This window comes from Xenophilus azovorans DSM 13620 (assembly GCF_000745855.1).
GTDB classification, from domain to species: Bacteria; Pseudomonadota; Gammaproteobacteria; order Burkholderiales; family Burkholderiaceae_C; genus Xenophilus; species Xenophilus azovorans.
This window is the reverse complement of the sequence record NZ_JQKD01000007.1, coordinates 1-109,086: the sequence shown is the minus strand read 5'-3', so window position 1 is coordinate 109,086 and position 109,086 is coordinate 1. Positions and strand designations below refer to the sequence as shown.

Annotated in this window: 111 protein-coding genes and 1 tRNA gene (1 of these 112 only partly in view); 51 read left to right on the top strand and 61 right to left on the bottom strand. The window is 70.7% G+C overall.

The genetic code is table 11. The features are described from left to right. The 3 genes in view from Q392_RS06205 to Q392_RS06195 are tightly spaced (at most 17 nt apart) and all read right to left on the bottom strand, a layout consistent with a single transcriptional unit that may run on beyond the window. Positions 1-1,052 carry the 5' portion of a formylglycine-generating enzyme family protein gene (locus Q392_RS06205; protein ID WP_038203151.1) on the bottom strand. Its footprint begins 88 nt before the window's first position, so 1,052 of the gene's 1,140 nt are visible here — the first part of the coding sequence; it begins with the start codon at positions 1,050-1,052; its stop codon lies beyond the left edge, outside the window. A gap of 3 nt (positions 1,053-1,055) precedes the next feature. Continuing rightward, positions 1,056-3,344, bottom strand: a complete 2,289-nt coding sequence (locus tag Q392_RS06200; RefSeq protein WP_245610649.1) for a sulfatase-like hydrolase/transferase — start codon at positions 3,342-3,344, stop codon at positions 1,056-1,058. 17 nt (positions 3,345-3,361) lie between these two features. Further along, positions 3,362-5,728 carry a sulfatase family protein gene (locus Q392_RS06195; RefSeq protein WP_051952977.1) on the bottom strand — a complete coding sequence of 789 codons (2,367 nt, stop codon included), beginning with the start codon at positions 5,726-5,728 and terminating at the stop codon, positions 3,362-3,364. A 210-nt stretch (positions 5,729-5,938) separates the two neighbouring features. On the opposite strand from Q392_RS06195, the gene Q392_RS06190 reads away from it, so the two are divergent. The 3 genes from Q392_RS06190 to Q392_RS32670 all read left to right on the top strand — a co-directional run bounded on the left by Q392_RS06190 (position 5,939) and on the right by Q392_RS32670 (position 9,435). Continuing rightward, positions 5,939-6,631, top strand: coding sequence for a response regulator (locus tag Q392_RS06190; protein ID WP_051952975.1), 693 nt, complete (start codon positions 5,939-5,941; stop codon positions 6,629-6,631). 37 nt (positions 6,632-6,668) lie between these two features. Next, a complete protein-coding gene (locus Q392_RS06185; protein ID WP_051952973.1) occupies positions 6,669-8,576 on the top strand; it encodes a sensor histidine kinase in 1,908 nt (635 codons plus the stop codon). A gap of 190 nt (positions 8,577-8,766) precedes the next feature. Then, positions 8,767-9,435, top strand: a complete 669-nt coding sequence (locus tag Q392_RS32670) for a hypothetical protein (RefSeq protein ID WP_169748283.1) — start codon at positions 8,767-8,769, stop codon at positions 9,433-9,435. On the opposite strand, the gene Q392_RS06180 is transcribed toward Q392_RS32670, so the two are convergent. Together Q392_RS06180 and Q392_RS06175 are read right to left on the bottom strand one after the other, a co-directional pair. Beyond that, entirely contained in the window at positions 9,377-10,888 is a 1,512-nt protein-coding gene (locus Q392_RS06180; RefSeq protein ID WP_038203149.1) for a tripartite tricarboxylate transporter permease, read from the bottom strand. The genes Q392_RS32670 and Q392_RS06180 overlap by 59 nt on opposite strands. A 10-nt stretch (positions 10,889-10,898) precedes the next feature. Beyond that, positions 10,899-11,384, bottom strand: a complete 486-nt coding sequence (locus tag Q392_RS06175) for a tripartite tricarboxylate transporter TctB family protein (protein ID WP_038203146.1) — start codon at positions 11,382-11,384, stop codon at positions 10,899-10,901. A gap of 237 nt (positions 11,385-11,621) precedes the next feature. Between Q392_RS06175 and Q392_RS06170 the strand changes: the two genes are divergently transcribed. Then, a complete protein-coding gene (locus tag Q392_RS06170; RefSeq protein WP_038203144.1) occupies positions 11,622-12,068 on the top strand; it encodes a MarR family winged helix-turn-helix transcriptional regulator in 447 nt (148 codons plus the stop codon). A gap of 146 nt (positions 12,069-12,214) precedes the next feature. Here the strand turns inward: Q392_RS06170 and Q392_RS06165 are convergent, their stop codons facing one another. From Q392_RS06165 to Q392_RS06140, 6 genes are all read right to left on the bottom strand, one after another. Then, the gene (locus Q392_RS06165; RefSeq protein WP_051952969.1) at positions 12,215-12,577 is read right to left on the bottom strand and encodes an Arm DNA-binding domain-containing protein; all 363 of its coding nucleotides are present in this window, start codon (positions 12,575-12,577) and stop codon (positions 12,215-12,217) included. A 196-nt stretch (positions 12,578-12,773) separates the two neighbouring features. Then, positions 12,774-12,863 (bottom strand) — tRNA-Ser (locus Q392_RS06160). 60 nt (positions 12,864-12,923) lie between these two features. Next, positions 12,924-14,255 (bottom strand): serine--tRNA ligase, encoded by a 1,332-nt coding sequence (gene serS, locus Q392_RS06155; protein ID WP_038203141.1) that lies wholly within the window; start codon positions 14,253-14,255, stop codon positions 12,924-12,926. 35 nt (positions 14,256-14,290) lie between these two features. Then, on the bottom strand, positions 14,291-15,262 hold the full coding sequence (locus Q392_RS06150; protein ID WP_038203138.1) for a threonine/serine dehydratase: 972 nt from the start codon (positions 15,260-15,262) through the stop codon (positions 14,291-14,293). Then, positions 15,259-16,224, bottom strand: a complete 966-nt coding sequence (ispH, locus tag Q392_RS06145; protein ID WP_038203136.1) for a 4-hydroxy-3-methylbut-2-enyl diphosphate reductase — start codon at positions 16,222-16,224, stop codon at positions 15,259-15,261. Before ispH ends, Q392_RS06150 begins: the two co-directional genes overlap by 4 nt. A 2-nt stretch (positions 16,225-16,226) precedes the next feature. After that, positions 16,227-16,685 (bottom strand): FKBP-type peptidyl-prolyl cis-trans isomerase, encoded by a 459-nt coding sequence (locus Q392_RS06140; RefSeq protein WP_038203133.1) that lies wholly within the window; start codon positions 16,683-16,685, stop codon positions 16,227-16,229. 73 nt (positions 16,686-16,758) lie between these two features. Between Q392_RS06140 and radC the strand changes: the two genes are divergently transcribed. Continuing rightward, the gene (gene radC, locus Q392_RS06135; RefSeq protein ID WP_038203131.1) at positions 16,759-17,436 is read left to right on the top strand and encodes a RadC family protein; all 678 of its coding nucleotides are present in this window, start codon (positions 16,759-16,761) and stop codon (positions 17,434-17,436) included. A 31-nt stretch (positions 17,437-17,467) separates the two neighbouring features. Continuing rightward, positions 17,468-18,136, top strand: a complete 669-nt coding sequence (locus Q392_RS06130) for a Smr/MutS family protein (RefSeq protein WP_038203127.1) — start codon at positions 17,468-17,470, stop codon at positions 18,134-18,136. 23 nt (positions 18,137-18,159) lie between these two features. Here the strand turns inward: Q392_RS06130 and Q392_RS06125 are convergent, their stop codons facing one another. The 3 genes from Q392_RS06125 to Q392_RS06115 all read right to left on the bottom strand — a co-directional run bounded on the left by Q392_RS06125 (position 18,160) and on the right by Q392_RS06115 (position 20,148). Then, positions 18,160-19,053: a DUF6920 family protein gene (locus Q392_RS06125; protein WP_211260204.1), complete on the bottom strand. Its 894-nt coding sequence runs from the start codon at positions 19,051-19,053 to the stop codon at positions 18,160-18,162. A 79-nt stretch (positions 19,054-19,132) separates the two neighbouring features. Continuing rightward, the gene (locus tag Q392_RS06120) at positions 19,133-19,741 is read right to left on the bottom strand and encodes a Crp/Fnr family transcriptional regulator (protein ID WP_051952966.1); all 609 of its coding nucleotides are present in this window, start codon (positions 19,739-19,741) and stop codon (positions 19,133-19,135) included. A 2-nt stretch (positions 19,742-19,743) separates the two neighbouring features. Next, on the bottom strand, positions 19,744-20,148 hold the full coding sequence (locus tag Q392_RS06115) for a group II truncated hemoglobin (RefSeq protein WP_038203513.1): 405 nt from the start codon (positions 20,146-20,148) through the stop codon (positions 19,744-19,746). Between the two features lie 79 nt (positions 20,149-20,227). Here Q392_RS06115 and Q392_RS06110 point away from each other — a divergent pair, with 79 nt between their 5' ends. Next, complete coding sequence (locus tag Q392_RS06110; RefSeq protein WP_038203124.1) at positions 20,228-21,067, top strand: helix-turn-helix domain-containing protein; 840 nt, start codon at positions 20,228-20,230, stop codon at positions 21,065-21,067. Between the two features lie 195 nt (positions 21,068-21,262). Here the strand turns inward: Q392_RS06110 and Q392_RS06105 are convergent, their stop codons facing one another. After that, entirely contained in the window at positions 21,263-22,156 is an 894-nt protein-coding gene (locus tag Q392_RS06105) for a LysR family transcriptional regulator (protein ID WP_038203120.1), read from the bottom strand. A 133-nt stretch (positions 22,157-22,289) separates the two neighbouring features. Here Q392_RS06105 and Q392_RS06100 point away from each other — a divergent pair, with 133 nt between their 5' ends. Beyond that, positions 22,290-23,786: a nucleobase:cation symporter-2 family protein gene (locus Q392_RS06100; protein ID WP_038203117.1), complete on the top strand. Its 1,497-nt coding sequence runs from the start codon at positions 22,290-22,292 to the stop codon at positions 23,784-23,786. A 6-nt stretch (positions 23,787-23,792) separates the two neighbouring features. Here the strand turns inward: Q392_RS06100 and Q392_RS06095 are convergent, their stop codons facing one another. Continuing rightward, positions 23,793-24,650 (bottom strand): aldo/keto reductase, encoded by an 858-nt coding sequence (locus tag Q392_RS06095; protein ID WP_038203114.1) that lies wholly within the window; start codon positions 24,648-24,650, stop codon positions 23,793-23,795. 162 nt (positions 24,651-24,812) lie between these two features. Here Q392_RS06095 and Q392_RS06090 point away from each other — a divergent pair, with 162 nt between their 5' ends. From Q392_RS06090 to Q392_RS06080, 3 genes are all read left to right on the top strand, one after another. Then, entirely contained in the window at positions 24,813-26,138 is a 1,326-nt protein-coding gene (locus Q392_RS06090) for a C4-dicarboxylate transporter DctA (protein ID WP_038203111.1), read from the top strand. 4 nt (positions 26,139-26,142) lie between these two features. Continuing rightward, positions 26,143-26,838 (top strand): GntR family transcriptional regulator, encoded by a 696-nt coding sequence (locus Q392_RS06085; RefSeq protein ID WP_038203108.1) that lies wholly within the window; start codon positions 26,143-26,145, stop codon positions 26,836-26,838. Positions 26,839-26,917: 79 nt separating this feature from the next. Next, the gene (locus Q392_RS06080; protein ID WP_038203105.1) at positions 26,918-28,009 is read left to right on the top strand and encodes an AI-2E family transporter; all 1,092 of its coding nucleotides are present in this window, start codon (positions 26,918-26,920) and stop codon (positions 28,007-28,009) included. On the opposite strand, the gene Q392_RS06075 is transcribed toward Q392_RS06080, so the two are convergent. After that, positions 28,006-28,914, bottom strand: coding sequence for a LysR family transcriptional regulator (locus tag Q392_RS06075; protein ID WP_038203102.1), 909 nt, complete (start codon positions 28,912-28,914; stop codon positions 28,006-28,008). The two genes, Q392_RS06080 and Q392_RS06075, sit on opposite strands and share 4 nt — an antisense overlap. 113 nt (positions 28,915-29,027) lie before the next feature. Between Q392_RS06075 and gcl the strand changes: the two genes are divergently transcribed. The 13 genes from gcl (at position 29,028) to Q392_RS06010 (ending at position 42,217) form a co-directional block, all read left to right on the top strand. Further along, positions 29,028-30,821, top strand: a complete 1,794-nt coding sequence (gene gcl, locus Q392_RS06070) for a glyoxylate carboligase (protein WP_038203099.1) — start codon at positions 29,028-29,030, stop codon at positions 30,819-30,821. 13 nt (positions 30,822-30,834) lie between these two features. Beyond that, the gene (hyi, locus tag Q392_RS06065; RefSeq protein ID WP_038203096.1) at positions 30,835-31,614 is read left to right on the top strand and encodes a hydroxypyruvate isomerase; all 780 of its coding nucleotides are present in this window, start codon (positions 30,835-30,837) and stop codon (positions 31,612-31,614) included. An 11-nt stretch (positions 31,615-31,625) separates the two neighbouring features. Beyond that, entirely contained in the window at positions 31,626-32,537 is a 912-nt protein-coding gene (locus tag Q392_RS06060) for a 2-hydroxy-3-oxopropionate reductase (protein ID WP_038203093.1), read from the top strand. A 96-nt stretch (positions 32,538-32,633) separates the two neighbouring features. Further along, a complete protein-coding gene (locus tag Q392_RS06055) occupies positions 32,634-34,934 on the top strand; it encodes an NADP-dependent malic enzyme (protein WP_038203090.1) in 2,301 nt (766 codons plus the stop codon). Positions 34,935-34,995: 61 nt separating this feature from the next. Then, positions 34,996-35,415 carry a PaaI family thioesterase gene (locus Q392_RS06050; protein WP_157007809.1) on the top strand — a complete coding sequence of 140 codons (420 nt, stop codon included), beginning with the start codon at positions 34,996-34,998 and terminating at the stop codon, positions 35,413-35,415. 141 nt (positions 35,416-35,556) lie between these two features. Next, complete coding sequence (locus Q392_RS06045) at positions 35,557-36,582, top strand: ABC transporter substrate-binding protein (protein WP_038203087.1); 1,026 nt, start codon at positions 35,557-35,559, stop codon at positions 36,580-36,582. Then, positions 36,583-37,413 (top strand): ABC transporter ATP-binding protein, encoded by an 831-nt coding sequence (locus Q392_RS06040; protein WP_038203084.1) that lies wholly within the window; start codon positions 36,583-36,585, stop codon positions 37,411-37,413. It begins immediately after the preceding gene. Between the two features lie 25 nt (positions 37,414-37,438). After that, the gene (locus Q392_RS06035; protein WP_038203081.1) at positions 37,439-38,206 is read left to right on the top strand and encodes an ABC transporter permease; all 768 of its coding nucleotides are present in this window, start codon (positions 37,439-37,441) and stop codon (positions 38,204-38,206) included. 44 nt (positions 38,207-38,250) lie between these two features. Continuing rightward, positions 38,251-39,306 carry a DUF2272 domain-containing protein gene (locus Q392_RS06030; protein WP_084216911.1) on the top strand — a complete coding sequence of 352 codons (1,056 nt, stop codon included), beginning with the start codon at positions 38,251-38,253 and terminating at the stop codon, positions 39,304-39,306. A gap of 25 nt (positions 39,307-39,331) precedes the next feature. Beyond that, positions 39,332-39,838, top strand: coding sequence for a nucleoside deaminase (locus Q392_RS06025; RefSeq protein WP_038203078.1), 507 nt, complete (start codon positions 39,332-39,334; stop codon positions 39,836-39,838). 290 nt (positions 39,839-40,128) lie between these two features. Then, the gene (locus tag Q392_RS06020) at positions 40,129-40,734 is read left to right on the top strand and encodes a c-type cytochrome (RefSeq protein WP_342665582.1); all 606 of its coding nucleotides are present in this window, start codon (positions 40,129-40,131) and stop codon (positions 40,732-40,734) included. Continuing rightward, positions 40,731-42,005 (top strand): cytochrome c, encoded by a 1,275-nt coding sequence (locus tag Q392_RS06015; protein ID WP_038203075.1) that lies wholly within the window; start codon positions 40,731-40,733, stop codon positions 42,003-42,005. The genes Q392_RS06020 and Q392_RS06015 overlap by 4 nt, the downstream gene beginning before the upstream one ends. 26 nt (positions 42,006-42,031) lie before the next feature. After that, positions 42,032-42,217: a DUF2970 domain-containing protein gene (locus Q392_RS06010; RefSeq protein ID WP_038203073.1), complete on the top strand. Its 186-nt coding sequence runs from the start codon at positions 42,032-42,034 to the stop codon at positions 42,215-42,217. 26 nt (positions 42,218-42,243) lie between these two features. Here Q392_RS06010 and Q392_RS06005 read toward each other — a convergent pair whose 3' ends face one another. From Q392_RS06005 to Q392_RS05955, 11 genes are read right to left on the bottom strand one after another with little or no spacing between them, the layout of a single operon-like run. Further along, entirely contained in the window at positions 42,244-43,320 is a 1,077-nt protein-coding gene (locus Q392_RS06005; protein ID WP_038203070.1) for an enolase C-terminal domain-like protein, read from the bottom strand. Positions 43,321-43,336: 16 nt separating this feature from the next. Then, on the bottom strand, positions 43,337-44,059 hold the full coding sequence (locus Q392_RS06000) for an ABC transporter ATP-binding protein (protein ID WP_038203065.1): 723 nt from the start codon (positions 44,057-44,059) through the stop codon (positions 43,337-43,339). Positions 44,060-44,067: 8 nt separating this feature from the next. After that, positions 44,068-44,817: an ABC transporter ATP-binding protein gene (locus Q392_RS05995; protein ID WP_038203060.1), complete on the bottom strand. Its 750-nt coding sequence runs from the start codon at positions 44,815-44,817 to the stop codon at positions 44,068-44,070. Then, complete coding sequence (locus tag Q392_RS05990) at positions 44,817-45,749, bottom strand: branched-chain amino acid ABC transporter permease (protein ID WP_038203055.1); 933 nt, start codon at positions 45,747-45,749, stop codon at positions 44,817-44,819. Before Q392_RS05990 ends, Q392_RS05995 begins: the two co-directional genes overlap by 1 nt. After that, positions 45,746-46,618 carry a branched-chain amino acid ABC transporter permease gene (locus Q392_RS05985; RefSeq protein WP_038203052.1) on the bottom strand — a complete coding sequence of 291 codons (873 nt, stop codon included), beginning with the start codon at positions 46,616-46,618 and terminating at the stop codon, positions 45,746-45,748. The genes Q392_RS05990 and Q392_RS05985 overlap by 4 nt, the downstream gene beginning before the upstream one ends. Continuing rightward, complete coding sequence (locus Q392_RS05980; RefSeq protein WP_051952964.1) at positions 46,611-47,774, bottom strand: alpha-hydroxy acid oxidase; 1,164 nt, start codon at positions 47,772-47,774, stop codon at positions 46,611-46,613. The genes Q392_RS05985 and Q392_RS05980 overlap by 8 nt, the downstream gene beginning before the upstream one ends. Positions 47,775-47,800: 26 nt before the next feature. Continuing rightward, on the bottom strand, positions 47,801-48,961 hold the full coding sequence (locus tag Q392_RS05975; RefSeq protein ID WP_211260203.1) for an ABC transporter substrate-binding protein: 1,161 nt from the start codon (positions 48,959-48,961) through the stop codon (positions 47,801-47,803). Positions 48,962-49,009: 48 nt separating this feature from the next. Continuing rightward, positions 49,010-50,542: an indolepyruvate oxidoreductase subunit beta family protein gene (locus Q392_RS05970; RefSeq protein ID WP_038203049.1), complete on the bottom strand. Its 1,533-nt coding sequence runs from the start codon at positions 50,540-50,542 to the stop codon at positions 49,010-49,012. Then, positions 50,539-51,507: a tripartite tricarboxylate transporter substrate binding protein gene (locus tag Q392_RS05965; RefSeq protein ID WP_038203046.1), complete on the bottom strand. Its 969-nt coding sequence runs from the start codon at positions 51,505-51,507 to the stop codon at positions 50,539-50,541. The genes Q392_RS05970 and Q392_RS05965 overlap by 4 nt, the downstream gene beginning before the upstream one ends. Before the next feature lie 56 nt (positions 51,508-51,563). Then, positions 51,564-52,718: a mandelate racemase/muconate lactonizing enzyme family protein gene (locus Q392_RS05960; RefSeq protein ID WP_038203044.1), complete on the bottom strand. Its 1,155-nt coding sequence runs from the start codon at positions 52,716-52,718 to the stop codon at positions 51,564-51,566. 43 nt (positions 52,719-52,761) lie between these two features. Next, positions 52,762-54,915 (bottom strand): thiamine pyrophosphate-dependent enzyme, encoded by a 2,154-nt coding sequence (locus Q392_RS05955; protein ID WP_038203042.1) that lies wholly within the window; start codon positions 54,913-54,915, stop codon positions 52,762-52,764. Between the two features lie 119 nt (positions 54,916-55,034). Between Q392_RS05955 and Q392_RS05950 the strand changes: the two genes are divergently transcribed. Next, positions 55,035-55,955 carry a LysR family transcriptional regulator gene (locus Q392_RS05950; RefSeq protein ID WP_038203039.1) on the top strand — a complete coding sequence of 307 codons (921 nt, stop codon included), beginning with the start codon at positions 55,035-55,037 and terminating at the stop codon, positions 55,953-55,955. A gap of 27 nt (positions 55,956-55,982) precedes the next feature. Here the strand turns inward: Q392_RS05950 and Q392_RS05945 are convergent, their stop codons facing one another. Next, positions 55,983-56,786: a helix-turn-helix transcriptional regulator gene (locus Q392_RS05945; protein WP_038203036.1), complete on the bottom strand. Its 804-nt coding sequence runs from the start codon at positions 56,784-56,786 to the stop codon at positions 55,983-55,985. 162 nt (positions 56,787-56,948) lie between these two features. Here Q392_RS05945 and iaaH point away from each other — a divergent pair, with 162 nt between their 5' ends. The 6 genes from iaaH to Q392_RS05915 all read left to right on the top strand — a co-directional run bounded on the left by iaaH (position 56,949) and on the right by Q392_RS05915 (position 64,355). Beyond that, positions 56,949-58,352 (top strand): indoleacetamide hydrolase, encoded by a 1,404-nt coding sequence (gene iaaH, locus Q392_RS05940; protein ID WP_038203033.1) that lies wholly within the window; start codon positions 56,949-56,951, stop codon positions 58,350-58,352. Positions 58,353-58,394: 42 nt separating this feature from the next. Continuing rightward, the gene (locus tag Q392_RS05935; RefSeq protein ID WP_038203030.1) at positions 58,395-59,546 is read left to right on the top strand and encodes a substrate-binding domain-containing protein; all 1,152 of its coding nucleotides are present in this window, start codon (positions 58,395-58,397) and stop codon (positions 59,544-59,546) included. A 4-nt stretch (positions 59,547-59,550) separates the two neighbouring features. After that, the gene (locus Q392_RS05930; protein WP_038203027.1) at positions 59,551-60,405 is read left to right on the top strand and encodes a branched-chain amino acid ABC transporter permease; all 855 of its coding nucleotides are present in this window, start codon (positions 59,551-59,553) and stop codon (positions 60,403-60,405) included. Next, positions 60,383-62,167, top strand: coding sequence for a branched-chain amino acid ABC transporter ATP-binding protein/permease (locus tag Q392_RS05925; protein ID WP_084216875.1), 1,785 nt, complete (start codon positions 60,383-60,385; stop codon positions 62,165-62,167). The genes Q392_RS05930 and Q392_RS05925 overlap by 23 nt, the downstream gene beginning before the upstream one ends. After that, the gene (locus tag Q392_RS05920; RefSeq protein WP_038203025.1) at positions 62,164-62,859 is read left to right on the top strand and encodes an ABC transporter ATP-binding protein; all 696 of its coding nucleotides are present in this window, start codon (positions 62,164-62,166) and stop codon (positions 62,857-62,859) included. Before Q392_RS05925 ends, Q392_RS05920 begins: the two co-directional genes overlap by 4 nt. A gap of 68 nt (positions 62,860-62,927) precedes the next feature. After that, on the top strand, positions 62,928-64,355 hold the full coding sequence (locus Q392_RS05915; protein ID WP_038203011.1) for an aminotransferase-like domain-containing protein: 1,428 nt from the start codon (positions 62,928-62,930) through the stop codon (positions 64,353-64,355). Here the strand turns inward: Q392_RS05915 and Q392_RS05910 are convergent. From Q392_RS05910 to Q392_RS05890, 5 genes are read right to left on the bottom strand one after another with little or no spacing between them, the layout of a single operon-like run. Next, entirely contained in the window at positions 64,352-65,575 is a 1,224-nt protein-coding gene (locus tag Q392_RS05910) for a CaiB/BaiF CoA transferase family protein (protein ID WP_038203008.1), read from the bottom strand. The two genes, Q392_RS05915 and Q392_RS05910, sit on opposite strands and share 4 nt — an antisense overlap. Further along, the gene (locus Q392_RS05905) at positions 65,572-66,486 is read right to left on the bottom strand and encodes an alpha/beta hydrolase (RefSeq protein WP_038203005.1); all 915 of its coding nucleotides are present in this window, start codon (positions 66,484-66,486) and stop codon (positions 65,572-65,574) included. Before Q392_RS05905 ends, Q392_RS05910 begins: the two co-directional genes overlap by 4 nt. A 5-nt stretch (positions 66,487-66,491) precedes the next feature. Further along, complete coding sequence (locus tag Q392_RS05900) at positions 66,492-67,304, bottom strand: enoyl-CoA hydratase (protein ID WP_051952962.1); 813 nt, start codon at positions 67,302-67,304, stop codon at positions 66,492-66,494. Positions 67,305-67,323: 19 nt separating this feature from the next. After that, the gene (locus tag Q392_RS05895) at positions 67,324-68,544 is read right to left on the bottom strand and encodes an FAD-dependent monooxygenase (protein WP_038203002.1); all 1,221 of its coding nucleotides are present in this window, start codon (positions 68,542-68,544) and stop codon (positions 67,324-67,326) included. 60 nt (positions 68,545-68,604) lie between these two features. Further along, positions 68,605-69,573, bottom strand: a complete 969-nt coding sequence (locus tag Q392_RS05890) for a tripartite tricarboxylate transporter substrate-binding protein (protein ID WP_038202999.1) — start codon at positions 69,571-69,573, stop codon at positions 68,605-68,607. A gap of 126 nt (positions 69,574-69,699) precedes the next feature. Between Q392_RS05890 and Q392_RS05885 the strand changes: the two genes are divergently transcribed. Then, positions 69,700-70,482, top strand: a complete 783-nt coding sequence (locus Q392_RS05885; protein WP_051952960.1) for an IclR family transcriptional regulator — start codon at positions 69,700-69,702, stop codon at positions 70,480-70,482. A gap of 33 nt (positions 70,483-70,515) precedes the next feature. Here Q392_RS05885 and Q392_RS05880 read toward each other — a convergent pair whose 3' ends face one another. Then, on the bottom strand, positions 70,516-71,211 hold the full coding sequence (locus Q392_RS05880) for an LrgB family protein (RefSeq protein WP_038202996.1): 696 nt from the start codon (positions 71,209-71,211) through the stop codon (positions 70,516-70,518). After that, a complete protein-coding gene (locus Q392_RS05875) occupies positions 71,208-71,630 on the bottom strand; it encodes a CidA/LrgA family protein (protein WP_084216873.1) in 423 nt (140 codons plus the stop codon). The genes Q392_RS05880 and Q392_RS05875 overlap by 4 nt, the downstream gene beginning before the upstream one ends. A 147-nt stretch (positions 71,631-71,777) precedes the next feature. On the opposite strand from Q392_RS05875, the gene Q392_RS05870 reads away from it, so the two are divergent. Continuing rightward, a complete protein-coding gene (locus tag Q392_RS05870; RefSeq protein ID WP_084216871.1) occupies positions 71,778-72,308 on the top strand; it encodes a C40 family peptidase in 531 nt (176 codons plus the stop codon). A 129-nt stretch (positions 72,309-72,437) separates the two neighbouring features. Here Q392_RS05870 and Q392_RS05865 read toward each other — a convergent pair whose 3' ends face one another. After that, entirely contained in the window at positions 72,438-73,430 is a 993-nt protein-coding gene (locus tag Q392_RS05865; RefSeq protein WP_038202993.1) for an isopenicillin N synthase family dioxygenase, read from the bottom strand. Between the two features lie 419 nt (positions 73,431-73,849). Between Q392_RS05865 and Q392_RS05860 the strand changes: the two genes are divergently transcribed. The 6 genes from Q392_RS05860 to Q392_RS05835 all read left to right on the top strand — a co-directional run bounded on the left by Q392_RS05860 (position 73,850) and on the right by Q392_RS05835 (position 78,616). After that, the gene (locus Q392_RS05860) at positions 73,850-74,881 is read left to right on the top strand and encodes an ABC transporter substrate-binding protein (protein ID WP_038202990.1); all 1,032 of its coding nucleotides are present in this window, start codon (positions 73,850-73,852) and stop codon (positions 74,879-74,881) included. Positions 74,882-74,885: 4 nt separating this feature from the next. Further along, on the top strand, positions 74,886-75,863 hold the full coding sequence (locus Q392_RS05855; protein ID WP_038202987.1) for an isopenicillin N synthase family dioxygenase: 978 nt from the start codon (positions 74,886-74,888) through the stop codon (positions 75,861-75,863). Beyond that, the gene (locus Q392_RS05850; protein ID WP_038202984.1) at positions 75,860-76,297 is read left to right on the top strand and encodes a VOC family protein; all 438 of its coding nucleotides are present in this window, start codon (positions 75,860-75,862) and stop codon (positions 76,295-76,297) included. Before Q392_RS05855 ends, Q392_RS05850 begins: the two co-directional genes overlap by 4 nt. Positions 76,298-76,426: 129 nt before the next feature. Continuing rightward, complete coding sequence (locus tag Q392_RS05845) at positions 76,427-77,395, top strand: helix-turn-helix domain-containing protein (protein ID WP_211260202.1); 969 nt, start codon at positions 76,427-76,429, stop codon at positions 77,393-77,395. 89 nt (positions 77,396-77,484) lie between these two features. After that, positions 77,485-78,213: an alpha/beta fold hydrolase gene (locus Q392_RS05840; RefSeq protein ID WP_038202969.1), complete on the top strand. Its 729-nt coding sequence runs from the start codon at positions 77,485-77,487 to the stop codon at positions 78,211-78,213. A 139-nt stretch (positions 78,214-78,352) separates the two neighbouring features. After that, positions 78,353-78,616 (top strand): hypothetical protein, encoded by a 264-nt coding sequence (locus Q392_RS05835; protein ID WP_038202968.1) that lies wholly within the window; start codon positions 78,353-78,355, stop codon positions 78,614-78,616. Positions 78,617-78,638: 22 nt separating this feature from the next. On the opposite strand, the gene Q392_RS05830 is transcribed toward Q392_RS05835, so the two are convergent. Genes Q392_RS05830 through Q392_RS05820 form a run of 3 tightly spaced genes read right to left on the bottom strand, consistent with a single transcriptional unit; the run spans position 78,639 to position 80,559 of the window. Continuing rightward, a complete protein-coding gene (locus Q392_RS05830) occupies positions 78,639-79,244 on the bottom strand; it encodes an NADPH-dependent FMN reductase (RefSeq protein WP_038202965.1) in 606 nt (201 codons plus the stop codon). A gap of 4 nt (positions 79,245-79,248) precedes the next feature. Next, a complete protein-coding gene (locus tag Q392_RS05825; protein WP_038202962.1) occupies positions 79,249-79,659 on the bottom strand; it encodes an OsmC family protein in 411 nt (136 codons plus the stop codon). A gap of 36 nt (positions 79,660-79,695) precedes the next feature. Then, complete coding sequence (locus Q392_RS05820; protein WP_038203479.1) at positions 79,696-80,559, bottom strand: pirin family protein; 864 nt, start codon at positions 80,557-80,559, stop codon at positions 79,696-79,698. 115 nt (positions 80,560-80,674) lie between these two features. Here Q392_RS05820 and Q392_RS05815 point away from each other — a divergent pair, with 115 nt between their 5' ends. Next, complete coding sequence (locus Q392_RS05815) at positions 80,675-81,580, top strand: LysR family transcriptional regulator (protein ID WP_038202959.1); 906 nt, start codon at positions 80,675-80,677, stop codon at positions 81,578-81,580. A 376-nt stretch (positions 81,581-81,956) separates the two neighbouring features. On the opposite strand, the gene Q392_RS05810 is transcribed toward Q392_RS05815, so the two are convergent. From Q392_RS05810 to Q392_RS05800, 3 genes are all read right to left on the bottom strand, one after another. Then, the gene (locus tag Q392_RS05810; RefSeq protein ID WP_038202956.1) at positions 81,957-82,706 is read right to left on the bottom strand and encodes a DUF4145 domain-containing protein; all 750 of its coding nucleotides are present in this window, start codon (positions 82,704-82,706) and stop codon (positions 81,957-81,959) included. Between the two features lies 1 nt (position 82,707). Beyond that, positions 82,708-83,409 (bottom strand): hypothetical protein, encoded by a 702-nt coding sequence (locus Q392_RS05805; protein WP_157007803.1) that lies wholly within the window; start codon positions 83,407-83,409, stop codon positions 82,708-82,710. Positions 83,410-83,837: 428 nt separating this feature from the next. Further along, positions 83,838-84,449: a YdeI/OmpD-associated family protein gene (locus Q392_RS05800; protein WP_038202950.1), complete on the bottom strand. Its 612-nt coding sequence runs from the start codon at positions 84,447-84,449 to the stop codon at positions 83,838-83,840. Positions 84,450-84,606: 157 nt separating this feature from the next. Between Q392_RS05800 and Q392_RS05795 the strand changes: the two genes are divergently transcribed. Next, on the top strand, positions 84,607-86,106 hold the full coding sequence (locus tag Q392_RS05795) for an MFS transporter (RefSeq protein ID WP_051952957.1): 1,500 nt from the start codon (positions 84,607-84,609) through the stop codon (positions 86,104-86,106). On the opposite strand, the gene Q392_RS05790 is transcribed toward Q392_RS05795, so the two are convergent. Genes Q392_RS05790 through Q392_RS05780 form a run of 3 tightly spaced genes read right to left on the bottom strand, consistent with a single transcriptional unit; the run spans position 86,052 to position 87,011 of the window. Further along, entirely contained in the window at positions 86,052-86,255 is a 204-nt protein-coding gene (locus Q392_RS05790) for a YgaP family membrane protein (protein WP_038202947.1), read from the bottom strand. The genes Q392_RS05795 and Q392_RS05790 overlap by 55 nt on opposite strands. A gap of 32 nt (positions 86,256-86,287) precedes the next feature. Next, positions 86,288-86,659 (bottom strand): DsrE family protein, encoded by a 372-nt coding sequence (locus Q392_RS05785; protein ID WP_038202944.1) that lies wholly within the window; start codon positions 86,657-86,659, stop codon positions 86,288-86,290. A gap of 10 nt (positions 86,660-86,669) precedes the next feature. After that, positions 86,670-87,011, bottom strand: a complete 342-nt coding sequence (locus tag Q392_RS05780; RefSeq protein WP_038202941.1) for a carboxymuconolactone decarboxylase family protein — start codon at positions 87,009-87,011, stop codon at positions 86,670-86,672. A 101-nt stretch (positions 87,012-87,112) separates the two neighbouring features. Between Q392_RS05780 and Q392_RS05775 the strand changes: the two genes are divergently transcribed. Further along, complete coding sequence (locus tag Q392_RS05775) at positions 87,113-87,424, top strand: ArsR/SmtB family transcription factor (RefSeq protein WP_038202938.1); 312 nt, start codon at positions 87,113-87,115, stop codon at positions 87,422-87,424. A gap of 3 nt (positions 87,425-87,427) precedes the next feature. Here the strand turns inward: Q392_RS05775 and Q392_RS05770 are convergent, their stop codons facing one another. Further along, positions 87,428-88,315, bottom strand: coding sequence for an NAD(P)/FAD-dependent oxidoreductase (locus Q392_RS05770; RefSeq protein ID WP_038202926.1), 888 nt, complete (start codon positions 88,313-88,315; stop codon positions 87,428-87,430). Further along, the gene (locus Q392_RS05765) at positions 88,305-88,766 is read right to left on the bottom strand and encodes an Rrf2 family transcriptional regulator (RefSeq protein WP_038202923.1); all 462 of its coding nucleotides are present in this window, start codon (positions 88,764-88,766) and stop codon (positions 88,305-88,307) included. Before Q392_RS05765 ends, Q392_RS05770 begins: the two co-directional genes overlap by 11 nt. Positions 88,767-88,844: 78 nt before the next feature. On the opposite strand from Q392_RS05765, the gene Q392_RS05760 reads away from it, so the two are divergent. The 3 genes from Q392_RS05760 to Q392_RS05750 all read left to right on the top strand — a co-directional run bounded on the left by Q392_RS05760 (position 88,845) and on the right by Q392_RS05750 (position 91,422). Next, positions 88,845-90,074: a hypothetical protein gene (locus Q392_RS05760; RefSeq protein ID WP_038202921.1), complete on the top strand. Its 1,230-nt coding sequence runs from the start codon at positions 88,845-88,847 to the stop codon at positions 90,072-90,074. A 46-nt stretch (positions 90,075-90,120) separates the two neighbouring features. Then, positions 90,121-90,804 (top strand): Vgb family protein, encoded by a 684-nt coding sequence (locus tag Q392_RS05755; RefSeq protein ID WP_051952955.1) that lies wholly within the window; start codon positions 90,121-90,123, stop codon positions 90,802-90,804. A 138-nt stretch (positions 90,805-90,942) separates the two neighbouring features. Then, positions 90,943-91,422: a VOC family protein gene (locus Q392_RS05750; RefSeq protein ID WP_038202918.1), complete on the top strand. Its 480-nt coding sequence runs from the start codon at positions 90,943-90,945 to the stop codon at positions 91,420-91,422. Here Q392_RS05750 and Q392_RS05745 read toward each other — a convergent pair. Beyond that, entirely contained in the window at positions 91,419-92,642 is a 1,224-nt protein-coding gene (locus Q392_RS05745; RefSeq protein WP_051952953.1) for an MFS transporter, read from the bottom strand. The two genes, Q392_RS05750 and Q392_RS05745, sit on opposite strands and share 4 nt — an antisense overlap. A 78-nt stretch (positions 92,643-92,720) precedes the next feature. On the opposite strand from Q392_RS05745, the gene Q392_RS05740 reads away from it, so the two are divergent. Further along, positions 92,721-94,589 (top strand): DUF294 nucleotidyltransferase-like domain-containing protein, encoded by a 1,869-nt coding sequence (locus Q392_RS05740; RefSeq protein ID WP_038202916.1) that lies wholly within the window; start codon positions 92,721-92,723, stop codon positions 94,587-94,589. Further along, positions 94,586-95,230 (top strand): 3'-5' exonuclease, encoded by a 645-nt coding sequence (locus Q392_RS05735; RefSeq protein WP_038202913.1) that lies wholly within the window; start codon positions 94,586-94,588, stop codon positions 95,228-95,230. The genes Q392_RS05740 and Q392_RS05735 overlap by 4 nt, the downstream gene beginning before the upstream one ends. Here the strand turns inward: Q392_RS05735 and Q392_RS31215 are convergent. Together Q392_RS31215 and Q392_RS05725 are read right to left on the bottom strand one after the other, a co-directional pair. Continuing rightward, complete coding sequence (locus Q392_RS31215) at positions 95,205-95,633, bottom strand: cupin domain-containing protein (protein ID WP_051952950.1); 429 nt, start codon at positions 95,631-95,633, stop codon at positions 95,205-95,207. The two genes, Q392_RS05735 and Q392_RS31215, sit on opposite strands and share 26 nt — an antisense overlap. 4 nt (positions 95,634-95,637) lie before the next feature. Further along, positions 95,638-96,123 carry a DinB family protein gene (locus Q392_RS05725; RefSeq protein WP_038202910.1) on the bottom strand — a complete coding sequence of 162 codons (486 nt, stop codon included), beginning with the start codon at positions 96,121-96,123 and terminating at the stop codon, positions 95,638-95,640. 115 nt (positions 96,124-96,238) lie between these two features. On the opposite strand from Q392_RS05725, the gene Q392_RS05720 reads away from it, so the two are divergent. Then, positions 96,239-96,847 (top strand): TetR/AcrR family transcriptional regulator, encoded by a 609-nt coding sequence (locus Q392_RS05720; RefSeq protein WP_038203467.1) that lies wholly within the window; start codon positions 96,239-96,241, stop codon positions 96,845-96,847. 4 nt (positions 96,848-96,851) lie between these two features. Here the strand turns inward: Q392_RS05720 and Q392_RS05715 are convergent, their stop codons facing one another. The 9 genes from Q392_RS05715 to Q392_RS31210 all read right to left on the bottom strand — a co-directional run bounded on the left by Q392_RS05715 (position 96,852) and on the right by Q392_RS31210 (position 105,725). Further along, complete coding sequence (locus Q392_RS05715; protein WP_051952948.1) at positions 96,852-97,697, bottom strand: SDR family NAD(P)-dependent oxidoreductase; 846 nt, start codon at positions 97,695-97,697, stop codon at positions 96,852-96,854. Then, a complete protein-coding gene (locus Q392_RS05710; RefSeq protein ID WP_051952946.1) occupies positions 97,672-98,688 on the bottom strand; it encodes a branched-chain amino acid ABC transporter permease in 1,017 nt (338 codons plus the stop codon). The genes Q392_RS05715 and Q392_RS05710 overlap by 26 nt, the downstream gene beginning before the upstream one ends. Beyond that, a complete protein-coding gene (locus Q392_RS05705) occupies positions 98,681-99,553 on the bottom strand; it encodes a branched-chain amino acid ABC transporter permease (RefSeq protein ID WP_038202907.1) in 873 nt (290 codons plus the stop codon). Before Q392_RS05705 ends, Q392_RS05710 begins: the two co-directional genes overlap by 8 nt. A gap of 23 nt (positions 99,554-99,576) precedes the next feature. After that, a complete protein-coding gene (locus tag Q392_RS05700; RefSeq protein WP_051952944.1) occupies positions 99,577-100,323 on the bottom strand; it encodes an ABC transporter ATP-binding protein in 747 nt (248 codons plus the stop codon). Further along, positions 100,320-101,138, bottom strand: coding sequence for an ABC transporter ATP-binding protein (locus tag Q392_RS05695; RefSeq protein ID WP_051952942.1), 819 nt, complete (start codon positions 101,136-101,138; stop codon positions 100,320-100,322). Before Q392_RS05695 ends, Q392_RS05700 begins: the two co-directional genes overlap by 4 nt. A gap of 5 nt (positions 101,139-101,143) precedes the next feature. Further along, the gene (locus tag Q392_RS05690; RefSeq protein ID WP_245610648.1) at positions 101,144-102,352 is read right to left on the bottom strand and encodes an ABC transporter substrate-binding protein; all 1,209 of its coding nucleotides are present in this window, start codon (positions 102,350-102,352) and stop codon (positions 101,144-101,146) included. 130 nt (positions 102,353-102,482) lie between these two features. Next, positions 102,483-103,319 (bottom strand): MarR family winged helix-turn-helix transcriptional regulator, encoded by an 837-nt coding sequence (locus Q392_RS05685; RefSeq protein ID WP_038202904.1) that lies wholly within the window; start codon positions 103,317-103,319, stop codon positions 102,483-102,485. 52 nt (positions 103,320-103,371) lie between these two features. Continuing rightward, positions 103,372-104,016 carry an FMN-dependent NADH-azoreductase gene (locus Q392_RS05680; protein ID WP_038202900.1) on the bottom strand — a complete coding sequence of 215 codons (645 nt, stop codon included), beginning with the start codon at positions 104,014-104,016 and terminating at the stop codon, positions 103,372-103,374. Positions 104,017-104,051: 35 nt separating this feature from the next. Next, a complete protein-coding gene (locus Q392_RS31210; protein WP_051952940.1) occupies positions 104,052-105,725 on the bottom strand; it encodes a pyridoxamine 5'-phosphate oxidase family protein in 1,674 nt (557 codons plus the stop codon). A gap of 190 nt (positions 105,726-105,915) precedes the next feature. On the opposite strand from Q392_RS31210, the gene Q392_RS05670 reads away from it, so the two are divergent. Genes Q392_RS05670 through Q392_RS05660 form a run of 3 tightly spaced genes read left to right on the top strand, consistent with a single transcriptional unit; the run spans position 105,916 to position 108,737 of the window. Further along, positions 105,916-107,139, top strand: a complete 1,224-nt coding sequence (locus tag Q392_RS05670; RefSeq protein WP_038202887.1) for a Rieske 2Fe-2S domain-containing protein — start codon at positions 105,916-105,918, stop codon at positions 107,137-107,139. Positions 107,140-107,151: 12 nt separating this feature from the next. Beyond that, positions 107,152-107,499, top strand: a complete 348-nt coding sequence (locus Q392_RS05665; RefSeq protein WP_038202884.1) for a non-heme iron oxygenase ferredoxin subunit — start codon at positions 107,152-107,154, stop codon at positions 107,497-107,499. Beyond that, positions 107,496-108,737, top strand: a complete 1,242-nt coding sequence (locus Q392_RS05660; protein ID WP_038202881.1) for an NAD(P)/FAD-dependent oxidoreductase — start codon at positions 107,496-107,498, stop codon at positions 108,735-108,737. Before Q392_RS05665 ends, Q392_RS05660 begins: the two co-directional genes overlap by 4 nt. Positions 108,738-108,759: 22 nt before the next feature. Here Q392_RS05660 and Q392_RS05655 read toward each other — a convergent pair. Further along, a partial coding sequence (locus Q392_RS05655; RefSeq protein ID WP_038202844.1) for an integrase core domain-containing protein occupies positions 108,760-109,086 on the bottom strand: 327 nt, incomplete at its 5' end.

The following is a 109,086-nucleotide window of genomic DNA, read 5'->3' as shown; positions in this document are numbered from 1 at the left end:
TACGACAGACAGTAGTCCTGGTTGCACAGAAACGAGCCGCCGCGGATGACCTTGCGCGGCGCGTTCATGGGCACACCGGGGTCGTCGGGATCGAAAGAGTCGACCGGACCTGTCGGGTTGTCGGGCACTGTCTTGCCCGCAGTGCGGGCCTGCAAGGCAAAGAAGTCGGCGCGGTACCAGTCGGCCACCCACTGCCAGGCATTGCCAGTCATGTCGTACAGGCCGTAGCCGTTGGCGGGAAAGGTCTTGGCCGGCATCGTTCCGGCAGCGCCGCCCGCCTTGGGGTCGATGACCGGCTTCACCACCGGAAAGGGCGTGTCGCGCGTATCCCAGTAGTTGGCCAGGCGCTGGCCTTCGGGCATCAGTTCGTTGCCCCAGACGTAGGTGGCCTGCTCCAGCCCGCCACGCGCGGCGAATTCCCATTCGGCCTCGGTCGGCAGGCGCTTGCCGGCCCAGCGCGCGTAGGCCAGGGCGTCCTCATGACTCACCTGCACCACGGGGTGGTCGCCCTTGCCTTCGATGCTGCTGCCCGGGCCCTGCGGGTGCCGCCAGTCGGCCCCCGGGACGTAACGCCACCACTGCGCGTAGTCGTCCAGCCGCACCGGTCGGCGGGTGCCCACGAACACCATCGCGCCGGGGACGAGCACGTCGTCCGGCGGCCTGGGCACGCCGGGCGGCAATTGCACGCGGACGGTCTCCCAATCGGGCTTGCGCTCGGCCGTGGTCACGTAGCCGCTCTGCCGCACGAACTCGGCGAACTGGTCGTTGGTCACGTGGGTCTGGTCCATCCAGAAGCCCTTGACGCGCACCGCGTGCGCCGGGCGCTCGTTGGGTTGCGCCAGCTTGTGGTCGCTGCCCATCCGGAACACCCCGCCGGGCACCCAGACCATGCCCTGTGTGCCTCGGGCCGCGTCGCCGAGGACGACCACCGGCTTGGCTGGCGTGCCCGGCCGGCCGCCGACATACCAGCCTGCCGCGCCCGCGGCCAGCGCCAGCAGCGCCGTGCCGCCGAGCGCAAGCCAGCGTTTCCTCCATGCATTCGCCAACGCCATGTCTCAGTACACCCCGTGGCTCTTGGGGCAGGTCTTGCCCAGGTTCTGCGCAACGATCTGCCCGTCGGCTGCATCGGTCCTACCGTCGAGCACGCCGGCCACGACGAAGTCATATACGCTGGACAAGCCCCAGTCCCGGGCGATCTCGTGCCAGTTGCCCTCATCCTTCGCATCGACCACGCCATCCTTGTTGCCATCGCCCGGGCAGTCTGGTTCGGAGGCCAGCAGGTCGTCGAGCTTGTCCTTCAGCGCGACGTAGGCGCTGCGCGCCTCGTCCGACAGCGGCGGCTGCTTGAGCAGGTCCTTGCCCGCGGGGTCTTCGAGCCTGGGCGTGCCCTTGGACTGGTCGACCTCGTACAGCTCCTCGGTGGCGAGGGTGACGGCGGTATTCGTCACCGCGTCGTAGTCGGTGACCGTGTTGCGCACGATCTTGAACTTCGGATCGCGGATGGCAGCCGAGCTCTCGGGCAAGATCGACACCTTGGGCGCGGACGGATCGGCCAGGTGGATGGCCTTGTTCACCTCCCAGCAGCGCACATAGCCCGTGCCGCCGTTGGGCACGACGGAGGCGTCGGTATAGCCCCCGCCCCACCACACGCCGCCGTTGTCCTCGCACACGCTCTTGGCGGTCGGGATCTGCGTGCAGCTGCCGCCCGCCGGCGGGTTCGCCGCAGCGTTGCGGTTCATCACGCAGGGGCCGTTGCTGCCGCCGTCGGCCTGGAGGTTCATGCCCGACTGCGTGAAGTTGATGCTGCGCAAGCTGGCCGCGCCGACGTCGCGCAGGTAGGGCAGCAGACCGACGCCGTCGATCGTGCGCGGCACCGCCTTGCGGGCATCCACGCCGGCCAACTCGCCGAAGAACTGGAACAGGTCGACGCTGTTGACCATGTGCTCCACCTCGCGGCCCGGCTGCGCCACTTGCGGGCCAGCGACGATCAACGGTACCCACACGCCGGTCTGGTACGAGGTGCCCTTGGCCAGGGTCGGATCGAAGGGCAGCTTGGCCGCGTAGCCCAGCGTGCCGTTGTCGCCCACGATCACGACCACCGTGTTGCTGGCCTGGGGGTCGTAGGCGAGGTGGCCGCCCTCGCCGCGCTGCGCGAGGCCCGTTTCGACCATGAGGCGGCCGAACTCCGTGTCCATGGCCTCGGTCATCTGGTTCTGGATGACACGGCCGGCCACCGTGTTGCCGCAATCGAGGATGTTGCCCGAGAGGTGCGGACTGGTCTGCGGCGACAGGCGCTTGGGCGCATGCTGCCAGGGCGTGTGCGCGGCGGAATAGCTCACCGTCGCCATCCACGGCTTGTTGGCCGGGCGCGACCTGATCCACCGGACGGCCGCGTCGGTTTCGATGGTGGTGCGGTAGCCGCGCGCCCGCGGGTCGGTCAGCGGTACCTCCTCGGCCTTGCCGTTCTCCACGATGACCAGGGGCGACACGTAGTAGGCGTTCTCCTTGCTGAAGTCGAGCGCCACGCCCTGCGGCAGCGGCTGGCCGCATACGTGGTCCTTGACGAAGATGCCGCCCTTGGTCAGGCACTGCAGGCCGGACGAATCCTCGGAAAGCGCCGGCTGCGCCATGTTCTCGCAGGTGTTGTCGGCGTAGCTGCAGGAGCCCGCGAAGTGGTGCGGATAGAAGCCGCAGGCTTGGGGTTCGCCGGCATCATGGACGCCGCCGGCGCTGGTGTCGATCGAACCGGGCAGCCCGCCGACCCATCCGTAGAAGTAGTCCCAGCCCAGTTGCGCTGGGGTGGTGTTGCCCGCCGCGTTGTGCTCCGGCCCGGCGAGGTGAAACTTGCCGAACATCGCGCTGTCGTAGCCGGCCGCCTTGAGCAGCTTGGGCACCGTCACGTCGTGGGGCGAGAGCTGCGAATTGGCCAGGTCGTTCGGGCCGAGCGCCTGGTACATGCCGGTGCGAAGCGGATAGCGTCCCACGAAGAACGCGGCCCGTCCCGGCGAACACTCGGGCATCGACCAGGTGTTGCGGAAGCGGATGCCCGCGTCGGCCACCGCGTCGATGTTGGGCATGGGCGGCGGCGTGTTGCCGCCATAGCCGAAGCTGGCCATCTGGTCGACGCCCACGTCGTCCATGATGACGAACAGGATGTTGGGCGGACTGGGCTGGGGTGTGGCCGGATCCGGCGGCGCGCCGCCGCCGCCCTGCTCCCCGCCGCCCGCGGGCAGCCCTCCAAAGAAGCCGCCCGGGCCGCCGCCGCTGCCGCCGCAGGCAACCAGTAGCGCGGACATCACCATCGCCAGCCAGGTAGCCGCAGCTTTGCGCAGGATCGCGTTCATCGCCTCTCCCCGCCGCCTCAATTGGCACCCACCACGAGCGGATCGCAGCGTCTGCCCATGTTGCTCTGGATGATGGCCTGGTCCGCCGCATCGGTCTTGCCGTCGTGATTGAGGTCGTACCAGCTCGACTGGCCGCCGTTGATCTGGCTCAGTTCCTTCCAGTTGTCCAGGTCGGCCTGATCGACCGCGAAGTCGCGGTTTCCGTCGCCTGGGCAGTGCGCGCTGTCGTAGTTCTGGTTGTAGCTGGCCGTGGCATCGCGCCGGTCCAGCTCGGCCTTGAGCTTGTCGTAGGCCATCCGCTGTTCGCCGCTCAAGCCCGTGATGACCGGAGCACCACCGTCCGTCGATGTCGCCGTGGCGATGGGGGGCGATGCCAGCGTGGCGCCCACGTCGCGGTCGAGCGTGGGGTTGGGCGTGGCGGTGTCGATCCTGTAGAACTCGTCGGTCTGCGCGTAGCCGTCGCATTCGGCGTTGTCGATATCGGTGCTCACCGGGCAGTTCTGCCGGTCCAGGCGCACCAGCTTGTATGTGCCGTCGCTCACCGCCTTCTGCGCACGGGGATAGACCTTGACCGCGCTCTGCGCGCTGGCGGCACGCAGCGACGACACCTGTGCGCAGTTGCTGAAACCGCCGGGCGTAGGAACGCCCGTGATGGCAGAGCCGGGGCCGTACCACATGCCGCTCTGGTCCTCGCACACCGCCTTGCTGGGGAAGAGCACGATGCAGGTGTTCGCCGCCTCGATCACGCAGGGGAAGGGTGTGGCGGTGGCTTGCGGGTTGCTGAAGTTGGTGCCGACCTCGGTGAAGTTGATGCTGCGGATGCTGGGCTGGCCGGGGTCGGTCAGATAGGCCAGCATGGGCTGCCCGTCGACCGGACGGTTGGCCGGCACGCTGGCGGCCACGTCGGCGCCGGCGAGTTCGCCGAACAACTGGTACAGGTCGGCGGCATTGACCATGTGCGGCACTTCGCGGCCCGGCTGCTTGACCATCGGCCCCGCCACCAGCAGCGGCACCCACACGCCGGTCTGGTAGGGCATGCCCTTGGAGCGCGTCGCGTCAAACTGGCCAGGCGCGGTGAGCTTGACGCTGTTGACGTAGGTGCCGTTGTCGCCCATCACCACCACCACGGTGTTGGTCTTCTCGGGCTGGTAGTTGAGGGTGCCGTCGCTGTTCCAGGCGGCCAGCTCCAACTCGACCAGCAGGCGGCCGATTTCCTTGTCCATCGCCTCGGTCATCAGGTTGGTGATGAGGCGCGGATCGACCAAGCCCGCCACCGAGCCCGGCAGCGAGGGGCCTTCTTCGGCATCGCTGCCGGGGTAGCAGACGAAGGGGTCGTTGCGGCCCAGGGTGTCGTCGGACAGCAGCGCCTTGGGCGGCAGTTGCAGGGGTGCATGAATCGCCGAATAGCCCAGCGTCATCATCCACGGCTTCCCGCGGCCCTGCTGCTGCCTGGCCCAGGCGATGGCGCGGTCGGTCTCCATGGTGCTCCGGTAGCCGCGTCCCGTGGGGTCGCTGGCCGTGACCTTGCGAGCGCTGCCGTCGGCCTCGCTCACGATGAACTCGCCGGTGTAGTAGCCGTTCTGCGCCGTGAAGTCGAGATGAGCCGGGACGCTGTTCTGGCAGCTCTGCATGGGATCGAAAATGCCGCCGCGTTCCATGCAGGCACGGCCAGGCGCCACGCCGTCGCTGTCCACCGTGAGGTTCTCGCAACTGCCCGTGACCTGATAGCAAGCGCCCGCGTCGGCTCCACCGGTGAATTGCGCGCGCGGCACGAAGCCGCACTTGTAGGGGCCCGCGCTCACGTCGCTGCCCAGGGTGGACAGGCCGGCGCGCGTGTCGATGGGGTACGGTGCGCCGTCAAGATAGCCGTCGAAGTGGTCGAAGCCCAGCTTCCACATGGTCTGCCAGCCATAGGGCAGGTTGCGTCCACCGTCTAGATCGGAGCCGGTCAGGTGCATCTTGCCGATCAGCGCACTGGTGTAGCCCTGCGTCTTGAGCAGCTTGGGAACGGTCACTTCGTAGGGAGAGATTTCCGAGTTGGCGAGGTCGCTCGACACCACCGCGTTCAGGATGTTGGTGCTCGATGGGTAGCGACCGGTGAAGAAGGTAGCCCGCGTGGGCGCGCAGGTGGGCATGGCCCAGGCGCTGCGGAACAGCAGCCCCGCTTCAGCGATGGCGCTCAGGTTCGGCGTCTTGGCCGGCGCGGCGCCGCCGTAGCCATAGGCCGTGAGCTGATCGACGCCGAAGTCGTCGATTGCGATGAACAGGATGTTGGGCTTGGCCTTCGCCTGCGGCTGCTGGGGATCGGGCTGCGGCTGCGGAGGTAAAGGCATCGGCCCGACGGCGCCGCCGAGCCGCCGCCGCTGCAGGCAGCCAGCGCCCATGCCGCAGCGCCCAGGGCCAGACACCTGCGCCACGAACGGGCAGGCGGATGCATCATGCTGTTCATTCCCGGATCTCCTCTTCCTCGATGCGCTTGAATCTAGGAGTCCGGCCCGCAGCGACCTATACCCTGTTTCGGGTAGAGCGGTCCGCCCCGGCAGCCAGGGCGTGCTACCGTAGCCGCGTCACGCATTCATTCCAGCTCCCGCACCATGAGCATCGGGTCCGCCACCGCCGCTGCATCCACCAGCCCGCCCGTGCCCTGCCGGGTGCTGCTGATCGAGGACGACGCACCGTTGCGCGAGCGCTTTGCGCGCCTGCTGCAGGCCTGGACGGGCGGGGAGCTGGTAGCGGCCTGCGCCACGCTGGCCGAAGCAGTCCGGCACCTGCGCGACGGCAGCATCGACCTGCTGGTGACCGATCTGCAATTGCCCGACGGCCATGGCACGCAGGCGATCCGCCTGCTGCGGGCGCTCAACCCCGATTCGGAGGCGATGGTCATCTCGGTGCTGGCCGACGACGAAACCGTGGTGCAGGCCATCGAGGCCGGGGCGGCGGGCTACCTGCTGAAGGACGCCGACTCGTTCGAGCTGGTCGAGGCCGTGGAAGAGCTGCGCGCCGGCCGCTCGCCCATTTCCTCGTCCATCGCCCGCGTCATCGTGCGCCGCCTGAGCGAACCGGCACCTGTGCCGCAGCCGCCGCTGGGCAAGGCGCTCACGGCACGGGAAATCGACATCCTCTGGGGCATCGCCAAAGGCCTGACCTACGCCGAGCTGGGCGAGCAGCTCGGCATCTCGAAGCAAACCGTGCCGGTGCATGTGAAGAGCATCTATCGCAAGCTCGAAGCCAACAACCGCGCCGAAGCCGTCTACGAAGCGTCGCGCCGGGGCTTGCTGAAACTCTGAGAGGCGGCGTGCACAATCGCGGCAGCCCCGCGTGCCCATGACTGCCGCCACCCTGACCACCGCCCTCGGCCCGGCCGACGTGGCCTTGCACCGGTTGCGCTGGTGGCTGCTGAGCCTGCTGCTGCTCGCGCTGGGCCTGCTGCCGTTATGGCTGCCCTTGCCCGAGCCGCAGGGCGGCCTCACCGTCACCCAGGCCACGCACCGCCCGCCGGGCACGCCCCTTTCCGGGACGGTCGCGCTGCCGCACCGCTGGTATGGCTTCGTCGCCATCGAGGGCGAAGTGGGCGAATACGAAGTCGCGTTCGACCTCCCCGCCGCCCCAGCCACCGAACCTCTTTATCTCTACGTCCCCCTGCTGAGCCAGAACGTGAGCGTCTGGCTACAGGACCATGAGCTGTTCAACACCGAAACGCGCTCGCAGCAGTTGGGCCTGTCGTCCGGCATCACGATGATGACGCAGTTGCCCGAAAGCCAGTTGCGCGCAGGCCGCAACGTGCTGCTGCTGCGCCTCAAGACCCGCGGCGTGATGCCGGGCTATCTGTCGCAAGTCCACGTGGGCACGCTCCAGCAGATGGCGACGCCCTACCGCTCCCGCGTGTTCGTCTTCGAGCATCTGCGCCTGATGGCGCTGGCCTGCCAGCTGCTGCTCGCCACCGCCGTGCTGGTGATCTGGCTGTACCGCCCCAGGGAGCCGTTCTTTGGCTGGTTGGCCGCGCTGCTGACCATTTCACTGCTGGCCTATTCGGGCCAGTTCGCCGACTTCCATCCGCCGCTGGCAACCGCGCTACCGTGGACCTACATCCTCGGCACGGCCGCCAGCTTCATGCCGCTGATGCTGCTGTTGATCATCAACGGCACGCCTGTCCCACGCTGGCTGCAGCTCATGCCCATGTTGGTTCCGGGCATTCCTGTGCTGCTGGCGGCCATCGGCATGGCACCTCCGCAGGTGCTGGCGGTGTGGGTCAGCGCGCCGCTCAATATCGTGGGCATGCTCAGCGCGCTGGCCGCTGCGGGCTGGATTGCGCTGGTGCGCCGCCGCAGCGAGGCCTATCTGCTGCTGATTCCGCTGCTGATGTCGGTAGGCGCGGTGGTGCACGATCTGCTGTCGGTGGCGGGCGTGATCGACGACCCGATACAGGTGCTGATCTACTACCGCCCGCTGGAACTGCTGGGTCTGACCATCCTCCTGATGCGGCGCTTCGGCCAAAGCCTGCGCAGTCTCGACCGCGCCAACATCCATCTGCGCGAGCAGTTGGAGCAGCGCGAGGCCGAGCTGTCGCAACTCCACGCCGAAGAAAGGCAACAGGCCGCCCGGCAGGTGCGGGGAGAGGAGCGGCGCCGTCTGACGGTCGATCTGCACGACGGCCTGTCGGGCCACCTGGCCTCCATCATCGCGCTGGCCGAACGCGAGCGCGTCGAGGGCATCGAGCGCACGGCACGCGACGCGCTGGACGACCTGCGGGTGGTCATCCACTCGCTCAGCGTCGGCGACCGCGAACTCGGCCTGGCACTGGCGACGTACCGCGACCGACTCGCCAGCCAGCTCAAGCGCGTGGGCATCGCGCTGGACTGGAGCCATGTCCGGCTGCCGGACGTGTCGAACGTGACGCCCACGCAGGCGCTGAACGTGCTACGCATCCTGCAGGAAGCCATCACCAACGCGCGTAAGCACGGTCCGGCCACCCACATCACCGTACGTGGAGAAGCGGGCGCCGGCGGAGGCGCACTGCTGACGGTGGAAAACGATGGCGAGCCTTTCGCCCAAAGCGATGACGTCGTCGGCGTGGGCGCAGGCCTTGTCAACATGAGGCGGAGAGCGGCGCAGCTCGGTGGTTCGCTCACCGTTGAACCGCTGACGGCGGGAACCCGCGTCACCCTGCGCCTGCCGACCCGGCTACCCGACCTCCCAGGCGGCACTGATGAGAGGCAGGAGAAGCGCTTGTAGCCTGTTTCACCGGCCCTCCCTGCACCTCTCGACGGGCCGGCCGGATTGGCGCCGCCCGCGAACTCGCCGGCCGCCGCTGCTGCGCTCTGCACGCCTATCGATAGCCGTCAGTCTTCTCAGGTCAGCCGAACCGGCCGGAGCGCCCTTCCTGTTCGACGAGCTCACCCGTGTCGCGGATGGTGCCCCGCGCGTGTGCTATTCCCCTTTCGAGTTCATCAACGAACAGGCGCGGGTCGTGATCGTGGGCATCACGCCGGGACGCACACAGATGTTCGACTCCCTTCGAGAGGCGCATCGCCGAATCCATCTTGGCGCCAGCAATGATGAGGTTCTCCGCGCCGCCAAGGCGACCGGCGCATTCAGCGGCCCCATGCGCCCGAATCTCACGGGCTTGTTGGATGCCATCTGCATTCATCATTGGCTCGGCATCCCCGGGTGCGATGCACTCTTCGCGCAATCCTCCCACTTGGTGCAAACCACTTCGGCGCTGCGCAACCCGGTGTTCGTGAACGGCGAGAACTACAACGGCGCACCTGGCATGACTCGCACCCTCCTACTTCGTGAGCAACTAGTCGCAGGCTTCGCTCAAGACGCGGCGATTTTGTCGAACGCCGTTTTCGTCCCGCTGGGCGACAAAGTGGCCGATGCGCTGCACTGGTTGGCAGCGCAAGGCCATATGTCTCGTGACCGCATTCTTGATGGTCTGCCTCATCCCTCGGGTGCCAATGCAGTCAATTCAGCAGAACTCCGCGCGTCTTCGCCCGATCCGTGTCAGACGAATGGAGCCACCCTTCATCAATCTATGCCTCCACGAAGGCCTCCTCGCGCTTGGACTTCACGGCGGGCAGCAGCACGATAACCACCATGATGGCGGCGGCAACCAGCAGGCCGGCCGAAATCGGCCGCGTGACCAGCACGGACCAGTCGCCGCGCGAGAGCAGGAGCGCTCGGCGCAGGTTCTCCTCCATCATCGGCCCCAGAATCAGCCCCAGCAGAAGCGGCGCTGGCTCGCAGCCCAGCTTGATGAAGACGTAGCCGACCACGCCGAACACGGCCACCATCCACACGTCGAAGGTATTGTTGTTGGTCGAGTACACGCCGATGGCGCAGAACAGCACGATGGCGGGAAACAGCCACTTGTACGGGATGGACAGCAACTTGATCCACATGCCGATCAGCGGCAGGTTCAGCACGATCAGCATCAGGTTGCCGATCCACATCGAAGCGATCAGGCCCCAGAAGAGTTCGGGGTTGCTGCTCATGACCTGCGGGCCCGGCTGGATGTTGTGGATGGTCATGGCGCCCACCATCAGCGCCATCACCGGGTTGCCGGGGATCCCCAGTGTCAGCAGCGGAATGAAGGCCGTCTGCGCGCCGGCGTTGTTGGCTGACTCGGGGCCCGCTACGCCGCGGATGTTGCCCTGGCCGAAGGGCGTCTCGCCCTGCTTGAGCTTCATCTTCTTTTCCATGGTGTAGGACGCGAAGGACGACAGCAACGCGCCGCCGCCCGGCAGGATGCCCAGCGAACAGCCCAGCGCGGTGCCCCGCAGCATGGCCGGCGTCATGCGCTTGAAGTCGTCCCGGGTCGGCCAGACGCCGTGCAGCTTGGCCGTGTAGGCCGCGCGATCCTCCTCCGGCTGCCCCAGATTGGAGATGATTTCGCCGTAGCCGAACACGCCCATGGCGATGGCGATGAAGCTGATGCCGTCGGTCAGTTCCGGAATGTCAAAGCTGTAGCGCGCCACGCCGGAGTTCACGTCGGTGCCCACCAGACCCAGCAGCAGCCCCAGGATGATCATGCTGATGGCCTTGAGCAACGAGCCGGAGGCCAGCACCACGGCGCCGATCAGGCCCAGCACCATCAGGCTGAAGTATTCGGCGGGGCCGAACTTGAAGGCCAGCTCGGTCAGCGGCGGCGCGAAGGCGGCCAGCACGACGGTGCCCACGCAGCCGGCGAAGAAGGAGCCCAGGCCGGCCGCGGCGAGCGCCGGCCCGCCGCGCCCGGCCTTGGCCATCTGGTGCCCGTCGATAGCGGTCACCACCGAGGACGATTCACCGGGCAGGTTGACCAGGATCGCTGTGGTGGAGCCCCCGTATTGCGAGCCGTAGTAGATGCCGGCAAGCATGATCAGCGCGGCCACCGGCGGCAACGCGTAGGTGGCCGGCAGCAGCATGGCGATGGTCGGCACCGGGCCGATGCCGGGCAGCACGCCGATCAGCGTGCCCAGCAGGCAGCCGACGAAGGCGTAGGCCAGGTTCTGCAGGCTGAAGGCGGCCTGGAAGCCGAGGGCGAGGTGGTCGAACAATTCCATGATGCCGGTCTCAGCTGATGAAGGTGGGCCAGACCTGGAATTGCAGCTTCAGGCCGACGATGAAGACCAGGTAGCTGCCGACGGCCAGGATGGTCGCGAGGATCAGCGTGGGCCGCAGCGCGAAGCTGGTGCCGGCCATGGCGGCGATGAGCGTCAGCGCGTAGATGGCAATGATCAGCCCCATGGCCGGCACGCCGATGCTGGGCAACCCGCCCAACAGGATGCCGAACACCACGTTGGCGCCGATGATCAGCAGCAAAGGCCGCCAAGCGGCCCGGCCGATGGGTTCGCCATCGGCAGTCTTCACCGTGAGGGCGCCGGCGACCGCCACCAGGCCCAGCACGGCCAGCAGGACGCCCAGCAGCAGCGGGAAGTAGCCAGGGCCCATGCGGGCGGCGTCGCCGACGTGGTAGCTGGTCGCGCCGGCGGCGAAGGCCGTTCCCATGGCGGTGAACATGAGGCCGGAAAAGAAGTCCTTCTGGCTTTGAATCTTCATCGATCGGAGGAATGGTTGGAGGGCAGGCGTGCGAACGAAGTCTCGGTGCGATGCGCCGGCTGTTCGCGCTCGGCGGCTCACTGCTGCGAGCCGCAAGACGTCAGGGTGCCGTCAGATATGTCATGTTATGAGTCAATATAGATCACATCATGAGTAATTACCCTGCTGATCGGCAGGTCGAGGACGGACGGCCCCGCCGCGAGCTAAAGTACGAGGAAAAGTTCCGCAAGGTTGCTCATGAATGACCCTGATCCCGCGCCGAGGACCGACAAGCAGCGGCTGGAGGCGTTGTCCGACTTCCGGCATCAGCTGCGCAATTTCCTGCGCTTCAGCGAGGATGCCGCGCGGGCCGAAGACATCACGGTGCTGCAGTACCAGTTGCTGCTGCACACGCAGGCATTTCCAGGACGCGAGTGGGCGACGGTGTCGGAGATCGCGGAGCGGTTGCAGGCGCAGGTGCACGGGGTCGTGGCGCTCATCTCGCGATGCGAAGAAGCGGGGCTGGTTCGGCGCCGCCAGAGCAACGTGGATCGCCGTCAGACCGAGATCCATCTGCTGCCCAAGGGACGGCGCAAGTTGCTCAAACTGGCGTCACTGCACGAGACCCATTTGGCTGCACTCGCCGAGGCGGCCCGCATGGCGAAGGCGATCGCCCAGTCGGCGTCGAAAGACAGAAATGCCTAAGCGAAGCTAGCCTTGTTGCAGTTGCAGCTCCAGATGCGGAAGGGACCTCACATCCCTGTGAGCACCGTGCAGATCGAAACTGGAGGTACTGCCGCTTCTCAGCGCCCCGAGAACGGGGCAAAGAGAATCGATGAAGAAGCTGAGATTCACGGATGAGCAGATCGCCTACGCGCTTCGGCTGCCAGTGCGGCCGGCGTCGTCTTGATCCTCCTTGTTGCCAGGATCGTGATCTCCTGTGGTGCACACTCCCGATGGGACATGGCTGCCCGCAGCTCCACCTGCGCCAGCAGGCGGCGCACAGCGGCATGCTGCTGCCGGGCTTCAGCGAGCGTGGTTTCAGGGTAGGCGCCCAGCGCCATCAGCTTCTGCCGCCCATCAAGCCGGCAGGCCCAGCGCCAGAGCTTGGCCCCCGTGGGCATCAGGTGCAGTTGCTGCCCGCCGCCGTCCGACAGCTTCACCGGCTTGTCGGCGGCGCGGGCCTTGCGAATTTGTGTGTCGGTGAGACTCATGCATCGTCCTTTCTTGAGTCGGCAGTCCCATACCAACAGGCTTGCCGTCAACTACCAACAGAACCACCAACCGGAAGCGGCGGATTCATGGCTACCCAAGCGGACGTTGGGGAATGAAAAAACCCCCGTAGCCAAGAGCTGACGGGGGTTTCGGGGCGGTGATGAGGACCTATGAGGACCATCAAAAACCTAGTTTTGGCGGAGAGGGTGGGATTCGAACCCACGGTACGCTTGCACGTACGCCTGATTTCGAGTCAGGTACATTCGACCACTCTGCCACCTCTCCACAAGCTGCAAATTTGTCGAAGCCTGCGATTCTAGCAGAGAGAATCGCCCCGACTCCGCTTCAGGGCCGAAGTTCTTCCAGCCCCCCCAGGTAGGGCTGCAGGGCCTTGGGCACGGCAATGGAGCCGTCGGCGCGCTGGTGGTTCTCCAGCACCGCGACGAGCGTGCGGCCCACGGCCAGGCCCGAGCCGTTGAGCGTGTGCAGCAGTTCGTTCTTGCCCTGCGCGTTCTTGAAGCGCGCCTGCAGCCGCCGGGCCTGGAAGGCCTCGCAGTTGCTCACCGAGCTGATCTCGCGGTAGGTGTCCTGCGCAGGCAGCCACACCTCCAGGTCGTAGGTCTTGGTCGAGCCGAAGCCCATGTCGCCGGTGCACAGCAGCACGACGCGGTAGGGCAGTTCCAGCGCCTGCAGCACGGCCTCGGCATGGCGCGTCATCTCTTCCAGCGCCTCGTAGCTCTTCGCGGGATGGGTGATCTGCACCATCTCGACCTTGTCGAACTGGTGCTGGCGGATCATGCCGCGCGTGTCGCGCCCCGCGCTGCCCGCCTCGGAGCGGAAGCAGGGCGTGTGCGCCGTCAGCTTCAGCGGCAGCTGCGCCTCGGGCACGATGGTGTCGCGCACGTAGTTGGTCAACGGCACTTCGCTGGTCGGGATGAGGTACAGCGCCTGCGTGTCGGGCACGGGCTCGCCTTCCTGCCCGCCCTTCCTGGCGGCGAACAGGTCGCCCTCGAACTTGGGCAGCTGGCCGGTGCCGCGCAGCGTGTCGGCGTTGACGATGTAGGGCACGTAGCACTCGGTATAACCGTGCTGCTGTGTCTGCACGTCGAGCATGAACTGCGCGAGCGCGCGGTGCAGTCGTGCGATGGGGCCCTTCATGAAGGTGAAGCGCGCGCCGGCGATCTTGGCGCCGGTCTCGAAGTCCAGCCCCAGCGGCGCGCCGAGGTCCACGTGGTCGCGCGGCTCGAAGGCGAAGGCCGGCGCGTCGGCGCCCTCGCCGCCCACGGGCGCCCAGCGGCGCACCTCGACGTTGTCCTTCTCGTCCTCGCCGGCCGGCACGCTCTCGTGCGGCAGGTTGGGCACGGCCAGCAGCAGGGCCTGTAGCTCGGGCTGCAGCTCGTCCAGGCGGACGGCGGAAGCCTCCTGCTCGGCCTTGAGCGCGCCGACCTCGGCCATCAGCGCATCGACCGGCTCGCCCTTGGCCTTGAGCGGGCCGATCTGCTTGTTCAGCGCGTTGCGCCGGGCCTGGATCTCCTCGGTGCGGGTCTGGAGCTGCTTGCGTTCGGCCTCGAGGGCGGTGAAGCGCCCGACGTCGAGGTACGGCTGGTTCTTTTTTCGGGTTTCGAGGTGCGCAACGACCGAGGGCAGGTCCTTGCGCAGCAGGTTGATGTCGAGCATCGGGCGATTCTAGGGAAAGGCCCGATGCCGGCGCTTCAACCCAACGTGGCGGGATCGACGTTGGCGCCGCAGATGACCAGGCAGGTGGCGGTGCCGGCCGCGGGCCGCCAGGCGCCGCTGTGCAGCGCGGCCAGCGGCAGCGCGGCGGCGGGTTCGACGGCCAGCTTCATCTCGCGCCACAGCCACTGCTGGGCGGCGCGGATGGCGTCGTCGGACAGCAGCAGCGCCTCCAGCACGTGGCGCTGCGCGATCCGCCACGCCAGGCTGCCGATGCGGCGCGCACCGAGCGAATCGGCGGCGATGCCGCCCACCTCCACGTCCACCGGCTGGCCCGCCTCGCGGGCGCGGAACAGCGTGGGCGCGGCCTCGGGCTCCAGCGCGACGATGCGCGAGCGGCCGGCCAGGGCTGCCGCCAGCCCGCCGGCCAGGCCGCCGCCGCCGACGCTCACCAGCACCGCGTCGGGCGCGGCGCCTGCCTGGCGCTCGATCTCCAGGCCCAGCGTGCCGGCGCCGGCCACCACCTCGACCTGGTCGTAGGCATGCGTGAGCAATGCGCCGGTGGCCTGCTGGCGTGCCAGGCAGGCGGCCAGGGCATCGGCATACACCTCGCCCACCACGCTGACCTGCGCGCCCAGCGCGCGCAGCCGCTGCCGCTTGGCCTCGGACGAGACGCCGGGCAGGAAAACCTCGCACCGCACGCCCAGGTGCCGCGCCGCCGCCGCGGTGGCGATGCCGGCATTGCCGCCGGAGGCCACCACCACGCCCGCCTCGGGGATCTCGCCGGCCAGCAGCCGGTTGAGCATGCCGCGCGCCTTGAAGCTGCCGCTGGTCTGCAGGTGCTCCAGCTTCAGCCAGACCTCGCCGGCGCCCTCCACGCCCAGCGCCGCCGCGGGCAGGCGCCACAGCGGCGTCTCGCGCAGGAAGGAGCCCACGTGCCCGCCCAGCCGGCGGGCGGCGGCGCCGATCTCGGCGTGCCAGTCGATGTCGTCGTCGATGTGCTGCGTCATGAGATGTGCTGGGGCGGCGGGATGTCGTCGAGCCGCAGGCCCTTGGGCAGCGGGAACTTGGTCTTCTCCTCGATGCCCGGCATGGAGCGCACCGACACCGCGCCCAACGCGCGGATGCGCTCGATCACCTCGGCGACCAGCACTTCGGGCGCGGAGGCGCCGGCCGTCAGGCCCACGCGCGCGCGGCCCTCGAACCACTCGGCCTTCAGCTCGGCCGCCGAGTCGACCATGTGCGCCGGCGTGCCCAGGCGCTCGGCCAGCTCGCGCAGGCGGTTGCTGTTCGAGCTGGTGGGGCTGCCGACCACGATGACGATGTCCACCTGCGGGCTCAGCAGCTTGACGGCGTCCTGCCGGTTCTGCGTGGCGTAGCAGATGTCCTGCTGCTTGGGCTCGCGCACCTTGGGAAAGCGCGTGCGCACCGCGGCGGCGATCTCGGCGGCGTCGTCCACGGAGAGCGTGGTCTGCGTCACCACCGCCAGCTTCTCGGTCTGCGCGGGCTGCACCTTCGCCACGTCCTCCACGTCCTCCACCAGGTGGATGCCGTGGTCGAGCTGGCCCATCGTGCCCTCGACCTCCGGGTGGCCCTTGTGGCCGATCATGATGAATTCGTAGCCCTCGCGCGCCAGCTTGGCGACCTCGACGTGCACCTTGGTCACCAGCGGGCAGGTGGCGTCGAAGATGGAGAAGCCCCGCGCCTGCGCCTCGGCCTCCACCGCCTTGCTCACGCCGTGGGCGCTGAAGACCAGCGTGGCGCCCGGCGGCACCTCGGCCAGGTCCTCGATGAAGACCGCGCCCTTGGCCTTCAGCTCGTTGACCACGTAGGTGTTGTGCACGATCTCGTGGCGCACGTAGATGGGCGCGCCGAACTTGGCGAGCGCGCGCTCGACGATCTCGATGGCGCGGTCCACCCCGGCGCAGAAGCCGCGCGGCTCGGCCAGGACGATCTGGTTGACGCCGCCCATGTTCACAGCACGCCGATCAGTTGCACCTCGAAGGTGACGGGTTGCCCAGCCAGCGGGTGGTTGAAGTCGAAGCGCACCGCCGTCTCGCTGGTCTCCATCACCGCGCCGGCGTAGCTGCCGGCCCCGTCGGGCGTGGGGAACTGCACCACGTCGCCGGCGTGGTACTGCTCGTCCGGGTCGCCCATCTGCGCGAGCAGCGAGCGCGCCACCCACTGCTGCATCTCGGGGTTGCGCTCGCCGAAAGCCTCGCCGGGCGGCAGCTCGAAGGTCCGGTGCGCGCCCTCGGCCAGGCCCAGCAGGCGCTGCTCCACCGCGGGCGAAAGCTCGCCCGTGCCCAGCGACAGCGTGGCCGGCTTGTCGCTGAAGGTGTTGATGATGTCGCCGGCCGGGCCGGCCAGGCGGTAGTGCAGCGTGAGGAAGGAACCGGGCTGCACCACCGCGTCGGTGGTGTGCGAAGACAAGGGAAGCGCCCCGATAAACTGGACCGGCGATTTTAGAAGAGGGGTGCTTCCCGCGCCCCCGGGGAGGAGATCCATGAACCTGACCGACCTGCCGGCCGATGCCCGCCCGCGCGAGAAGCTGCTGGCGCGCGGCCCCGCCGCCCTGGGCGATGCCGAACTGCTGGCGCTGCTGCTGCGCACCGGCGTGGCCGGCTGCAACGTGCTGCAGCTCGCGCAGCGCCTGCTGGACGATTTCGGCGGCCTCGCCGGGCTGCTGCAGGCCGGCGCCGAGGACCTGCGGCGCATCAAGGGCCTGGGCGGCACCGCCAAGCGCGCCGAGCTGATCGCCGTGCTGGAGCTAGCGCGCCGCGCGATGGCCCAGCAACTGGGCGAGCGCACGGTGTTCGAGGCGCCCGACGCCGTCAAGCGCTACCTGCAACTGCACCTGGCGGGGCACGGGCACGAGGTGTTCGCCGCCCTCTTCCTGGACAGCCGGCACCGGCTCATCGCGCTGGAGGAGCTGTTCCGCGGCACGCTGGCGCAGACCAGCGTGTACCCGCGCGAGGTGGTCAAGCGCGCCCTGCACCACCACGCCGCCGCCGTCGTGCTGGCGCACAACCACCCGAGCGGCAGCGTGCAGCCCTCGCGCGCCGACGAGACGCTGACGCAGACGCTCAAGGCCGCGCTGGCGCTGGTGGACGTGCGCGTGCTGGACCACGTGATCGTCGCGCCCGGGCAGGCCCTCTCGATGGCCGAAGCCGGCCTGGTCTGAACCGCCGCACGGGGCGTGCGACACTGCCCGCATGCCCGCCAAGACCCCTGCCCTCAAGAGCCTGGCCGAGCTGAAGCAGGTGCAGCGCGCCCTGGCCGAGCAGCGCGAGCGCGAGGCCGCCGAGGCCGCGGCGCGGGCCGCCGAGGCGCGGCGGCGGGAGGCCGAGCAGAACCTGTTCGCCCGCGCCATCGGCGCCGACCGCGGCGCCACCCGCCCGCTGCGCCACAAGCCCGTGGTGGTGCTGTCGCCCGCACCGCCGGCGCCGCAGCCCGTGCAGCAGCAGCTCGACGCCGCGGCGGTGCTGCGGGAATCGCTCTCGGACGAGTTCGACGTCAGCACGCTGCTCGACGCCGACGACCAGATGAGCTTCCGCCGCCCCGGCATCGGCACCGACGTGACGCGCCGGCTGCGCGCCGGCGAATGGACCCTCCAGCGGCAGATCGACCTGCACGGCCTGCGCAGCGACGAGGCGCGCGAGGCGCTGGGCGCCTTCATTCGCACCGCCCACCGCCAGGGCGTGCGCTGCGTGCGGGTGGTGCACGGCAAGGGCCTGGGCTCGCCCGGCAAGCAGCCGGTGCTCAAGCTCAAGGCGCAGCGCTGGCTGATCCAGAAGAAGGAGGTGCTGGCCTTCGTGCAGGCCCGTCCGGCCGAAGGCGGCGCGGGAGCGCTGGTGGTGCTGCTGGCGCCGGCGGGGCGCTGAACGCCCTGGCACCTGCCCCGCCGCTACATCGGCGGACCGGCCTCCATCTGCGCGGCCAGGCCCTGCGCCGTGTGCAGGCGAACGCGGACGACGTGCCCCTCCCAGAACGGGAATCGCTGCCCGCCCGCGGCGCGGGCGATCCGAAAGCGCATCGGCAGGCGCAGGCCGCCGACCAGCCGATAGTCGTCGCGCGCGGCGAACTCGCCGGAGCCGTGATAGGGCGTCTCCAGGTCGCCGTCCTCCTCGGCGGCAAAGTGCAGCAGCCGTCCGTCGGGCGCGAAGCGGGCCAGCATCGAGGCGCTCACGCCGCCCCGCCGGACGACGGCGCGCGCATGCTCGGCATCGACGGCCTCCCAGCGCACCGGGCCGCCGGGCAGGAGGGCGGTCGGGTACAGCGGGCTCTCCAGCAGCCAGCGGCGCAGCGAGATGCGGTCCAGTTCGGGGGACGACTTCTCGTCCACCAGCGCCACGGCCGACAGCAGCTTGGCCTTCATTTCCATCCGACCGTCGATGTAGGCGTCATAGGCGCGCGCCCAGACGCCGGGCATCACCGGCGTGGTGGCGTCGAACATCAGGGCCGGCGTGCCGGCCGCCAGCGTCTGGCGCGCCGTGGTGGGCGCGAATTCCGTGCGCCCGGGACGGCGGAAGCGGCCCGCCATCTCCACCTCCACGTAGGCCAGCGCCGGCGTCGGCGCGTCACCGAAGGTGAAGCGGAAGTAGCGCTGCACCGGCGCCGGCAGCCCGGCCCAGGCATCGCTGCCGGCGCTGGCCGCCGGCAGCCGGCGGCCGGCCTGCGCCACCGCCCGGTGGAAGTTCTCGACGTCGGCGGCAGTGGACAGGGCCAGGGCCGCCACCACCGCCCCCAGGCCCGCCACGATGGCGGCGCCTGCCCACAGGCTCTTTCTCGTCTTCGACATGTTCATCCATCCGGCAGGGTTGAAACGCCGGCAGGATGGCCGCGTCCGCGGGCGGGCGCCTTAACAAATGTTCAGCGGCTCAACCGGCGGCGTCGGCGCCGCGGCGGCGCAGCCGCGACAGCGACACGTCGGTCATGCCCAGGTAGGTGGCCAGGTGCATGAGCGGAACGCGCACGGCCAGCGCCGGAAAACGGGCGCAGAAGGCGTCGTAGCGGCGGCGGCCGTCCAGCGCCAGCAGGTCGTGCTCGCGCTGCAGCTTGGCGCTCAGCAGCCGCGCCAGCAGTTCGCTGCGCAGGGGCTGCCAGCAGCCGTGCAGCGCCAGGGTCTCGCGCCATGCGGCGGCGGGGCAGGTCCACAGGCGCGTGGGCTCCATGGCGGTGATGCCGAACAGCGAGGGCTGCTCCTCCATCGCCGGCGTCAGCGGGCACACGAGCGCCCCTTCGACGAAGAAGTTCTTGTTGAACTCCTTGCCGTCGCGGCGCAGGAAGTGCATGCGCACCAGTCCCCGCTCGACAAGGAAGGCCTGGCCCCAGCGTTCGCCGGGCCGCAGCAGCGGCTGCCCGCGCGCCAGTGCGCGGGCCGAGAACCTCGGCGCCAGCGCGTCGGCGACGCCGCGCGGCACGCCGCGGCCCAGCGCGTCTTCGAGGGCCGCATGCAGCAGCCCTGCGGCAGCGCTCGGCCCCCGCATCCTCAGCCGCCCTTGTTGCGCATCCAGTCCGCCGTCTGGAAGAAGGACTGAGCCAGGCGCGTGCGCAGGTCCTCGGGCACGCCGGTCTCGTGCATGGCCTGGTCCATGCACGCGAGCCACTGGTCGCGCTCCTTGATGCCGATGGGAAAAGGCAGGTGCCGCGCGCGCAGCATCGGGTGGCCGAAGCGCTCGGTGTAGTGCTGCGGGCCGCCCAGCCAGCCGCACAGGAACCAGAACAGGCGCTGGCGCGCGTTGTCCAGGCTGGGGCCGTGCACCGCGCGCAGCGCGGCGTAGGCGGGCTCCAGGTCCATCAGGTCGTAGAAGCGCTCGGTCAGCGCGTGCACCTTCGCCTCGCCGCCGATCCACTCGAAGGGCGTGTCGAAGGGGGGCTTGTCCTGGATCTGCATGCGCGCATTGTCCCCGGCCGCGATCCCATGACCCCGCAGGTCATGGCCGCGCCGCGCGGCCGCCGCCAGAATCGCCGGCATGAGCAGCCCCTCCTTCCACACGGCCGCCGCGGCGCGCCCCGGCGTGCGCGACCCCTTCGGCGCGCACCTGCGCCACTGGCGGCAGCACCGCCGCATGAGCCAGCTCGACCTGGCGCAGGAGGCCGAGGTCTCCACCCGCCACCTGAGCTGCGTGGAGACCGGCCGCGCCGCGCCCAGCCGCGAGATGGTGCTGCGACTGGCCGAGCGGCTGCAGGTGCCGCTGCGCGAGCGCAACGCGCTGCTGGTGGCCGCGGGCTACGCGCCGATGTACCGCCAGCGCGCGCTGGACGACCCGGCGCTGGCGGCCGCCCGGCAGGCGGTCGAGCTGGTGCTCAAGGGCCACGAGCCCTACCCCGCCCTGGCGGTGGACCGCCACTGGCAGCTCGTCGCCCACAACGCGACGGTGCCGATGCTGCTGGCCGGCGCCGCGCCGCACCTGCTGGCGCCGCCGGTGAACGTGCTGCGCCTGTCGCTGCATCCCGAGGGAGTGGCGCCGCGCATCGCCAACCTGGCGCAATGGCGCGAACACCTGCTCATGCGCCTGCAGCAGCAGGTGGCCGCCACTGCCGACGCCGCGCTGCAGGCCCTGCACGACGAGCTGGCCGCCTACCCGGTGGCGCAGCCCGGCCGCGAGGCGGCGCTGCCGGGCGGCGAGCCGGGCAGCGTGGTGGTGCCCCTGCAACTGCGCACGCCGGCCGGGCTGCTGAGCTTCATCAGCACCACGACGGTGTTCGGCACGCCGGTGGACGTGACGCTGCAGGAATTGGCGGTGGAGTCCTTCTTCCCCGCCGATGCCGCCACCGCCGAGGCGCTGCGGGCGCTCGCCGCGGCAGGTTGAAGTGAAACACCCCCAAGCGGCTTCGCCGCTCCCCCCTCTCTCGCCTCCGGCGGGAGGGGGGGCGCACCCAGCGGCTTGGCCAAGCCAGTTCCGCGGGTGCCCTGGCATGGCCTGCTCCGCGGCCTTCGGAGCGGAGAAGGGCGTTCTGTTTCGCAGGCTGCGGGTGGCACGCAGCGTTTGAATTGAGGCGGGCGCTCAGGCGGCCGCGGCCACCAGCGCGTCGCGGAAGGCCGCCACCACCGGCGAGGGCGAATTGCCCGGCGCGCGCAGCAGCGTCATGGTGCGGGCGACCTGCGGGCGGCCGACACTGCGCACCTCCAGCCCGTGCCACAGCGCCAGCGGCCGCAGCGCCATCGTCACCACCGCCACGCCCAGACCCTCGCGCGCCAGGCCCATCATGGTCCAGGGCAGCGCGATCTCGAAGGGGCAGTCCAGCACGATGCCGCGCTCGGCCAGCTTCTCCTCCAGCAGCCGGCGCACCGGGTTGCCGGGCAGGTAGCCGATCACCGGGTGGCGCGCCAGCTGCGCCCACTCCAGGCTGCGGCGCCCGGCCAGCGGGTGGTCGGGCGCCATCGCGGCGACGAACTCGTCGACATGCAGCGGCGTGGCCACGAGATCGGTGCGCACGTCGGTCTGGGTGGCGACGCCCAGGTCCGCCGCGCCGCTGCGCACCAGCGAGTGCACCTCGTGCTCCGGCACGTCGTGCAGCACCACGCGCACCCCCGGGTACTGCGCCTGGAAGCGCCGGACCACCGGCGGCAGCAGCAGCGCGCACTGCGCGTTGGGTGCCGCCACCGCGATGCGGCCGCGGGCGAAGCGGGTGAAGTCCTTGGCGTCGGCGACCAGCCGGTCCCAGTCGGCCACCAGGCGCTGGGCGGTGGGCAGCAGGGCCATGCCGGCGTCGGTGAGGCGGCAGGCGCGGGTGTGGCGGTCGAACAGGCGCGTGCCCAGCAGCCGCTCCAGCTTGCCCAGCGCCGCACTGAGGGAGGACTGCGACATCCCCAGCCGCTCGGCCGCCCGGGTGAAATGCCCGCTTTCGGCCAGCATCAGGAAAACCCTGAGTTCGGGCAGAGAGGACTTGATGCTCAAGGGAAAACGCCTCTTTTGATCGGCATTGGCGATTGATTTATTGGATTGTGCGACTTTTTCGATCCGATGGCGCCCCCTATTCTTGCGGCGCGCTCCGGACCAGGCCGGCGCGCCACAGCAGGAGACAACTCGGATGACAAGCATCGCCACCACGCCCGCCGCAGGCGTTCACCCGGTCGACCAGCGACTGCCGCTCGGCAAGGTCACCGCCCTCGGGCTGCAGCACGTGCTGGTGATGTACGCCGGCGCGGTGGCCGTGCCGCTGATCGTCGGCCGCGCCCTCAAGCTCAGCCCGGACGAGGTGGCGCTGCTCATCAGCGCCGACCTGTTCTGCTGCGGCATCGCCACGCTGATCCAGGCGCTGGGCGCCACGCAGTGGTTCGGCATCAAGCTGCCGGTGATGATGGGCGTGACCTTCGCCTCGGTGGCGCCGATGGTGGCCATCGCCAACGCCAACCCGGGGCAGGTGGGCGCGCAACTGCTGTTCGGCTCCATCATCGGCGCCGGGGTCATCTCGATCATCATCGCGCCGATGGTCAGCCGCATGCTGCGCTACTTCCCGCCGGTGGTCACGGGCACGATCATCGCGGTCATCGGCATCACGCTGATGCGCGTGGGCATCAACTGGATCTTCGGCAACCCGGTGGGCCCCACCGCGCCGTCCATGGTCGATCCGATCTACCAGAAGTGGCTGGCCGAGGTGACTTCGCCCGGCTCCTCGCTGCCGCCGGTGCCCAAGGGGCTGGCCCTCATGCCGACGGTGCCCAACCCCAGGTACGCCGACCTCTCGGGCGTGGCGATCTCGGGCCTGGTGCTGGTGTCGATCCTGCTGATCGTGAAGTTCGCCAAGGGCTTCATCGCCAACATCTCGGTGCTGCTGGGCATCGTCATCGGCGCCGTCGTCGCCGCCGGCATGGGCCTGATGACCTTCGAGAAGGTCGGCAAGGCGCCCTGGCTGGACATCGTGCTGCCCTTCCACTTCGGCATGCCCAAGTTCGATCCCTTCCTGATCCTGACGATGACGCTGGTGATGATCGTGGTGATGATCGAGTCCACCGGCATGTTCCTGGCGCTGGGCGAGATGACCGACCGCAAGATCGAACAGAAGGACCTCGCGCGCGGCCTGCGCACCGACGGGCTGGGCACGCTCATCGGCGGCATCTTCAACACCTTCCCCTACACCAGCTTCTCGCAGAACGTCGGGCTGGTGGCCGTCACGGGCGTGAAGAGCCGCTTCGTGTGCGTGGCCGGCGGCGTCATCCTCATCGTGCTGGGCCTGCTGCCGAAGATGGGCGCGCTGGTGGAGTCGCTGCCCACGGTGGTGCTCGGCGGCGCCGGCATCGTGATGTTCGGCATGGTGCTGGCCACGGGCATCCGCATCCTGGGCAACGTGGACTTCAAGCACAACCGCCACAACGCAATGATCGTGGCGGTGTCCATCGGCGTGGGCATGATTCCGCTCTTGGCGCCCAACTTCAAGCAGTGGATGCCGCACGGCATCCACTCGCTGATCGAGTCCGGCATCCTGCTGACCTCGATCACCGCCGTGCTGCTGAACATGTTCCTCAACGGCACGAAGTTCGACGCCGCTGCCGCCATCGCCGCGGCCAAGCAGGCGGAGGCACACTAGCCGCCGTCAGATCATCGCCAGCGGCGTCTTGCGCGCCGGCGGCGGGAACACGCGGGCCAGCGCGGCCCGCGTCGCCGCGTCCAGCGGCAGGCCGGCCGCGGCCAGATTCTCCCGCAGGTGCGCCGTGCTCGCGGCCTTGGGGATCGCGGCGACGCCCGGCTGGTCCAGCAGCCAGGCCAGCGCGAGTTGCGCCGCGGTGGCTCCGAGCCCGCGGGCCAGTTCCGCCAGGTCGCCCCCTGCCGCCAGGCTGCCCTGGTCGATCGGGCTGTAGGCCATCAGCGGCATGCCCCGCGCGCGCATCCAGGGCAGCAGGCTGTGCGCGGGGCCCTGCTCGCCGAGCGAGTACCAGACCTGGTTGGCGGCGCAGTCTGCGCCGCCGGCGGCCACCAGCTCCTCCAGGTCGTCGACGTCGAAGTTGCTCACGCCCCAGCGGCCGATGCGGCCCGCCGCCTGCAGCGACTGCATGGCCTCGACCGTCTCGGCCAGCGGCACGCTGCCGCGCCAGTGCAGCAGGTACAGGTCGATGCGCTCCAGGCCCAGACGCTTCAGGCTGCGCGCGCAGGCGGCCGGGACGCCGCGGCGGCCGGCGTTGTGCGGGTAGACCTTGCTGACGACGACGATGTCCTCGCGCCGCACCTCGCCGGCGCGCAGGGCCTCGGCCAGCGCCTGGCCGACCACCTCCTCGGCGCCGCCCTCGCCGTACATCTCGGCGGTGTCGATCAGGCGCCAGCCCATCGCCAACGCATCGCGCACGGCCGCCACCTCGGCGACGCGCCGCGCCGGCGACTCGCCCAGCCGCCAGGTGCCCAGGCCGAGGGTGGGAAGCACACCGGCCGCCGGGCCGGGCAGGTCGAGCATGCGCATGGCGGCATCTCCAGGCTGATGGGGCTGCAAGGGTACGCGCCCGCCGGGCGCCGCCCCGACGCTAGGGAATACCCCTGAACAACAAAGGCCATGTCTTGCCTACATTTCTTGCATGCAAGTTTGATTTCATCTTGCATGCAACCATCCAGGAGAACGCCCACCATGCTCCGCTTCGCCAGATCCCTGTTCGGCCAGGTCGTGATCGCGCTCGTCATCGGCGTGGTCCTCGGCCTCGCCGCGCCCGACTTCGCCATCCAGCTCAAGCCGCTGGGCGACGGCTTCATCAAGCTCATCAAGATGATCATCCCGGTGCTGGTCTTCTGCGTGGTGGTGCACGGCATCGCCGGCGCCGGCGACCTGCGCCGGGTCGGCCGGGTCGGCGTCAAGGCGCTGATCTACTTCGAGGTGCTGACCACCATCGCGCTGACGCTGGGCCTGCTGCTGGGCTGGTGGTTCCAGCCGGGCGTGGGCATGAACGTCGACCCCAACACGCTGGACGCCTCGGCCATGAACGCCTACGCCTCCAACGCCGACAAGCTCACCAGCGGCGGCACGGTCGACTTCCTGATGAAGCTGATCCCCACCACGGTGATCAACGCCTTCGCCACCGGCGACGTGCTGCAGGTGCTGCTGTTCGCGGTGCTGTTCGGCTGCGCGCTCACGCTGCTGGGCGAGCGCGGCCGGCCGGTGGCGGTGGTGGTGGACGCCACCTCGCTGGTGATGTTCAAGATCATGGGCATCCTGATCAAGCTGGCGCCGCTGGGCGTGCTCGGCGCCATCGCCTTCACCGTCGGCAAGTACGGCGTGGGCTCGCTCAAGCAGCTCGGCATGCTGGTGGCGCTGTTCTACGTGGCGGTGCTGGTCTTCGTGTTCGTGGTGCTGGGGCTGGTGATGCGCATCTCGGGCTTCTCGCTGTGGAAGCTGCTGCGCTACCTGCGCGAGGAGCTGATGATCGTCTTCGCCACCACCTCCTCCGACAGCGTGCTGCCGCAGGTGATGGCCAAGCTGCGCCGCATGGGCGTGCGCGATTCGACGGTCGGCCTGGTGATCCCCACCGGCTACTCCTTCAACCTCGACGCCTTTTCCATCTACATCACGCTGGCGGCGGTGTTCATCGCGCAGGCCACCAACACGCCGGTGTCGATGGCCGACCTGCTGACCATCCTGGCCATCGCGCTGGTCACCTCCAAGGGCGCGCACGGCGTGCCGGGCTCGGCCATCGTGGTGCTGGCGGCCACGCTGCACGCCATCCCTGCCATCCCCGCCATCGGCCTGGTGCTGGTGCTCTCGGTCGACTGGTTCATGGGCATCGCCCGCGCCCTGGGCAACCTGGTCGGCAACTGCGTGGCCACCGTGGCGATCGCCGCCTGGGAGGGCGACATCGACCGCGAGCAGGCCCACGCCGCGCTGGACGGCCGCCTGCCCCCGCTGGAGGAAGCGCCGGAGATGGAATTGCCGGCGCCGGAGGGCGCGGCTGCGGCACACTGAGGACATGTCCGACATCAGCCCCACCTCGATCGCCGAGCGCGTCGTCGAATCCATCCTCGCCCAGAAGCTCGCGCCCGGCGAGCGGCTGGGCGAGCAGGCGCTGGCGGACCTGTTCGGCGTGAGCCGCACCATGGTGCGCGAGGCGCTGATGCAGCTTCAGGCGCGCGGCTTCGTCGAGGTGCAGCCCAAGCGCGGCTGGTTCGTCGTGCAGCCCTCGGCGGAGGAGGCCCGCGACGCCTTCTCGGCCCGCCGCATCGTCGAGGCCGGCATCCTGGCCGACAGCGGCCGGCCGCTGTCGCAGGTGATCCGCCGCCTGCGCGAGCACATCGAGGAGGAGCGCCGTGCGGTGCGCGGTGCCGACGCCGCCACGCGCGCCTTCCTGCTGGCCGACTTCCACGTCTGCCTGGCCGAGCAGATGGGCCACCGCCTGCTGTGCGGCGTGCTGCGCGACCTGACCGCCCGCACCACGCTGGCGGCCACGCTCTACCAGTCGCGCCACGAGGCCGGCCAGTCCTGCGAGGAGCACGCGGCCATCGTCGCCGCCCTGGAGCGCGGCGACCCGGACGGCGCGCGCGCACTGATGCTCGACCACATCGGCCACGTGGAGCAGGCGCTGCAGACCGAACTGCCGACGGCCGACGCGGTGCAGGGCCTGCGCGCCAGCCTCGCGCCGGTGCAAAGGCCCGCGCGCGTGGCCTGAGCGCGCGGCGTCGGCCGACACCGACACGCGCCGCGCATCCCCCGGCCCGCGCGGCGGCTCGGCTACAGTCGGCGCCACCATGAATTCGCCCCAACTCCAGCGCGGGGTCTTCCTCGCCCTGCTCTTCGCCGTCACGGCTGCCTTCGGCTGGATCCTGCTGCCGTTCTTCGGGGCGGTGTTCTGGAGCATGGCGCTGGCGATCCTGTTCACGCCGCTGTACCGCCGGCTGCTGGCCCGGATGGGCAAGCGCCGCACGCCCGCCGCGCTGGCCACGCTGGCCATCGTGCTGGTGATCGTGATCCTGCCGCTGGTCGTCATCGCCACCTCGCTGGTGCAGGACGTGGCCGAGGTCGCCCAGCGCGTGCGCTCGGGCCAGCTCAACTTCGCCGGCTACGTCCAGCAGGTGGTGGCGGCGCTGCCGCAATGGCTGGCCAACCTGCTCGACCGCTTCGGCCTGAGCAACATGGAGGCGATGCTGTCCAAGCTCTCGGCGGTGGCGGCGCAGGCCAGCCAGGCCATCGGGCAGCAGGCGCTGTCGATCGGGCAGAACACGCTCGACTTCATCGTGGGCTTCTTCGTGATGCTCTACCTGCTGTTCTTCCTCATGCGCGACGGCTCGGACCTGTCCAAGACCCTCCGCAACGCGCTGCCGCTGGCGCGCCCGCACACGCACTACCTGCTCAACAAGTTCACCACCGTGATCCGCGCCACCATCAAGGGCAACGTGGCGGTGGCGGCCGCGCAGGGGCTGCTGGGCGGCGTGGCCTTCGCGCTGCTGGGCGTGCAGGGGGCGCTGCTGTGGGGCGTGGTGATGGCCTTCCTCTCGCTGCTGCCCGCCGTGGGCGCGGCGCTGATCTGGGCGCCGGTGGCGATCTGGTTCCTGGCGACGGGGGCCGTCTTCAAGGGCCTGGCGCTGATCTTCATCGGCGTGTTCGTCGTCGGCCTGGTCGACAACGTCCTGCGCCCCATCCTGGTGGGCAAGGACACGCAGATGCCGGACTACGTGGTGCTGATCTCCACCCTCGGCGGGATGGCCGTCTTCGGCATCAACGGCTTCGTCATCGGGCCGGTGATCGCCGCGCTGTTCATGGCCGTCTGGAGCCTGTTCGCCGAGTCCAACGAGGAAGACGGCAACGCCCCGCCCTTCCCGCCGCCCGACGACGCGCCCTAAGGCGACTGCGCCCACCAGTCGCCGGCGAAGCGCCCCTGCAGGAAGGCCAGGAAGTGCGACACCTTCGCCGGCAGCAGCCGGGGCGAGGGAAACACCGCGTGGATCTCCTGCTCGGGCAGCACGTGGCCGGCCAGCACCTCCTTCACCCGCCCGGCGGCCAGCGAGTCGTGCGCCACGTAGCGCGGCATCAGCGCGATGCCCATGCCGTCGCGCGCCGCGGCCAGCACGGCAGAGAGGTTGTTCGAGCGCAGCCGCCCGCTCACCGGCACGCCGACCGGCTCGCCGCGCGGCGTCTGCATGTGCCACACGTCGTCGCCGACCACGCTGCTGTAGATGAGCGCGGTGTGCGACGACAGGTCCTGCGCCCGGCGCGGCGTGCCGTGGCGCCTGAGGTAGGCCGGCGAGGCCACCATCACCCACGGGTTCATGCCGAGGGAGCGCGCGCCCAGGGATGAATCGGCCAGCCGGCCCATGCGCAGCGCCACGTCCAGCCCCTGCGCCACCAGGTCCACGTAGCGGTCGTCGAAGCTCAGGTCCACCAGCAGCTGCGGGTGGCGCTGCATGAACTCCAGCGCCAGCGGCACCACCACCCGCCGCCCGAAGGCCACGGAGGTGCCGATGCGCAGCAGGCCCTGCGCCTGCGACTGGCGCATGCGCACCACGTTGTCGGCGTCCTCCGCGTCGCGCACGATGGCCTTGCACTTCTCGTAGTACAGCGCGCCCGGCTCCGTGAGGCTCACGCCGCGGGTGTTGCGGTTGAGCAGGCGCACCTTCAGCCGCGCCTCGATGGCCGCGACCTGCTTGGTCACGGTGGGCTGGGTGGTGTTGAACTCGCGGGCGGCGCGCGAGAAGCTGCCCGTCTCCACCACGCGCACGAACATTTCCATCGCCTGCAGCCGGTCCATGCCCCGATGGTACGTTCAGTCATTCCATTGCGGAATAGGTGATATGGCCCGGGCGGCTCTTCTTCGGCGGCCCGCCAGTGCCTAGAGTCCATGCCATCCCAAGGAGACCTCAGATGGCAAAGATGACCGCGGCCCAGGCCGCCGTGCTCGTGATGGAGAAGGAAGGCGTCACCCAGGCCTTCGGCGTGCCCGGCGCCGCCATCAACCCGCTGTATGCGGCGCTGCGCAAGCAGGGCAGCATCGGCCACATCCTGGCGCGCCACGTGGAAGGCGCCTCGCACATGGCCGAGGGCTACACCCGCGCGGTGGCCGGCAACATCGGCGTGTGCATCGGCACCAGCGGGCCGGCCGGCACCGACATGATCACCGGGCTGTACTCGGCCTGGGCGGACTCGATCCCGATCCTGTGCATCACCGGCCAGGCGCCGCGCGCGCGCCTGTACAAGGAAGACTTCCAGGCGGTGGACATCGAGTCCATCGCCAAGCCCGTCACCAAGTGGGCCGTCACGGTGCGCGAGCCCGGCCAGGTGCCGCAGGTGTTCCAGCAGGCCTTCCACCTGATGCGCTCGGGCCGCCCGGGCCCGGTGCTGATCGACCTGCCCTTCGACGTGCAGATGGCGCAGATCGAGTTCGACATCGAGACCTACGAGCCGCTGCCGGTCTACAAGCCGGCCGCCACCCGCGCCCAGGCCGAGAAGGCCATCGGCATGCTCAATGCCGCCGAGCGCCCGCTGATCGTGGCCGGCGGCGGCATCATCAACGCCGATGCCAGCGACCTGCTGGTGCGCTTCGCCGAGCTGACCGGCGTGCCGGTGATCCCGACGCTGATGGGCTGGGGCACCATCCCCGACGACCACCCGCTGATGGCCGGCATGTGCGGCCTGCAGACCAGCCACCGCTACGGCAACGCCACCATGCTGGCCAGCGACTTCGTGCTGGGCATCGGCAACCGCTGGGCCAACCGCCACACCGGCTCGACCGAGGTCTACACCAAGGGCCGCAGCTTCGTGCACGTCGACATCGAGCCGACGCAGATCGGCCGCGTGTTCATGCCCGACTTCGGCATCGTCTCGGACGCCAAGGCGGCGCTCGAGCTGTTCGTGCAGGTGGCCGAGGAGATGAAGGCCGCCGGCAGGCTGCCCGACCGCGCGGCCTGGGCCGGCGAGTGCCGCGAGCGCAAACGCACCATGCTGCGCAAGACGAACTTCGACGCGGTGCCGATGAAGCCGCAGCGCGTCTACCAGTGCATGAACAACAACTTCGACCGCGACACCTGCTACGTGAGCACCATCGGGCTCTCGCAGATCGCCGCCGCGCAGTTCCTGCACGTGTACCACCCGCGCCACTGGATCAACTGCGGCCAGGCCGGCCCGCTGGGCTGGACGGTGCCGGCCGCCCTCGGCGTGCGCGCCGCCGACCCGAAGCGCAAGCTGGTGGCCCTGTCGGGCGACTACGACTTCCAGTTCATGATCGAGGAACTGGCGGTGGGCGCGCAGTTCAAGCTGCCCTACATCCACATCGTGGTCAACAACAGCTACCTGGGCCTGATCCGCCAGGCGCAACGCGGCTTCGAGATGGACTACTGCGTGCAGCTGGCCTTCGAGAACATCAACGCCGCCCCCGACGCCGGCGTCGAGAAGGACTACGGCGTCGACCACATGAAGGTGGTCGAGGGCCTGGGCTGCAAGGCGATCCGCGTGCACCGCCAGGAAGAGATGCAGCCGGCCATCCGCCGCGCCGAGGAGCTGATGGCCGAGCACCAGGTGCCGGTGGTGATCGAGGTGATGCTCGAGCGCGTGACCAACATCGCCATGGGCACAGAGATCGACGCCATCAACGAGTTCGAGCCGCTGGCCGAGGACGCGGCCGACGCGCCGACGGCCATCGCCGCCGCCATGCTGGATTGAGGAGAGACGCGAGATGCCCAAGTTTGCCGCCAACCTGACGATGCTCTTCACGGAGCTGCCGTTCCTGCAGCGCTTCGAGGCCGCCGCCCGGGCGGGCTTCGAGGCGGTGGAGTACCTGTTCCCCTACCCCTTCGACAGGAACGAGCTGGCCGCCGCCCTGAAGGCCAACGGCCTGGCGCAGGTGCTGCACAACCTGCCCGCCGGCGACTGGGACGCCGGCGAGCGCGGCATCGCCTGCCACCCGGGCCGCGTGAGCGAGTTCCGCGAGGGCGTGGCCCGCGCCATCGAGTACGCCGCCACGCTGGGCTGCCCGCAACTGAACTGCCTGGTCGGCAAGCTGCCCGCAGGCGCCACCCACCAGGACGTGCAGCCCACCCTGGTGGAGAACCTGCGCTTCGCCGCACGCGAGCTGGAGAAGGCGGGCCTGAAGCTGCTGGTCGAGCCGATCAACACCTTCGACATCCCCGGCTTCTTCCTCACCCGCACCGACCAGGCCCTGGCCCTGCTGGACGAGGTCGGCTCGGACAACCTGCGCATCCAGTACGACATCTACCACGCGCAGCGCATGGAAGGCGAGCTGGGCAACACCCTGAGCAAGCACCTGGCGCGCATCGGCCACATCCAGCTGGCCGACAACCCGGACCGCGGCGAGCCGGGCACCGGCGAGATCAACTACCCCTGGCTGTTCAGGCACATCGACGCCATCGGCTACCCCGGCTGGATCGGCTGCGAGTACAAGCCGCGCACCACCACCACCGAAGGCCTGGGCTGGCTGAAGACCCTGACCGCTTGAGGAGCAAGAGCATGAGCAACGCAACGACGTCCCGCCGCATCGGCTTCATCGGCCTGGGCATCATGGGCGCGCCCATGGCCGGCCACCTGGCCGATGCCGGCCACACCCTGTTCGTCAACACCCGCAGCGAGGTGCCGGCTGCCCTGGCGGGCAAGGCCGAGGTCTGCGCCAGCGGCGCCGAGGTGGCGCGCCAGGCCGATGTCATCTTCCTGATGGTGCCCGACACGCCCGACGTGGAGAAGGTGCTGTTCGGGGAGAACGGCGTGGCCTCGGGCTTGACCGCCGGCAAGACGGTGGTGGACTGCAGCTCCATCGACCCGATCGCCACGAAGGACTTCGCCGCGCGCATCGCGAAGCTGGGCTGCGGCTACGTGGACGCGCCGGTCTCCGGGGGCGAGGTGGGCGCCAAGGCGGCCAGCCTGACCATCATGTGCGGCGGCGAGGAGAAGACCTTCGAGTCGGTGCGCCCGCTGCTGGAGAAGATGGGCAGGAACGTCACCCTGGTGGGTGATGTGGGCGCCGGCCAGATCACCAAGGTGGCCAACCAGATCATCGTGGCGCTGAACATCGCGGCGGTGGGCGAGGCGCTGGTGTTCGCCAGCAAGGCGGGGGCCGACCCGGCCAAGGTGCGCCAGGCGCTGATGGGCGGCTTCGCCTCCAGCCGCATCCTGGAGGTGCATGGCGAGCGCATGATCAAGCGCACCTTCGATCCGGGCTTCCGCATCAGCCTGCACCAGAAGGACCTGAACCTGGCGATGCAGAGCGCGCGCAGCCTGGGCGTGGCGCTGCCGCAGACGGCCGGGGCGGCGCAGCTGATGAACGCGTGCGCCGCGCTGGGCTTCGGCCAGTCGGACCATTCCGCCCTCGTCCGCGCTCTGGAGGCCATGGCGCAGCATCCGGTGATGCCGGATACGCATCGCTGAACCGCGTCCATCGTAGTTCCACCACCCGGGAGAGGTGCCGCTTTGCGGTAGCCTCTCCTTCTTGCTTTCCGATTCCCGAAAACCGAGGAGACCCTCATGACCCAGAAGCTGTCACCGGCCGAAGAAGCCCTGCGCGATGCCGCACGCGAATACCACCGTGCCGGCGTGCGCGGCAAGATCTCCGTGACCCCCACCAAGGCCCTCGTCAACCAGCGCGATCTGTCGCTGGCCTACTCCCCCGGCGTGGCCTACCCCTGCCTGGACATCCAGGCCGACCCGGCCATGGCGGCCGAGTTCACCGCCCGCGGCAACCTCGTCGGCGTGGTCACCAACGGCACGGCCGTGCTCGGCCTGGGCGACATCGGCCCGCTGGCCGGCAAGCCGGTGATGGAAGGCAAGGGCTGCCTGTTCAAGAAATTCGCCGGCATCGACGTGTTCGACATCGAGCTGGCCGAGCGCGACCCGGACAAGCTGGTGGACATCATCGCCTCGCTGGAACCCACGCTGGGCGGCATCAACCTCGAGGACATCAAGGCGCCCGAGTGCTTCTACATCGAGAAGAAGCTGCGCGAGCGCATGAACATCCCGGTGTTCCACGACGACCAGCACGGCACGGCCATCATCTCGGCGGCCGCGCTGCTCAACGGCCTGGAGCTGGTGGGCAAGAAGATCGGCGACGTGAAGATCGCCGTCTCGGGCGCCGGCGCCGCCGCCATCGCCTGCCTGGACGTGATGGTGGGCCTGGGCGCCAAGCCGGCCAACATCCACGCCTGCGACTCCAAGGGCCTGATCTACATGGGCCGCGCCGGCGGCTTCGACGACTCCAAGGCACGCTACGCGCAGAAGGACACCGGCGCGCGCACCCTGGCCGACGTGGTCAAGGGCGCGGACGTGTTCCTCGGCTGCTCGGCGCCCGGCGTGCTGACGCCCGAGATGGTGGGCACGATGGCCGACAAGCCGATCATCCTGGCCCTGGCCAACCCCGAGCCGGAAATCCGCCCCGAGCTCGCCAAGCAGGTGCGGCCCGACTGCATCATCGCCACCGGCCGCAGCGACTACGCGAACCAGGTCAACAACGTCCTGTGCTTCCCCTACATCTTCCGCGGCGCGCTCGACTGCGGCGCCAGCAAGATCACCGAGGAGATGAAGCTGGCCTGCGTGCGCGAGATCGCCGACCTGACCAAGGCCGACATCAGCGAGGAGGTCGCCACCGCCTACGCCGGCCAGGAGTTGGCCTTCGGCCCCGACTACATCATCCCCAAGCCCTTCGATTCGCGCCTGATCCTGCGCATCGCGCCGGCGGTGGCGAAGGCGGCGGCCGACTCGGGCGTGGCCACCCGTCCCATCGAGGACCTGGACGCCTACCGCCAGCACCTGTCGCGCTTCGTCTACCAGACGGGCATGTTCATGCGCCCGGTGTTCACCGCCGCCAAGCTGGCGCAGAAGAAGCGCGTGGCCTACGCCGAGGGCGAGGACGAGCGCGTGCTGCGCGCCGCGCAGATGGCGGTGGACGAAGGCCTGGCCAGGCCGATCCTGATCGGCCGGCCCGACATCATCGCCATGCGCATCCAGAAGGCCGGCCTGCACCTGCGCGTGGGCGAGGACGCCGAGGTGGTCGACCCGGAGAACGACCCGCGCTTCCGCCAGTACTGGGAGGCCTACCACGAGCTGATGGGCCGGCGCGGCATCAACCCGGAGGGTTCCAAGGCGATGGTGCGCCGCTCCAACACCACCATCGCCGCGCTGATGGTGCACCTGGGCGACGCCGACGCCATGATCTGCGGGCTGGTGGGCCGCTTCGACAGCCACCTGAAGATCCTCGGCCAGCTGCTGGGCACCCAGCAGGGCGTGCCGGACTTCGCCACGCTCAACGCGCTGATGCTGGACAAGTACACGCTGTTCATCGCCGACACCAACGTGCACGAGGACCCGACGGCCGAGCAGCTCGCCAACATCGCGCTGATGGCGGCCGAGGAGGTGCGCCGCTTCGGCCTGCCGCCCAAGGTGGCCTTCCTCTCGCACTCCAACTTCGGCACCTCCGAGCGCGCATCGGCGCGCAAGATGCGCGTGGCGCGCGACCTGTTCGCGCAGATGGCGCCCGACATCGAGTGCGACGGCGAGATGCACGGCGATGCCGCGCTGAGCGAGACCGTGCGCCGCCAGGCCCTGCCCGGCAGCACGCTCACCGGCGAGGCCAACCTGCTGATCTGCCCCAACCTCGACGCCGCCAACATCCTGTTCAACGTGCTGAAGATGACCGGCGCCAACGGCGTGACGGTGGGGCCGATCCTGCTGGGCTCGTCCAAGCCGGCGCACGTGCTCAACCCATCGGCCACCGTGCGCCGGGTGCTGAACATGACGGCCCTGGCGGTGGCGGACGCCAACATCCAGCGATGAGTGCCGCCCGGCCGCTGCGAAGGCGCTCGCACCCGCAGTCCGCAGGACGGAGGGTGGTCCGGTGAGCGCCGCCCGCCCCAGCCTGCCGCAGCTCGCGGACTTCCTGCGCACGGAGTTCCCGCAGAACCCCTGCGTGATCGAGGCCGTGGGCGAACGGGGCGCAACCATCCGCAAGGCGGTTGACGAGGCCGACCTGCGCCCCGGCGGCACCGTCTCCGGCCCGACGCTGATGATGGTGGCCGACGTGGCGCTGTACGTCGCGCTGCTGGGCGAGATCGGCATCGTGCCGCTGGCGGTGACGACCAACCTGAACACCACCTTCCTGCGCAAGCCCGCCGCCGGGTGCGACGTGATCGGCGTGTGCCGGCTGCTCAAGGTCGGGCGCACGCTGGCCACCGGCGAGGTGCTGCTCTACAGCGACGGCCATCCCGAGCCGGTGGCGCACGCCGTGGGCAGCTACGCGATCCCGGCGGCCCGCTGACGCGCACCATCCGCGCGCCCGCATGCACCGAAACCGGACCGGCCGCGCCGGCCTTCGGTGCCTTGGGTGGTGCAGACGCACCATGAGGTAGCGGCATCGTTCTTGCTCACCCGCCTGGCATCTCCCACAGACGTCACGGCGATGAACAAGCGACACCTGCTGCAATCCTTCCTGGCGGCCTCGGCCCTGTGCCTCGGCCTGGGCAGCGCCCAGGCGCAGACGCCCATCAAGTTCCATCTCGACTGGCGCTTCGAGGGGCCGTCCGCCCTCTTCCTGCACCCGGCCGCCAAGGGCTACTTCAAGCAGGCCGGCCTCGACGTGAGCATCGACGCCGGCAACGGCTCGGGCGGCACCGTCACGCGCGTGGCCTCGGGCGCCTACGACATGGGCTTCGCCGACCTGGCGGCGCTGATGGAGTTCCACGCCAACAACCCCGACAGTCCCAACAAGCCGGTGGCGGTGATGATGGTCTACAACAATACGCCGGCCTCGGTGATGGCGCTGAAGAAAAGCGGCATCGCCAAGCCGGCCGACCTGGCGGGCAAAAAGCTCGGCGCCCCGGTGTTCGACGCCGGCCGCCGCGCCTTCCCCATCTTCGCCAAGGCCAACAACATCGGCACCGTGAACTGGACGGCGATGGACCCGACGCTGCGCGAGACCATGCTGATGCGCGGCGACATCGACGCCATCACCGGCTTCACCTTCACCTCGCTGCTCAACCTGGAGGCGCGCGGCGCCAAGGCCGGCGACATCGTGGTGCTGCCCTACCCGGACTACGGCGTGAAGCTGTACGGCAACGTCATCATCGCCTCGCCGAAGCTGATCAAGGACAGGCCCGAGGTGGTGAAGGCCTTCCTCTCGGCCTTCGCGAAGGGCGCGAAGGAGGTCATCGCCAACCCGCCGGCGGCCATCGCGTCGGTGAAGGCGCGCGACGGCATCATCGACAGCAAGCTGGAGACGCGCCGCCTGCAACTGGCGATCGACACCGTGATCGCCAGCCCCGACGCCCGTGCCGAGGGCTTCGGCGTGGTGAACCCGGCACGCCTGTCGCTGATGGCCTCGCAGGTCTCCGACGCCTTCAACACCAAGACGCGCGTCAGCCCCGACGCGGTGTGGACGAGCGCCATGCTGCCGCCGGCGGCCGAACTGGCCATCCTCAGGAAGTAGATGGCAGACGCCGCCGCCATCCCCTTCGTCGACTTCCAGGACGTCTGGCTCGCCTACAACGAGCAGCTGCTGCGCGAGAACCACTTCGCGGTCGAGGCCATCGACCTGCAGGTCGCGCGGGGCGAGTTCATCGCCATCGTCGGCCCCTCGGGCTGCGGCAAGTCGACCTTCATGAAGCTCACCACCGGGCTGCGCATGCCCTCGATGGGGCGCATCCGCATCGACGGCCAGCCCGTCACCGGGCCGCTGAAGATTTCCGGTATGGCCTTCCAGTCGCCGTCGCTGCTGCCCTGGCGCACCACGGTCGACAACGTGCTGCTGCCGCTGGAGATCGTGGAACCCTACCGCTCCAGCTTCAAGCGCAGGCGCAGGGAGTACGAGGAGCGCGCCCGGCGCCTGCTGCAGAAGGTGGGCCTCGGCGGCTACGAGGACAAGTTTCCCTGGCAGCTCTCGGGCGGCATGCAGCAGCGCGCCAGCATCTGCCGCGCGCTGGTCCACGAGCCCAAGATGCTGCTGCTGGACGAGCCCTTCGGCGCGCTCGACGCCTTCACCCGCGAGGAGCTGTGGTGCATCCTGCGCGACCTGTGGACGGAGCAGCGCTTCAACGTCATCCTGGTCACGCACGACCTGCGCGAGTCGGTGTTCCTGGCCGACACGGTGTACGTGATGAGCAGGTCGCCCGGGCGCTTCGTCGTGCGGCGCGAGATCGAGCTGCCGCGCCCGCGCGAGCTGGAAGTGACCTACACCAAGGAATTCAGCGACATCGTGCACGAGCTGCGCGGCCACATCGGCGCCATGCGGCATGCTGTGGCCGCCAGGGAGGTCGCATGAAGGCGGACTTCCCGGGGACCCCGGCATGAACAACAAGCAACTCGAACGCTGGTCGCCCTGGCTGCTGCTGGTGGCGGTGATCACGCTGTGGCAGATCATCTGCTCGGCCTTCGGCGTCTCGGACTTCATCTTCCCCAGCCCGCTGCGCATCTGGGAGCAGTTCTGGGAGTTCAAGGGCGTCATCGCCGGCCATGCCTGGCGCACCTTCTGGGTGACGATGGCCGGCTTCGGCCTGGCCATCGTGGTGGGCGTGCTGCTGGGCTTCGTCATCGGCAGCTCGCGCATCGCCTACGCGGCGGTGTACCCGCTGATGACGGCCTTCAACGCGCTGCCCAAGGCGGCCTTCGTGCCGATCCTGGTGGTGTGGTTCGGCATCGGCATCGGGCCGGCCATCCTCACCGCCTTCCTCATCAGCTTCTTCCCCATCATGGTCAACATCGCCACCGGGCTGGCCACGCTGGAGCCGGAGCTGGAGGACGTGCTGCGCGTGCTCGGCGCCAAGCGCTGGGACGTGCTGGTGAAGATCGGCCTGCCGCGCTCCATGCCCTACTTCTACGCCTCGCTCAAGGTGGCGATCACGCTGGCCTTCGTGGGCACCACGGTCAGCGAGATGACGGCCGCCAACGAGGGCATCGGCTACCTGCTGATCTCGGCCGGCTCGGCCATGCAGATGGGCCTGGCCTTCGCCGGGCTGATGGTGGTGGGCGCGATGGCGATGGCGATGTACGAACTCTTCAGCGCCGTCGAGAAGCACACCACGGCCTGGGCGCACCGCGGCTCGCAGGGCGGCTGACCGAAGCAACGGGCGGGGCGGTGCCGCTATGCTGGCCCGTGTCCATGCCGATCTCCCCCTTTCCGCGGCGGGCCGGACGCCGCGGCGCCGCGCTGCTCGCCGCCCTGCTGTGCGCGGCCTGCGCCGCGCCGCCGACCGCCCCGACCCCGACGACCGTGCCGCCCGGCACCGACTTCTGCCAGGCCGCCGCGCAGCGCGATGCGCCGCCGCGCGCCCTGGCCTTCGCCGCCGCGGCGCAGGGCGAGCACGCCGCCTGGGGCGCATCGTCGCTCGATGCCGAGGGCCGGCTGCTGGCCTCGGGCGCCTACGAGGCCGAGGACGTGCCGCGCATCGATGGCCTCGCGCCCTGGCAGCGCGTGATGGCCTACTGGCAGGCCGTCGACCCCGACGCACGCCGGCTGCCCTACGTGGTGCGCCACGGCGCGCTGCGCCCGGCCGACCGCGGGCGGCTGCGCGAGGCCCTGGCCCAGGCCGGCAGCGAGCGGCTGCAGGGCCTGGGCGCCGGCCCGGACCAGGGCCTCTCGCCGCAGGAGCAGGATGCGCTCGCGGCCGCGCTGGACCGCGTGGCGGTCGTCGACACGCCCTGGTCCGCCGCCTTCGTGAGCTGGCTGGCGCGGCAGGCGGGGCTGCGCGATGGCGAGTTCGCCTTCTCCGAGGCGCATGCCGACTACGCCGGCGCGGCCTGGGCGGCGACGCAGGCCGAGCAGGCGGGCCAAGCCGCGCCCCATGCGCTGCGCGCCTGCGACCTCGCCCGCACCCCGCCCCGGGTGGGCGACCTGGTGTGCCAGAGCCGCGGCGCCGACGCCGGCCTGGACCGCTTCGACACGCTGGTCCCCGCGCTGGCCGCGCGCGCGGCGGGCGGCGCGCCGGTGCCGATGCACTGCGACGTGGTCGTGCAGGTCGACGAGCAGGGCTTCGACGCCATCGGCGGCAACGTGCTGCAGTCGGTGACGCAGCGCCGCCTGCTGTTCGCGCCCGGCACGCGGCGGCTGGACCCGAGCTACCTCGACGGCAGCGGCTGCACGCCCGGCACGCCCGGCTGCATCGACCGCCACATGAGCCGGCAGCCCTGGTCGCTGCTGCTGCAGTGGCGAGAATGACCACGACCCTCCGATCGCCCCGCCCATGACCGCTGCCGCCCCCACGCTCCCCCCACTCACCGAAGACCAGTGCGCGCGCCACCTGCGCCGCGCCGACGCCGTGGCGCGCCGTGCCATGTCGATGGGCCGCCACCCCTTCGGCGCCCTGCTGGTGGCGCCCGACGGCGAGACGGTGCTGGCCGAGCAGGGCAACATCGACACCGTGAACCACGCCGAGTCCACGCTGGCGCGCACGGCCGCGGCCAACCACCCGGGCGCCTACCTGGCGCAGTGCACGCTGGTCACCACCTTCGAGCCCTGCGCCATGTGCGCCGGCACCATCTACTGGGCCGGCATCGGCCGCGTGCTCTATGGCGCGGAAGAGACGGCGCTGCTCGCCCTGACGGGCGACCACCCCGAGAACCCCACCCTCAGCCTGCCCTGCCGCGAGGTGTTCGCGCGCGGCCAGCGACCGGTCGAGGTGATCGGGCCGGTGCCCGGACTGACCGGCGAGTTGACCGATACGCACCGCGGCTTCTGGGAGGCGCGCTGAGGGCCAAGCGCAACGGCCAGCACGACCGGGCAAGACTCAGTTTGCTGCTGCGGCATGGACCAACTGATCCGGTCGTTCGCGGATTGCTCCGCGACAATCGGCTCACCATGATGATTTCCGGCCTCTCAAGAAAACGCCGGGCCGCCCCAAGTTTTCTTGCCCCCCTCGGGGGGCGGGTCAGGCGTAGCCTGGCCCTGGGGGCGCTCGGATGGTGGCTGGCCTCCCTCGCGCTGGCGGGTGCCGCCGGCGCCCAGCCCGCTTCGCCGGCTGGCGGCGACATGGAGCGCCGCATGGCCGCCTGCATCACCTGCCACGGGCGCGAGGGACAGGCCACCAACTCCGGCTATTTCCCGCGCCTGGCGGGCAAGCCGGCCGGCTACCTGTACGAGCAATTGCGCAGCTTCCGCGACGGGCGGCGGCAGCAGGCCGACATGAGCCACCTGCTGGCGAACCTGTCGGACACCTACCTGCGCGAGATGGCCGAGTACTTCGCCGCGCTCGACCTGCCCTACCCGCCCCCCGCTCCCTCCGACCTGCCCGCGGCGCAGCTCGCGCGCGGCAAGGCGATGGTGTTCGAGGGCGACGCCGCCCGCGGCATCCCGGCCTGCGCGAGCTGCCACGGCCAGGCGCTCACCGGCGTGCAGCCGGGCATCCCCGGCCTGCTGGGCCTGCCGCGCCTGTACATCGCCTCGCAGCTGGGCTCGTGGGTCACGGGCGACCGGCGCGCGCCGGCGCCCGACTGCATGACCGAGGTGGGCCGCAAGCTGAACAACGAGGACATCCGCGCCGTGGCCGGCTGGCTGGCCGCGCAGCCGGTGGCGGCCGATGCGAAGCCGGCCGCCGCGCTGCCCGCCGGCGTGTCGGTGGCGTGCAGCGCGATGGGAGCCCACCCATGACCGGCCGGCGCCTTCTCGTGCGCGCGCTGCTGGCGCTGGCGGTGCTGCTGGCCCTGCTGGCCGGCGCCGTCGTCATGCTCAACCTGCGCGGCGAAGACCCGGTGGACGACCACGCCGGGCCCTTCGCGGCCACGCCGGGCCAGATCGAGCGCGGACGCTATCTCGCGCTGGCCGGCAACTGCGCCGGCTGCCACACGGCGCGCGGCGGCGCGGCCTACACCGGCGGCCGCGGCATCCAGACGCCCTTCGGCACCATCTTCGCCGGCAACCTCACGCCCGACGACGCCACCGGCATCGGCCGCTGGAACGCCGACCACTTCTGGCGCGCCATGCACAACGGCCGCTCGCGCGACGGACGGCTGCTGTATCCGGCCTTCCCGTACACCAGCTTCACGCAGATCTCGCGCGAGGACTCGGACGCCCTCTTCGCCTGGCTGCGCAGCCTGCCCCCCGTGGCGCAGGCCAACCGGGCGCACACACTGCGCTTCCCCTACGACACGCAGGCCGCGCTGGCGGTGTGGCGCGCCCTGTTCTTCCGGCCAGGCGCCTTCACGCCCCAGCCGGCGCAGTCGGCCGAGTGGAACCGCGGCGCCTACCTGGTCGGCGGCCTGGGCCACTGCATCGCCTGCCACGGCAGCCGCAACGCGCTGGGCGCCACCGACACGGCGCGCGGCCTGGTCGGCGGCATGCTGCCCGGCGAGAACTGGTACGCCCCCGCGCTGGACGCCGCCCACGAGGCTGGCGTGGCCGAATGGCCCGCCGACGAGGTCGTCGCGCTGCTGCGGACCGGCGCCACGGCGCGCGCCGCCGTCTCCGGCCCGATGGCCGAGGTGGTGTACGCCAGCACCCAGCACCTGAGCGACGTCGACCTGCGTGCGATGGCGACCTACCTGCAGGCCCTGCCCCAGGCACCCGCGCCGGCGCCGGCCGCGCCCCCGCGGCGCAACGAGGCGCTGCTGCTGCGCGGCGAGCGGATCTACGCCCAGCAGTGCGCCTGGTGCCACGGCGACCAGGGTGAGGGCGAGCCGGGTGCCTTCCCGCCGCTGGCCGGCAACCGTGCGGTGAACCTCGACAACCCTGCCAACCTGGTGCAGATGGTGCGCCGCGGCGGCTACGCGCCCGCCACCGAGGGCAATCCGCGCCCCTACGGCATGCCGCCCTTCGGCCACGTGCTGAACGACGACGACATCGCCGCCGTGCTCAGCTACGTGCGCGCAAGCTGGGGCAACACCGGCGCGGAGATCACGCCGCGCCAGGCCATGCAGCGCTGAGGCGCACCCCGACGGAGAGACGACACATGAGCCGATTCCTCAGATCCCTGCGGGCCGTCCTGTGGGCCGCCATCGGCCTGGGCGGCCGCCGCACCGACGCCGACCAGCGCGTCGACAGCGGCAGCCTGCCGATCATCCTGCTGCTGGCCTTCCTGCTGGTGCTCGGGCTGATCGGCGGGCTGATCTTCGTCGTGCGGCTGGTCGCCGGCTGAGCGGCCCCGCCGCGGCGCCCGCGCCTTCAGGCCGCGAAGCGGGCCACGGCCTCCTCGTCCCACCGGATGCCCGTGCCGGGGGTGTCGGGGCAAATCGCCAGTCCGTTCTGGAAGCGCACGCCGCCCGACAGCACCGGCCCGGCCAGGTCCATGCGTTCGAGCCAGTGCGCCGTCGGCGTCACCGACAACAGGTGGACGCTGACCTCCTGGAAGATGTGGCTCGACATCGGGATGCCGGCGGCCTGGCCCAGCGCGGCGGCGCGCATCCATCCCGTCACGCCGCCGATCTTCATGGCGTCGGGCATCGCCAGGTCGCATGCGCCGGCCTGCAGGGCGGCCTGCATCTGCTCCGGGCCGCACCAGTTCTCGCCCATCTGGATGGGCACGCCCGCGGCGCGCAGGCGGGCGTGTCCTTGCAGGTCTTCCTGGACGGTCGGCTCCTCCACCCAGGAGACGCCCTCGCCGGCCAGCGCACGGATGCGGCGCGCGGCCTCGGGCACGCTCAGGCCCTGGTTGTAGTCGACCATCAGCTCCGTGTCCGGCCCGATGCACCGCCGCAGCGCGCGCACGATCCGCAGGTCTTCCCCGAGCGTCGGATAGCCGATCTTGGTCTTGATCGCCCGGTAGCCTTCGGCCACGGACCGCCGGGCCCGCTCCACGCCGAGTTCCTCGCCGTCCATGCTGTGGCTGTCGTAGGCCGGGATCTGCTTCGGCACGCCGCCGAGCAGGACCGCCAGCGGGACGCCGCGGTGGACGGCCAGCGCGTCCCACAGCGCCATGTCCAGCCCCGCGCAGGCCATCATCGCCAGGCCGGTGCGTCCCACCACCCGCAGCCGCGCGGCGAAGAAGGCGTCCACGTCGAAGGGCGCCACCGGCCTGCCGGCGATCGCGTCGCCGAAGGACGCCACCAGCGTGCGCGTGGCATCGAGCGCCAGCGGCGTGTAGGTGAAGACGTAGGAGCGCCCGACCACGCCCGTGTCGGTTTCCAGGTCGATCAGGACGAGCGGCGACGTGGCCACCACGCCCACGCTGGTGCGTACCGGGTACTGGAGCGGCACGTTCACAGCGCGCGCCCGGACCGCCTTGATCTTCATGTCGGTCATGCTTCTTCTTCCTCTCTCACAGTCCCAGGTAGGCCGAGCGGACGCGCTCGTCGTCCTGCAGCGCCCGGGCGGGGCCTTCGAGCGTCACCTTCCCGGTCTCCAGCACGTAGCCGCGGTCGGCGATGGCCAAGGCCGCGCGGGCGTTCTGCTCCACCAGCAGGATCGGGATGCCCTGCTCCTTCAGTTCCCTGACGACGCGGAAGACCTCGCGCACGAGCAGCGGCGCCAGCCCCATGGATGGCTCGTCCAGCAGCAGCACCTTCGGCCCGCTCATCAGCGCGCGCGCCATGGCCAGCATCTGCTGCTGCCCGCCCGAGAGCGTGCCCGCGGGCAGGTCCTTCTTCTCCTCGAGCACGGGGAAGAGCCGGTACATCCGGCGCATGCGCTCCTCGGCCGCGTCGCGGTGCACGAAGGCGCCCAGCCGCAGGTTGTCCTCCACGCTCAGCGGGCCGAAGACCTGCCGGCCTTCGAGCACCTGCGCCAGGCCCCTGCGCACCCGCTGGTCGGGCGCCGCGCGGGTGACGTCCTGCCCCAGGAATTCCACGCGCCCGGCGCGCGCCGGCAGCAGGCCGGAGATGGTGCGCAGCAGCGTGGTCTTGCCCGCGCCATTGGCGCCGACCAGCGCCACCAGTTCCCCCGCCCCCAGCCGCAGCGACACGCCGTGCAGCGCCTCGATCCGTCCATAGCCCGCGCGCAGGTCGCTGACCTGCAGCACGGGCGGCGATGCGTCCTTGTCCATGGCCGTCCTCACTCCTCCGCGCCCAGGTACGCGGCGATCACGTCGGGGTTCTTCCGCACGGTGGCGGCGTCGCCCTCGGCGAGCTTCCTGCCCTGGTCCATGACCACGATGTGGTCGGAGATGCTCATCACCATCTTCATGTCGTGCTCGACCAGCAGCACCGTCACGCCGTCCTCCGCGATGCGGCGGATCAGCGCGGTCATCTCGTGCGTCTCGCTGTCGTTCAGGCCCGCGGCGGGCTCGTCCAGCAGCAGCAGCCGGGGCCCGGCCTGCAGCGCACGCGCGATCTCCAGCCGCTTGAGCACGCCGAAGGACAACTGCGTCGCGTGCGCGTCGCGCCAGGCGCCCACGCCGACGAAGTCCATCGCCGCCATCGACGCCTCGCGCAGGGCCGCGTCGGCGCGGCGGGTCAGCCCGAGCAGCGAGCCCAGGATGCCGGAGCGGCAGCGCAGGTGCGCGCCCAGCATCACGTTCTCCAGCGCCGTCATGTTCATGCAGACTTGCAGGTTCTGGAAGGTCCGGCTCATCCCCTTGCGCGCCAGCTGGTCGGGGGCATGCCCGCCGATGTCCTCGCCGTCCAGCTTCACGGTGCCGGCGCTGGGGGTGTAAACGCCGCTGATGAGGTTGAACAGCGTCGTCTTGCCCGCGCCGTTGGGGCCGATCACCGCATGGACGTGGCCCTTGCGCACCGAGAAGCTGACGTCGGAGACGGCGGCCACGCCGCCGAAGGTTCTGGTGAGCGACTCGACGGCGAGCATCAGCGCTTCCTCCCGAGCTTGAGCGCCAGGGTGGGGACGATGCCCCGCGGCAGGAACATCATCGTCAGCATCAGGATCAGGCCGAAGAGGATCGACTCGTAGCCGTGCAGCCCGCCCAGCAGCTGCGGCAGCATGGTCAGCAGCGCCGCGCCCAGCACCGCGCCGAAGGTCGAGGCCATGCCGCCCAGCACCACCATCGTGGCCAGTTCCACCGAGTGCGCGAACGAGGCCATCTGCGGGCTGATGAAGCCCACGTAGTGCGCCGTGAGGCTGCCGGACACCGACGCCAGCACGGCCGACATGACGAAGGCGCGCGTCTTGAAGAGCGCGACGTCCACGCCGACGACGCGGGCCGCCACCTCGGCGCCGTGCAGCCCGCGCAGCGCGCGGCCGCAGGGGGAGTCGTAGAGGTTGAGCGACAGCAGGATGACCAGCCACAGCACGACCGCCGCGACCACGTACCAGTGCCGGAGGTCGACCAGCGCGAAGCCGGCCGCCTCCAGCGGCGGCGCCGCCATCCCGTCGGGGCCGCCCGTCACCCCCACCTCGTTGATGAGCACGATGTTGACGATCAGGCCCAGGCCCAGCGTCGCCATGGTCAGCGAATGGCCCTTCAGGCGCAGGATCGGCTTGGCGATCACCCAGGCCAGCACGGCGCACAGGGCCGCGGCCGCCGGGATCGCCAGCAGCGGCGGCCAGCCGAAGCGCGTGGCGGCGATGGCGCTGCCGTAGGCCCCGATGGCGAGGAAGCCGGCGTGGCCGATGCTGATCTGCCCGGCGAAGCCCATCAGCACGTTCAGCCCGATCGCCGCCACCGCGGCGAAGGCGATGCGGATGGCGATGTCGAGCATGAAGTTGTTCGGCAGCACGAAGGGCAGCACCAGCAGCACGGCCGCCGTGGCCAGCAGCGCCCTGAAGCGGGAGAACCTCATACCCGCTCCGTGCTCTTGCGGCCGAACAGCCCGTGCGGCATCACGAGCAGGATCACGATGATCAGGCCGATCGGCACCGCGTCCTTGTAGGCGGACGAGACATAGCCCGCCACCAGCGCCTCCAGGACGCCCACGACCAGCCCGCCGACCACCGCGCCCAGGCCGCTGCCGAGCCCGCCCAGCGTGGCGGCGACGAAGCCCTTCATGCCCAGCATGAGGCCGATGTCGTACACCGTGGTGGTGATCGGCGCGGCCGTCACGCCGGCCACCGCGCCCAGCAGCGCCGACAGCCCGAACGACAGTTGCAGGATGCGCCGCGCCGGGATGCCGACCGCGCTGGCCGCCAGCCGGTTCGCGGCCACCGCCAGCATCGCCTTGCCGGTCAGCGTGTACCGGAAGAAGCCGGCGACGGCCGCCACCAGCAGCGCCGCCACGCCCAGCACCCACAGGGCCTGCGGCAGCACGCGGGCGCCCAGCACGTGCAGCGGGGTGTCGCCGGTGAAGGGCGGCAGCACCTGCTGGTTCTTGCCCAGCACCACCTGGACGACGCCTTGGATGAAGATCGAAGCGCCGATGGTGATGATGATGAGCGACACCACGTCCGCCTCGCCCGCGGGGCGGATCGCGAAGCGGTAGAGCATCACCCCCACCAGCACCGTGACGGCGATGCCCACGGCGATGGCGATGCCGTAGGACACCTGGTGCGCCAGCAGCGTCGCCGCCACCATCGCCGAGAGCATGAGGAAGTCGCCCTGCGCGAAGTTGATCACGCCGCTGGCGTTGTAGATCAGCGTGAAGCCGAGCGCCGCCAGCGCATAGACCGCGCCCGTCGTCAGGCCCGAGAGAAGAAACTGTGCAAGGTCATTCATCCGCAGCTCCGGTGCGTCTTTCATCGAACACGAGCCCGCCGTGGGCCAGCGCGTCGGCGTGCGGCACGCCCAGCAGGATCAGCGTCCGCTCGAACTCGGCCTTCACCAGGGCGAGGGCCTGTTCCACCCCCGCCTGGCCGCCCGCGGCCAGCCCCCAGATCGGCAGGCGGCCCATGAAGGCGGCCGTGGCCCCGAGCGCCAGCGCCTTGGCGACGTCGCTGCCGCGGCGGAATCCGCTGTCGACGAAGACGGGGATCCGCCCGCGCACCGCGTCGATCACGCCGGGCAGCGCGGAGATGGCGGCCGGCACGACGTCGAGCTGGCGCCCGCCGTGGTTGGAGACGACGAGGCCGTCCGCCCCGTGCGCCACGGCCGCGGCCGCATCGCCCGGCCCCAGCACGCCCTTGACCAGCAGCGGGCCGTCCCAGAGCCGGCGCAGCCACGCCAGGCTCTCCCAGGTGAGCCCCCGGTCCATCGCACGCGCCAGCAGCGCCGCCTGCACCTGCGGAGAAGCCGGCGTGGACGGGGCCTCGACGAGGTTGGCGAAGCCCGGCGTGCCGGCCAGCGCCGCCGCGATCGACCAGGCCGGATGGGCAGCAAGATCGATGGCCGTGCGCAGCCCCGGCCTGAACGGCAGCCTGAAGCCGTTGCGCATGTCGCGCTCGCGCATGCCGCTGACCGCCACGTCCACGGTCAGCACCAGGGCGTCGAAGCGGGCCTCGCGCGCGCGGCGCACGATCTGCTCGGCGATCGAGCGGTCGCCCATGACGTAGAGCTGCATCCACTGCACCGCCTGCGGGGCGGCGGCGCGCACGGCCTCCAGGCGCGCGTTGGATGCGGTGGACAGCACGAAGGGCACGCCCTGCGCCGCCGCCGCCTTCGCCAGCAGCACGTCGCCGGCGGGCCGCACCAGCCCGGCGAAGCCCACCGGCGCGATCCCCGCGGGCATGCTCCAGCGCCTGCCGAAGACCTCGACCGACAGGTCCACCTCGCGCGTGTCGCGCATGACGTGCGGCACCAGCCGCAGCTCGTCCAGGGCCTGGCGGTTGCGGGCGAGACAGGCCTCGTCCTCCGCGCCGCCGTCCACGTAGTCGAAGACGAAGCGCGGCAGGCGCGCGCGGGCCCGCCGCCTGAAATCGGCCGTGCGCAGCAGCATGGGTGGTCTCCCTCCGTCGCCCCGCCCTACTTCACTTCCTTGAAGGCGCCGTCCCTGATCTCGACCATGCGGAAGGCCGTGACGTCCAGCCCCATGTGGTCCTGGGCAGACATCGTGTAGATGCCGCTCACGCCCACGAAGCCCCTGGTCTGCTCGATGGCGTCGCGGACCTTCGCCTTGTCGGTGCCGCCGGCGCGCTTGATCGCGTCCACCAGCAGCAGCAGCGCGTCGTGCGCATAGCCGCCGAAGGTCGACACGTCGGCCTTGAATTGCCCCTCGTAGTTCTTCACGTAGTCGGCGCTGACGTCGCGCTGCGGGTCGCTGGCCGGCAGGGACTTGGCGATCAGCAACGCCGGCGACGGCATGCGCACGCCCTCGGATGCCTTGCCCGCGATGCGGATGAACTCCGTGGAGGCCTGGCCGTGCGTGGTGTACAGCGGCTGCTGCACGCCCAGCTGCTGGTAGTTGCGGGCGATGATCGCCGGCGCCTGGCCGGTGCCGAACACGAGGATCGCCTGCGCCGGCGAGGACTTCACCTTCGTGAGCTGCGGCGTCATGTCGGTGTCCTTCTCGCCGTACTGCTGGTCCTCGACGACCTTCATGCCCAGCGTCCCGGCCATCTTCAGCGTCTCGGTGCGGCCGGACTTGCCGAAGCCGCCGGTGTCGGAGAGCAGCGCGAACTGCGTGAAGCCGCGCTTCTTCATCTCCTCCAGCACCTTCTGCGCGGCCATGCGGTCCGAGTGCGGCATCTTGAAGACCCAGGGCTTGACCGGCTCCACGATGACGGAGGCGGCGGCCAGCGAGATGTTCGGCACCTTCGCCGCCTCGACCTGCGGCACCATCGCCATGGTCGAGCCGGTGGTGGACGCGCCGAGGATGGCGTCGACCTCGTCCTGGATGATCAGGCGGCGCGCGAAGGCGTTGGCCTTGTTGGCGTCGCTCGCGTCGTCGTAGAGCACCAGTTCGAGCTTGCGGCCCAGCACGCCGCCGGCGGCGTTGATCTTCTGGACGTCCATCTCCAGCGTCTTCTGCTGCGGGTCGCCCAGGAACGAGGCCGGGCCGGTGGCCGAGACCACGGCGCCGATCCTGATCGGCTTGCCCTGGGCCAGGGCTGGGCCGGCCATCAGTGCCAGGCTGCACAGCGCCAGGGCGGCCAGGGCGCGCCGGGTCAGTCGTTCTTTCATCATGCTTGTCTCCTTTTTCTGCGTCGGTGGAATGAAGAGGGAACAAAGGCGTCAGCCGGCGGGGCGCCTGCGGACGATGCGTATCGGGTGGGCCACGGGCTCGGGCCGGGGCAGCCCCAGCGCCCCGGCCAGCGCACGGCCGTCCGGATCGCCCAGCGCCGCCTTGCGAGCGCTCTGGACACGCATGACGAGGGCGCCGGCCCCGGCCGCCCCCTCGCCGTCGCCGGCGCGGCGCTGCAGGTCGTCGAGGATCGCCGCCAGGCTGCGGTGCCCGCGCTCGCTGGTCTCGCCATAGCCCTTGACCAGGTTGCCGCACAGCGCCACTTCCAGCGCCAGCGCCGGGTCGCGTGCCAGGGCCTCCTGCACGGCCTGCAGCCAGCGCTCGATGGCCTGCTGCTCGTGCACGAAGCGGGACATGCGCCGCCGCAGGGGCCGCAGCGAACGCAGCGCCACCAGCGTCAGGAAGCCGTGCACCGTGTGCGAGCGCAGGTGGATGCCCTTCTGCAGCGCGTGCGCGCGGGCGCCCAGCCTGCGCCGCACCCAGCCCGCCATGCCGACGGGCAGGATCGAGCAGATCTCGTCCAGGCCCGGCTTGAGGAATTCCGTCAGGCGCAGCGGCTCGCCGGCCCTGGCGCCGACCTCCCGCCTCACCTGCGCGAGACGGTCGCTGCGGGTCTTCAGGTCGGCGACGCGGATCACGTCCTCGAAGGCCATCCACAGCGCCAGGTAGCGTGCCGTCTCGCGCGTCACCGGGAACTGCGGATCGCCCACGGGCCGCTCCGCCCTGAGCACGCGCTCGACGCGGTCGAGGTACAGCGCGGCATAGCGCGCGTCCTGGAAGTCGGCCGTGTGCGCCGCGCCGGCCGCGACGACGGCGCGGATGCCTTCGGGCAGGGCGTCGAGCCGCGCGCTCGCCGGCGCCCTGGGATGCACCGGCGGGCTGTCCTGGGCATCGGCGCCCGGCGCCCATTCATAGCCGGCCGCGAAGCCGCGCAGGCTGGCTTCCACCGCCTTGCCCGAGCGGCGGATGGCCGCCTCGCAGACCTCGCGCGGGAAGGGCAGCTGCCCCGAGCGCGCCATGGCGCCGAACAGCACCGTGTTGATCACCGTGCCGTGCTTCTGTGCCAGCGCGCGCATGTCGAACAGGGTGCACTGCCGCGCCATGGCCTGGGCGGCCTCCAGGATGCGCGCACTGTCGTAGCGGCCGTCGCTCATGGCGCTCTTCTCGGACACCGCGAACTCGCGGTGCGTCGAGGCCACCAGCACGGTGCGCTCCGCGCCGACGTAGCCGCTCTGGATGGCGCGGCCGGCTTCCACCAGCTCGGAGGCGGCGACCAGGTCGAGCTGCCCGGGCGTGGGCGTCAGCGAGAGCACGGGCTCGCGCCCGCCCAGTTCGCTGCGCGGCACCGGGAAGATCTCGACGTAGTAGGTCGTGGCGCCGGTGCGCTGCGCGACGCCGGGCACCGAGGTGCTCTGGACCGGGAAGCCCATCTCGGTGGCGGCATCGATCAGCCAGTCGGCCAGCACCCCGCCGCCCTCGCCGCCCATCGCGGCGACGAGCACGCACACCGAACGGGTCGTCATTCGACCTTCACTCCCTGCGCCTTGGCGGTGGCCGTCCAGTGCGCGATCTCCTTCAGCCAGAACGCCTGGAAGGCCTCGGGCGTCGTCGGCGCGGCCTCGACGCCCAGCGTCTCCCAGGCCTTCCTGATCGGGGCGCTCTGCAGCGCGGTGTTGATCGCGGCGTTCATGGCCTTGACCGTTTCGGGCGGCGTCCCGGCCGGCGCCATCACGCCGTACCAGGTGATGGCCTCGAAGCCGGGAAAGCCGCTCTCGGCGACCGTGGGCACGTCGGGGAAGGCCGCGCTGCGCCGGGGCGAGGTGACGGCCAGCGCGCGCAGCTTGCCGCCGCGCACCTGCACCGCGGCCGAGGGCAGCGTCTCGAACATCACCTGCACGTTGCCGCCCACAAGGTCGACGATGCCCGGCGCGCTGCCGCGGTAGTGCACCGGCACCATCGTGATCCCGGCCCGGGAGGCGAACATCTCGCTGGCGATGTGGATCAGGGTGCCGGCGCCGCCGGTGGCGTAGTTCACCTTGTCGGGGTTGGCCTTGGCCCAGGCGACGAACTCGCCCAGCGTCTTCGCCGGATGCTGCGCGTTGACCACGACCATGTTGGGCACGTTGCCGATGTGGGCCACGCCGACCAGGTCGCGCGCCGAGTCGTAGGGCATCTTGGGGTACACGCCCGGCGCGATCGCGTGGTGCACGGCCGCCAGCAGGAAGGTGTAGCCGTCGGGCGCGGACTTGGCGGCGAGGTCGGCGCCCAGCACGCCGCCCGCGCCGCCGCGGTTGTCGACGATCACCTGCTGGCCCAGCAGGGTGGTGAGCTGCGCGGCCAGCGGCCGCGTCAGCGCGTCGAGCGAGCCGCCGGCCGAGGCGGGCACGATCAGGCGCACCGGCTGCTTGTGGGGCCAGCCGTCCTTGGCCATCGCTGCCACGGGCGCCGCGAGGGCAGCCGCCAGGGCGATCAGGTGTCTTCTCTTCATCGTCTGTCTCCTTTCGAGGTACGGGCCGGCGCACCGGCCGGGTGGGCGCCGTGCCCTCAGGCCTTGCCCTTGCCGTGCGAGAGCGGCTCCCTGGCGAGCCGCCGGATGGCGTCCCAGTCGGGCGCGAAGCCCAGGCCGGGCGCGTCGGGCAGGGCCATGCGGCCGCCGGCCGGCTCGGGCAGGTCCCTGAAGATCTGCCGGCACAGCAGCACCGCCACGTGGTGGTATTCGACGAAGCCGCCGTGCGCGAGGCCCGCATGCAGGTGCATGTTGTGGAAGGGCCAGGTCCCGCCGTTGCCGATCGCCACGTTGTGCGCCTGCGCCATGCCGGCGATGCGCAGGCACTGCGTGAAGCCGCCGCTGATGCAGGCGTTGGGCTGCAGCACGTCGAGCACGCCGGCGCGCAGGAAGTCCGCGAAGCGGCTCGCCAGCCCTTCGTTCTGGCCGGCGGCCAGGCCGATGCCGGAGCGCGTGCGCACCTCGCGCAGCGCACCGATGTCGTTGTGCGTCACCGGCTCCTCGAACAGCGTGACGCCGAGCGCCCGGGCGCCCTGGGCCAGCTCCGTGGCGTGCAGCGCGTCGAGGCTGCAGTTGGCATCGATGCCGATGTCGATCTCGGCGCCCACCGCGTCGCGCACGGCGCGGATGCGGCGCAGGTCCTCGGCGATCACCGAGCGCAGCGTGCGCGGCTCGTCGCGGCGGGCCAGCGCGTGCTGTCCCACCGTCATCTTCAGGTGCGTGAAGCCCTGCGCCACCCAGTGGCGCGCCGCCTCGGCCAGCGCGTCGCGCTCGAGGAAGCCGAAGCCGAAGGTCGCATAGACGGGAACGCTGTCGCGCGCCCCGCCCAGCAGCCGCCACAGCGGCTCGGCGGCGGCCTGCGCCTTCAGGTCCCACATCGCGACGTCGAGCGCGGCGATGGCGTGCGAGGCGTAGCCGCTCTGGCCGCGCGGGGTGAGCAGCCAGTAGAGCCTGTCCCAGACCTGCTCGGTGCGGCGCGGGTCCAGGCCCTGCAGCGCCGGCGCCGCGATCTCGTTGACGATGCAGGCCACCACCTCTTCCTCGGTGATGGCGGTGAAGCCGCAGCCAACGAGGCCGGTGTCGGTGTCCACGCGCACGACCACGCAGCTCAGGTTGGTGCGCTTCTTCACGCCGGCGACCTCGACGTCGCAATGCACGTTCAGCGGCGTGGCCGTGATCCGTTCGATCTTCATGATGTCTCCTTCGGGTTCACCGCCTGCGCGGCGGTCGTCTTCTTCAGGTCAGCGCCGCCGCCTCGGGCGTGCGCGCGCTGCCGGCCATCCAGCCGATCACGCGGCTGCGCATGCGGTGCAGGAAGCGCTCCGCCGCGCCGGCGTTCTGCACGATCTCGGCCTTGTAGAAGGACGGGCAGAGCGTGGCGGCGTGGGCGTTCTCGCCGCACAGGCCGCAGCCGACGCAGCCCTGGTTGACGGTGGCGATGGGGTCGGTGCGCAGCGGGCTCGGGTTGGGCTTGATGGTCAGCGACGGGCAGCCGGAGAGCCGGATGCACGAGTGGTCGCCGGTGCACACTGTCTCGTCGATGCCGAAGCGGGTGCGCACCACGCGCTCGCCGTTCTTCAGCTGCTGTGCGATGCGCGGATTGTTGCGCCGCTGGCGCTCCAGCTGGCACTCGCCGTCGGCCAGGATGACCTTCAGGCCCGGCTCCTGCGTGGTCATGGCCTCGCGCAGCGTGGCGACCATGTCGTCCACCTGGTAGCTCGGCACCTTGCGGATCCAGCGCACGCCCACGCCCTGCAGCGCGCGCGCGATGTCCAGCGTGAGCGGCCTGGAGGCCGGCTGCGAGGGCGACGAGGGAATGGCCTGCGTGCCGGTGGCCGAGGTGTAGCCGTTCTGCAGGATGATGAGGACCGAGTCCTGCCCGTTGTAGACGGCGTTGACCACGCCGCTGGTGAAGCCGTTGTGCCAGAAGCCGCCGTCGCCCATGATGCTGACGGTGCGCCGCGACATCAGCGGGCCGACGCCGGACGAGCTGGCGAGGCCCAGGCCGTAGCCCAGCACGGTGCTGCCGGTGTTGAAGGGCGGCAGCGTGCCGAAGGTGTGGCAGCCGATGTCGGCGTTCACGTGCACCTGCCCGAGTTCCTTCTGCAGCAGCTTCATCGCCGCGAACACGGGCCGCTCCGGGCAGCCGACGCAGAAGCCCGGCGGGCGGTTGGGCACCGGCGTGCCCAGCGCCTCGGCCGCCTGCGCCCTGATGGCGGCCAGCGCCTCGTGCTTCGCACCGGCGCCGGCGGCGTCGATGCCGGCGGGCCGCGCCTGCGCCAGGAAGGCCGAGAGGCCGCGCACCATCACCTCGCCGGTGTACTCGCCGGCCAGCGGGAACACGTCCTTGCCGAACACGCGGGTGTCGGCGCCGGCGCGGCGCAGGATCGCGTGCACCGCGTCCTCCAGGTAGTTGGGCTGGCCCTCCTCGACCATCAGCACCGCCCGCTTGCCGGCGCAGAAGCCGATCAGCTCCTCCGGCACCAGCGGATAGACCACGTTCATCACGTAGATCGGCAACTGCGACTGGCCGAACGCATCGGCCAGGCCGAGCAGCTGCAGCGCGCGGATCACGCCGTTGTACAGGCCGCCCGGCACCACCAGCCCGACCTCGCCGACCGGCCCGTCGAACACCTCGTTGAGGCGCTGCGCGCGGATGAAGTCCACCGCCGCGGGCCAGCGCTCCTCGATCTTCTGGCGCTCGTGCTCGTAGATGGACGGCGGCAGGTTGACCTTGCCGTAGTCGAAGGCGGGCACGTCCAGGCCGTTCCGGGTGGAGATGGCGGGCGCGCGGTTGTCCTTGCAGACGAAGTGGCCGTGCACGTGGCAGGCGCGGATGCGCAACTGCAGCATCACCGGCGTCTGGCTGGCTTCGGAGAGTTCGAAGCTCTTCTCCACCGCGTCCACGATCGACGCCAGGTTGGGCCGCGGGTCCATCAGCCAGATCTGCGACTTCATGGCGAAGGCGTGCGTGCGCTCCTGGATGATGCTGGAGCCCTCGCCGTAGTCCTCGCCGAGGATGACCAGCGCGCCGCCGCGCACGCCCGCCGACGCCAGGTTCGACAGCGCGTCGGACGCGACGTTGGTGCCCACCGTGGACTTCCACGTGACGGCGCCGCGCACCGGGTAGTTGATCGAGGCGCCGAGCATGGCGGCCGCGCCCGCCTCGGAGGCCGCCGGCTCGAAGTGGATGCCCAGCTCGTCGAGCAGGCCCTGCGCATCGCCGAGCACGTCGATGAGGTGGGAGACCGGCGCGCCCTGGTAGCCGCCGATGTAGCTCACGCCGGATTGCAGCAGGGCCTTGGTCACCGCGAGGATGCCCTCGCCGTGGAACGCCTCGCCTGCGCCCAGCGAAAGCGATCGGACTTCTGCGCTGAACGAGCGCTCCATGTGTTTCTGTCTCCTTGTGCTCCGGCGGAACGTGGGGTTTCCTTGCCGTGGGCTGAATGCTAGGAACAGACGCACATTCGACAAATCGATTCTGCGTGTGTTACATATCGAAGAAACGAATGAACCCCGATGCACCGCCCGACGCCTCGCGCCTGGACCTGAACCTGGTCCGGGTGTTCGTGGCCATCTACGAGACGCGCAGCGTCACGCTGGCCGGCGACCGGCTGGACCTGACGCAGCCGACCGTGAGCCACGCGCTCGCACGCCTTCGCACCGGCTATGCCGACCGGCTGTTCACGCGCGGCGCCGCCGGGCTCGTGCCGACGGCCCTGTGCGAGCAGCTCTACCCCACGCTCAAGGACGCGCTGATGCGCATCGAGGCGACGCTGGAGGAGACGCGCTCCTTCGATGCCGCGCACTCGACGCGGCGCTTCCGCATCGCCATGTCGGACATCGGGGCGCTGTACTTCACGCCGCCCCTGCTGAAGCGCCTGCAGGCGCTGGCGCCGCACATCCAGGTCGACATCGCGCAGCCCACGCCCGCGCTGCCGGAAGACCTGACGACGGGCGCCGTCGACCTCGCCGTCGGCAACATGCCCGAGCTGCTGCCCAGCACGCGCACGCTGCCGCTCTTCGAGGAGCACTACGTCTGCCTGATGGCCAGGAACCATCCCACGATCGGCAGGAGCATGTCGGTGGAGGACTTCGCGCGCGCCCGGCACGTGCAGGTCAACTCGCCGGCCTCCGGCCACACGCTGATCGACGGCATCCTGGCCGGCCAGGGCATCGTGCGCAACGTCGTGGCGCGCGTGCCGCAGTTCAGCGTGCTGCCCTACCTGGTGGCCGACACCGACCTGCTGGTCGTCCTGCCGGTGCGCGTGGCGCGGCTGTTCGTCGCCCGCGGCGGCATGAAGGCGCTGCCCATCCCCGCGTCCATCCCGCACTTCGAGGTACGCATGCACTGGACCGCGCGCCACCAGGACAACCCGGCCCACCGCTGGATGCGCGAGCAGGTCGCGGCGACGCTCAAGAAGCTCTGACCGCTGCGGCGGCGGGGCAGCGTCGCGCTAGTTGATGGCGGTGCGGCCCAGCTCGACACGGCGCGCGTCGACGATGGCCTGCACGCGCGAGGCCAGCGCGGTGCGGTTGTCCGCCGACAGCTTGCGGAACGCGTTCGCCAGGTGGAAGCGGACGGTGGGGTAGCCCACCTCCAGGCGCCGCGCGATCTGCTTGTCCGGGCAGCCGCAGGCCACCAGCCAGGCCACCTCGGCCTCGCGCTGGCTGAGGCGGGCATGGCGCTGCAGCAGTTCCTCGGCGGTCTGCGTGGCCTGCGCGCAGGGCGCGCCGGCCTGCGCCCAGTGCAGGCGCCCCAGCGCCGCGGCGATGGCCGGCTCGACCATGCGCAGCAGCTCGACCTCGTTGGACTCGAAGTTGCCGCGCTCCGCGCGGCGCCAGATGCGCATGTCGCCGACGCACGCCTCCTTCTCGTGGAAGTAGACGTTGACGCCCCAGTGCATGCGCTCGCGCCGCAGGAAGTCGTTGAAGAACTCCGTGCGCGACAGCACGGGCTGCGTCAGGATCTGGGTGGCCACCGTGGGCCGCCGCCGCTCCATCATGGGGAAGGTCAGCGGATCGACGAAGCGGTAGTAGGCATCCCATTCGCGCAGAAGGGCGGTGGACATGTTCAGCGCCGCGAAGCGCTCGAAGCGTCCCGAGCCCGCATTCCAGACCATCGAGACGTACTGGTCGGCGCCGAGCAGATCGAGCATCGGCAGGGCCAGCGCGTCGCGCAGCGCGTCGCCGTCCGTGGCGTCCGCCAGCAGGCACATCACCTCGCCCAGCGCCCGGGACTGATTGGAAGACAAGTGCATGGCGGGTCTCTAGCAAGGATCGTGCAGGCCGTGGGCGCACGATCTTAGGCAGGTGCCGCCCCGCGCGTATCCGTACTGACCCGAGCAACCCCTAACGATCCTGCTAGGTGTCCGCGGCGAAGGCACTGCCTACGCTTGCGCTCCGATTCCGGAGAAAGCGCTATGGACCTCATTGACTGCACCGCCACCGACGTGCGCGACGCGCTCGCCGGCGGCACAGCCCGCTGCACCGACCTCGTCGACCGATGGATCGAGCGCACGCGCGCCGCCGAGACGCTGAACTGCTATGTCGCGTTCGACGAAGCGGGCCTGCGGCAGCAGGCCCGGGCCGCGCAGGCGCGGCTGGACGCGGGCGAGCGCCTGCCGCTGCTGGGCGTGCCGATCGCGCTGAAGGACAACATCCACGCCGCGGGACTGCCCTGCGGCAACGGCACCCACGCGCTGCACGGGCACGTCGTCGCGAACGATGCCGCGCTGGTGCACCGCCTGCGCGCCGCGGGTGCGCTCATCACCGGCAAGCTGGGCATGCACGAATTGGCCTTCGGCATCTCGTCCAACAACGCCGTGACCGGCGCCGTGCACAACCCCTGGGACGCCTCGCGCATCCCGGGCGGCAGCAGCGGCGGCTGCGGCGCGGCCGTGGCGGCGCGGCTGGTGCCGGCCGCCATCGGCACCGACACCGGCGGCTCGGTGCGCGTGCCGGCGGCGCTGTGCGGCGTGAGCGGGCTGCGGCCGACGGCGGGCCGCGTCGGCGGACAGGGCCTGGCCCCGATCTCGACCACGCGCGACACCGCCGGCCCGCTGGCGCGCAGCGTGGCGGACCTGGCCTTGTTGGACAGCGTGCTCGCGCAAGACGCAACGCTGCTGGCCGACGTACCGCTTCGCGGCCTGAAGCTGGGCCTCCCCCAGGAAATGTTCTGGAGCGACCTGGAGCCGGGCGTCGAACGCAGCGCGCGCGAGGCCCTCGACACCCTGCGCCGCGCCGGCGTGGAGTTCGTCCCGGTGGCCCTGCCCGGCATCGAGGCGCTCGACGCCGAGGTGAGCTTCGTCGTCGCGCTGTTCGAGTTCGTGCGCGACATGACGCGCTACCTCGCCGAGGAAGCGCGCGGCGTGAGCTTCGAGGAAGTGGTGCGCGGCATCGGCAGCCCCGACGTGGCCGCCATCGCCGCGCCGCTGCTCGGCGCAGGCGCCGTGCCCGAGGCGGCCTACGCCCAGGCGCTGCAGGCGCGCCGGCGCCTGCAGGCGCTGTACCGCGACGCCTTCGCCGCCAGCGGGGTGCCGGCCCTGGTGTTCCCGACCACGCCGGCCACCGCCGCGCGCATCGGCGACGACGAGACCGTCATGCACAACGGCCGCGCCTGCCCCACCTTCGCGACCTTCATCCGCAACACCGATCCGGGCAGCAACGCCGGCATCCCGGGCCTGTCGCTGCCCATCGGGCTGGCGGGCGGGCTGCCGGCCGGCCTCGCGCTCGACGGGCCCGCCGGCAGCGACCGGCACCTGCTGGCGATCGGCCGCGCCGTCGAGGCGGCCCTTCCCCCCATGCCGCCGGCGCCCGTGCGCTGAGCCGGCCTCCTCCCATTCCCTTCCCCCTTCCAGGAGCACACGATGGACCGCCGCCACTTCCTCCAGTCCGCCACCGCTGCCACGGCCGTCGCCGCGCTGCCGCGCGCCTGGGCCGCCAGCCCGCTCAAGGTGGCCGTCATGACCACGCTGAGCGGGCCGGCCGGCCTGTTCGGCCCCTCCTCCAAGGCCTGCGCCGAACTCGCGGCGGAGACCATCAACGCCCGCGGCGGCATCCTGGGCCGCAAGCTCGAACTGCTGTTCGGCGACGCCGGGCTGGCGCCCGCCGAGGCCTCGCAGGCCGCGCTCAAGCTGTGGAAGGGGTCGGGCGCGGGCGCCGTGATCGGCATGCACGACAGCGCCGTGCGCGGCGCGCTGGTCGGCCTGTTCAAGGGCCAGGTGCCCTACTTCTACACGCCCGTCTACGAAGGCGGCGAGTGCGCCAGGGGCACCTACATGAACGGCGAGACGCCCCAGCAGCAGCTTCAGCCGGTGATCCCCTGGATCGCCGCCGAGCGCAAGCCGAGCAAGTGGTACCTGATCGGCAACGACTACATCTGGGGCCGCAACACCAACGCCGCCGCCAAGGGCTACATCGCCCAGACCGGCGCCAGCGTGGTGGGCGACGAGTACCTGCCCTTCACCGTCGACAACTTCGACGCCAGCCTGGCGCGCATCCGCGACAGCGGCGCCGACGCCGTGCTGGTCTCGCTGGTGGGCGGCGCCTCGGTCGGCTTCAACAAGGCCTTCGCCAGCTTCGGCCTGGCCGACAAGGCGCTGCGCCTGGGCACGCTGATCGAGGAGAACACGCTGGCCGGCATCGGCCTGGCCAACGCGAAGAACCTCTATTCCAGCGCCGGCTACTTCGCCAACATCGAGACGCCGACGGCCAGGGACTTCGCGCAGGCCTACGCCAGGCGCTTCGGCCCGCAGGCACCGGCCCTCAACGGCCTGGCCGAGTCCACCTACGAGGGCTTCCTGATGCTGGAGGCGATCGCGAAGAAGGCCGGTTCGCTGGACGTCGCCAAGCTGGAGGCCGCCAGCGAGGGCGCCGGCTACGACGGCCCGCGCGGCGCCGTGACGATGAAATCGCGCCACGTGGAGCAGGACGTCTACGTGGCCGACGTCGATGCCAAGGGCTTCCGCGTGGTCAAGACCTTCCCGCGCGTGAGCTCCGGCCAGAGCTGCAAGGTGTGAGGCCGTGGACGCCAGCCTTCTCCTGCACGGCCTGAACATCGCCTACGAGCTGGCGACGCTCACGCTCACCACGCTCGGCCTGGCCGTGGTCTTCGGCCTGCTGGGCGTGTTGAACATGGCGCACGGCGAGTTCGTGATGATCGGCGCCTACTGCGTGGTGACCGTGCAGCAACTCGGCTGGCCGATCGTCGCGGCCTTCCCGCTGGCCGTGGCGGTGTGCGCCGCGCTCGGCTGGGCGGTGGAGCGCTGGCTGGTGCGGCCGCTGTACGCACGCCCCTTCGACACGCTGCTGGCCACCTGGGCGCTGGCGATGCTCATGCGCAAGACGGTGGAGGCGATCTGGGGCAAGGGCTACCGCAACGTGGAGAGCAGCCTCGCCACGCCGATGGCCATCGGCGCCACCCAGTACCCGGTCTACCGTATCGGCCTGATCGTGCTGGCCGTCGTGCTGATGGCCGCGCTGTACGTGTGGTACCGGCGCAGCACGGCCGGGCTGCGCGTGCGCGCGATGACCGGCAACCCCGTGCTCGCGCAGGCCCTGGGCATCGACACGCGGCGCCTCGCATCGCAGACCTTCGTCGTCGGCGTGGTGCTGGCGGGCGCGGCGGGCGTGCTGCTGGCGCCGCTGGTGCGCATCGAGCCGGGCATCGGCGTGGACTATCTGCTCGACGCCTTCTTCGTCCTGGTGGTCGGCGGCCTGGGCAGCCTGGGCGGCCTGCTCGGCGGCGTCGGGGTGATCGGCGGCTCGCAGGCCGTGGTCAGCAGCATCTCGGGCCAGACCAGCGGCTATGCCGTGGTGCTGGTGATCTCCATCCTGTTCCTGTGGCTCAAGCCCGATGGCCTCTTCTCTCGCCGCTGACGACGCGGGCACGCGGCCGCGCCGCGCGGCCGGCCGCGCGCTCTGGCCCGCCGCGGCGCTGGCCGCCGGCCTGGCGCTGGTGCCGGTGCTGGGCAGCGACTTCCTGGCCTACCAGATCGCGCTGTTCCTGATCTACGGCATCGCGACGCAGGGCGTGGCGCTGTGCTGGGGCCGCCTGGGCTTCCTGCCGCTGGGCCATGCGCTGTTCTTCGGGCTGGGCGCGTACCTGGCCGGCGGTTCGCTCAAGGCGGCAACGGCGCAGCCGCTGTGGCTGCTCGGGCTGGCGGCCGCGCTCGCGCTGCCGGCCGCGCTGGCCTGGTGCGTCGCGCGGCTGGTCTTCGCGCGCAGCCTGCGCAGCGGGCCGTACTTCTCGCTCATCACGCTGGCGATGACCATGCTCGGCTTCCTGGCCGCACAGCAGTGGAGCAGCGTGACGGGCGGCTTCAACGGCCTGGGCGACATCCCCGAGCTGCCGGGCCTGGACCGCTACGGCACCTTCTACTGGCTGGTCGCCGCCATGGCCGTGCTGTCCACCGCCGTGCTGGGCGTGCTGATCCGCCGCCCGCTCGGCGTGCTGTGGACGGCCATCGCCCAGGGCGAGGACCGGATGCAGCTCTTCGGCTACGCCACCGACCACATCAAGGCCAACGCCTACGCGCTGTCGGCGCTGCTCGCGGCGCTGGCCGGCGCGCTGTTCTCGCTGCACCAGGGCATCGTCACGCCGCAGGCGATGAGCTTCGTGCTCTCGACCGAGTTCGTGATCTGGGCGGCGGTGGGCGGCAAGTCGAGCCCGCTGGGCGCGATGCTGGGCGCGGTGCTGGTCGGCTATGCCTCCTCGGAGCTGCGCGACCACTTCGCCTACTGGGAGGTGCTGGTCGGCGCGCTGTTCATCGCCGTGGTGCGCTTCCTGCCCGAAGGGCTGGCCGGCCTGGCGGCCGCGCGCGCCGCCCGGCTGCTGGCCTATGCGCCGCCCGCGCCTTCGCCGGCGCCCGCCTCGCGCGCGCCGCGGGAGGTGCCCGACCTGCGCTGCGAGGACGTGCGGTGCAGCCAGTCGGGCGTGCGCATCCTCGACGGCCTGAGCTTCTCGCTCGGCGGCCCCGGCATCCGCGCCGTGATCGGCCCGAACGGCGCCGGCAAGACCTCGGCCTTCAACGCCATGACGGGGCGGCTGCCGGTGCGCGGCGGCCGCATCCGGCTGGCCGGGCGCGACATCACGGGCAGCGTCGCGTGGCAGGTGGCGCGCCGCGGCGTGGGCCGCAAGCTGCAGATCCCCACCGTGTTCCCCGATCTCGATGTGGCGCAGAACCTCCAGGTCGCGCTCTGGGCCGGGCGGCTGCGCGGGCCCGACGCGCTGCGCACCGCGGCCTTCGGCTGGCGCACGCCGCTGCTGGACGACCTGCTCGGCCGCTTCCCGGAACTGGCGCGGCAGCAGGACACGCCCGCCGGCCGCCTCTCGCAGGGGCAGCGCCAGGCGCTGGAGTTCGTCATGACGATGCTGCCCGAGCCGCACCTGGTGCTGCTCGACGAGCCCTGCGCCGGCCTGTCGCCGGCCGAGACGCACCGGATGATCGAGGTGATCCGCCATGCGATCGACCGCGTGGGCGCCGCGGCGCTGCTGATCGAGCACGACCTGGCGGCCGTCTCGGCGCTCGGCGGCGAGGTCTTCGTGCTGCACCAGGGCCGGCTGCTCGCGCAAGGTTTCCTGGCGGCGATCCAGGCCGACCCGGCGGTGCGGGCCGTGTACGCGGGAGCGAGGAAATGACGCCGGGCACCCTGCACTTCAGCGACGTCGCCTGCGGCTACGGCGACACCATCGTCGTGCGCGGCGTCTCGGGCGAGGTCGCCCCCGGGCAGGTGCTGGGCGTCCTGGGGCGCAACGGCGTGGGCAAGAGCACGCTGATGAAGGCCCTGGCCGGCTTCCTGCCGCTGGCGGGCGGGTCGGTGCGCTGGGGCGGGCGGGACCTCGCGGCGCTGCCGCCGCACGCGCGGCTGGGCGCGGGCATCGCCTATGCGCCGCAGGAGAACGTCGTGTTCGGCGAGCTGAGCGTCGACGAGAACCTGTGGCTTCACGTGCGCGGGCGGCGCGACGGCCGCTACCGGTCCCTGCTCCAGGCCTTCCCGCGGCTGGAGGAAAGGCGCCGGCAGCGCGCCGGCTCGCTCAGCGGCGGCGAGCGCAAGCTGCTGTCCTTCGCGCGCACGCTGGCGCTGGGTGCGCCGCTGTCGATGCTCGACGAGCCCACCGAAGGCGTGCAGCCGGAGAACATCGACCGGATGGCCGCCCTGGTCAATGAAGCGGCCGGCACCGGCCGCGGCTTCGTCGTGGTCGAGCAGAACCTGAGCTTCCTGGAGGCCGTCGCCACGCACATCCTGGTGCTCGACCACGGCGAGCCGGTGCTCGCCGGCGACATGCGCGCGCTGGACCGCGACGCGCTGGAACGGCACCTGGTGGTGTGAGGCCGGGCGCCTGCGCAGGCGCGGGGTGATCGGTACGATCCGGCCTTCCCGGCCGCCTACCGCATCAGATGAGTGCCACCGCCCCCACCCGCTACGAGCAGCTCGCCGACGACATGGCCCAGGCCGTCCGCGAAGGGCTGCTCAAGGCGGGCGACCGGCTTCCGTCGGTGCGCCAGACCTGTCAGCGGCGGGGCGTGAGCCCGTCGACCGTGTTCCAGGCCTACCGGCTGCTGGAGGCGCGCGGGATCATCGAGGCCAGGCCCAGATCGGGCTACTACGTGCGCGCGCACAAGCGCCCGCTGCGCGCCGCGCCGCTGGCCGCGGTGCCCCGGCCGGAGGCCACCGAGGTGGCCGTCAGCGCACTGGTCTTCGACATCCTGGAGTCCACGCGCGACCCCGCGGTCGTGCCGCTGGGCTCCGCTTTCCCGGCACCGGGCCTGTTCCCGCTGGACGAACTCGCCCGCGCCGGCACGCGGGCCATGCGCAGGCTGCGGCCCGAGCAGATCACCACCGCCCTGGCCGTGGGCGACGAGGGGCTGCGCCAGGCGCTGCGCCGGCGCTACGCGCTGCAGGGCGTGCCCCTGGCGGGCGACGAGCTGGTGGTCACCAACGGCGCGATGGAGGCGCTGAACCTGTGCCTGCAGGCCGTCACGCGGCCCGGCGACATCGTGGTGGTGGAGTCGCCCACCTTCTACGCCAGCCTGCAGGCGCTCGAACGCCTGGGGCTGCGCGCCGTCGAGGTCGCCACCGACCCGCAGGAAGGCGTGGTGCTCGACGATCTGGCGCGCCTGCTGGTGCAGCACAGGGTGGCGGCCTGCTGGTTCATGCCCAACCTGCAGAACCCGCTGGGCGCGCTCATGCCCGCCGCGCGCAAGCGGGCCCTGGTCGAGCTGCTGGCGCGCCACGGCGTGCCGCTGATCGAGGACGACGTGTACGGCGAGCTGTACGCGGACGTGCGCCGCCCGCCGCCGGCCAAGGCCTTCGACCAGGCCGGCCTGGTGCTGCACTGCGGCTCCTTCTCCAAGTGCCTCGCGCCCGGCTACCGGGTCGGTTGGGCGGCCGCCGGGCGTCATGCCCCGCAGGTGCTGCGGCTGAAGACGATGACCTCGCTGGCCACCTCGCTGCCGCCCCAGCTCGCCATCGCCGAGTACCTGGCCCAGGGCAGCTACGACCGCCACCTGCGCCGGCTGCGCGCGGCGCTCGCCGCCGAGCAGCAGCGCACCCGGCGCCTGGTCGAGCGCTACTTCCCGGCCGGCACGCGCGTGACGCTGCCCGAGGGCGGCTACTTCCTCTGGCTCGAGCTGCCGCGCGGCATCGACGCCCTCGAACTGCACCACCGGGCCATGGCGGCCGGCATCAGCACCGCACCCGGCGTGCTGTTCTCGGCCGACCGGCGCTTCACCCACCACCTGCGGCTGAACGCCGGCCACCCGGGCGATGCCCGCATCGACCCGGCGCTGCGCATGCTCGGGCGGCTGGCCGGCGCGATGCTCTAGACCACGCCCTCATCGCGCAGTCGCTCTATCGCCTCGGACGTCAGGCCCAGCTCGGCGCGCAGGACCTCGTCGGTATGCTCGCCCAGGCGGGGCGCGGCCTGGCCATAGACGATCGGTGTGCCCGAGTAGCGGATCGGATTGGCCACGCCCGGTGCCTGCACGCCCGCGCCGTGCGGCAGCGAGAGCTTCAGGCCGCGATGCCGCACCTGCGGGTCCTCGAAGACTGCCTCCAGGTCGTTGATTGGCCCGCAGGGAACGTTGGCCGCCTCCAGCAGCGGCACCCACTCCTGCATGGTGCGGGCGAGCATGGCCTCGGCAATCAGCGGCACAAGCACCTCGCGGTTTCGGCTGCGCTGCGCCGATATGCTGAAGCGGCTGTCGGTGGCCAGCTCAGGCAGGCCGATGAGCGAAGCGAATGCCGCGAACTGTGTGTCGTTGCCGACCGCGATGATCACGTCGCCCTGCTTGCAGCGGAACACCTGATAGGGAACCATGTTGGAGTGGCCGTTGCCCAGCCGCTGAGGTACTTGGCCCGAGAGGAAATAGTTCATCACAGCGCAACCAGTGACGTTGACCAGGCAGTCCAGCAACGCGATGTCGATGTGTTGGCCCTTGCCGCTGATGTTGCGGTGCTCGAGCGCGCCCAGGATCGCCGTGCTGGCGTAGATGCCGGTGACAACGTCAGTGATCGGGATGCCGGTCTTGAGCGGACCTCCGCCGGGTTCGCCATCGGGCATGCCGGTGATGCTCATGAGCCCGCCCATGCCCTGGAAGATGTAGTCGTAGCCGGGCAGTGGCGCGTACGGGCCGCTTTGGCCGAATCCGGTGACGGAGCAGTAGACCAGACGCGGGTTGTCACGGCGCAGCGACTCGTAGTCCAGTCCGTAGCGCGCGAGCGTGCCGACCTTGTAGTTCTCCACGAGCACATCGCAGCCGGCAGCCAACTGGCGCACGATCTCCTGGCCGCGCGGGGTGGAGATGTCCAGCGTCAACGATTTCTTGCCTCGATTGGCACTCAGGAAGTAGGCGGCGTCGCGCGTGTCCCGGCCCTCCGCGTCCTTGAGGAAGGGCGGGCCCCAGGCGCGCAGGTCGTCGCCGGCACCCGGGCGTTCGACCTTGACGACGTGTGCGCCCATGTCGGCCAGAATCTGCGTGGCCCAGGGGCCGGCCAGCACGCGCGTGAGGTCCAGAACCTTGATGTGTTCAAGTGCTTGTTTCATTCGTAGTGTCGATGAGGGACGCCGCCAAGGGCTTGCGAGAGGTAGCGCGCCGCTTCGTCGATGGCCGCGTCGGCCGCTTCCAGGCGACCAGTGAAGAGTTGGAAGGCATGAGGCATGTCGTCCCACAGGCTCAAGCGGGTCTGCACGCCGGCCGCGTTGGCGCGTTCAGCCAAGGCATGAGCGTCGTCCAGCGGAACCTCGGCGCGGCCTGCCTGGATCAGCAGCGGCGGCAGCCCGTCCAGCGCGGCGTGCAGCGGTGAAACCTCGGGGGCTTCGGGCTGTCCCGACCGGCCGAGGTAGGTGCGTGCCATGCGCAGGATCGTGGCGCGCTGGGTAACTGGATCAGTGGCCGCGTTCGCCTCGTAGCTGGCGCCACCGGCCTGCAGATCGACCCAGGGCGACATCAGCGCGGCTGCGCGGGGCAACGCTTGGCTGGCATTGCGCAGTTGGGTCATCAGCAGCACGGCCAGCGCGCCGCCGGCGGAATCTCCGCACAGCGCGATGCGACCGGGCGCGAGTCCCTGCGCGCACAACCACGCATAGGCGGTGGCGGCGTCCTCCAGGGCTGCCGGCTGGCGGTGCTCGGGCGCCAGGCGATAGTCCACGCCCAGCACCGCGCAGCCTGAGTGCGCCGACAACCGGGCCATCAGGTTGTGATGCGAAATGTGCGAGCCGATCTGGTATCCGCCGCCATGGAGAAAGAGGATGACCGCCTCGCGCGTGGCGCCAGGCGCCTCGATCCAGAAGGCCGGCACGCCGTCGGCATCAACGGCCGTGACCGTTGCCGGTGGGCGTGGCTCAGCGAAGAAGGCATTCCAGTCGCGGCGGATCTGCTCGATGGTGGTATCGGCCCCCCAACCAGCGTAGAGCTGGCCCAGGGCCGCGCGCACCTCCTGAAGCTGCGCGTTCATGGAATTCATAGACTGGAGCGCGCGGCGGCCTGAATGGCCTGGCCCAGGCCTTCGGTGCGCTGCCGCTGAAAGCCTTCGGAGAGGTGGCTTAGCTGGTGCGTGTCGAAGTGAGCGTCGATGGCGCTGCGCAGGCCTTGCATGTCCAGCCCGCGATTGATAGAGCGCTTGACCAGCCGGAGCGCGAACGGGTCGCATTGCGCGATGCGCGCGGCCATGCGATCGACTTCTGCTTGCACTTCAGCGCGTGGAACGACGCGATTGACCATGCCGATGGCGAGAGCCTCCTGCGCCGACATGCGTCCCCCCAGGTAGAGAAATTCCTTGGCTTTGCGCGCCCCCATCACCCACGGATGGATCATGACTTCCACGGCCGCGGTAGCCAGCGTCTGGCACACCGGATCAGAAAAGAAGGCGTCGTCGGAGGCGACGACCAGGTCACACATGTTGGCGACCATGAAGCCGCCGGCGATGCAGGCGCCACTCACCTGCGCAATGGTAGGTTTGGGGCAGTCGTGGATGTTCATCGCGTAGCCGAGGTAGTAGCGCTCCTCGAACGCCCAGCGTTGCTCGACGGTGAAGTTGCTGCGCTTGAGCGCAGCCTCCTTCAGGTCGTGGCCGGCCGAAAAGTGATCGCCCTTGCCGTCGATCACGATCACCTTGACAGAATCGTCGCGTACGGCGCGCTGCAGCGCGTGATCCAGTTCTTCCAGTAGTCCCTGGCTTTCGGCGTTGCGCGCCTGCGGGCGGTTGTGCGAGAGTCGGGCCACGCCTTCGCCGGTGCGGTATTCGATCAGCTCGTAGTTGGATGGTGTGGTCATCGGTTTTCCTCTCCCAGGTTTACCAGGCACGCAGCGCGCGCCATTGATCGTCGGTGCCGAGCGCGGCGCGGTCGGCGTCGTAGCCGAACAGCCATTCCTGCTGTGGCAGAAAGGTTCCGCTGTACTGGGCGTCGTACTTGCGGAATTTGGTGTTGCGCTGCGCGACCTCGTCCGGATCGCTCATGTGGAAGCGCTTCTCGGCCACGCGCGACTGGGCCTGAACGCGAGCCGTGCGGTCCATGCGCAGCGACTGGTAGCGCTGCAGGGCCGCGCCGAGGTCGCCGCCGGAGCGTTCGAGCAGGCGCGCGAGAACCCAGGCGTCTTCCATGCTCTGCACTGCGCCCTGCGCGTGGTAGGGCAGCATGGCATGCGCGGAGTCACCCAGTAGCGCGATGCGACCGTTGACCCACGTGGGCAGAGGTTCTCGGTCGTAGAGAGCGGTGACGAAAGGTTTGCGTGTGAGCGCTATTAGCTGCGTCACCTCGGAATTCCAGCCGTCGTACTCCTTGAGGACTTCCTCGACTGTGGCCGTGGCCGACCACGATTCGCGGCGGTTGCCCGGAGAGCTGCCGATGCAGATCCAGTTGAGCTTGGTGCCGCCCGAGACGTAGTAGATGACGGCGCTGCGCTCAGGCCCGAGCCAGAGGTGGGCGCTCGGCGCGATGCCCAGGTGACGCGCGGCATCCGCGTCGACGATGCCACGCCAGGCCACGCAGCCAGAGGCCTGGGGCTTGTCGGCCTGGAAGAAGCGTGTGCGCACCAGCGAGTGGATGCCGTCCGCTCCCACCAGGATGTCGCCGTGAACGGCGGTGCCGTCGGTCAACGTGGCGTGCACACCCTGCGCGTCCTGCGATACGTCGGCGATGCGACTCCCCAGGCGGAGGTTGGCAGGCTCCAGGCGCTGCGTGATGACGCCCAGCAGATCGGCGCGGTGCGCATGGTAGTAAGGTGCGCCGAAGTGGCGCTCGATCTGCGGCATGAGCGGGTTGCGCATCAGTGCCTCGCCAGTCTTCCAGTCGCGATAGACGAGATCGCGCGGCTGGAAGGCCACTGTGCGCAGCGCGTCATGCACGCCCAGGTGCTGCAGCACGGCCACCCCGTTGGGGCTGAGCTGTACGCCAGCACCAACTTCCTCCAGCCGGGGGGCCTGTTCCAGCACCACGTGCTCGATATTGAACTTCTGCAGCGCCAGGGCGAGCGCCGCCCCGCCAATGCCGCATCCTGCGACTATGACTCGCATATCTATCCTTCGAGAGTTATGAGGCCGCCCGGCGGGCCGCCCCGGGAGAGCGACGGTGGCTTACTGTGGTTGCAGTCCAATCGCCTGGATGATGGGCCCGGACTTGTCGAGCTGATCCTTGATGAAGCTCATGAGCTGGGCGTTGGAGACGTTCCAGGGCTCAGCCCCGCGGCTGCGCAGGAAATCCACAAACGCTGTGGCCGTCGTCGCCGCGCGCGTAGCGTCTTCCAGTTTCTTCATGACCGACGTGGGTGTACCCGGCGGGGCGAAGAAGGCGATCCACACCGGCATGCCGGAGTTCTTGGAGCCCGCCTCTACCGTGGTCTGCACGTCGGGGAAACTGTCCAGCCGCGCGTCCTGTAGTACGCCCAGCGCCTTGAATTCGCCACTGCGCATGCGCGACTGTGCCGAGAACAGCGTGATGTAGGCCACCTCGATTTCGCGTGCCTTGAGTGCCAGCAGGCCGGGTGCATCGCCCCGGTAGGGCACGTGCGTGATGTCCAGGTCCAGATCGCTCTTGAAGATCTCCATGCCCAGGTGCGCGCTGGTGCCGATGCCGAACGAGCCGTAGTTCAGCCGTCCGGGGTTGGCTTTGACGTACTTCACGAACTCGGTCATCGAGTTGGCGGGGAAATCCGGCCGCGCCAGTAGCACCGTGGGCGCCGTGTTGATCGGCGCGATCGGCTGCAGTTTGTCGATCTGGAAGCTCAGATTCTGGTAGAGGTGCGGCGCAACCGTGAATCCGGTGTTGGAGCCCAGCAAGATGGTGTAGCCGTCAGGCGTGGCCTGGGCTACCGTCTGCATGGCCACGATGTGGCCCGCGCTGGGCTTGTTCTCGATGATGACCTGCTGACCCAGCCGCTCCGCCATGCCCAAGGCGGCCTGACGAGCGATGACGTCTGTGATGCCGCCTGGCCCGAAGGGCACGATGAGCCGGATCGGCTTGTTCGGATAGGTATCGGCATTCGCCGAAAAAGCCGTGGCCGCAACCAGGGCTGTGGCGGCCAGCCGTGTGATGAGTCGTTTCATGGCGTTGTCTCCTTGGGACCCGGATGCTAGGTCCGGTGCGCATCAACGACGTCTCGGGTTTGGATATGCTGCATGTTGTTTTGACATGCAGAACAAGAATTCGAAGTGCGTCTATGGAGCAAGTCGATGGGTGAGATGGATGTGAAATCGAGAGGCGGCGACCGGCAGTTCGCCACCACGCTGGCGCGTGGACTGGAGATACTCCGCTGCTTTACACCCGAGCGCCCGGTGCTGGGCAATCGCGAGTTGGCGGACCTCACGGGCCTGTCCAAGCCCACGATCTCGCGCTTCAGCTATACCCTCACCGAGCTGGGTTATCTGCGCGTGGATCGCACCTCCGGCAAGTATCAGCTAGGCACGGCCGTGCTCACCCTTTCTTACCCGCTGCTGGCCAACATCCCGCTGCGACAGGTGGTGCGCCCCCAAATGCGTGAACTGGCCGAACGCCTGGGCGGATCGGTATCGCTATGCATGCGCGAGCGCCTGAAGCTTGTGTACGTCGAGACCAGCCGATCCCGGTCACTGCGCGCACAGCGCTACTCGGACATCGGCATGTCCCACCCGATCATTGCCACTGCCAATGGCCGCGCCTACTTGGCTGCTTGCACGGCCGAGGAACGCACCACGCTGCTCAACGAGATTCGTGTGAAGACGCCCGACCACTGGCTCAAGTGGGGCGCGGCAGCCGAGGAGATGATGGCGTTTTGCCAGGACAACGGCTTCGCCTACTCGCATGGCGAATACCGGCCTGACGTGGCCACGGTCGGTGTCCCATACCGCCCAGCCACTGGCGGCGAGTTGTATGTCTTCAACTGCGTGCTGGCCTCGTACGCTGTCAAGCCCGGCCAACTCGAACGGGAGGTCGGACCGGCTTTGTTGGCCATGGTGACCGACCTGTCCTACGTCTGAGATTGGTCGAACACTGGGTGTCCGGCCGGACGCTCAGGCGAGGAGGCGGTAGACGACCGGCACCATCACCGCCGTCGCGACGCCGTTCAGGCACATCGCCAGCGCGGCGAAGCCGCCGGCGACGGGGCTGGTCTGCATCTCGCGCGCCAGGCCGATGGCATGCGCCGTCAGGCCGGCGGCGAAGCCGCGGACGCGGTCGTCCCGGATGCGCATCCAGCGCAGCAGCGGCTCCGAGAAGATGGCGCCGGCCACGCCGGTGACGGCGACCGCCAGCGCGGTGATGGACGCCTGCCCGCCGAAGCGCTCGGCCACCGGCATGGCGATGGGCATGGTCGCGGACTTGGGCGCCAGCGACGCCACCAGCGAGGCGCCCGCCCCCAGCACCCAGGCCAGCCCCATGGCCAGGGCGATCGCCGTCGCGCCGCCGACCAGCAGCGTGGCCGACAGCTCGCGCCAGACGGAACGCAGCCGCTGCAACTGCACGAACATGGGCACGGCCAGCGCCACCGTCGCCGGGCCGATCAGCGAGCGCAGCAGCCCGGTGGACTGCGCATAGACCGGATAGGGCTCGTCCAGCAGCGCGAGCAGCGCCATGATCAGCGCGGCGCCCGTCGCCACGGGGATCAGGAAGGGATGCGCGTTGCGCCAGCGGTAGATCTTCAGGGCGAGCACATAGACCAGGACGGATGCCGCCGACCAGGCCAGCACCTTGGCGATGCCGGGCGTCATCCCGCCGACGCCCCGGACGCGGCCGCGCGGCCGTGCAGCAGCCGCTGCAGCAGCGCCGCCGTCACCACCAGCGTCAGCGCCGTGCCGAGCAGGCACGACACCATGAACGGCAGCCAGTGGCCCTGCAGCATGTCCAGGTGGTCGAGCACGCCGGCCACCACCGGCATGAGGAACAGCATGATGTGCCGGAGCAGGCCGCCCGCCGCCAGGGCGATGGGCCGGGGGACGCGGCCCATCGCGACGAGCGCCGCCAGCAGCAGCAGCATGCCCACCAGCGCGCCCGGCAGCGGCAGCGCGAAGCGCGCGACGGCCGCGTCGCCGGCCTTCTGCAGCAGCAGCAGGATGGCGACGCCGAGGCAGAACTGGGCGGCGGCGGCGAGCCAGCGCAACGGAGAAGGTCGGGAGCGGGTTTCGGTCATGGGGAAGGAGTGTGCACGCCTGCCCAGCTTGCCAGTTCGGCGCAGCCGCATGCGACGCACTTCGCGCGCCGGATCGGGCCGATCTGATACGGCCGCGCGGACCCGCTTAGACTCGGCGGCATCCCCCGCTGCCCGCCGCCGCAAGCCATGCGCCCATTCCATCGCCTGACTTCCGCCGCCCCGGCCCGCACGCCGTGGCCCGCCGCGCTGCTGCTCGCGCTGTGCGCCTGCCTGCTGGCCGCCTGTTCCACGGCGCCGGGGCCGCGCCGGCCGACAGTGCCGCGCGCCGCCGTCTACCCGCCGCTCACGTCCGCGCAGGCCGACGACATCGCCATCCACGCGCTGGGCCTGGTAGGCACGCCCTACCGCTACGGCGGCAACACGCCCGAGGGCGGCTTCGACTGCAGCGGGCTGATCGGCTACGTCTACAGCAGCCGCGCCGGCCGGGCGCCGCCGCGCACCGTGGCGCAGCTCGGCAGCTTCGGCGAGCCGGTGCGCGCCGACGAGATCCGCACCGGCGACCTGGTGCTCTTCGGCCGCGGCCGGCCCACGCACGCGGGCATCTACGTGGGCGAGGGCCGCTTCGTGCACGCGCCCTCCACCGGCGGCACGGTGCGGCTGGACACACTGGCCGGCATCTACTGGTCGAAGCAGCCGCTGGAAGTGCGGCGGCCCTGAGCGCGCCCGTCTTGCTCCTCGCCCCTTTCGGGAAAGGGAGCAAGAAACTCTCAAGAAAACGCCGGGCCGCCCCAAGTTTTCTTGCCCCCCGCGGGGGGCGGGCTGGGCGCAGCCCGGCCCTGGGGGCACTCAATACTTCTTGCCGAAGTTCGCCGCGATGCGCTGCTTGAGGTAGTCGCCCGCGGTGATGGGCGGGTACTTGCCCGAGGGCGACTCGATCAGCGCGTCGCGGTTCGCCTGGCAGAAGAAGGCGATGCTGTAGCGCGGCCCCATGTATTCGCCCGGCTGCGGGTTGCGCACACGGTGGAAGTTGCTGGGCAGCCGGTCGTCGCTCCAGCGCATGAGCATGTCGCCGATGTTGCAGGTGATGACGTCCTCGTCGGGCGGGATCGACGTCCACTCCTGCTTCTCGAACTCGGCCCCCGGGCACACCTGCAGGCCGCCCTGCCCCTGGCGCTGGTAGAGGATGGTCAGGCAGTCGAAGTCGGTGTGCGCGCCGGCGCGCCACAGGTCGAGCTTGTCCTGCGCCTCGGGCGGGATGGCGTAGTAGTGCAGCAGGCGCAGCGTGCTCTGGTACTCGGGGCTGGCCTTGTCGTGCGCGCGGGTGAAGAAGTCCTCGTCGAAGCCCAGCTTCAGCGCGAAGCAGGACAGCACCTTCATCCCGACCTCCCAGCTCTTCTGCTCGAAGTCGAGCATCGCCGCCTTGAAGCCGGGCAGTTCTTCCTCGGTCGGGAACAGCCTGCCCATCAGCGGCAGCGTGATCTGGTAGCTCTCCTTCTGGTCGGCGGTGCCGGTGGAAGGGCGCACCTGCGCCTTGCTCTCCCAGCCGGCGTTGTTGGCCAGCGGGTACTGCGCCTTCACGCTGTCGGGCAGCGCGAAGAAACGCTCGGCCTCGCGAAAGGCGCCGCGGATGGCCTCCAGCGGCAGGCCGTGGTCGGTGAGCTGGAAGAAGCCGACGTCGACCGCGGCGTCCCACAACTGGTCGGCGATCCCGGCGCGGCGGCGCTCGAAGTCGGCCAGGCTGATGCGGCGCACTTCGCGCGCAGTGGTTTCCGAGCCCATCGCGCCCATGCGCGATTCCTTGCTCAGTTCGTGGAGGGTGTGGGTGGCAGAAGAGTTCATGGCGAGCGACCGGTCTGGTGTGGTTCGGGTGGAGGACGGACCACCCGGCGCCCGGCAGCGTGCGCTCCGGGACGCCGGGCGCCCGGAGAGCAATGACCCCCGGCGACCTGCGCCGGTGCACGCTTCTACTCTCGCCCTCCTTCTTGCAAGTTCCACGCCCGCGTATTGCACGCCCGCGGCGCCGGGGGCCGGGCAGCGGCGCGCCGATTTGATGCGCGCCGGCCTCAAGACGGTGCAGCACGGGCCGCCGGACGCCGCCTCGGGACGGCACGGAACCTGCTCGCACTCCAGCCACGAGTAGAAGCGTTCAGCGGCCCGGCCTGCCGGCAGCCGCCCGGAAATTGCTCTGGATGACCCGCGCTGCGCGGCCCGCGTGGCGCGCCCTGCGCACACCTGTGTCTTCACGGAGTTCCACCACCATGCTTCCCCGCCGCTCCCTCCTGCGCGCCGCCGGCGCCACCGCCTCCCTGCTCGCCGCCGCGCCCTTCGTGCGCGCCCAGGGCTCGCTGCAGAAATTCAGGTTCAACCTCGGCTGGAAGGTCGAGGCCACCGCCGCCGGCTTCCTGCTGGCGCACCAGCGCGGCTATTACAAGGACGCGGGCCTGGACGTCGCCATCGACACCGGCAACGGCTCGGCCGCCGCCATCAGCCTGGTGGGCAGCGGCGCCTACGACTGCGCCTCGGCCGACCTGGCGACGATGGTGGAGTTCAACGTCAACAACCCCACCGCCGGCCTGAAGGCGGTGGCGATCCAGTACGACCTGAACCCCAACGCCATCCTCGTGCGCAGGAACGGCCCCATCGCCCGGCCGGCCGACCTGGCGGGCAAGACGCTGCTGGGCCAGCCCTTCAACGCCTCGCGCAAGCTGTTCCCCGTGTTCGCCAAGGCGCAGGGCTTCGACCCTTCGGGCGTGAAGTGGGAGAACGTGGCGCCCGACATCGGCGACACGCGCTTCGTCAAGGGCGACTTCGACGGCTCGGCCTACTTCTACTTCACCGGCCTGCTCAACCTCAAGCTGCGCGGCATGGGCCCCGAGCAGATCCGCATGTTCCGCTTCTCCGACCACGGCATGAAGTCGTACGGCAACGGCCTGGTCGCCAACGCGAAGAGCATGGAGCAGGCCGAGGCGATGAAGGCCTTCGTGAAGGCCACCACGCGCGGCTGGATCGAGGCGATGGCCGACACCCGGGCCGGCGCCGCCGCCGTGAAGGCGCGCGAGCCGCTGGCCAACGAGCAGATCGAGCACGAGCGCCTGAAGCTCATCGTCGAGGGCAGCATGGACACGCCCGGCACCCGCAGCCACGGCTGGGGCGCCGCCACGCCGGAGCGCATCCAGGCCACCATCGCCGAGACGGTGGACGCCTTCGGCCTGAAGTCCTCGCCGGCCGTGGCCGACATCTGGACCGAGCGCTTCCTGCCCTCGCCGGCCGACCGCAAGCTGAAGGCCTGAGGCCGTGGCGGCGATCCCCGTCATCGACCTCTCCGGGGCGCTGGCACCCGGCGGTCCGCGCAGCGCCGAGGTGGCCGCGCAGCTGCGCGCGGCGGCCATGGCCTCTGGCTTCTTCTACGTGCGGCATCACGGCGTGCCGGCCGATCAGGTGGCGCGGCAGTTCGCGCTGGCACGCCGGCTGCTGGAGGACGTGCCCGCCGCCACGCGCGAGGCGCTGGACATGCGCCACTCGCCGACGATGCGCGGCTACGAGAACCTCGGCGCGCAAACGCTGGACGCCGATGCGCGGCCCGACCTCAAGGAAAGCTTCTACTGCGGCATGGCCTACCCGGCCGACCACCCCTACGTGGTCGCCGGCCACCAGACCTACGGCCACAACCAGTGGCCGGCCGAGGTGCCCGAGGCGCCCGCGGCGTGCGAGGCGTACATCCAGGCGATGCTCGCGCTCTCGCGCCGGCTGATGCAGTTGCTCGCGCTGTCGCTGCACCTGCCCGAGACGTACTTCGATGCGACCAGCGAGAGTCCGATGGTCACGCTGCGCATGATCCGCTACCCCGCGCACCCCGAGGGCGCCGACGAGCGCACCTTCGGCGCCGGCGCGCACACCGACTGGGGCGCCGTCACCATCCTCGCGCAGGACGCGCACGGCGGCCTCGAAGTGCAGACGCCCGAAGGCGACTGGGTGCCGGCCACGCCGATGGAAGGCTGCTTCGTCGTCAACCTGGGCGACATGATCCCGCGCTGGACCAACGGCCTGTACCACTCCAACCCGCACCGCGTGCGCAACCTGCACTCGGGCGGCGCGGCGCGCTGGTCGATCCCCTTCTTCTACGAGCCCGACTACTTCGCGCGCATCGAGGCCGTGCCCGGCACGGTGCCCGAGGGCGAGGCGCCGCGCTTCGCGCCCTGCACCGCCGGCGAGCACCTGGTCGAGATGTACCGCCGCAGCTACGGCTTGAAGCAGCAGGCGGCAGCCGCATGAAGCTCTGGTTCAACCTGATGTGCCGCGACGTCGAGGCGCAGTTCGCCTTCTACCGCGCCGTGTTCGGCCTGCCCGAGGCCGAGGCGGCGCGCTCGCCGATCTATCGCGCGGTGGAGACGGCGGACTTCCAGTTCGGCTTCAACGATGCCCGCGCCGCCTACGGGCTGCTCGGCCTCGACGGACGCCGGCCGGGCGACGACGCGCGGCCCCGCCCCACCGTCGCCTACGCCACGCTGATGCTCGGCTCGCCCGCCGCCGTCGATGCGGCCGTGCAGGCGGCGCAGGCGCACGGCGGCCGCGTGCTCAAGGGCCCCTTCGCCACCTACTACGGCCAGTGGCAGGCGGTGCTGGCCGACCCGGAGGACAACGTCTTCCGCATCGCCTCGGCCGGCCTGCCCGATGGCGTGACGGCGCCCGCGCTCTCGCGCCCCTGACATGCAGTTGCGTTCAACGATATCAATCAGCCCGAACGGTTCTCGTCGATTGAACGCAAATCCGTATAGCGCGCGCCCCCGGGTCGGGCCTCTTGCGGCGCCGCGGCAGCGCGGCCCACACTCGCGGCCATGACTCCCGCCCTGCCCTCAGCGCCCGCCGGCGCCGTGCGCCGCTGGTCCACCGACGCGGTGGGCGCGGCCGAGCGGCTGGACTACTGGGTCGGCGCGATCTGCGAAGGCTTCCTCGAAATGGCGGCCACCAGCCCGCGCAGCGCCGACTTCCACTCCAGCCTGGAGGCGGTGGACTGGGGCCCCGTCTCGGTGAACCAGGTGCGCGGCAGCGCGCAGGACGTCTACCGCACCCGCGCCGCCATCGCCCGCAGCCGCGAGAACTTCTGCTACCTGCTGTGCAAGACCGACAGCGCCTGGAGCGCCGTGCAAGCATCGCGCGGCGCCCGCCTGCTGCCCGGCGACCTGGTGCTCGTCGATTCGCGCGAGCGCTACGAATTCCACTTCCCCGAGCGCGCCGACACGGTGTCGCTGCAGTTGCGTCCCGAGTGGCTCGAACGCTGGCTGCCGGACATCCGCGCCGCCGCCGGCCGGCGCATCGACGGGCAGCAGGGCTGGGGCCGCGCGCTGAGCGCCTTCGCCTGCCAGCTCACGCCGGCCCTGGCGGCCGCGCCGCCGCTGCCCGCCGCGCTGCTGACCGACCAGCTCGGCGCGCTGATCGCGCTGGCCGCCGGCACGCCGCCGCAGGACGAACCGGCCCTGGCCTCGCTGCGCCGCCGCATCCTCGACCGGGTGCGCGAGCGCCATGCCGAGCCGGGCCTGACGGCCGCCGCCATCGCCGCGGACCTGGGCATCTCCGAGCGCACGCTGCACCGCAGCCTGGCCGGCGGCGAGCTGAGCTTCGCGCATCACCTCATGGCCTGCCGCATGGAGGTCGCGGCACGCCTGCTGGCCGATGCGCGCTTCGACCGGCTCACCGTGGCCGAGATCGGCCGGCGCGTGGGGCTGCTCGACGCGTCGCACTTCGTGCGCACCTGCCGCGCACGCCTGGGCGCCACGCCGGCGCAGCTTCGCCGCCAGCGGCGCTGAGCGGCCACGCGGCCGGCGCGCAGCGGCCATCCGCCGCACCGCGCGCTGCCTAGATTTGCGGGCTCCGAACCACCCACAAGGAGACCGCCATGTCCGACACCTACGTCCTCGTCCACGGCGCCTGGCACACCGGCGCCGAGATGGAAGCCACCGCCGAGCACCTGCGCGCCGCCGGCCATGCCGTGCACTGCCCGACGCTCGCCGGCAACCGCCCCGGCGACGACCGCAGCCGCACCGGCCTGGCCGACGCCGTCGCCTCGCTGGTCGAGTTCGTCGAGGCGCACGACCTGCACGAGGTGCGCCTGGTCGGCCACAGCTACGGCGGCATGGTCATCTCCGGCGCGGCCGAGCGCATCGCGCCGCGCCTGCGGCGGCTGGTGTACGTGAACGCCTTCGTGCCGCTGCCCGGCCAGTGCCTGAACGACCTCGTGCCGCCGCACTATGTCGCGCTGTTCGACGCGCTGGCCGGTGCGCAGGACAACGCGGTGATGCTGCCCTTCGAGATCTGGCGCGAGGCCTTCATCAACGACGCCGACCTCGACCTGGCCCGCAGCAGCTACGCGCAGCTCAACCCGCACCCCTACCGCACCTTCACCGACGCTGTCGACCTGCCGCGCCCGCTGGCCGAGCTGCCCGTCGCCAAGTCGTACCTCAACTGCCGGCAGGACACCGCGATGCCGCACGGCTTGCCGTGGCATCCGCGCCTGTCGGAACGGCTGGGGCTGTTCCGCCTGGTCGAGTGCGACGGCAGCCACGAGATGTGGTTCAGCCAGCCGCGCGCGCTGGCCGACGCTATCCTGCGGGCCGGCCGCGACTGAAGCGTCGCCCCTGGGTCGGCGATGCTGCACCGCACGCACATACCGAAGTTCTCCGGCGGCAACCAGGGGTGTTACGAGTCGTTCAGCCCGCGGTCATGACGGGCCTGCACAATGGGTCGCACGCACTGGAGGCCCGTCCATGTCCCTGGAGTACCTTGCAAGCATCGTCAAGGCCCGCTTCCCACTCGTGGTGCGCCGCGTGAGCGACGTCGACAACGTACGGCTACTCAAGGCCGCCGAACTCGTCACCGCGTCCGTGCCGCAGGGCCCGCTGAACACGCCCGACGGCGCCGAGGCCGAGGCGGTGGTCTTCGGCATCACCGAGCGCGGCGAACTGGCGCTGCGCAGCAGGCGCCTGCCCGAGGCGCCGCTGCGGCGCGGACGTGCGCTGGACGACGACTGAACCGCCGCCGATCGGCCAACCGTCAGCCCGGCGCCCGCAGCCTGAGCGCCAGCCGCGCCAGCGACTGCACCACGCCCTGCACCGCCTGCGCGGCGCGAGGCTCCTTCAATCCGCCCTGCGCATCGAAGGCCTCGTGCGCGCGGCCGAGCGCGAACTGCTGCGGCGCCACCAGCATGGCGAAGGCCATCTGCAGGTACTGCCGCACGAAGTTCATCGAGCGCAGCCCGCCCGCGGGGCCGGGCGAGGCCGACAGCAACGCCACCGGCCGCTCGGCGGTGGCAGCCAGGCCCGAAGGGTTCGCCTCGGTGGCCGGGATGCGCGAGAGCCAGTCGAAGGCGTTGACGAACAGCGGCGTCGGGAAGCCGTTGTACTCGGGCGTGACCACCAGCAGCGCATCGGCCGCCAGCACGGCGCGCTGCAGCTCCAGCGCGCCGGCCGGCACGCCCTCGGCCGCCTCCAGGTCGCCGTCGTAGACGGGCAGCGCCAGCGCGCGCAGGTCGAGCACGTGCACGTCGATGCCGTCGGCGCGCGCCATCGCTGCGGCGCAGGCGGCCAGCCGACGGTTGAGCGAGCCTTCGCGCGCGCTGGCGGGGATCACGAGCAGTCGCAGGGGGGTCGTCGTCGTCATGGCGTCACTCCGCGAGCGTGGTGTCGATGCGCACCTCGCCCGTCAGCAGCTTGTGGATGGGGCAGGCGTTGGCCACCTGCAGCAGGCGCTCGCGCTGGGCGGCGTCCAGCGCGCCCTGCAGGGTGATGCTGCGCTCGATGCCGGTGCCTGCCGCGCCAGGCGGCGCGGCGGCGTAGCGCAGCGCCACCTGCACGCCGTCCAGCGGCCACGCCTTGCGGGACGCGAACATCTTCAGCGTGATGGCGGTGCAGGCACCCAGGCTGGACAACAGCAGCGCATGCGGCGTCGGCCCGCTGTCGCCGCCGCCCAGGGCGGCAGGCTCGTCGGCGCCCCAGGCGTGGCCGGCGTCGTCGCTGAGCGCGACCGCATACGGTGCGGCGCCGATGGCGGCATGGACAGTGACTTCAGCGGACATGGCTTTCCTTTCTGCGCGGACCCGGGCCGGGGCCCGTCATGCTGCCATCCGCCCGAAGCGGCCGGCGTTGAAGTCGTCGACGGCCTGGTGGATCTCGGCCTCGCTGTTCATCACGAAGGGGCCGTAGCCGACCACCGGCTCCTCGATCGGCTCGCCGGCCAGCCACAGCAGGCCGGCATCGCTCTCGGCCTCGATCGCCACCTCGCCGCCCGCGCGGTCGAAGTGCACCAACTGGCCCTCGCGCGCCACCTGGCCCTGGATGCGCACCGCGCCGCGCAGCACCACCAGCGCCAGCGTGTGGCCCGGCGTCGCCGGCAGGCGCGCGGTAGCGCCCTGGGCCAGGCGCACATCCCATACGTCGATGGGCGTGAAGGTGCGCGCCGGGCCGCGGCGGCCGTCGAAGGCACCGGCGATCACACGCAGCCGGCCGGCGCCGCCGGGCAGATCCACGGCGGGGATGTCGCGGTCCAGCAGCGTCTGGTAGCCGGGCGCGGCCATCTTGTCCTTGGCCGGCAGGTTCACCCACAGCTGCACCATCTCGATGGTGCCGCCGCGCTCGGTGAACGCATGCGAGTGGAACTCCTCGTGCAGGATGCCGCCGGCCGCCGTCATCCACTGCACGTCGCCGGGGCCGATCAGGCCGCCGGCGCCGGTCGAGTCGCGGTGCTCCACCTCGCCCTGGTAGACGATGGTCACGGTCTCGAAGCCGCGGTGCGGGTGCTGGCCCACGCCGCGCGGCCGCGCCGCCGGCGCGAAGGCGGTCGGCTGCGCGTGGTCGAGCAGCAGGAAGGGGCTCAGGTGCCGGCCCAGCCCGTCGTAGCCGAAGAGCGACCGCACGGGAAAGCCGTCGCCCACCCAGTGCGGGCGCGGCGCGCTGTGGATGCCGAGGATCTTGCTCATGCTCATCTCCTGAAAAGGGGCGGCCGCCAACGCGCGGCCATGAAGAAAGCATATGGGCGCAACGGGCAAAGCGGTAGGCAGCAGAATCGGCCATCAGCGTTCCACGGAAAGAACGATGAGAGACCTCAACGACCTCTATTTCTACGCGCAGGTGGTGGAGCACGGCGGCTTCGCCCCGGCCGGCCGGGCGCTGGGCCTGCCCAAGTCGCGCCTGTCGCGGCGCATCGCGCAGCTGGAGGAGCGGCTGGGCGTGCGCCTGATCCAGCGCTCCAGCCGCCGCTTCGCCGTCACCGAGATCGGCCAGACCTACTACGCGCACTGCAAGGCCATGCTGGTGGAGGCCGAGGCGGCGGAGGAAGCCATCGCCCTCACCCACGCCGAGCCCTGCGGCATCGTGCGCATGACCTGCCCGGTGGCGCTGCTGGACCTGCGCGTGGCCGACATGCTGGCCGCCTTCATGGCCGCGCATCCGCGGGTGGAGGTGCACCTGGAGGACACCAACCGCCGGGTGGACGTGGTGGGCGAAGGCATCGACCTGGCGATCCGCGTGCGCCCGCCGCCCATCGAGGACAGCGACCTGGTCCTGCGCGTGCTGGCCGAGCGCGGCCAGTGCCTGGTGGCCGCGCCGGGCCTGCTGGCCGGGCGCGAGGCGCTGCGCTCGCCGGCCGACCTGGGGGGGCTGCCCAGCCTGGAGCTGGCGCTGCCGCAGAACGAGCATGCATGGCGGCTGCTGGGCCCGGACGGCGCGCAGGCCGTCGTGCCGCACCGCCCGCGCTTGGTCACCCGCAGCATGGCCGCGCTGCGCGCCGCCGCGCTGGCCGGCGTGGGCGTGGTGCAGTTGCCGTCCATGCTGGTGGTCGACGCGATCGAACGCGGTGAGTTGGTGCGGGTGCTGCCCGGCTGGGCCCCGCGGCGCGAGGTCGTCCATGCCGTGTTCCCCTCGCGCCGCGGGCTGCTGCCGGCGGTGCGGGCGCTGTTGGACTTTCTGGCGGAGCGGTTCGCGGCGCTGGATGAGGAATGAGGCTGGCGGGAGGCTTGCGATGGCGGTTGGCTGCGCGTGACCTGTTGTAGGCCCCATTCCTTTCAGGCTGGACTTCCGCTTTGCAGCGGTTGCCGATGTTCGCGATATCCTCATGGCCGGCCGCTGTCGGCCAACGGCGGTCCGTCACGAGCGACAGCTTTGGGCCACTGCGCGAAGCCACGGCAATCCAGGAAATACTCGACCTGCGCAAGACCTGAACGCCGCAGAGAGGTCGACACGGCGAAATAGCGCAAGCGCCCTCTGGCTGGCGAATACACGCACGGCGCGGCCAAGTACGCTGCGCGATGTGCAATGCTTGGATCATGGCCTCATTGACGAGCCAACCTACACCCGGCAAATCGCCGGCATAAGCTATTCAGGCCCTGCCGATATTTGCGATCTGAATCAACTCCTGAACGAGGATACGGGCGCCTGACTGCAGTTTGGTCAGATCGGGCGCGTGGGCAATGAAACGGCGGGCATGGGCAGCCCAATTGCCTATCTGCCGGGCATCCTTGAGGGCCGTCTTGGCGTCCCGACCGAGGTTGATCCCCAAATGGCCTTTTTCACCGCAAGCGCGTTCGACAAGGTCGGCAAGCATGAAGTAGTTGCCGGCGCCGTCGCGAATTTCGGCCTCTCGTCCAAGGTGCTCGTAGGCCTCGATGATCAACGTCTCGAGCAGACGACGCAGCATGACGGCAGCCGCGTTGTAGTACGCAGCGCGGTAGCAACCGTTGAGTTCTCGGCACACGGCCTCGATGTATCCACGATTACTGCGCCACACCGGTTCCGGCAAGAAACCGGCGCCGTGATCCATCGTTGGCTGAACGCCTTCCAGGTGCTCGGGAAGCCATGCCCTGATTAGCTTGCGGGAGCCGGGCTTGAGCACAAATCCGGCACTCCTCTCTACCGCGAGCTTGCTCTTGCGGATGCCGTCGCCTACCGCCACAGAGTTCGCCGAGCCAATGTGATGGTCGCTGAGCAGCCGTGTGAGCCGCCCGGCGGTCATGGCGATGTTGGGCTGCTCCTGATCGTGGTACCACAGCAGCGCGAGCGCCTTTTCCGCATTGGTCTTCTTCTGGAGGCCGCCGACGATCTCGCAGAAGTCTTCAAGCGATGGGTTCACTTCAGGCCTTGCGCGCGGCCATGTCGTGCTCGACGTAATTCTCGCCGATGGTCGTCACCTGCATCGCGTCTGGCGTGCTCCAGTTGAGCCAAGCCTTTTGCTTTTTCATGTTTCGCACAGTCGAGCGTAAGTCTGCTGGGAGCGGCTTGCTCACGTCCTTGAACGCAGTGCGAATGTGCCCAAAGCCGATGGCGGACATGCCCATGTGATGCTGCATGTAGTACACGACCACCACGGTCTGATCCATGTCGCCCTTCGGAGCCTTCTCCGCAAAAAACTCGCGCAACGTCTGCTTGCCATCGGGACGGAAGTCCATGTCTGGCACGAGTTCAATCCCGACGTTGTGATCTCGCTTCGGCCCCGTACCGCGCTTGCGGGCGGGGGCGGGGGCGGGCGCCTCAGCTTCGACGTCAGTCTCCGCCGCGTTGACAACCTCCGCCGGTTCCTCGCCGGTCTCGGCGGCCGGCGCAGCCAAATTTGCCGCCGCGCCATTCATGACGACGCGCGCAGGTACGGGAGCAGCGCGGTTCATTGCCTGCACCATCGTCTTCAACGCCTCCTTGATGCTGTCGTTGTTGCCCTCGACCTCAGCGAAGAAGATGCGTACCTTCGCCTTGTCAGGGGACGGATCGGGGTCCTGATTCCTCTTGGCCATATGCGCGTCAGGTTGCGAAAACTCACATTTTACTTGCGCGGCCTGCAAGATCGAATTGCATGTTGCCTGGCCATGGACCACGCGCGATCTAAAGCTATCCGGTTCGCGCGCGGCGGGGGGTTCAGTCGGCGGGCTACTGCGTGAGCCTGGAGCGATGAGGCAATTTTGTCGGAATTGAATTCCCTATTGCGCAGGCATCAAGCTCTTGAGGCCGTCGCGTTGTCGGTGCACATGACAGCAAGATTTCGGCAGGTTGACTACACCGTGCGCGAGTCGGAGCGGAACGGCTGCTTTGAGGACACGAATTCGGTGGATTGAAAGTCTGCAACGGGTCGGAAGCTACTGATCGTCATGTCTACCGCGAGCGGCGGCCACCAGTCTCAAGCCGACGACGACCAAGTAGCCGTCCGCCTCCCAGCAGTTGCGATCGCAGGCGAACTCACGCCGCCTGACGCCAAGCAGTCGCCGAGGCCCGCTCAGTTCCCAGCCTCGACCTTGGGCTTGAAGATATGGATGGTTTCGCCGCGCGCGAGCATCTCCACGAGTTGGGCGATCCGCCTCGCGCGCGTCTCGGCTTTCACGGCCGTTTGAATGCGCCACAGGATCGCGTAGCGATTTGCGGCGTTGATCGTCGAGAAGAACGCTTTCGCCATCGGGGCGGCGTCGAGCGCCGCGGTCAGGTCTTCGGGGACCACGGACGTACGCGCGCCGTCGTATGCCCGCGCCCATCGGCCATCGGCCTTGGCGGCCTCGACCTGCGCAAGGCCCGGCGCCTTCATGCGGCCCGCCTCGATGAGCGTCGCCACTTTGTCGACGTTGACTCTCGACCATACGCTGCGGGCGCGCCTGGGCGTGAATCGCTGGAGGAAATACTGCTCGTCCAGCCCCTTCTTCTGACCGTCGATCCAGCCCCAGCAGAGCGCGATCTCCACCGCTTCGAGGTAGGTGACGCTGGCTGCGTCGGCACGGCGCTTGGCGATCTTGAGCCAGAGGCCCGGGGACGTGGCATGGTGCTGTTTCAACCAGGTTTCAAACGCCTTGGCGCTCTTGAACAAGGCCGGGCTGTCGGCAGACTTGTCGATGGGCATGCGTGGAGTGTGCATGAAGGGAAGCGACGTCGGTGGCCGGTGTCCACGACGATCGCCGCCTGATCGCCGCTGCCTCCCGGGCTGCCGGGTCGAAGCACGCGCTTGTCAGCCCTGGCCGACGCCGGCCGCGCCGCGCTTGCGCTAAGGTCGGTCTCCTGTGAGTCACGCCGCGCCGCCTCCCGCCCCGCCCTCCACCGACATCCCCGCCCGCCTCGACCGCCTGCCCTGGTCGCGCTGGCACTGGCGCGTGGTGGTCGCGCTGGGCATCGCCTGGGTGCTCGACGGGCTGGAGGTGACGATGGTCGGCTCGCTGGGCGGCGTGCTGGAGCGCGGCGACACGCTGGCACTGACGGCCGCGCAGGTCGGCCTGGCCGGCTCGCTGTACGTGGCCGGCGCGGTGATCGGTGCGCTGGTGTTCGGCCGCATGACGGACCGGCTGGGGCGCAAGAAGCTGTTCCTGCTCACCCTGCTGGTGTACGCGGCCGCCACTTTCGCCACCGCCTTCTCGCCGGGCTTCGCCTTCTTCGCGGTGTGCCGCTTCTTCACCGGCCTGGGCATCGGCGGCGAGTACGCGGCCATCAACTCGGCCATCGACGAGCTGATCCCGGCGCGCGTGCGCGGGCGCGTCAACCTCGCCATCAACGGCAGCTTCTGGCTGGGTGCGGCGCTGGGCGCGGGCCTGGCGCTGGTGCTGCTCGACGAGCGCGTGCTCGGCCCGGTGCAGGGCTGGCGCGCCGGCTTCGCGCTGGGCGCGCTGCTGGCGGTGGCGATCGTGCTGGTGCGCCGCCACGTGCCGGAAAGCCCGCGCTGGCTGATCGCGCACGGCCGCCGCGAGGAGGCCGAGCGCATCGTCGCCGCCATCGAGGCCGAGGTGCAGGCCGCACACGGCCCGCTGCCACCCGCCGGGGCGCATTCGCCCGTCGCGCGCCGCACCAGCCCGTCGATGCGCGAGGTGGCGCGGGTGCTGCTGCGGCACTACCGCACGCGCAGCGGCGTGGCGCTGGCGCTGATGCTCTCGCAGGCCTTCTTCTACAACGCCATCTTCTTCACCTATGCGCTGGTGCTCACGCGCTACTACGGCGTGCCGGAAGGCAGGGTGGCGCTGTACATCTTCCCCTTCGCGCTGGGCAACGTGCTGGGGCCGCTGCTGCTCGGGCCGCTGTTCGACCGCGTGGGGCGCCGCCGCATGATCGCCCTCACCTACGTCGGCGCCGGCATCGGGCTGGCGCTGACCGGCTGGGCCTTCATGGCCGGCCTGCTGGACGCGCGCACCCAGGCGCTGGCCTGGTCGGCGGTGTTCTTCCTCGCTTCCGCCGCGGCCAGCTCGGCCTACCTCACGGTCAGCGAGGTGTTTCCGCTGGAGATGCGCGCGCTCGCCATCGCTCTCTTCTACGCCGTGGGCACCGGCGCCGGCGGCTTCATCGCGCCGTGGCTGTTCGGCGCGCTGATCGAGACCGGCAGCCGCGGCGCGGTGACGGTGGGCTACGGCATCGGCGCGGTGCTGGTGATCGGCGCCGGGCTGCTGGCGCTGCGCTTCGCGGTCAACGCGGAGCGGCGCGCGCTGGAGGACATCGCGCCGCCGCTGTCGTGGGCCGACGAGGCTCAGCCGCGGCGGGTGGAGGGCGAGCGGCAGGTGCGCCAGCCGAACAGCGAATAGGCCGGGCAGCGGCGCAGCAGGCCGGTGGCCAGCGGCAGCAGGCCGATCCAGCCCCAGGGGCCGATCTGCCCCGCCAGGGCCAAGCCGATGAGCACGAGGCCGAGCAGCACGCGCAGCGCGCGGTCGAGGGTGCCGACGTTGGGTTGCATGGCGATCTCCGAAGACGAGGAAAGGAACGGGTTCAATTGATCTGCAGCGAGCCGCTGGCGCCCATCAGCAGGTCGATCACGTCGGGCCCGGCGATGACCTCGAAGCGCGGATCCATGTCGGCGGCCGTCAGGCCGTTGTGCACCATGCAGGCGCCGCACAGGGCGATGCGCCCGCCGAGTTCGAGGTACTTGGCGAGTTGCACGGACACCGGATCGAAGGGCTGGCCGATGTCCATGCCCTCGGTGGCACGGGGACGCCCCAGGTGGACGGCGTCCACCATCAGGATCAGCGTGGCGCTGTGGCCCTTGCCCAGGGCAGCCAGCGCCATGGTGAAGGCGACCGTGACCCGGGCCGGGTCTTCCCGGCCGTGGAACAGGGTGGCGACGAAGTCGGTGCACTGCATGGCCGGCCCCTCACTTCGCCGAGAACTGGCGGAAGGCTTCCACCGCGTCGGCCGCGTACATCGCCGACGGCCCGCCGCCCATGTAGACGGCCACGCCCAGGGCCTCGTGCACCTCGGCCTCGCTCGCGCCCAGCCGCGCCAGCGCCTTGGTGTGGAAGCCGATGCAGCCGGCGCAGTGCGAGGCCACGCCGATCGCCAGCGCGATCAGCTCCTTGGCCTTGGCGTCGAGCGCGCCGTCGGCCATGGCGGCCTTGCCCATCTCGCCGAAGCCCTTCATCACGCCGGGCACGCTCTGGCGCAGCGGCAGCAGGTGGGCCGAGATGTCCTGGGTCAGTTGTCGGTAGTCGGTCATGAGGGATCTCCTTCGGTGAGGGACACTCGCGGGAGCCGCCACAGGCCACCGCTTTTAAGTTAGTACATTCTAAATTAGATTTATCTAAAATAAAGATCGCCATGGCACGAAGCCGCAAGGACCCTCTGCTGCTGAAGGAAAGCGCCGCCCAGGCCGCCGCGCTGCTGCGCGCGCTGGGCAACGAGTCGCGCCTGCTGGTGCTGTGCCTGCTGTCGGGCAACGGCGAGATGTCGGTGGGCGCGCTGCAGGAGCAGGTGGGGCTGAGCCAGTCGGCCCTGTCGCAGCACCTGGCGCGCATGCGCGACGAAGGGCTGGTCACCTTCCGCCGCGAGGCGCAGACGCTGTACTACCGCATCGACAACGCGCAGGCCGAGCGCCTCATCGCCACGCTGGCCGACATCTTCTGCCCCTGAGGCTCAGCCGAGCCCGAACATGAGGGAGCGGTGCACCGCCGCTCCCGCCATCGCGCCGTCGCCCACGGCCAGCGCCACGTTGCCCGCCGCGCGCGCCAGGTCGCCGCAGGCGAACACGCCCGGCACCGAGGTGTCCTTCATCGGGCCGGTCCTGACGCAGCGGCCCAGCGGGCTCTCGTCCAGCGCGCATCCCATCTGCTGCGCCACGGGCGATGCGGGCTCGGTCCGGCTGGCGACGAACAGGCCGGCGAAGTCCTCCACGCGGCCGCCTTCCAGCACCACCCGCGCCTCGCCCTCGATCGCCAGGATCGGCGCGGCCTCGACCGCGACGCCGCGCGCCGACAGTTCGCGCAGGTCGTCCTCGCCCGGCTGGAAGGCGCCGTTGAGGAGGAAGGTGACGCGGCCCCACTCCGGCAGCAGCAGGGCCTGGTGCAGCGACACCGGCCCGACGGCGATCACGCCGATGCGGCCCTGGCCGAGTTCGTAGCCGTGGCAGTAGGGGCAGTGGAAGACGTGGCGGCCCCAGCGCTCCTGCAGCCCCGGGATGGCCGGCAGCCCGTCCGACACGCCCGTGGCCAGGACGATGCGGCGCGCCAGCCACGTGCGCCCGCCCGCCTGCACCTCGAAGGCATCCGCCTCGCCGGCGATGCCCGACACGGCAGCGTCGATCCACTGCACGGTCGGATAGCGCAGCAGCTGCTCGCGCGCCTGCGCCGCGATCTCGCCCGGCGGCCGCCCGTCCTGCGCCAGGAAGCCGTGCGAGGCGGCTGCGAAGCGGTTGCGGCGCAGGCCGGTGTCGAACACCGCCACCCGGCGGCGGGCGCGTGCCAGCTGCAGGGCGGCGGACAGGCCGGCGAAGCTGCCACCGACGATGGCGACGTCAAAGCTCATGGGACACCTCGTGAAGGGACCGGCCGCTCGCGACCAGCCGGTGATGGAAATCGCGCGACAGCGCCGCCAGCGTCACGGTGCCCAGGCGGTCGAGCAGCACCGACTCGGCCTGCCGGTACGCCTGCTCCAGCGCGGCGTTGACGGCCTGCTCCACCAGGCAGCCGGGGCGTTCCTCGCGGTGCCCCACGGCGAGCAGTTGCGGCGAGCCCACGGCCTCGTGGATGTCGCGCAGCGTGATGCGCTCCAGCGGGCAGCACAGCACCCAGCCGCCGCCGTGCCCCTTGGCGGAAGCGACGAAGCCGGCGTCGCGCAGCCCCGCCATCAGGCGGCGGACGACGACGGGATTCGTCTGCATGGCGTGCGCCAGCCATTCCGACGTGGCCGGCCGGTCGAGCTCGGCCATGTGCAGCAGGCAGTGGAGGACGCCCGACAGGCGGCTGTCTCTTTTCATGCAACTATCATAGTTACTTGAATTGACCGGCCGCGCCGCAGGGTCTTGCGGCGGCGCCTGCGTTAGCCTTCGTTCCCCATGGACTCACTCGTCGCCGCCGCCGGCCGCGCCCTGGCCGCCGGCGATGCCCTGGGCGCGCTGCAGCGCGTCGCGCTGCGCAGCGACCCGCCGGCCCTGGCCCTGCGCGGCATCGCGATGGCGCAGTTGGGCGAGCTGCCGCGCGCCCGCGAACTGCTGCGCCAGGCGGCGCGCGGCTTCGGCGCGCACGAGGCACTGGCCCGCGCGCGCTGCGTGGTCGCCGAGGCCGAGGTGGCGCTGGCGCTGCGCGAGCTGGCCGGCCCGCCGCGCGCGCTGAACGCCGCGGCGGCGACGCTGCAGGCGCATGGCGACGCCGGCAACGCCACGCACGCGCGGCTGATCGCAGCGCGCCGGCTGCTGCTGATGGGCCGGCTGGACGACGCGCACGCGGCGCTGCGCCAGGTCGCCGGCACCGCGGATGCCCTCATGCCGCCGCCGCTGGCCGCCACCGCCGCCCTGGCGCAGGCCGAGCTGGCCCTGCGCTCGATGCGCGTTGGCGCCGCGCGCGACGCCCTCGCCCGCGCACAGGCGGCAGCGCAGGCGGCCCGCATTCCCGCCCTGCAGGCCGAGGTGGCGGCGGCACAGGCCACGCTGACGCAGCCGGCGGCCCGGCTGCGCACGGCCGGCGCGCAGCAGCCGCTGCCGCTGGACGAAATCGAGGCGCTGTTCGCCGGCGGCACGCTGGTGCTGGACGCCTGCCGCCGCGGCCTGCGCGCCGGCACCACCTGGCTGCCGCTGGCACGCCGGCCGGTGCTGTTCACGCTGGCCCTCGCATTGGCCGAGGCCTGGCCCGGCGAGGCGACGCGCGAGGCGCTGATCGCCCGCGCCTTCCGCCAGCGCCGGCCGGACGAGACGCACCGCGCCCGGCTGCGCGTCGAGATCGGCCGCCTGCGCGCCCTGACGCGCCCGCTGGCACGCATAGAGGCCACGGCCGCCGGCTTCACGCTGCGCCCACCAGACGGGCGCGCGGTGGCCGTGCTGGCGCCGCCCATCGACGGCGAGGAAGCCGCGCTGCTCGCGCTGCTGGCCGACGGCGCGGCCTGGTCCACCTCGGCCCTGGCGCTGGCCCTGGGCGCCAGCCAGCGCACCGTGCAGCGCGCGCTGGCCGCGCTGCAGGCGCAGGGCCGCGTGCGCGCCGTCGGCCGCGCGCGCACGCAGCGCTGGCTGGCGCCGCCGCTGGCGGGATTCACGACGATCTTGTTACTCCCCGCCGCGCTGCCGTCTGGGTAGATTGCCCTCCATGGCGCCGCCGTCGCGGCGCGACAGGAGCCACGACATGGACACCGCTTCCTCTTCTTCCCGCCGCCGCAGCGCGGCCCCGGTGCGCACCGCCGAGATCGTGCGCGAGTACGGCCCCTTCGAGGGTGCCGAGGCCGTCCACGGCGTGACGCACGACGGCCGCCGCGTGTGGGCCGCCACCGGCGCGCGGCTGGTCGGCTTCGACCCCGAGGGCCGCGAGCCGCAGCGCACGCTGGAGCACGCCTGCGACGCCGGCACCGCCTTCGACGGCACGCACCTGTGGCAGATCGCCGAGTCGCGCATCGACAAGATCGACCCGGCCACGGGCCGCGTGCTCGCCTCCATCCCGGCGCCCGGCCAGGGCATGGACTCGGGCCTGGCCTGGGCCGAGGGCAGCCTGTGGGTGGGCCAGTGGCGCGAGCGCCGGATCCACCGCATCGACCCCGAGACGGGCGCCGTGCTGCGCACCATCGAGTCCGACCGCTTCGTCACCGGCGTCACCTGGGTCGACGGCGAGCTGTGGCACGGCACCTGGGAGGGCGACGAGAGCGAGCTGCGCCGCATCGATGCCGACAGCGGCGCCGTGCAGGAACGCCTGAAGATGCCCGAAGGCACGGGCGTGAGCGGGCTGGAGTCCGACGGCAGGGACCTGTTCTATTGCGGCGGCGGCGCCAGCGGCAAAGTGCGCGCGGTGCGCCGGCCGGCGCGGCAGGCGACGTGACCGGCCTGGCCTGCCTCTTACGATCCGTAGCGAAAAACGCCCTCGCGCGCCGGCTACCCCGCGGACCACAATGGACGCAGCTCGCGCGGCCGCTTCGCCGCCCGATCGCACTTCCCCACCATGGACAGGAGAACGCGAGTGGTCAGCAAGAACACGATCTGCCTCTGGTACGACGGCACCGCCCTGGACGCCGCGCAGTTCTACGCGCAGACCTTCCCGGACAGCGCCGTGGGCACCGTCATGCGCGCGCCCGGCGACTATCCCTCGGGGAAGCAGGGTGACGTCCTGACGGTCGAGTTCACCGTCATGGGCATCCCCTGCCTCGGCCTCAACGGCGGCCCGGCATTCAGGCACACCGAGGCCTTCTCGTTCCAGGTGGCGACCGACGACCAGGCGGAGACCGACCGCCTGTGGCACGCCATCGTCGGCAACGGCGGCCAGGAAAGCGCATGCGGCTGGTGCCGGGACAAATGGGGCCTGTCGTGGCAGATCACGCCGCGCGCCCTCACCGACGCGATCAACGACCCGGATCGCGCGGCGGCCAAGCGCGCCTTCGAGGCGATGATGCAGATGACGAAGATCGACATCGCCGCCATCGAAGCGGCGCGGCGCGGTTAGCAGGCCGCCGCAGGCGCCGCGCGCCGGGCACTGCGCCGCGCATCGGCCAGCGCCCACGCGAAGATGCCGAGGCCCGCCAGCGCCAGCAGCGCGCCGACCCAGCCGGTGGAGGTCCAGCCCAGCCCGGCGTCGATGGCCACGCCGCCCAGCCACGCGCCCAGCGCGTTGGCCATGTTGAAGGCCGAGTGGTTGAGCGCGGCAGCGAGCGTCTGCGCGTCGCCGGCCACGTCCATCAGGCGGATCTGCAGCGCCGGGCCGATGGCGACGATGGTGCCCACCAGCAGCACGTTGAGCGAGGCCAGCACCCAGTGCTGCGCGGTGAAGGTGAAGGCCAGCAGCACCAGCGCCGAATACGCCATCACACCGCCGATGGTGCGCATCAGCGCCTTGTCGGCCAGGCGCGAGCCGACCAGGTTGCCCGCCACCATGCCCACGCCGAACAGCGCCAGCACGAAAGGCACGTTGTTCACGGCCAGGCCGGACACCTCGGTGAGCGTCGGCTTGACGTAGCTGAACACCGCGAACATGCCGCCGAAGCCGATGGCCGCGATGCCCAGCGTGAGCCACACCTGCTTGCGCTTGAGCGCGCCCAGTTCGCGCAGCGGGCTGGCGCCGGCGCCGGGCCGCAGGTTGGGCACGTCGCGCCAGACCATCGCCACCGCCAGCAGCGCGATCACGCCGACGAAGACGAAGGCCGCGCGCCAGCCGAAGTGCTGCCCGAGCCATGCGGCAATGGGCACGCCCACCAGCGTGGCGCCCGTCAGCCCCAGCATCACCAGCCCCACGGCCCGCGCGCGCCGCCCCGGCGGCGCCAGCGCGGCCGCCACCAGCGCCGCCACGCCGAAGTACGTGCCGTGCGGGAAGCCGCTGGCAAAGCGCAGCAGGTTGAGCGAGAGGTACCCCGGCGCCGCCGCGCTGGCGAAGTTGCCGAGCGCGAACACCGCCATCAGCGCCATCAGCAGCGTGCGCCGGCCCCACCCCGCCGCCAGCACGGCCAGCACCGGCGCGCCGATCACCACGCCCAGCGCATAGGCGCTGATGACGTGGCCGGCCTGCGGGATGCTGACGCCGATGTCGCGTGCCACCTCGGGCAGCAGGCCCATGATGACGAATTCGCCGGTGCCGATGGCGAAGCCGCCGACGCCCAGTGCCAGAATGGCACGCAGCACGCGGGCTTCGCCGGAAGAGGACGAAGAGGAAGCAGGGGCCGGGGAGTTCACGTCGCGGGCAATTTCAGGGTTAACCCTGATTATCCCGATCGCCGGCGCCGCGCGCCGGGACGCCCTTGCGAAGACCCGATGCCCAACGCGTTCAACTTCGCCGCCTCGCCCTTCGACTGCCTCGACGCGCAGCAGCGCCAGTGGGTGCAGGAAGCGGTGGACATCGCCTACTTCCGCGAGGGCGAGACGCTGCTGGAGCCCGGCATCGCGCCCACCCACCTGTTCGTGCTGATCAAGGGCTTCGTGCAGCAGTACGAGGCCGGCGGCACCGAGGCCGTGGCCGGCTTCGGGCCCGATGACACCTTCGACGGCCGCAGCCTGGTGGCCGGCCAGGTCAGCGGCCGCTTCGTGGCGGCCGAGGAAAGCATCGCCTACCAGCTGCCGCGCGAGGTGGTGAACCGGCTGATCGCCGCCAACGCCACCTTCGGCGCGCTGCTGTTCTCCGACCTGTCGAACAAGCTCGGCGCCATCGCCGGGCGCGGCGGCGAGCACGAGATGCAGTCGCTGGCCCTGGCGCGGGTGGACGCGGTCGGCCTGCGGCCGCCCCACTTCGTCGACGCCGCGCTGGACGTGCTCTCCGTCGTGCGGCTGTTCCAGGCCGAGCGCAGCACCGCGGTGCTGGTGCGCGATGCGCCACCGGCACCGGGCGAGCCGCCGCGGCTGGGCATCTTCACCGCCAACGCGTTGCAGCGCGCGGTGCTCAGCGGCACGCCGCTGGAGCGCCTGCCGGTGGGCGAGGTCGCCAGCTACGGCCTGCGCGCCGTCAAGGCCGGCGACCCGGTGGGCGACGCGCTGACCACCATGGTGCGCCACCGCATCCACCGCGCCGTGGTGCTGCGCGACGAGCACGCCGGCCCGCAGGTCGAGGAAGGCGCGGTGCTCGGGCTGGTGGAGGCGCTGGACCTGTTCAGCTTCCTGTCCAACCACTCCTACCTCATCAACCGCCGCATCGGCGAGGCGCAGACGCTGGAGGAGCTGGCGCCGGCCAGCGCGCACATCGTGCGGCTGGTGGGCCTGCTGCACCGCGGCGGCACCCGCGTGGGCCAGATCGCGGCGCTGGTGCAGGCGCTCAACGCGCGGCTGTTCGAGCGTGCCTGGCAGCTCATCGCGCCGCCGGAGCTGCTGGCGCGCAGCTGCCTGATCGTGATGGGCAGCGAGGGCCGCGGCGAGCAGTTGCTGCGCACCGACCAGGACAACGGCCTGATCCTGGCCGACGGCTACGCGCCGCCCGACGACCTGCCCGCGCTGTGCGATCGCTTCAGCCAGGCACTGGCCGACTTCGGCTACCCGCCCTGCCCCGGCGGCATCATGCTCAGCCGCCCTGCCTGGCGCGGCAGCGTGAGCGCGTTCGCCGAAAGAGCCAGCGACTGGCTGCTGCGCCCCGACGCCGACAAGCTGATGGCGCTGGCCATCTTCCTCGACGCGCACCCGGTGGCCGGCGACCCCGCGCTGCTGGCGGCCGTGCGCGAGCGCGTGTTCCGCTTCGCCATCGACAACGAGGCCATGCTGTCGCGCTTCGCCGCCGCGGTGGACGCCTTCGCCGACGAGGGCGGCTGGCTGCAGCGCCTGTTCGGCGGCGCGGCCGCACAGGAGGCCGCCTTCGACGTGAAGAAGCAGGGCATCTTCCCGCTGGTGCACGGCGTGCGCGCGCTGGCGCTGCGCGCCGGCCTGGCCGAGACCGGCACCGCCGCGCGGCTGGAGGCGCTGGCGGCGGCCGGCCTGTTCGAGCGCGCCTTCGCCACCGACGTGATCGAGAGCCTGCACTTCTTCATGGCGCTGCGCCTGAAGGCCGGCCTGGCCGAGCTGGACGCCGGCCGCCCGGTGAGCGGCAAGGTCGACGCCACGCGCCTGACCAGCCTGGAGCGCGATCTGCTCAAGGACACATTGGACATCGTCAAGCGCTTCCGGCGGCTCATCCAATCCCGTTTCCACCTGGACCAGCTATGACCACGCCGGTCGCCGACTGGATCGCCGGCCTCCGGCGCTGGTGGATGCTCTACCACCTGGGCGACCCACGCTATGCCTTCATGTGGGAGCCACCCCCGCCCGACGAGTGGGTGGCGCTGGACTGCGAGACCACCGGCCTGGACCGGCGCCGCGACGAGATCGTCGCCATCGCCGCCGTGCGCATCCGCGGCAGGCGCCTGCTGACCAGCGAGCGGCTGGAGCTGCTGGTGCGCCCCGAGAAGCGCGCCGTCTCGCCCGAGGCGGTGCGCGTGCACCGGCTGCGCGAGCGCGACGTGGCGCAAGGCATCGCGCCCGAGGAGGCGATGCACCGGCTGCTGCGCTTCATCGGCAGCCGGCCGCTGGTGGGCTACTACCTGGAGTTCGACGTCGCCATGATCGACCGCGTGCTCTTTCCCATGCTCGGCATGGGCCTGCCGCAGCCGAAGATCGAAGTCTCGGCGCTGTACTACGACCTCCGGAACCGGCAGCGCACCGGCTACGAGCGCGAGGCGCAGATCGACCTGCGCTTCGACACCATGATGAGGGAGCTGGGCCTGCCGGCGTGGCCGGCGCACGATGCGCTCAACGACGCGGTGATGGCCGGGCTGGCCTTCCTCAAGCTGCGCGCGCTGGGGGCGTGAGCGGGTCCTTCTCGTGCACGGTGCCCTGGCGTGGGGTCATGGCGATCAGCACGGACGGCTCGTGCACGACCAGCCGGTGCCAGACGCCGGCCGGCACGATGCACGCCGCCTGCGCGGGCAGCGCTGCCGTGCGCACCGACGCGCCTTCGCGCAGCTCGACCGACAGCGAGCCGGAGGCCGCGATCAGCAGCTCGTCGCCGGCGGGGTGCATCTCCCAGGTCGGGTAGTGCACGTCGCGCGGGCCGTTCACCGGATGCAGCGCCAGCAGGTGGCTGGCATCGGCGGCGGCGCGCCTGAAGGTCTCGGCGGTCTTCGGGACGGGCCGCATCGCGCCGTCCGGCGCCAGGTGGATGCAGTGCGCCAGCAGCGGCAGGGCGACGGGCCGTGGATCGAGGTCACGCATGGCGTCAGGCTCCCGCTTCGAGGAAATCGGTCATCCGGTCGTCGTTGGGCGCGACGCCGTTCTTCTGCAGCAGCAGGCCCGCGTTGCCGCGGTGGTAGGTGCCGTGCAGGCACACGTGCAGGAGGATCTCGCCGCGCGTCATGCGCGCCGGCGTGCCGTTGGTGAAGCTGAAGTCCACCGGCTGGTCGAAGTCCTTGCCCGACAGTCCATCGACGTAGGAGACGTACCACGCGTCCGCCTCTTCCGTGCCCTCGGCCAGTTCCTGCGCGCCGGGCAGCACCTCCGAGCGCGCCGCGCGGAACGGATGGGGCCGCCCCTGCAGGTGGTGCTGGAAGACCCGGTCGACCACGTGGATGTGGTCGAGGATGCGCAGGAGGATCACCGCGTCGGCCTCGGGGATGCGGGCGATGTCGCGGGCGACGACCGCGTGCAGGCCGCGGTCGGCCCACTGCTTGTAGCGCACGAGCGATGAATAGGGTTGCGAGTTCATGATGATGGCGGCATTCCGTGGGTTGGACGGAGGCGCTGCAGCCTCCCGGAAACGTCTACAGAATGTGCCGCCAACCGATCCCTTTTTCTATTCGCTTTTCACGCGCCCCTCGCTCATGGACGTCAAGCCAAGGAAATCGCCGCGCCAGGCCCGCGCCAAGGCCACGGTCGAGGCCATCGTCGAGGCGACCACTCAGGTTTTGCTGAAGGAAGGCTACGACCGCTTCACCACCGCGCGCGCCGCCGAGCGCGCCGGCGTGAGCGTCGGCTCGCTCTACCAATACTTCCCCAACAAGGCCGCGCTGGCCTATGCGGTGATCGACCGCTGCTGCGAGGAATTCCTGGCCGCCTTCGAGGCCGCCCTGGCCGGCCGCCGCCGCGCCACGCTGGAGGACTGCATCCGCGCGATCGTCGACGTGACCCTCGTCTCGCACCACCTGGCGCCCGACCTGCACCGGATGGTGCTGGTGCTGGCCCCGCGCCTGGGCGTGGCCGAACGCACGGACATGGTGAGCCGCTCCGCCACCCGGCTGATCGAGGCGATGCTGCGCAAGCACGAGGGCGAGATCGCGCCGGGCATCGACCTCGCCCTCGCCGCCGTGGTCATCGAGGCGCTGCTGGAATCGCTCTCGCACCGCGTGATGCTCGCCGGCAAGGCGCCGGAGCACGGCGACGCGCTCGCGCAGGAAGCCACGCGGATGATCGTGCGCTACCTGGGCGGATGACGCCTCAGGCGCGCGCCGGCGCCTCCGGCATCCTGCCGTCGATGTCGGTGAAGCCGTACTCCTGCGCCAGTTCCGCGACGAGATGCAGCCTGCCGGACTTCTCCATGATCGCCGGGTCCGAGGCCAGGCCGGCCACCGCGCGCCCGGCGAACTCGGGCGACTCGCCGTTTTCCATGATGCGCCTGGCCAGCGGCGCGGGCACGCGGTCCGGCTGCGCCAGGAACTTCTCGCTCTTGATGAAGCCCGGCCAGATCACCACCGAGGCGACGTTGAAGGGCCGCAGGTCGTGCGCCATGTCGCGGGCCATCTTGTCGACGCCCGCCTTCTGCACGCCGAAGGGCACGTTGAAGGTGTACCGCACGGCGCCGCCGGACGAGGTGTTGACGATCAGGCCCTGGCGGCGGGCCACCATGCGCGGCGCGGCGCACCGGCTCGCCACGTAGTGCGAGCGCAGGCCGACGTGCAGCAGCGCCTCCCAGAGGCCGTCCTCCAGCTCCCAGAACGGCACGTTGACCGGCATGCGCGCAGGCGCCGCGAAGACGTTGTTCACCAGGACGTCGATCACGCCCTTCTGCTCGTCGTGGACGCGCTCGAACAGCCGCCTGACGCTCCCGTCGTCGCCGTGGTCGCAGGCGACGGGGATACACCGGCCGCCGCGCTGCGCGATCTCGTCGGCGGTCTCCTGCAGGGAGCCGGGCCAGTTCGACGCGCCGGGGCCCAGCGTGCGCCCCGTCGCGTAGACCAGCGCGCCCGCCTCGCCGAGCGCCAGGGCCACGCCCTTGCCCACGCCGCGGGTCGCGCCCGTCACGACGGCCACCTTGCCCTCAAGTGGCCTGTGCTGCATCTGCATTGCTTGATTTCTCCTTGATGATGATCGGGTCGGCGGCCGGCGGCGGCGATGCGGCCCGCGCCGCCCGCGCGCGCCACCTGTGCAGCAGGGGCAGCAGGAACACCGCCGCCAGCATCACGACGCCGTAGAGCACGCCGGTCAGTTCCTGCGAGACCTTCTCCGCGACGTCCGGGACGAACGAGAGGAACACCGCGGCGACGAAGGTCCCCGTGGCGGACGAGGGCCCGGCCAGCGCCACGCCCACGAGCAGGCTCAGCGACAGGAAGACCGTGAAGCTGTCGGGCGACACGAAGCTGGTCAGGCCGGTGTGCAGCGCGCCTGCCGCGCCGACGGTGGCCGCGCTGACCGCGAAGGCGGTGGCGCGCCACTTCCTCACGTCGACGCCGACCGCCATGGCCGCGGTCGGGTGGTCGCGCAGGGTCAGCCAGGCCAGGCCCGCGGGCCCGTCCAGCAGCCGGCGAAGCACCGCGTAGATCGCGAAGACCCAGGCCGCGGTCGACAACAGCGCCCATTGGTCGGCCTGCAGGAACGCGAGGCCGAAGGGCGCGCCGGCCGGGTCCAGGCTGAGGCCGCTGACGCCCCCGGTCCACGACTCGAACATCGGGTGCTTCAGCAGCTGCGGCAGCGCGACCGCGAGCGCGAAGGTGGCCAGCGCCAGGTAGGGCCCCGCCAGGCGCGTCGCCGGCCACCCGAAGAGAAAGCCCGACAGGCCGCAGACCAGCATGGCGACCGGCACGGTGGCGTAAGCCGGCAGCCACTGGTGCGAGACCAGCACGCCCGCCGCGTAGGCACCCACCGCGAAGAAGGCGCCGTGGCCCAGCGAGATCTGCCCGCTGGCGCCGATCAGCAGTTGCAGCCCGCGCACCGCCAGCGCCAGGACCAGGATGCTCGACAGCTTGAACGCCCAGTAGCCGGGCAGCAGCAGCGCGGCCGCCGCCACGCCCGCGGCCAGCAGCGCCGGCACGGCGAAGGTCTTGATCGGTTCAGACACGCTGGATCGCCTTTCCGCCGAGCAGGCCGCGGGGCCGCACGACGAGGATCGCGAACATCACGGCCAGCGCGATGGTGAGCTTGAGCTCGTTGCCCGTGACGTAGGCCCCGAGCAGGTTCTCGCCGATCCCCAGCGCCAGGCCGCCGAGGATGGCGCCCGGCGGGCTGTCGATGCCGCCGACCACCGCCGCGGCGAAGCCGTAGATCATGATGCCGCCCATCATGTGCGGGCCGAGGAAGACCACCGGCGCCGCCAGCAGGCCCGCGATGGCGCCGATCGCGCCGGCCACGCCCCAGCCGATCATCAGCACCCGGTTGACGTTGACGCCCGACAGCGAGCTCGACAGCGGGTTCAGCGCCGCCGCGCGCATCGCCAGGCCGAGCCGGGTGAAGCGGAAGAACGCGCTCATGGACGCCAGCACCGCCAGCGTGACCGCGACCGTGCCCAGCGCATGGCCGGACAGCAGGCCCTGCCCCCACCGGCCCCAGCCGTCGAAGGGGCTGGCCACGCTGTGGCTCTCGTGACCGAACACCAGGCCCGCGGCACTCTGGATGATGATCATCAGCGCGACGAACACCGTGACGATCGACAGCAGCGGCGCGCCATGCAGCGGCCGCAGCGCCACGCGCTCCACCAGCGTGCCCGCCACGAAGCCGAAGGCGATCGCCGCCAGGGCCGCGGCCCAGTACGGCAGGCCCGCCTCCAGCAGCGACCAGGCGATGTAGGTGGAAAACATCGCCATCTCGCCCTGCGCGAAATTCACATGGTTGGTCGCGCGGTAGATCATGACCAGGGCCAGCGCCAGCATGGCGTAGATGCACCCGTTCACGAAGCCCGCTGCCACCTGTTGGGCAAACTCCGTCATTCGCTTTCTTCCTCTTGTTCCTGTCAGATGCCGAGATAGGCCTTCTTCACCCGCGGGTCGCTGCGCAGCGACGCCGCCGGGCCGCTGATGGCGACGCGCCCCGCCTCCAGCACGTAGGCGTGCCGGGCCAGGTCGAGCGCCAGGCGCGCGTTCTGCTCCACCACGAGGATGCTCAGGCCGCCTTCGCGGTTGATCTGCCCGAGCACCTCGAAGATCTGCCGCACCACCAGGGGCGCGAGGCCGAACGAGGGCTCGTCGAGCATCAGCAGCCGCGGCCGCAGCATCAGCGCCCGCGCGATCGCCACCATCTGCTGCTCGCCGCCGCTGAGCAGCCCCGCCGGCTTGCCGCGGTAGTCCGCCAGTCGGGGAAAGAGCGCGTACATCCGCTCGATGTCCCGCCGCACCTCGCCGCCGCGCGGCCGGGTGATCGCGCCGACCAGCAGGTTCTCCTCCACCGTCAACTGGGTGAAGGTGCCCCGGCCGTCCGGCACGTGGGCGATGCCCAGGCGCGCGACCGCGTCGCTCGGCAGCCCCTCGATCGGCTGCCCGTCGAACCGGATCGACCCCTGCGTCTTCACCAGCGCATGGCTGATGGCGCGCAGCAGCGTGGTCTTGCCCGCGCCGTTCGCGCCGAGCAGCGCGGTGATCCCGCCGCGGGCGACGTCGATGTCCACCGACTTGAGCACGGCCGTGGCCTGGTAGGTCGCCGACAGGCCGCGGACCTCCAGCAGGTTGTCGCCGGCCTGGCCGGCAGTGGCCGTGCGGCTCATGGCTCGCCTCCGAGGTAGGCCCTGACCACGTCCGGGTGGGTCGCCACCTCGTCCGGCGTGCCCTCGGCGATCTTCCTGCCGAACTCCAGCACGACGACCTGGTCGGACACCCGCATCACCAGGTTCATGTGGTGCTCGATGAGCAGGACGGAGATGCCCATCCTGTCGCGTATCTCCAGGATCCATCCCAGCAGTTCCTCGACCTCCTCGTGGTTGAGGCCCGCGGCCGGCTCGTCCAGCAGCAGCATCCGCGGCCGCATGGCGAGCGCGCGCGCCAGCTCCACCCGCTTGCGCGTGCCGAAGGACAGTTGCGACACCGGCACGTCCGCCACCTCGCGCAGCCGGGCGAAGGACACCAGTTCCTCCACGCACGCCGCGACCTCGCGGCGGTCTTCGGCGCCGCGGCGGTTGCGCAGCAGCGCCGAGACGTGCCGGCCGCCGAACTGCAGGAAGCAGCCCGCCTCCACGTTCTTCCGCACCGACTGGCGGTCGAACAGCGCCACGTTCTGGAAGGTGCGGGCGATGCCCAGCCGCGGCACCTCGTGCGCGCGCACCGTGCGCAGGCACCGGTCGTCGAAGGTGATCTCGCCCTCGTCCGGCGCGTAGAGCCGGCTCAGGCAGTTGAACAGGGTCGTCTTGCCCGCGCCGTTGGGGCCGATGACGCCGCAGATCACGCCGCGCGCCACCGAGAAGGACACGTCCGCCAGCGCGCGGATGCCGCCGAAGCGCAGGCCCAGCCCCTCGACGCGCAGCAGCGGCGGCGCGCATGCGCCGCCGTCGCGCACGCCGGCGTCGTCCGTCTGTGAGAGTTGCATGTGCGTCAGGCCAGCGGCACCCAGCGCGCGCCGTCGAAGCGCTGCAGCCGCAACTGCTGCACGATCCGGTAGTCGGTGGGCGAGGTGTTGACCGTGATGCCGGGCACCAGCGCCGGCAGCGCGACGTTCCTGAGCGAGGTGGCCTCCTTGAGGATGCGCTCGGCGCCGAGGTCGTCGCCGCAGCGCCGCAGGACCTCGGTCATCAGGAAGCCCATGCTGTAGCCGACCAGGTTCAGCTGCTCTGTCGTGTCGCCCTCGGGGTAGTATTTCTTCATGAAGGCGAGCCACTCGCGGTAGGCGGCGTCGTCCGCCCACTCCGGGTCGCCGGCCGACTTGCTCGGCGTCGCCGAGACGAGGCCAACGGATTTGTCCAACCCCGCCACCCGCAGCACCGTCGCGATGAAGTTGCTGGTGATGGGGATGATGTGCAGCGGCTTCCACGGCATGTCGCTGACCTTGCGGATCGCCTGGATGGTGAACTTCGGGCTCGTGATGTCCATGAACACGTCGGCGCCGCTCGCCGCCAGGCTGATGATCTGCGAGTCGATGGTCGGCGCGGTCACCTCGTAGCCGGCGGCGGCCACCACCTGCACCTTGCTGCCGATCTCCTGCAGGCGCTTCCTGAACGCGGCCAGGTACTCCTTGCCGAAGTCGTCGTTCTGGTAGAGCACCGCCACCTTGGCCGTGGGCTTCGTCTTGTCCACGTGGTCGGCGTACACCGACGCCTCCGTCGAGAAGGTCGGCAGGCCGGGCAGCGTCCACGGGAAGTTCTTCGGGTCGGCGAAGCGGTCGCTCCCCGCATAGACGAAGAGCTGCGGGATCTTCTTGCCGTTCAGGTATTTCTGCACCGCCACGTTCTGCGCCGTGCCCATGCTCGCGAACATGGCGATGACGCCCTCGCGCTCGACCAGGTTGCGCGTCTGCTCGACGGCCTTGGCCGGGTTGTAGGCATCGTCCAGCGACAGCAGCGTGACGCTGCGCCCGTTGATGCCGCCGCCGTCGTTGACCATCCTGAAATAGCGCGCCTGCACCTTGCCGATGGCGCTCAGCGCCGAGAGCGGGCCGCTGTAGGGCATGGTCTGCCCCAGCTTGATCTCGCCTCGCGGCTGAGGCGATGCCTGGGCGAAAGCGCTGCCAGCGCCGAGCGCCAGCGGTGCGATCGAGGCCTGCAGGAGGCGTCGGCGGGACAGGGAGACTCGAGTGATGTTCATCATGGGAGGGCCGGTAGCCAAGTGATGTCGGATGCGCCTTGCCATGCAAGGAGCGGGCCAGTTAACCCAACAACTAGCTTCCCAAACATTATCTTTCTAGGAAGATAAAAGTCACTGAGGATTACCCTGAGCGCTACATGGCGGCAATCAGCCGGCGGAAGCAGTCGTCGACGCGCTTCAACTCCGCGTGGCTCACGCCGCTGGCGCGCACGATGTCCTCCAGCGAGGTGGCGATGCGGCTCATGGCCGCATCGGCGACGGCGAGTCCCCGCTTGGTCAGGCGCACCAATTCCGAGCGCCGGTCGTCCACGGCAGCGACACGCTCGACGAGCCGCTGCGTCACCAGGCTGTCCAGCCGCTTCGTGATGGCCCCCGACGTCACCAGGAGTTCGCGGTACAGGTCGGTGGGCCTCATCGCGCTGTCCGGTCCGTTGCGTCTCAGCGCGAGCAGCACATGCATGTCCCCCACATTGGTGCTGGCCTGCTTGGCGATCTCCTGAACGCGCCGGTCGTGGAGATAGTGGGCGTATTCGATGCGCAGGAAGAAGCCGGGAAGCCAGAAATCGACGTCGGGGCGGGTGTATGCCCAGGCCTCGGAAATGGCATCCAGCCGATTCGGCTTGAGTTCGTCGACGCGGCGCGCGGCGCGTCCCGCCTCGCTCCGCGTGGCATGCAGGTCGGAGCCGGCCCTGCCGTCCGCCGCGGCCCAGCGCAGCAGTTCCTGGCGGGCCGCTTCGAAGGTCAGCCCCGTGGTGTCGTGTCCATCCCGGCTCGGGCCGAGCTTCTCCTGCTTGTACTTGCCGTCCCCGACGAATCTGCGGCCATACCAGGTGCTGCCGCGATGGCCCTTGTAGTAGCCCAGGTGGGCGCCCGGCACGCACACCTGCCAGTACGGCTTCGCACGCGGGCGCAGCGCCAGCCGCGCTTCGATCGATGAAAGGTCGATGTTGTTGGAGTCGCTTTTCGACATATGGTCCTTGGTTTGCCCAACGACCATTCTATGGATTTTGCCAAACAGTGCGTTACTTGCGTTGGGCAGCCCGGCCCCGCCGGATCGCTTCTTCCTCCGCGCGCGCCTGCGCGGCCTGTGCGCCGGGCTCGCCCGGGCGCGTCGGCCCGCAGTCGATCAACCCGACGTCGTCGATGCCGATGAAGCGCAGCCACGTGTGCATGTGGGACTTCTGCTGGTCCCACGGGTGGAGCGCCGAGCCGGCGCCGTAGTCGAACGCGCTCGCGCAGGCGACGAGCGCCGAACGGCCGAGCACCAGGCCCTCGTAGCCGCGTTCCGGCGTCCAGGAGAACGTGATGCCCGGCTGGGTGACGACATCGATGTAGTGCTTCAGCCGGTAGGGGATGCCGAGGTTCCACATCGGTACGCTGAAGACGTAGTGATCGAAGCTCAGGAAGTGCTGCGTCAGTGCCAGGACCCTTTCCCAGGCCTGCGCCTCCTCGGGCCGGTGCGGCCTGCGCGCCAGGATCGCGTACTTCGCGCTCAGCAGGGCCCCGTCGATGGTGGGCAGCTCCATGCTCCACAGGTCCAGTTCCTCGACGAGGACGGCCGGATCGGCGTACTTGAATGCGTCGAGATAGGCCTGCGCGACGGCGCGGGAGCGGCTGTTCGGCCGGGGCGACGCAATGAGATGGAGGATGCGGGTGGCTTCGGTCACGGTGAGGCTCGCTGTCGGAGTCGAAGGGAGATCGTCTAGAGATTCAGCGTGATGGCGTCGCCGTCGGACCAGGAGACGCAGATGCAGGCGAGTCCGCCGCCGCGCTGTTCGGGCGTCAGGAACCGGTCGCGGTGCGACACCGAACCGGCCGCCACCTTCACGGCGCATTCGCCGCATTCGCCGCGCTTGCAGCTGTGCGGCACGTAAACGCCGGCCGCCAGCACCGCATCGAGGATGGACGTGCCCGGCGCGACCTCCAGTCGGGTGCCGGAGCGGGTGAGGTCCACCTTGACCGGCCGGTCGGTGGACTTGGGCGGCGGCGCCTTGAAGAGTTCGTGATGCACGCATTCCGGCGGATACCCCTGCGCGAGCGCCGCCTCGACGACGGCATCCACCAGAGAAGCCGGACCGCACACATACACGTGGCGGCCCGCCACGGGTGCGCCGAGGACTTCCTGCAAGGGCATGCGGGATGAACCCTCGCGTGCCGTATCGTAGAAGCGGTAGGCCTCGCCGCCCATCGCGGCGAGTTCGCCGCGGTAGGCCGCGGTCGCCTCGCCCCGGGCCGTGTAGTGCACCGCGAACCCGATGCCCCGCGCCTTCAGTTCCCGGGCGATGGCCACGATCGGCGTCACCCCGATACCGCCGGCGACCAGGATCGCCGACCGCGTCGACGGCACGATCGGGAACTCGTTGGGGAAGGCCTCGATCTCCAGCTCGTCGCCAGGCTGCACCCGGTCGTGCAGGTACACCGAGCCGCCGCGGCCCTCCGCTTCCTTCAGCACCGCGATGGCGAACCATCGGCGCTGGCTGTCGACCTCCACGACGGTGTAGGGGCGGAAGTCGCGCGTCCCATCGCGCAGCACCACGCTCACGCGCGCGTGCGTCCCCGCTTCCATCGCGGGCAACTGCTCCGGCGCCATGGCCTGCATGCGGATCCTGCGCACCTCCTTGGCTGCCATCTGCGCCTCCAGGACCTTCACGCGTGCGGGCGGCGGCGGGCCGACCTGCTCGCCCGGCGTGCGCAGGCCCATGTGGCCGGCGAACGTCTCGACGTATGCCGGCGTCGTCACTTCCTCCTTGAGCCTCGCCGCCGGGCGCCCCGGGTAGGCCACCACGCCCAGCGGAATCTCGCCTGCCCAGCAGGCCTGGCCGTACAGCGCTTCACCGCCGAAGATGGGCAGCCCGTCCGCGGGCGGGCCCGCGCGCCGCTTGAGCGAGCCCTCCTGGATCCGCATGCGCACCATCAGGATGCTCTTGAGCTCGTGCAGGCTCGGCTGCTTGATCTCCTCCCATCGGCCCGGGAAGCGCGATGCGAGGAAGCGCTGGAGCTGCTCCATCCGGTCCTCGAGCGAATCCACCGGCTCGGTGGCGCCGTACACCATCACCGAACGGTAGTTCAGGGTGTGGGCCGACGCGAGCCGCGACAGAACGAAACCGTCGAGGTGCGTGAAGTTGATGCACACGTCGGCGCCCGCGGCGAGGTGCTTGAGCATGCGGCTGCCCGCCGATCCGTGCCAGTAGAGGTGGTCGCCTTCGCGCCACACCATGGTCGGCGTGGCGAAAGGCTGGCCGTCGACGACGTACGACACCACGCCGTACAGCGCCGAATCGATGACCTCGTGGATGGCGGCCTTCTCGTTCGATCCCCGGCCGGCGAACAGACGGATGCGTGATCGGTCGGTGACCGGGTAGTGGAGTGGATTCATCGTGTTCCTTCCGGGGCGCAAGACAGGCTTCGCGTCGAATTCGCCAAACTTACCCAACTCATTTGCAGGCTTCATTCGCGAATCTTTAAGTGAAATCCCTTGAGTTGCTTGACAAATTATCTTCTCAGGAAGATATTTCAGCAGCTTTCATCAATCCCGTCAATCGACCCCACATCGCAGAGGTGCCCACATGACAACGAAGGAAGAAAACGAACTGCTGACGCGCATCGAAGGTGACGCGCCCATGGGGCGCATGCTGCGGCAGCTCTACTGGGTGCCGGCGGTGCTCTCGTGCCGGCTCGAGGCCGGCGGCGCGCCGGTCCGGGTGAAGCTGTTCGGCAACCGCTACGTCGCCTACCGCACGCACGACGGCCACGTCGGCTTCCTCAACGAGGCCTGCCCGCACCGCGGCGCATCGCTCGCGCTGGCGCGCAACGAGGACAACGCGCTGCGCTGCATCTTCCACGCCTGGAAGATCTGCGTGTCCGGCGAGGTCCTCGAAGTGCCCAACGAGGCGTCCAACCCGGAGGGCTTCCGCAAGACGGTGGACGTGAAGAACTACCCGGCGCTGGAAGGCGGCGGCCTGGTATGGGTGTGGCTGGGCCAGGGCGAGGCGCCGCCGGCGCCCAACTTCGAGTGGATGGACCTGCCGCCGGACCAGGCGTACGCATGCGGGCTGGAACTCAACTCCAACTGGCTCCAGGGCGTGGAGGCGACCATCGACTCCTCGCACATCGCCCTGCTGCACCAGAGCCATCTGGAGAACTCGAAGATGGACATGGCAGCCACGCGCGTGAACAGCGCCGTGCGCTACCGCTTCGAGGACACGCCCTACGGCTACCGCGCGGCCGCCCTGCGCGAGGCGGCCGACGGCCACTGCGTGGCGCGCGTGACGGAATTCGTGATGCCCTACTACGGCATGATCCCGCCGATCAACACGGGCGACGACCAGGACCGCACCGTCATCGTCGCGGTGCCGGTCGACGACACGCACCTGATCCAGTGGTACATCTTCTACAACACGAAGCGGCCGACGGATTCGATGAAGCGTGCCCAGCGCGCCAACACCTGGCCCATGGCCGGCGGCGTGTGCCACGACCCGGACCTCGCCTGGGGGCAGAACCGCATGCTGATGAAGAACGGCAACCACACCGGCTTCAACGACATCGTGGTGGAGGACTTCGTCACCCAGATCAGCATGGGCCCCATCGTCGACCGCTCGGAGGAATACCTGTGCTCCGCGGACCAGGCCATCATCCGGCTGCGCCGCCACCTGCTGCAGGCGGTGCGGAAGTTCATGAACGACGAGACGCCCGCCAGCGCGCTGCCCGAGGCGCGCGACTATTCCGGCATCACCGCCACCGGCGGCCGGCTGGAATCCGTCGAGAGCGACTGGCGCCGCCTGCCCCGCTGACGGGAGACGACCATGGACTGCAGCGACTCGAAGCAGTGGGTGCGCGCGTGCGCCGCCGCCGACGTGAAGCCGGGCGAGCCCAAGGGCCTCAGGCTGGCTGGCATCCCCATCGCGCTCTACCGCCTGGAAGACGGCGTCTACGCCACCCACGACGTCTGCACGCATGCGTATGCCCTGCTGTCGGAGGGCTACATCGAGGGCGATGCGATCGAATGCCCGCTGCACGGCGCGCAGTTCGACATCCGCAGCGGCAAGTGCCTGGCCGTCGCGACCGCCGACCTCTCGACCTACGAGGTGCGCGTCGAGGACGGATCGCTGCTGGTGAAGGTGCCCGCCGACGCCGGGGCGGACGCGCCATGACCTGCGTGGAGGGCGGCAGCCGCCGCGTCGTCATCGTCGGCGGCGGACAGGCGGCCGGCGCGGCGCTCAGGACGCTGCGCCAGCTCGGCTATGCGGGGCAGGTCGCGCTCGTCAGCGACGAGGTCCACCTCCCCTACGAACGGCCGCCGCTGTCCAAGGAGTACCTCTGGGGCAAGGAGCACGCACTGCGCTGGATCGCGCCCGACGCCGGCGCGAACGCGCGCTGCGCGATCGGCCGCACCGCGCTCGCCTGCGATGCCGCATCCAGGACGATCGCGCTGGACGACGGCTCCACCCTGCCCTACGACGTGCTGCTGCTCGCCACCGGCGGCGTGCCCCGCCGGCTGTCGGTGCCCGGCAGCGGGCTGGCGGGCGTCCACTGCCTGCGCAGCGCGGCCGACGCGGCGGCGCTGCGCGGGTCCATCGCGCGCTGTGCGCAGCAGCAGCGGGCGCTGCTCGTCGTGGGCGGCAGCTGGATCGGGCTGGAGGTGGCGGCGGGCGCGCGCGAGGCGGGCGTCGAGGTCATCCTGGCCGAGCAGGGAGAGCGGCTGTGCGGCCGCACGCTGCCTGCCGCGGCGGCGGACTGGCTCCGCGATCTCCACGCCGCTCGGGGGGTGGATCTGCGGCTGCGCACGGCCGCGGTCCGCCTCGATGGCGAGGACGGTGCGGTGCGCAGCGCGCAACTGTCGGACGGCACGCAGGTGCAGGTCGGCGCCGTGGTGGCAGGCATCGGCATCAGCCCCAACCTGTCGCTGGCGCGGCAGCTCGGGCTGCACGTCCGTTCGGGCATCGTGGTCGACCGCCACGGCAGGACGTCGGCGCCGCACGTCTACGCCGCCGGCGACGTCGCCGAGCAGGCGTGCCCCTGGCACGGCGCCGGCATCCGCATCGAGACCTGGGACAACGCGAACCGCCAGGGCGAGGCGGCGGCCCGGCACATCGCATCGCTGGACGATGCGGGCGCCGCGCCCGACGCCGCCGGCCACGCCGCGCCCCCGTGGTTCTGGTCGGACCAGTACGGCGTGAACCTGCAGGTGCTGGGCGCACCCACCTGCGGCGACGAGGTGCTGGCCGGCCGGTCCGACGGGAACGGACCGCTCTTCGTCCATCTGCGCGACGGCGCGGTCGTCGGCGCCGTGGGCATCGACCGGGCGCGCGACATGCGCCGGCTGCGCAAGCTGCTGGCGCAGCGGCCGGCATGGCGGGCGCAGGACCTGGCGGTCGAGGGCTTCTTCTAGGGCCTGTTATCGGCAACAGGCCCTAGATGTGAAGTGTCAACAGGTTCTTTCGAGGAATCGATAGACGGGTGATTGGAGCAGCCAAGTTGATACCGTGGTGGGGGCGGTGCCAGTTGTAGAAGTGATTCCACAAGGACAAGGCCGCACGGCGCTGGTCTGAGTTGGCGTAGGCGTGGCCGTAGGCCCACTCGCGCAGGGCGGACTGGATGAAGCGCTCGGCCTTGCCATTGGTCTGGGGTCGGTAGGCCCGGGTGAACTTCTGGGTGATGCCCATCTCCAGGCAAGCCTGGCTGAACAGGCCCGAGCGAAACGCCATGCCGTTGTCGGTCAGCACGCGCTGGATGGGCAC

Bases quoted from the DNA above. Each gene is read 5' to 3' on its own strand.
- Q392_RS06200 (WP_245610649.1), bottom strand. From the start codon at position 3,344: ATGAACGCGATCCTGCGCAAAGCTGCGGCTACCTGGCTGGCGATGGTG.
- Q392_RS06195 (WP_051952977.1), bottom strand. From the start codon at position 5,728: ATGGGCGCTGGCTGCCTGCAGCGGCGGCGGCTCGGCGGCGCCGTCGGG.
- Q392_RS06190 (WP_051952975.1), top strand. From the start codon at position 5,939: ATGAGCATCGGGTCCGCCACCGCCGCTGCATCCACCAGCCCGCCCGTG.
- Q392_RS06185 (WP_051952973.1), top strand. From the start codon at position 6,669: ATGACTGCCGCCACCCTGACCACCGCCCTCGGCCCGGCCGACGTGGCC.
- Q392_RS06180 (WP_038203149.1), bottom strand. From the start codon at position 10,888: ATGGAATTGTTCGACCACCTCGCCCTCGGCTTCCAGGCCGCCTTCAGC.
- Q392_RS06175 (WP_038203146.1), bottom strand. From the start codon at position 11,384: ATGAAGATTCAAAGCCAGAAGGACTTCTTTTCCGGCCTCATGTTCACC.
- Q392_RS06170 (WP_038203144.1), top strand. From the start codon at position 11,622: ATGAATGACCCTGATCCCGCGCCGAGGACCGACAAGCAGCGGCTGGAG.
- Q392_RS06165 (WP_051952969.1), bottom strand. From the start codon at position 12,577: ATGAGTCTCACCGACACACAAATTCGCAAGGCCCGCGCCGCCGACAAG.
- serS (WP_038203141.1), bottom strand. From the start codon at position 14,255: ATGCTCGACATCAACCTGCTGCGCAAGGACCTGCCCTCGGTCGTTGCG.
- Q392_RS06150 (WP_038203138.1), bottom strand. From the start codon at position 15,262: ATGACGCAGCACATCGACGACGACATCGACTGGCACGCCGAGATCGGC.
- ispH (WP_038203136.1), bottom strand. From the start codon at position 16,224: ATGGGCGGCGTCAACCAGATCGTCCTGGCCGAGCCGCGCGGCTTCTGC.
- radC (WP_038203131.1), top strand. From the start codon at position 16,759: ATGAACCTGACCGACCTGCCGGCCGATGCCCGCCCGCGCGAGAAGCTG.
- Q392_RS06130 (WP_038203127.1), top strand. From the start codon at position 17,468: ATGCCCGCCAAGACCCCTGCCCTCAAGAGCCTGGCCGAGCTGAAGCAG.
- Q392_RS06125 (WP_211260204.1), bottom strand. From the start codon at position 19,053: ATGTCGAAGACGAGAAAGAGCCTGTGGGCAGGCGCCGCCATCGTGGCG.
- Q392_RS06120 (WP_051952966.1), bottom strand. From the start codon at position 19,741: ATGCGGGGGCCGAGCGCTGCCGCAGGGCTGCTGCATGCGGCCCTCGAA.
- Q392_RS06115 (WP_038203513.1), bottom strand. From the start codon at position 20,148: ATGCAGATCCAGGACAAGCCCCCCTTCGACACGCCCTTCGAGTGGATC.
- Q392_RS06110 (WP_038203124.1), top strand. From the start codon at position 20,228: ATGAGCAGCCCCTCCTTCCACACGGCCGCCGCGGCGCGCCCCGGCGTG.
- Q392_RS06100 (WP_038203117.1), top strand. From the start codon at position 22,290: ATGACAAGCATCGCCACCACGCCCGCCGCAGGCGTTCACCCGGTCGAC.
- Q392_RS06095 (WP_038203114.1), bottom strand. From the start codon at position 24,650: ATGCGCATGCTCGACCTGCCCGGCCCGGCGGCCGGTGTGCTTCCCACC.
- Q392_RS06090 (WP_038203111.1), top strand. From the start codon at position 24,813: ATGCTCCGCTTCGCCAGATCCCTGTTCGGCCAGGTCGTGATCGCGCTC.
- Q392_RS06085 (WP_038203108.1), top strand. From the start codon at position 26,143: ATGTCCGACATCAGCCCCACCTCGATCGCCGAGCGCGTCGTCGAATCC.
- Q392_RS06080 (WP_038203105.1), top strand. From the start codon at position 26,918: ATGAATTCGCCCCAACTCCAGCGCGGGGTCTTCCTCGCCCTGCTCTTC.
- Q392_RS06075 (WP_038203102.1), bottom strand. From the start codon at position 28,914: ATGGACCGGCTGCAGGCGATGGAAATGTTCGTGCGCGTGGTGGAGACG.
- gcl (WP_038203099.1), top strand. From the start codon at position 29,028: ATGGCAAAGATGACCGCGGCCCAGGCCGCCGTGCTCGTGATGGAGAAG.
- hyi (WP_038203096.1), top strand. From the start codon at position 30,835: ATGCCCAAGTTTGCCGCCAACCTGACGATGCTCTTCACGGAGCTGCCG.
- Q392_RS06060 (WP_038203093.1), top strand. From the start codon at position 31,626: ATGAGCAACGCAACGACGTCCCGCCGCATCGGCTTCATCGGCCTGGGC.
- Q392_RS06055 (WP_038203090.1), top strand. From the start codon at position 32,634: ATGACCCAGAAGCTGTCACCGGCCGAAGAAGCCCTGCGCGATGCCGCA.
- Q392_RS06045 (WP_038203087.1), top strand. From the start codon at position 35,557: ATGAACAAGCGACACCTGCTGCAATCCTTCCTGGCGGCCTCGGCCCTG.
- Q392_RS06040 (WP_038203084.1), top strand. From the start codon at position 36,583: ATGGCAGACGCCGCCGCCATCCCCTTCGTCGACTTCCAGGACGTCTGG.
- Q392_RS06035 (WP_038203081.1), top strand. From the start codon at position 37,439: ATGAACAACAAGCAACTCGAACGCTGGTCGCCCTGGCTGCTGCTGGTG.
- Q392_RS06030 (WP_084216911.1), top strand. From the start codon at position 38,251: ATGCCGATCTCCCCCTTTCCGCGGCGGGCCGGACGCCGCGGCGCCGCG.
- Q392_RS06025 (WP_038203078.1), top strand. From the start codon at position 39,332: ATGACCGCTGCCGCCCCCACGCTCCCCCCACTCACCGAAGACCAGTGC.
- Q392_RS06020 (WP_342665582.1), top strand. From the start codon at position 40,129: ATGGCCGCCTGCATCACCTGCCACGGGCGCGAGGGACAGGCCACCAAC.
- Q392_RS06015 (WP_038203075.1), top strand. From the start codon at position 40,731: ATGACCGGCCGGCGCCTTCTCGTGCGCGCGCTGCTGGCGCTGGCGGTG.
- Q392_RS06010 (WP_038203073.1), top strand. From the start codon at position 42,032: ATGAGCCGATTCCTCAGATCCCTGCGGGCCGTCCTGTGGGCCGCCATC.
- Q392_RS06005 (WP_038203070.1), bottom strand. From the start codon at position 43,320: ATGACCGACATGAAGATCAAGGCGGTCCGGGCGCGCGCTGTGAACGTG.
- Q392_RS06000 (WP_038203065.1), bottom strand. From the start codon at position 44,059: ATGGACAAGGACGCATCGCCGCCCGTGCTGCAGGTCAGCGACCTGCGC.
- Q392_RS05995 (WP_038203060.1), bottom strand. From the start codon at position 44,817: ATGCTCGCCGTCGAGTCGCTCACCAGAACCTTCGGCGGCGTGGCCGCC.
- Q392_RS05990 (WP_038203055.1), bottom strand. From the start codon at position 45,749: ATGAGGTTCTCCCGCTTCAGGGCGCTGCTGGCCACGGCGGCCGTGCTG.
- Q392_RS05985 (WP_038203052.1), bottom strand. From the start codon at position 46,618: ATGAATGACCTTGCACAGTTTCTTCTCTCGGGCCTGACGACGGGCGCG.
- Q392_RS05980 (WP_051952964.1), bottom strand. From the start codon at position 47,774: ATGCTGCTGCGCACGGCCGATTTCAGGCGGCGGGCCCGCGCGCGCCTG.
- Q392_RS05975 (WP_211260203.1), bottom strand. From the start codon at position 48,961: ATGATGAAAGAACGACTGACCCGGCGCGCCCTGGCCGCCCTGGCGCTG.
- Q392_RS05970 (WP_038203049.1), bottom strand. From the start codon at position 50,542: ATGACGACCCGTTCGGTGTGCGTGCTCGTCGCCGCGATGGGCGGCGAG.
- Q392_RS05965 (WP_038203046.1), bottom strand. From the start codon at position 51,507: ATGAAGAGAAGACACCTGATCGCCCTGGCGGCTGCCCTCGCGGCGCCC.
- Q392_RS05960 (WP_038203044.1), bottom strand. From the start codon at position 52,718: ATGAAGATCGAACGGATCACGGCCACGCCGCTGAACGTGCATTGCGAC.
- Q392_RS05955 (WP_038203042.1), bottom strand. From the start codon at position 54,915: ATGGAGCGCTCGTTCAGCGCAGAAGTCCGATCGCTTTCGCTGGGCGCA.
- Q392_RS05950 (WP_038203039.1), top strand. From the start codon at position 55,035: ATGAACCCCGATGCACCGCCCGACGCCTCGCGCCTGGACCTGAACCTG.
- Q392_RS05945 (WP_038203036.1), bottom strand. From the start codon at position 56,786: ATGCACTTGTCTTCCAATCAGTCCCGGGCGCTGGGCGAGGTGATGTGC.
- iaaH (WP_038203033.1), top strand. From the start codon at position 56,949: ATGGACCTCATTGACTGCACCGCCACCGACGTGCGCGACGCGCTCGCC.
- Q392_RS05935 (WP_038203030.1), top strand. From the start codon at position 58,395: ATGGACCGCCGCCACTTCCTCCAGTCCGCCACCGCTGCCACGGCCGTC.
- Q392_RS05925 (WP_084216875.1), top strand. From the start codon at position 60,383: ATGGCCTCTTCTCTCGCCGCTGACGACGCGGGCACGCGGCCGCGCCGC.
- Q392_RS05920 (WP_038203025.1), top strand. From the start codon at position 62,164: ATGACGCCGGGCACCCTGCACTTCAGCGACGTCGCCTGCGGCTACGGC.
- Q392_RS05915 (WP_038203011.1), top strand. From the start codon at position 62,928: ATGAGTGCCACCGCCCCCACCCGCTACGAGCAGCTCGCCGACGACATG.
- Q392_RS05910 (WP_038203008.1), bottom strand. From the start codon at position 65,575: ATGAAACAAGCACTTGAACACATCAAGGTTCTGGACCTCACGCGCGTG.
- Q392_RS05905 (WP_038203005.1), bottom strand. From the start codon at position 66,486: ATGAACGCGCAGCTTCAGGAGGTGCGCGCGGCCCTGGGCCAGCTCTAC.
- Q392_RS05900 (WP_051952962.1), bottom strand. From the start codon at position 67,304: ATGACCACACCATCCAACTACGAGCTGATCGAATACCGCACCGGCGAA.
- Q392_RS05895 (WP_038203002.1), bottom strand. From the start codon at position 68,544: ATGCGAGTCATAGTCGCAGGATGCGGCATTGGCGGGGCGGCGCTCGCC.
- Q392_RS05890 (WP_038202999.1), bottom strand. From the start codon at position 69,573: ATGAAACGACTCATCACACGGCTGGCCGCCACAGCCCTGGTTGCGGCC.
- Q392_RS05885 (WP_051952960.1), top strand. From the start codon at position 69,700: ATGGGTGAGATGGATGTGAAATCGAGAGGCGGCGACCGGCAGTTCGCC.
- Q392_RS05880 (WP_038202996.1), bottom strand. From the start codon at position 71,211: ATGACGCCCGGCATCGCCAAGGTGCTGGCCTGGTCGGCGGCATCCGTC.
- Q392_RS05875 (WP_084216873.1), bottom strand. From the start codon at position 71,630: ATGACCGAAACCCGCTCCCGACCTTCTCCGTTGCGCTGGCTCGCCGCC.
- Q392_RS05870 (WP_084216871.1), top strand. From the start codon at position 71,778: ATGCGCCCATTCCATCGCCTGACTTCCGCCGCCCCGGCCCGCACGCCG.
- Q392_RS05865 (WP_038202993.1), bottom strand. From the start codon at position 73,430: ATGAACTCTTCTGCCACCCACACCCTCCACGAACTGAGCAAGGAATCG.
- Q392_RS05860 (WP_038202990.1), top strand. From the start codon at position 73,850: ATGCTTCCCCGCCGCTCCCTCCTGCGCGCCGCCGGCGCCACCGCCTCC.
- Q392_RS05850 (WP_038202984.1), top strand. From the start codon at position 75,860: ATGAAGCTCTGGTTCAACCTGATGTGCCGCGACGTCGAGGCGCAGTTC.
- Q392_RS05845 (WP_211260202.1), top strand. From the start codon at position 76,427: ATGACTCCCGCCCTGCCCTCAGCGCCCGCCGGCGCCGTGCGCCGCTGG.
- Q392_RS05840 (WP_038202969.1), top strand. From the start codon at position 77,485: ATGTCCGACACCTACGTCCTCGTCCACGGCGCCTGGCACACCGGCGCC.
- Q392_RS05835 (WP_038202968.1), top strand. From the start codon at position 78,353: ATGTCCCTGGAGTACCTTGCAAGCATCGTCAAGGCCCGCTTCCCACTC.
- Q392_RS05830 (WP_038202965.1), bottom strand. From the start codon at position 79,244: ATGACGACGACGACCCCCCTGCGACTGCTCGTGATCCCCGCCAGCGCG.
- Q392_RS05825 (WP_038202962.1), bottom strand. From the start codon at position 79,659: ATGTCCGCTGAAGTCACTGTCCATGCCGCCATCGGCGCCGCACCGTAT.
- Q392_RS05820 (WP_038203479.1), bottom strand. From the start codon at position 80,559: ATGAGCAAGATCCTCGGCATCCACAGCGCGCCGCGCCCGCACTGGGTG.
- Q392_RS05815 (WP_038202959.1), top strand. From the start codon at position 80,675: ATGAGAGACCTCAACGACCTCTATTTCTACGCGCAGGTGGTGGAGCAC.
- Q392_RS05800 (WP_038202950.1), bottom strand. From the start codon at position 84,449: ATGCCCATCGACAAGTCTGCCGACAGCCCGGCCTTGTTCAAGAGCGCC.
- Q392_RS05790 (WP_038202947.1), bottom strand. From the start codon at position 86,255: ATGCAACCCAACGTCGGCACCCTCGACCGCGCGCTGCGCGTGCTGCTC.
- Q392_RS05785 (WP_038202944.1), bottom strand. From the start codon at position 86,659: ATGCAGTGCACCGACTTCGTCGCCACCCTGTTCCACGGCCGGGAAGAC.
- Q392_RS05780 (WP_038202941.1), bottom strand. From the start codon at position 87,011: ATGACCGACTACCGACAACTGACCCAGGACATCTCGGCCCACCTGCTG.
- Q392_RS05775 (WP_038202938.1), top strand. From the start codon at position 87,113: ATGGCACGAAGCCGCAAGGACCCTCTGCTGCTGAAGGAAAGCGCCGCC.
- Q392_RS05770 (WP_038202926.1), bottom strand. From the start codon at position 88,315: ATGAGCTTTGACGTCGCCATCGTCGGTGGCAGCTTCGCCGGCCTGTCC.
- Q392_RS05765 (WP_038202923.1), bottom strand. From the start codon at position 88,766: ATGAAAAGAGACAGCCGCCTGTCGGGCGTCCTCCACTGCCTGCTGCAC.
- Q392_RS05760 (WP_038202921.1), top strand. From the start codon at position 88,845: ATGGACTCACTCGTCGCCGCCGCCGGCCGCGCCCTGGCCGCCGGCGAT.
- Q392_RS05755 (WP_051952955.1), top strand. From the start codon at position 90,121: ATGGACACCGCTTCCTCTTCTTCCCGCCGCCGCAGCGCGGCCCCGGTG.
- Q392_RS05740 (WP_038202916.1), top strand. From the start codon at position 92,721: ATGCCCAACGCGTTCAACTTCGCCGCCTCGCCCTTCGACTGCCTCGAC.
- Q392_RS05735 (WP_038202913.1), top strand. From the start codon at position 94,586: ATGACCACGCCGGTCGCCGACTGGATCGCCGGCCTCCGGCGCTGGTGG.
- Q392_RS31215 (WP_051952950.1), bottom strand. From the start codon at position 95,633: ATGCGTGACCTCGATCCACGGCCCGTCGCCCTGCCGCTGCTGGCGCAC.
- Q392_RS05725 (WP_038202910.1), bottom strand. From the start codon at position 96,123: ATGAACTCGCAACCCTATTCATCGCTCGTGCGCTACAAGCAGTGGGCC.
- Q392_RS05720 (WP_038203467.1), top strand. From the start codon at position 96,239: ATGGACGTCAAGCCAAGGAAATCGCCGCGCCAGGCCCGCGCCAAGGCC.
- Q392_RS05715 (WP_051952948.1), bottom strand. From the start codon at position 97,697: ATGCAGATGCAGCACAGGCCACTTGAGGGCAAGGTGGCCGTCGTGACG.
- Q392_RS05705 (WP_038202907.1), bottom strand. From the start codon at position 99,553: ATGACGGAGTTTGCCCAACAGGTGGCAGCGGGCTTCGTGAACGGGTGC.
- Q392_RS05700 (WP_051952944.1), bottom strand. From the start codon at position 100,323: ATGAGCCGCACGGCCACTGCCGGCCAGGCCGGCGACAACCTGCTGGAG.
- Q392_RS05695 (WP_051952942.1), bottom strand. From the start codon at position 101,138: ATGCAACTCTCACAGACGGACGACGCCGGCGTGCGCGACGGCGGCGCA.
- Q392_RS05690 (WP_245610648.1), bottom strand. From the start codon at position 102,352: ATGATGAACATCACTCGAGTCTCCCTGTCCCGCCGACGCCTCCTGCAG.
- Q392_RS05685 (WP_038202904.1), bottom strand. From the start codon at position 103,319: ATGTCGAAAAGCGACTCCAACAACATCGACCTTTCATCGATCGAAGCG.
- Q392_RS31210 (WP_051952940.1), bottom strand. From the start codon at position 105,725: ATGAATCCACTCCACTACCCGGTCACCGACCGATCACGCATCCGTCTG.
- Q392_RS05670 (WP_038202887.1), top strand. From the start codon at position 105,916: ATGACAACGAAGGAAGAAAACGAACTGCTGACGCGCATCGAAGGTGAC.
- Q392_RS05665 (WP_038202884.1), top strand. From the start codon at position 107,152: ATGGACTGCAGCGACTCGAAGCAGTGGGTGCGCGCGTGCGCCGCCGCC.
- Q392_RS05660 (WP_038202881.1), top strand. From the start codon at position 107,496: ATGACCTGCGTGGAGGGCGGCAGCCGCCGCGTCGTCATCGTCGGCGGC.